114 protein-coding genes and 13 pseudogenes (2 of these 127 cut by a window edge) are annotated in these 115,343 nt (G+C 38.7%); 79 read left to right on the top strand and 48 right to left on the bottom strand.

Annotated elements, in window-relative coordinates:
* The 6 genes from LZ575_RS09315 to LZ575_RS09290 all read left to right on the top strand — a co-directional run.
* Positions 1 to 1,998, top strand: partial view of a SusC/RagA family TonB-linked outer membrane protein gene (locus LZ575_RS09315; RefSeq protein ID WP_311196044.1) — the 3' portion only. 1,206 nt of this gene lie to the left of the window's left edge; only the last 1,998 of its 3,204 coding nucleotides appear in the window; its start codon lies beyond the left edge, outside the window; the stop codon is at positions 1,996 to 1,998.
* 20 nt (positions 1,999 to 2,018) lie between these two features.
* Positions 2,019 to 3,113, top strand: coding sequence for a RagB/SusD family nutrient uptake outer membrane protein (locus LZ575_RS09310; protein WP_235330401.1), 1,095 nt, complete (start codon positions 2,019 to 2,021; stop codon positions 3,111 to 3,113).
* A gap of 25 nt (positions 3,114 to 3,138) precedes the next feature.
* Positions 3,139 to 3,501 (top strand): RagB/SusD family nutrient uptake outer membrane protein, encoded by a 363-nt coding sequence (locus tag LZ575_RS09305; protein WP_311196103.1) that lies wholly within the window; start codon positions 3,139 to 3,141, stop codon positions 3,499 to 3,501.
* Between the two features lie 335 nt (positions 3,502 to 3,836).
* On the top strand, positions 3,837 to 4,781 hold the full coding sequence (locus LZ575_RS09300; protein ID WP_235330400.1) for an exo-alpha-sialidase: 945 nt from the start codon (positions 3,837 to 3,839) through the stop codon (positions 4,779 to 4,781).
* 2 nt (positions 4,782 to 4,783) lie between these two features.
* Complete coding sequence (locus LZ575_RS09295) at positions 4,784 to 4,999, top strand: sialidase family protein (RefSeq protein ID WP_235330399.1); 216 nt, start codon at positions 4,784 to 4,786, stop codon at positions 4,997 to 4,999.
* Positions 5,000 to 5,342: 343 nt separating this feature from the next.
* The gene (locus LZ575_RS09290) at positions 5,343 to 6,128 is read left to right on the top strand and encodes a DUF1080 domain-containing protein (protein ID WP_235330398.1); all 786 of its coding nucleotides are present in this window, start codon (positions 5,343 to 5,345) and stop codon (positions 6,126 to 6,128) included.
* An 86-nt stretch (positions 6,129 to 6,214) separates the two neighbouring features.
* Here LZ575_RS09290 and LZ575_RS09285 read toward each other — a convergent pair whose 3' ends face one another.
* Positions 6,215 to 7,117, bottom strand: coding sequence for an AEC family transporter (locus LZ575_RS09285; protein WP_235330397.1), 903 nt, complete (start codon positions 7,115 to 7,117; stop codon positions 6,215 to 6,217).
* 21 nt (positions 7,118 to 7,138) lie between these two features.
* On the opposite strand from LZ575_RS09285, the gene LZ575_RS22465 reads away from it, so the two are divergent.
* A complete protein-coding gene (locus LZ575_RS22465; protein WP_255702893.1) occupies positions 7,139 to 7,273 on the top strand; it encodes a hypothetical protein in 135 nt (44 codons plus the stop codon).
* 119 nt (positions 7,274 to 7,392) lie between these two features.
* On the opposite strand, the gene LZ575_RS09280 is transcribed toward LZ575_RS22465, so the two are convergent.
* The gene (locus LZ575_RS09280) at positions 7,393 to 8,103 is read right to left on the bottom strand and encodes a FadR/GntR family transcriptional regulator (RefSeq protein ID WP_235330396.1); all 711 of its coding nucleotides are present in this window, start codon (positions 8,101 to 8,103) and stop codon (positions 7,393 to 7,395) included.
* Between the two features lie 104 nt (positions 8,104 to 8,207).
* On the opposite strand from LZ575_RS09280, the gene LZ575_RS09275 reads away from it, so the two are divergent.
* The 9 genes from LZ575_RS09275 to LZ575_RS09235 all read left to right on the top strand — a co-directional run bounded on the left by LZ575_RS09275 (position 8,208) and on the right by LZ575_RS09235 (position 17,426).
* Complete coding sequence (locus tag LZ575_RS09275; RefSeq protein ID WP_235330395.1) at positions 8,208 to 9,365, top strand: AGE family epimerase/isomerase; 1,158 nt, start codon at positions 8,208 to 8,210, stop codon at positions 9,363 to 9,365.
* 445 nt (positions 9,366 to 9,810) lie between these two features.
* Positions 9,811 to 11,010 (top strand): sialate O-acetylesterase, encoded by a 1,200-nt coding sequence (locus LZ575_RS09270; protein ID WP_235330394.1) that lies wholly within the window; start codon positions 9,811 to 9,813, stop codon positions 11,008 to 11,010.
* Entirely contained in the window at positions 11,003 to 11,254 is a 252-nt protein-coding gene (locus tag LZ575_RS09265) for a hypothetical protein (RefSeq protein WP_235330393.1), read from the top strand. Before LZ575_RS09270 ends, LZ575_RS09265 begins: the two co-directional genes overlap by 8 nt.
* 83 nt (positions 11,255 to 11,337) lie before the next feature.
* Positions 11,338 to 12,438, top strand: a complete 1,101-nt coding sequence (locus LZ575_RS09260) for an SGNH/GDSL hydrolase family protein (protein WP_235330392.1) — start codon at positions 11,338 to 11,340, stop codon at positions 12,436 to 12,438.
* A 279-nt stretch (positions 12,439 to 12,717) separates the two neighbouring features.
* Positions 12,718 to 13,344, top strand: a complete 627-nt coding sequence (locus tag LZ575_RS09255; protein ID WP_235330391.1) for a hypothetical protein — start codon at positions 12,718 to 12,720, stop codon at positions 13,342 to 13,344.
* Positions 13,325 to 13,621, top strand: a complete 297-nt coding sequence (locus LZ575_RS09250; protein WP_235330390.1) for a hypothetical protein — start codon at positions 13,325 to 13,327, stop codon at positions 13,619 to 13,621. The genes LZ575_RS09255 and LZ575_RS09250 overlap by 20 nt, the downstream gene beginning before the upstream one ends.
* Positions 13,605 to 15,383, top strand: a complete 1,779-nt coding sequence (locus LZ575_RS09245; protein ID WP_235330389.1) for a sodium:solute symporter — start codon at positions 13,605 to 13,607, stop codon at positions 15,381 to 15,383. Before LZ575_RS09250 ends, LZ575_RS09245 begins: the two co-directional genes overlap by 17 nt.
* 418 nt (positions 15,384 to 15,801) lie before the next feature.
* Positions 15,802 to 16,734, top strand: coding sequence for a manganese catalase family protein (locus LZ575_RS09240; RefSeq protein WP_235330388.1), 933 nt, complete (start codon positions 15,802 to 15,804; stop codon positions 16,732 to 16,734).
* Positions 16,735 to 16,793: 59 nt separating this feature from the next.
* Complete coding sequence (locus tag LZ575_RS09235) at positions 16,794 to 17,426, top strand: DsbA family protein (protein ID WP_235330387.1); 633 nt, start codon at positions 16,794 to 16,796, stop codon at positions 17,424 to 17,426.
* A 289-nt stretch (positions 17,427 to 17,715) separates the two neighbouring features.
* Here LZ575_RS09235 and LZ575_RS09230 read toward each other — a convergent pair whose 3' ends face one another.
* The 4 genes from LZ575_RS09230 to LZ575_RS09215 form a co-directional block, all read right to left on the bottom strand.
* Positions 17,716 to 19,494 (bottom strand): heavy metal translocating P-type ATPase, encoded by a 1,779-nt coding sequence (locus tag LZ575_RS09230; protein ID WP_409187198.1) that lies wholly within the window; start codon positions 19,492 to 19,494, stop codon positions 17,716 to 17,718.
* Positions 19,495 to 19,820: 326 nt separating this feature from the next.
* A complete protein-coding gene (locus tag LZ575_RS09225; protein WP_235330386.1) occupies positions 19,821 to 20,237 on the bottom strand; it encodes a Fur family transcriptional regulator in 417 nt (138 codons plus the stop codon).
* 201 nt (positions 20,238 to 20,438) lie between these two features.
* The gene (locus tag LZ575_RS09220) at positions 20,439 to 21,059 is read right to left on the bottom strand and encodes a hypothetical protein (protein ID WP_235330385.1); all 621 of its coding nucleotides are present in this window, start codon (positions 21,057 to 21,059) and stop codon (positions 20,439 to 20,441) included.
* Complete coding sequence (locus LZ575_RS09215) at positions 21,052 to 21,699, bottom strand: cation:proton antiporter (RefSeq protein ID WP_235330384.1); 648 nt, start codon at positions 21,697 to 21,699, stop codon at positions 21,052 to 21,054. Before LZ575_RS09215 ends, LZ575_RS09220 begins: the two co-directional genes overlap by 8 nt.
* Before the next feature lie 254 nt (positions 21,700 to 21,953).
* On the opposite strand from LZ575_RS09215, the gene LZ575_RS09210 reads away from it, so the two are divergent.
* From LZ575_RS09210 to LZ575_RS09165, 11 genes are all read left to right on the top strand, one after another.
* Positions 21,954 to 22,631 (top strand): response regulator transcription factor, encoded by a 678-nt coding sequence (locus tag LZ575_RS09210; protein WP_235330383.1) that lies wholly within the window; start codon positions 21,954 to 21,956, stop codon positions 22,629 to 22,631.
* Complete coding sequence (locus LZ575_RS09205; RefSeq protein WP_235330382.1) at positions 22,628 to 22,948, top strand: hypothetical protein; 321 nt, start codon at positions 22,628 to 22,630, stop codon at positions 22,946 to 22,948. The genes LZ575_RS09210 and LZ575_RS09205 overlap by 4 nt, the downstream gene beginning before the upstream one ends.
* Before the next feature lie 180 nt (positions 22,949 to 23,128).
* The gene (locus LZ575_RS09200; protein WP_235330381.1) at positions 23,129 to 23,890 is read left to right on the top strand and encodes a sensor histidine kinase KdpD; all 762 of its coding nucleotides are present in this window, start codon (positions 23,129 to 23,131) and stop codon (positions 23,888 to 23,890) included.
* Positions 23,891 to 23,987: 97 nt separating this feature from the next.
* Positions 23,988 to 24,434: a hypothetical protein gene (locus tag LZ575_RS09195; protein ID WP_235330380.1), complete on the top strand. Its 447-nt coding sequence runs from the start codon at positions 23,988 to 23,990 to the stop codon at positions 24,432 to 24,434.
* A gap of 16 nt (positions 24,435 to 24,450) precedes the next feature.
* Positions 24,451 to 24,957 carry a hypothetical protein gene (locus tag LZ575_RS09190; protein WP_235330379.1) on the top strand — a complete coding sequence of 169 codons (507 nt, stop codon included), beginning with the start codon at positions 24,451 to 24,453 and terminating at the stop codon, positions 24,955 to 24,957.
* A gap of 29 nt (positions 24,958 to 24,986) precedes the next feature.
* Entirely contained in the window at positions 24,987 to 25,304 is a 318-nt protein-coding gene (locus LZ575_RS24260) for an SdiA-regulated domain-containing protein (RefSeq protein WP_409187209.1), read from the top strand.
* A 3-nt stretch (positions 25,305 to 25,307) separates the two neighbouring features.
* Positions 25,308 to 26,012, top strand: coding sequence for a TVP38/TMEM64 family protein (locus LZ575_RS09185; RefSeq protein ID WP_235330378.1), 705 nt, complete (start codon positions 25,308 to 25,310; stop codon positions 26,010 to 26,012).
* 282 nt (positions 26,013 to 26,294) lie between these two features.
* On the top strand, positions 26,295 to 26,756 hold the full coding sequence (locus LZ575_RS09180; protein ID WP_235330377.1) for a hypothetical protein: 462 nt from the start codon (positions 26,295 to 26,297) through the stop codon (positions 26,754 to 26,756).
* 39 nt (positions 26,757 to 26,795) lie between these two features.
* Positions 26,796 to 27,338, top strand: coding sequence for an RNA polymerase sigma factor (locus LZ575_RS09175; RefSeq protein ID WP_235330376.1), 543 nt, complete (start codon positions 26,796 to 26,798; stop codon positions 27,336 to 27,338).
* Entirely contained in the window at positions 27,335 to 28,090 is a 756-nt protein-coding gene (locus LZ575_RS09170; protein ID WP_235330375.1) for a hypothetical protein, read from the top strand. The genes LZ575_RS09175 and LZ575_RS09170 overlap by 4 nt, the downstream gene beginning before the upstream one ends.
* Entirely contained in the window at positions 28,068 to 28,640 is a 573-nt protein-coding gene (locus tag LZ575_RS09165; protein WP_235330374.1) for an outer membrane beta-barrel protein, read from the top strand. Before LZ575_RS09170 ends, LZ575_RS09165 begins: the two co-directional genes overlap by 23 nt.
* Positions 28,641 to 28,851: 211 nt before the next feature.
* Here the strand turns inward: LZ575_RS09165 and LZ575_RS09160 are convergent, their stop codons facing one another.
* A complete protein-coding gene (locus LZ575_RS09160) occupies positions 28,852 to 29,289 on the bottom strand; it encodes an Hsp20/alpha crystallin family protein (RefSeq protein ID WP_235330373.1) in 438 nt (145 codons plus the stop codon).
* A gap of 349 nt (positions 29,290 to 29,638) precedes the next feature.
* On the opposite strand from LZ575_RS09160, the pseudogene LZ575_RS09155 reads away from it, so the two are divergent.
* A pseudogene (locus LZ575_RS09155) lies at positions 29,639 to 31,041 on the top strand (alanine/glycine:cation symporter family protein).
* Positions 31,042 to 31,185: 144 nt separating this feature from the next.
* Here LZ575_RS09155 and LZ575_RS09150 read toward each other — a convergent pair.
* Positions 31,186 to 31,956, bottom strand: coding sequence for a Gfo/Idh/MocA family oxidoreductase (locus tag LZ575_RS09150; RefSeq protein ID WP_235330372.1), 771 nt, complete (start codon positions 31,954 to 31,956; stop codon positions 31,186 to 31,188).
* Complete coding sequence (locus LZ575_RS09145; RefSeq protein ID WP_235330371.1) at positions 31,956 to 32,234, bottom strand: Gfo/Idh/MocA family protein; 279 nt, start codon at positions 32,232 to 32,234, stop codon at positions 31,956 to 31,958. Before LZ575_RS09145 ends, LZ575_RS09150 begins: the two co-directional genes overlap by 1 nt.
* 270 nt (positions 32,235 to 32,504) lie before the next feature.
* Here LZ575_RS09145 and LZ575_RS22460 point away from each other — a divergent pair, with 270 nt between their 5' ends.
* Genes LZ575_RS22460 through LZ575_RS22450 form a run of 3 tightly spaced genes read left to right on the top strand, consistent with a single transcriptional unit; the run spans position 32,505 to position 33,718 of the window.
* A complete protein-coding gene (locus LZ575_RS22460) occupies positions 32,505 to 33,161 on the top strand; it encodes an RtcB family protein (RefSeq protein WP_255702891.1) in 657 nt (218 codons plus the stop codon).
* A complete protein-coding gene (locus tag LZ575_RS22455; protein WP_255702890.1) occupies positions 33,154 to 33,585 on the top strand; it encodes an RtcB family protein in 432 nt (143 codons plus the stop codon). Before LZ575_RS22460 ends, LZ575_RS22455 begins: the two co-directional genes overlap by 8 nt.
* Complete coding sequence (locus LZ575_RS22450) at positions 33,569 to 33,718, top strand: RtcB family protein (RefSeq protein ID WP_255702889.1); 150 nt, start codon at positions 33,569 to 33,571, stop codon at positions 33,716 to 33,718. Before LZ575_RS22455 ends, LZ575_RS22450 begins: the two co-directional genes overlap by 17 nt.
* Here the strand turns inward: LZ575_RS22450 and LZ575_RS24255 are convergent.
* From LZ575_RS24255 to LZ575_RS09125, 4 genes are all read right to left on the bottom strand, one after another.
* On the bottom strand, positions 33,715 to 34,827 hold the full coding sequence (locus tag LZ575_RS24255; protein WP_409187197.1) for a S9 family peptidase: 1,113 nt from the start codon (positions 34,825 to 34,827) through the stop codon (positions 33,715 to 33,717). The two genes, LZ575_RS22450 and LZ575_RS24255, sit on opposite strands and share 4 nt — an antisense overlap.
* A gap of 26 nt (positions 34,828 to 34,853) precedes the next feature.
* A complete protein-coding gene (locus LZ575_RS24250) occupies positions 34,854 to 35,999 on the bottom strand; it encodes a hypothetical protein (RefSeq protein ID WP_409187196.1) in 1,146 nt (381 codons plus the stop codon).
* A 153-nt stretch (positions 36,000 to 36,152) separates the two neighbouring features.
* Positions 36,153 to 36,734 carry a kelch repeat-containing protein gene (locus LZ575_RS09130; protein ID WP_235330370.1) on the bottom strand — a complete coding sequence of 194 codons (582 nt, stop codon included), beginning with the start codon at positions 36,732 to 36,734 and terminating at the stop codon, positions 36,153 to 36,155.
* On the bottom strand, positions 36,709 to 37,440 hold the full coding sequence (locus tag LZ575_RS09125; protein ID WP_235330369.1) for a kelch repeat-containing protein: 732 nt from the start codon (positions 37,438 to 37,440) through the stop codon (positions 36,709 to 36,711). Before LZ575_RS09125 ends, LZ575_RS09130 begins: the two co-directional genes overlap by 26 nt.
* A gap of 137 nt (positions 37,441 to 37,577) precedes the next feature.
* Here LZ575_RS09125 and LZ575_RS09120 point away from each other — a divergent pair, with 137 nt between their 5' ends.
* Positions 37,578 to 38,228, top strand: a complete 651-nt coding sequence (locus tag LZ575_RS09120; protein ID WP_235330368.1) for a flavodoxin family protein — start codon at positions 37,578 to 37,580, stop codon at positions 38,226 to 38,228.
* A 35-nt stretch (positions 38,229 to 38,263) separates the two neighbouring features.
* Positions 38,264 to 38,777 (top strand): annotated as a pseudogene (locus LZ575_RS09115) (adenine phosphoribosyltransferase).
* A 300-nt stretch (positions 38,778 to 39,077) separates the two neighbouring features.
* On the opposite strand, the gene LZ575_RS09105 reads toward LZ575_RS09115, so the two are convergent.
* The 3 genes from LZ575_RS09105 to LZ575_RS09095 all read right to left on the bottom strand — a co-directional run bounded on the left by LZ575_RS09105 (position 39,078) and on the right by LZ575_RS09095 (position 43,024).
* Positions 39,078 to 41,561 (bottom strand): M56 family metallopeptidase, encoded by a 2,484-nt coding sequence (locus LZ575_RS09105; protein WP_235330366.1) that lies wholly within the window; start codon positions 41,559 to 41,561, stop codon positions 39,078 to 39,080.
* Positions 41,561 to 41,926: a BlaI/MecI/CopY family transcriptional regulator gene (locus tag LZ575_RS09100; protein WP_235330365.1), complete on the bottom strand. Its 366-nt coding sequence runs from the start codon at positions 41,924 to 41,926 to the stop codon at positions 41,561 to 41,563. Before LZ575_RS09100 ends, LZ575_RS09105 begins: the two co-directional genes overlap by 1 nt.
* A gap of 81 nt (positions 41,927 to 42,007) precedes the next feature.
* Positions 42,008 to 43,024, bottom strand: a complete 1,017-nt coding sequence (locus LZ575_RS09095) for a carboxypeptidase-like regulatory domain-containing protein (RefSeq protein ID WP_235330364.1) — start codon at positions 43,022 to 43,024, stop codon at positions 42,008 to 42,010.
* 114 nt (positions 43,025 to 43,138) lie between these two features.
* Here LZ575_RS09095 and LZ575_RS09090 point away from each other — a divergent pair, with 114 nt between their 5' ends.
* The 3 genes and pseudogenes from LZ575_RS09090 (at position 43,139) to LZ575_RS09080 (ending at position 47,766) form a co-directional block, all read left to right on the top strand.
* Positions 43,139 to 44,083 carry a calcium/sodium antiporter gene (locus LZ575_RS09090; protein WP_235330363.1) on the top strand — a complete coding sequence of 315 codons (945 nt, stop codon included), beginning with the start codon at positions 43,139 to 43,141 and terminating at the stop codon, positions 44,081 to 44,083.
* Between the two features lie 114 nt (positions 44,084 to 44,197).
* Positions 44,198 to 46,387, top strand: coding sequence for a glutamine synthetase III (locus LZ575_RS09085; RefSeq protein ID WP_235330362.1), 2,190 nt, complete (start codon positions 44,198 to 44,200; stop codon positions 46,385 to 46,387).
* Positions 46,388 to 46,580: 193 nt separating this feature from the next.
* Positions 46,581 to 47,766: pseudogene (locus LZ575_RS09080) on the top strand (AIR synthase related protein).
* A 44-nt stretch (positions 47,767 to 47,810) separates the two neighbouring features.
* Here LZ575_RS09080 and LZ575_RS09075 read toward each other — a convergent pair.
* Entirely contained in the window at positions 47,811 to 48,470 is a 660-nt protein-coding gene (locus LZ575_RS09075) for an ATP-binding cassette domain-containing protein (RefSeq protein ID WP_235330361.1), read from the bottom strand.
* 482 nt (positions 48,471 to 48,952) lie between these two features.
* Between LZ575_RS09075 and prfA the strand changes: the two genes are divergently transcribed.
* The 3 genes from prfA to LZ575_RS09060 all read left to right on the top strand — a co-directional run bounded on the left by prfA (position 48,953) and on the right by LZ575_RS09060 (position 51,862).
* Positions 48,953 to 50,029 (top strand): peptide chain release factor 1, encoded by a 1,077-nt coding sequence (prfA, locus tag LZ575_RS09070; protein WP_235330360.1) that lies wholly within the window; start codon positions 48,953 to 48,955, stop codon positions 50,027 to 50,029.
* Between the two features lie 212 nt (positions 50,030 to 50,241).
* The gene (pyrF, locus tag LZ575_RS09065; protein ID WP_235330359.1) at positions 50,242 to 51,063 is read left to right on the top strand and encodes an orotidine-5'-phosphate decarboxylase; all 822 of its coding nucleotides are present in this window, start codon (positions 50,242 to 50,244) and stop codon (positions 51,061 to 51,063) included.
* A 1-nt stretch (position 51,064) separates the two neighbouring features.
* Positions 51,065 to 51,862: an ABC transporter substrate-binding protein gene (locus tag LZ575_RS09060; protein WP_235330358.1), complete on the top strand. Its 798-nt coding sequence runs from the start codon at positions 51,065 to 51,067 to the stop codon at positions 51,860 to 51,862.
* Here the strand turns inward: LZ575_RS09060 and LZ575_RS09055 are convergent.
* Both LZ575_RS09055 and LZ575_RS09050 read right to left on the bottom strand, forming a co-directional pair.
* On the bottom strand, positions 51,835 to 52,020 hold the full coding sequence (locus tag LZ575_RS09055) for a Lacal_2735 family protein (protein WP_235330357.1): 186 nt from the start codon (positions 52,018 to 52,020) through the stop codon (positions 51,835 to 51,837). The genes LZ575_RS09060 and LZ575_RS09055 overlap by 28 nt on opposite strands.
* Before the next feature lie 107 nt (positions 52,021 to 52,127).
* Positions 52,128 to 52,832: a DUF4197 domain-containing protein gene (locus LZ575_RS09050; protein WP_235330356.1), complete on the bottom strand. Its 705-nt coding sequence runs from the start codon at positions 52,830 to 52,832 to the stop codon at positions 52,128 to 52,130.
* A gap of 298 nt (positions 52,833 to 53,130) precedes the next feature.
* On the opposite strand from LZ575_RS09050, the gene LZ575_RS24245 reads away from it, so the two are divergent.
* The 4 genes and pseudogenes from LZ575_RS24245 to LZ575_RS09040 all read left to right on the top strand — a co-directional run bounded on the left by LZ575_RS24245 (position 53,131) and on the right by LZ575_RS09040 (position 58,255).
* The gene (locus tag LZ575_RS24245) at positions 53,131 to 53,292 is read left to right on the top strand and encodes a GH3 auxin-responsive promoter family protein (protein WP_409187195.1); all 162 of its coding nucleotides are present in this window, start codon (positions 53,131 to 53,133) and stop codon (positions 53,290 to 53,292) included.
* 2 nt (positions 53,293 to 53,294) lie between these two features.
* Positions 53,295 to 54,455: a GH3 auxin-responsive promoter family protein gene (locus tag LZ575_RS09045; RefSeq protein WP_311196102.1), complete on the top strand. Its 1,161-nt coding sequence runs from the start codon at positions 53,295 to 53,297 to the stop codon at positions 54,453 to 54,455.
* A complete protein-coding gene (locus LZ575_RS22445) occupies positions 54,427 to 54,672 on the top strand; it encodes a GH3 auxin-responsive promoter family protein (protein WP_255702888.1) in 246 nt (81 codons plus the stop codon). The genes LZ575_RS09045 and LZ575_RS22445 overlap by 29 nt, the downstream gene beginning before the upstream one ends.
* 133 nt (positions 54,673 to 54,805) lie before the next feature.
* Positions 54,806 to 58,255 (top strand): annotated as a pseudogene (locus tag LZ575_RS09040) (methylmalonyl-CoA mutase family protein).
* Between the two features lie 1,759 nt (positions 58,256 to 60,014).
* On the opposite strand, the gene LZ575_RS09035 reads toward LZ575_RS09040, so the two are convergent.
* The gene (locus tag LZ575_RS09035; protein WP_235330355.1) at positions 60,015 to 60,497 is read right to left on the bottom strand and encodes a hypothetical protein; all 483 of its coding nucleotides are present in this window, start codon (positions 60,495 to 60,497) and stop codon (positions 60,015 to 60,017) included.
* A gap of 114 nt (positions 60,498 to 60,611) precedes the next feature.
* Here LZ575_RS09035 and LZ575_RS09030 point away from each other — a divergent pair, with 114 nt between their 5' ends.
* Positions 60,612 to 61,262 (top strand): MarC family protein, encoded by a 651-nt coding sequence (locus tag LZ575_RS09030; protein WP_235330354.1) that lies wholly within the window; start codon positions 60,612 to 60,614, stop codon positions 61,260 to 61,262.
* Positions 61,263 to 61,525: 263 nt separating this feature from the next.
* On the opposite strand, the gene LZ575_RS09025 is transcribed toward LZ575_RS09030, so the two are convergent.
* The gene (locus LZ575_RS09025; protein ID WP_235330353.1) at positions 61,526 to 62,434 is read right to left on the bottom strand and encodes a class I SAM-dependent methyltransferase; all 909 of its coding nucleotides are present in this window, start codon (positions 62,432 to 62,434) and stop codon (positions 61,526 to 61,528) included.
* Entirely contained in the window at positions 62,412 to 63,677 is a 1,266-nt protein-coding gene (locus LZ575_RS09020) for a DEAD/DEAH box helicase (RefSeq protein ID WP_235330696.1), read from the bottom strand. Before LZ575_RS09020 ends, LZ575_RS09025 begins: the two co-directional genes overlap by 23 nt.
* A 269-nt stretch (positions 63,678 to 63,946) precedes the next feature.
* On the opposite strand from LZ575_RS09020, the gene LZ575_RS09015 reads away from it, so the two are divergent.
* The 3 genes from LZ575_RS09015 (at position 63,947) to LZ575_RS09005 (ending at position 65,644) form a co-directional block, all read left to right on the top strand.
* Entirely contained in the window at positions 63,947 to 64,144 is a 198-nt protein-coding gene (locus LZ575_RS09015; RefSeq protein ID WP_235330352.1) for a DUF1328 domain-containing protein, read from the top strand.
* A gap of 94 nt (positions 64,145 to 64,238) precedes the next feature.
* Positions 64,239 to 65,363 carry a hypothetical protein gene (locus tag LZ575_RS09010; RefSeq protein ID WP_235330351.1) on the top strand — a complete coding sequence of 375 codons (1,125 nt, stop codon included), beginning with the start codon at positions 64,239 to 64,241 and terminating at the stop codon, positions 65,361 to 65,363.
* A complete protein-coding gene (locus tag LZ575_RS09005; RefSeq protein WP_235330350.1) occupies positions 65,303 to 65,644 on the top strand; it encodes a hypothetical protein in 342 nt (113 codons plus the stop codon). Before LZ575_RS09010 ends, LZ575_RS09005 begins: the two co-directional genes overlap by 61 nt.
* 3 nt (positions 65,645 to 65,647) lie before the next feature.
* Here the strand turns inward: LZ575_RS09005 and LZ575_RS09000 are convergent, their stop codons facing one another.
* The 3 genes from LZ575_RS09000 to LZ575_RS08990 all read right to left on the bottom strand — a co-directional run bounded on the left by LZ575_RS09000 (position 65,648) and on the right by LZ575_RS08990 (position 68,499).
* Entirely contained in the window at positions 65,648 to 66,862 is a 1,215-nt protein-coding gene (locus LZ575_RS09000; RefSeq protein WP_235330349.1) for an MFS transporter, read from the bottom strand.
* Positions 66,863 to 67,063: 201 nt separating this feature from the next.
* On the bottom strand, positions 67,064 to 67,435 hold the full coding sequence (crcB, locus tag LZ575_RS08995; protein ID WP_235330348.1) for a fluoride efflux transporter CrcB: 372 nt from the start codon (positions 67,433 to 67,435) through the stop codon (positions 67,064 to 67,066).
* Positions 67,435 to 68,499, bottom strand: a complete 1,065-nt coding sequence (locus LZ575_RS08990; RefSeq protein WP_235330347.1) for a GyrI-like domain-containing protein — start codon at positions 68,497 to 68,499, stop codon at positions 67,435 to 67,437. Before LZ575_RS08990 ends, crcB begins: the two co-directional genes overlap by 1 nt.
* Positions 68,500 to 68,685: 186 nt before the next feature.
* On the opposite strand from LZ575_RS08990, the gene LZ575_RS08985 reads away from it, so the two are divergent.
* Entirely contained in the window at positions 68,686 to 70,722 is a 2,037-nt protein-coding gene (locus LZ575_RS08985) for a dipeptidyl peptidase 3 (protein WP_235330346.1), read from the top strand.
* Positions 70,723 to 70,773: 51 nt separating this feature from the next.
* On the opposite strand, the gene LZ575_RS08980 is transcribed toward LZ575_RS08985, so the two are convergent.
* Entirely contained in the window at positions 70,774 to 70,962 is a 189-nt protein-coding gene (locus LZ575_RS08980; protein ID WP_235330345.1) for a hypothetical protein, read from the bottom strand.
* Between the two features lie 129 nt (positions 70,963 to 71,091).
* Between LZ575_RS08980 and LZ575_RS08975 the strand changes: the two are divergent.
* Positions 71,092 to 71,479: pseudogene (locus LZ575_RS08975) on the top strand (hypothetical protein).
* Position 71,480: 1 nt separating this feature from the next.
* On the top strand, positions 71,481 to 71,948 hold the full coding sequence (locus LZ575_RS08970) for a Gmad2 immunoglobulin-like domain-containing protein (RefSeq protein WP_235330344.1): 468 nt from the start codon (positions 71,481 to 71,483) through the stop codon (positions 71,946 to 71,948).
* A gap of 49 nt (positions 71,949 to 71,997) precedes the next feature.
* On the opposite strand, the gene LZ575_RS08965 is transcribed toward LZ575_RS08970, so the two are convergent.
* Positions 71,998 to 73,071: a branched-chain amino acid aminotransferase gene (locus LZ575_RS08965; protein ID WP_235330343.1), complete on the bottom strand. Its 1,074-nt coding sequence runs from the start codon at positions 73,069 to 73,071 to the stop codon at positions 71,998 to 72,000.
* Positions 73,072 to 73,179: 108 nt separating this feature from the next.
* Between LZ575_RS08965 and LZ575_RS08960 the strand changes: the two genes are divergently transcribed.
* The 3 genes from LZ575_RS08960 (at position 73,180) to LZ575_RS08950 (ending at position 75,340) form a co-directional block, all read left to right on the top strand.
* Positions 73,180 to 73,692: a DUF4920 domain-containing protein gene (locus LZ575_RS08960; protein WP_235330342.1), complete on the top strand. Its 513-nt coding sequence runs from the start codon at positions 73,180 to 73,182 to the stop codon at positions 73,690 to 73,692.
* A 93-nt stretch (positions 73,693 to 73,785) separates the two neighbouring features.
* A complete protein-coding gene (mnmD, locus tag LZ575_RS08955; protein WP_311196101.1) occupies positions 73,786 to 74,373 on the top strand; it encodes a tRNA (5-methylaminomethyl-2-thiouridine)(34)-methyltransferase MnmD in 588 nt (195 codons plus the stop codon).
* 64 nt (positions 74,374 to 74,437) lie between these two features.
* Positions 74,438 to 75,340: a TIGR01777 family oxidoreductase gene (locus LZ575_RS08950; protein WP_235330341.1), complete on the top strand. Its 903-nt coding sequence runs from the start codon at positions 74,438 to 74,440 to the stop codon at positions 75,338 to 75,340.
* 53 nt (positions 75,341 to 75,393) lie between these two features.
* On the opposite strand, the gene LZ575_RS08945 is transcribed toward LZ575_RS08950, so the two are convergent.
* Positions 75,394 to 76,062, bottom strand: coding sequence for a YceI family protein (locus LZ575_RS08945; RefSeq protein ID WP_235330340.1), 669 nt, complete (start codon positions 76,060 to 76,062; stop codon positions 75,394 to 75,396).
* 157 nt (positions 76,063 to 76,219) lie between these two features.
* Between LZ575_RS08945 and LZ575_RS08940 the strand changes: the two genes are divergently transcribed.
* From LZ575_RS08940 to LZ575_RS08915, 6 genes and pseudogenes are all read left to right on the top strand, one after another.
* The gene (locus tag LZ575_RS08940; RefSeq protein ID WP_235330339.1) at positions 76,220 to 76,840 is read left to right on the top strand and encodes a nucleotide exchange factor GrpE; all 621 of its coding nucleotides are present in this window, start codon (positions 76,220 to 76,222) and stop codon (positions 76,838 to 76,840) included.
* 25 nt (positions 76,841 to 76,865) lie between these two features.
* Positions 76,866 to 77,982: pseudogene (dnaJ, locus tag LZ575_RS08935) on the top strand (molecular chaperone DnaJ).
* Positions 77,983 to 78,201: 219 nt separating this feature from the next.
* Positions 78,202 to 79,131, top strand: coding sequence for an ABC transporter ATP-binding protein (locus tag LZ575_RS08930; RefSeq protein WP_235330338.1), 930 nt, complete (start codon positions 78,202 to 78,204; stop codon positions 79,129 to 79,131).
* Positions 79,124 to 80,423 (top strand): annotated as a pseudogene (locus tag LZ575_RS08925) (ABC transporter permease). Before LZ575_RS08930 ends, LZ575_RS08925 begins: the two are co-directional and overlap by 8 nt.
* A gap of 152 nt (positions 80,424 to 80,575) precedes the next feature.
* Positions 80,576 to 81,478: a DUF6268 family outer membrane beta-barrel protein gene (locus LZ575_RS08920; RefSeq protein WP_235330337.1), complete on the top strand. Its 903-nt coding sequence runs from the start codon at positions 80,576 to 80,578 to the stop codon at positions 81,476 to 81,478.
* Between the two features lie 2 nt (positions 81,479 to 81,480).
* Positions 81,481 to 82,647 carry a sigma-54 dependent transcriptional regulator gene (locus tag LZ575_RS08915; protein ID WP_235330336.1) on the top strand — a complete coding sequence of 389 codons (1,167 nt, stop codon included), beginning with the start codon at positions 81,481 to 81,483 and terminating at the stop codon, positions 82,645 to 82,647.
* 69 nt (positions 82,648 to 82,716) lie between these two features.
* Here LZ575_RS08915 and LZ575_RS08910 read toward each other — a convergent pair whose 3' ends face one another.
* Positions 82,717 to 83,304: a hypothetical protein gene (locus LZ575_RS08910; RefSeq protein WP_235330335.1), complete on the bottom strand. Its 588-nt coding sequence runs from the start codon at positions 83,302 to 83,304 to the stop codon at positions 82,717 to 82,719.
* Between the two features lie 71 nt (positions 83,305 to 83,375).
* Here LZ575_RS08910 and LZ575_RS08905 point away from each other — a divergent pair.
* The 5 genes and pseudogenes from LZ575_RS08905 (at position 83,376) to LZ575_RS08885 (ending at position 88,281) form a co-directional block, all read left to right on the top strand.
* Positions 83,376 to 84,255: pseudogene (locus LZ575_RS08905) on the top strand (PPK2 family polyphosphate kinase).
* A 53-nt stretch (positions 84,256 to 84,308) separates the two neighbouring features.
* Complete coding sequence (locus LZ575_RS08900; RefSeq protein WP_235330334.1) at positions 84,309 to 85,727, top strand: M20/M25/M40 family metallo-hydrolase; 1,419 nt, start codon at positions 84,309 to 84,311, stop codon at positions 85,725 to 85,727.
* A 296-nt stretch (positions 85,728 to 86,023) separates the two neighbouring features.
* The gene (locus LZ575_RS08895; protein WP_235330333.1) at positions 86,024 to 87,400 is read left to right on the top strand and encodes an MATE family efflux transporter; all 1,377 of its coding nucleotides are present in this window, start codon (positions 86,024 to 86,026) and stop codon (positions 87,398 to 87,400) included.
* Positions 87,401 to 87,472: 72 nt separating this feature from the next.
* Positions 87,473 to 87,700 carry a hypothetical protein gene (locus tag LZ575_RS08890; protein WP_235330332.1) on the top strand — a complete coding sequence of 76 codons (228 nt, stop codon included), beginning with the start codon at positions 87,473 to 87,475 and terminating at the stop codon, positions 87,698 to 87,700.
* 5 nt (positions 87,701 to 87,705) lie between these two features.
* On the top strand, positions 87,706 to 88,281 hold the full coding sequence (locus LZ575_RS08885) for a phosphatase PAP2 family protein (protein WP_235330331.1): 576 nt from the start codon (positions 87,706 to 87,708) through the stop codon (positions 88,279 to 88,281).
* On the opposite strand, the gene LZ575_RS08880 is transcribed toward LZ575_RS08885, so the two are convergent.
* The 4 genes and pseudogenes from LZ575_RS08880 to meaB form a co-directional block, all read right to left on the bottom strand.
* Positions 88,262 to 89,251, bottom strand: a complete 990-nt coding sequence (locus tag LZ575_RS08880; protein ID WP_235330330.1) for a hypothetical protein — start codon at positions 89,249 to 89,251, stop codon at positions 88,262 to 88,264. The genes LZ575_RS08885 and LZ575_RS08880 overlap by 20 nt on opposite strands.
* Positions 89,133 to 89,900 carry a glycosyltransferase family 39 protein gene (locus LZ575_RS08875; protein WP_235330329.1) on the bottom strand — a complete coding sequence of 256 codons (768 nt, stop codon included), beginning with the start codon at positions 89,898 to 89,900 and terminating at the stop codon, positions 89,133 to 89,135. Before LZ575_RS08875 ends, LZ575_RS08880 begins: the two co-directional genes overlap by 119 nt.
* Before the next feature lies 1 nt (position 89,901).
* Positions 89,902 to 90,621 (bottom strand): glycosyltransferase family 2 protein, encoded by a 720-nt coding sequence (locus tag LZ575_RS08870; RefSeq protein ID WP_235330328.1) that lies wholly within the window; start codon positions 90,619 to 90,621, stop codon positions 89,902 to 89,904.
* Positions 90,611 to 91,699, bottom strand: a pseudogene (gene meaB / locus LZ575_RS08865) (methylmalonyl Co-A mutase-associated GTPase MeaB). Before meaB ends, LZ575_RS08870 begins: the two are co-directional and overlap by 11 nt.
* A gap of 105 nt (positions 91,700 to 91,804) precedes the next feature.
* On the opposite strand from meaB, the gene LZ575_RS08860 reads away from it, so the two are divergent.
* Complete coding sequence (locus tag LZ575_RS08860) at positions 91,805 to 92,233, top strand: organic hydroperoxide resistance protein (RefSeq protein WP_235330327.1); 429 nt, start codon at positions 91,805 to 91,807, stop codon at positions 92,231 to 92,233.
* Between the two features lie 15 nt (positions 92,234 to 92,248).
* Here LZ575_RS08860 and LZ575_RS08855 read toward each other — a convergent pair whose 3' ends face one another.
* On the bottom strand, positions 92,249 to 92,404 hold the full coding sequence (locus LZ575_RS08855; RefSeq protein ID WP_235330326.1) for a hypothetical protein: 156 nt from the start codon (positions 92,402 to 92,404) through the stop codon (positions 92,249 to 92,251).
* Positions 92,391 to 92,840 carry a DUF2911 domain-containing protein gene (locus LZ575_RS08850; protein WP_235330325.1) on the bottom strand — a complete coding sequence of 150 codons (450 nt, stop codon included), beginning with the start codon at positions 92,838 to 92,840 and terminating at the stop codon, positions 92,391 to 92,393. Before LZ575_RS08850 ends, LZ575_RS08855 begins: the two co-directional genes overlap by 14 nt.
* A 172-nt stretch (positions 92,841 to 93,012) precedes the next feature.
* Between LZ575_RS08850 and LZ575_RS08845 the strand changes: the two genes are divergently transcribed.
* The 5 genes from LZ575_RS08845 (at position 93,013) to LZ575_RS08825 (ending at position 96,224) form a co-directional block, all read left to right on the top strand.
* A complete protein-coding gene (locus tag LZ575_RS08845; RefSeq protein WP_235330324.1) occupies positions 93,013 to 93,552 on the top strand; it encodes an RNA polymerase sigma factor in 540 nt (179 codons plus the stop codon).
* Positions 93,536 to 94,147, top strand: a complete 612-nt coding sequence (locus LZ575_RS08840; RefSeq protein ID WP_235330323.1) for a hypothetical protein — start codon at positions 93,536 to 93,538, stop codon at positions 94,145 to 94,147. The genes LZ575_RS08845 and LZ575_RS08840 overlap by 17 nt, the downstream gene beginning before the upstream one ends.
* Positions 94,147 to 94,914, top strand: a complete 768-nt coding sequence (locus LZ575_RS08835; RefSeq protein WP_235330322.1) for a hypothetical protein — start codon at positions 94,147 to 94,149, stop codon at positions 94,912 to 94,914. Before LZ575_RS08840 ends, LZ575_RS08835 begins: the two co-directional genes overlap by 1 nt.
* A gap of 256 nt (positions 94,915 to 95,170) precedes the next feature.
* Positions 95,171 to 95,506 carry a hypothetical protein gene (locus LZ575_RS08830; RefSeq protein ID WP_235330321.1) on the top strand — a complete coding sequence of 112 codons (336 nt, stop codon included), beginning with the start codon at positions 95,171 to 95,173 and terminating at the stop codon, positions 95,504 to 95,506.
* Between the two features lie 25 nt (positions 95,507 to 95,531).
* Positions 95,532 to 96,224 (top strand): peptidoglycan DD-metalloendopeptidase family protein, encoded by a 693-nt coding sequence (locus tag LZ575_RS08825; RefSeq protein ID WP_235330320.1) that lies wholly within the window; start codon positions 95,532 to 95,534, stop codon positions 96,222 to 96,224.
* A 274-nt stretch (positions 96,225 to 96,498) separates the two neighbouring features.
* Here the strand turns inward: LZ575_RS08825 and LZ575_RS23515 are convergent, their stop codons facing one another.
* A complete protein-coding gene (locus tag LZ575_RS23515) occupies positions 96,499 to 96,684 on the bottom strand; it encodes a hypothetical protein (protein WP_311196043.1) in 186 nt (61 codons plus the stop codon).
* Positions 96,681 to 96,848: a hypothetical protein gene (locus tag LZ575_RS23510; RefSeq protein ID WP_311196042.1), complete on the bottom strand. Its 168-nt coding sequence runs from the start codon at positions 96,846 to 96,848 to the stop codon at positions 96,681 to 96,683. The genes LZ575_RS23515 and LZ575_RS23510 overlap by 4 nt, the downstream gene beginning before the upstream one ends.
* Positions 96,849 to 96,992: 144 nt before the next feature.
* Here LZ575_RS23510 and LZ575_RS08815 point away from each other — a divergent pair, with 144 nt between their 5' ends.
* From LZ575_RS08815 to LZ575_RS08805, 3 genes are read left to right on the top strand one after another with little or no spacing between them, the layout of a single operon-like run.
* Positions 96,993 to 97,250: a sigma factor gene (locus LZ575_RS08815; protein WP_235330319.1), complete on the top strand. Its 258-nt coding sequence runs from the start codon at positions 96,993 to 96,995 to the stop codon at positions 97,248 to 97,250.
* Complete coding sequence (locus LZ575_RS08810; RefSeq protein ID WP_311196100.1) at positions 97,220 to 97,594, top strand: RNA polymerase sigma factor; 375 nt, start codon at positions 97,220 to 97,222, stop codon at positions 97,592 to 97,594. Before LZ575_RS08815 ends, LZ575_RS08810 begins: the two co-directional genes overlap by 31 nt.
* Entirely contained in the window at positions 97,564 to 97,935 is a 372-nt protein-coding gene (locus LZ575_RS08805; protein WP_235330318.1) for a hypothetical protein, read from the top strand. The genes LZ575_RS08810 and LZ575_RS08805 overlap by 31 nt, the downstream gene beginning before the upstream one ends.
* 1,049 nt (positions 97,936 to 98,984) lie before the next feature.
* On the opposite strand, the pseudogene secA reads toward LZ575_RS08805, so the two are convergent.
* The 7 genes and pseudogenes from secA to LZ575_RS08765 all read right to left on the bottom strand — a co-directional run bounded on the left by secA (position 98,985) and on the right by LZ575_RS08765 (position 106,305).
* Positions 98,985 to 102,348 (bottom strand): annotated as a pseudogene (gene secA / locus LZ575_RS08795) (preprotein translocase subunit SecA).
* A gap of 84 nt (positions 102,349 to 102,432) precedes the next feature.
* On the bottom strand, positions 102,433 to 102,654 hold the full coding sequence (locus LZ575_RS08790) for a DUF2795 domain-containing protein (protein WP_235330315.1): 222 nt from the start codon (positions 102,652 to 102,654) through the stop codon (positions 102,433 to 102,435).
* Between the two features lie 153 nt (positions 102,655 to 102,807).
* Positions 102,808 to 103,381 (bottom strand): annotated as a pseudogene (locus LZ575_RS08785) (cob(I)yrinic acid a,c-diamide adenosyltransferase).
* A gap of 207 nt (positions 103,382 to 103,588) precedes the next feature.
* The gene (locus LZ575_RS08780) at positions 103,589 to 103,849 is read right to left on the bottom strand and encodes a hypothetical protein (RefSeq protein WP_235330314.1); all 261 of its coding nucleotides are present in this window, start codon (positions 103,847 to 103,849) and stop codon (positions 103,589 to 103,591) included.
* Between the two features lie 508 nt (positions 103,850 to 104,357).
* Positions 104,358 to 105,065, bottom strand: a complete 708-nt coding sequence (locus tag LZ575_RS08775) for an ABC transporter ATP-binding protein (protein ID WP_235330313.1) — start codon at positions 105,063 to 105,065, stop codon at positions 104,358 to 104,360.
* Between the two features lie 51 nt (positions 105,066 to 105,116).
* Positions 105,117 to 105,998 (bottom strand): O-methyltransferase, encoded by an 882-nt coding sequence (locus LZ575_RS08770; protein ID WP_235330312.1) that lies wholly within the window; start codon positions 105,996 to 105,998, stop codon positions 105,117 to 105,119.
* Complete coding sequence (locus tag LZ575_RS08765; protein WP_235330311.1) at positions 105,973 to 106,305, bottom strand: hypothetical protein; 333 nt, start codon at positions 106,303 to 106,305, stop codon at positions 105,973 to 105,975. The genes LZ575_RS08770 and LZ575_RS08765 overlap by 26 nt, the downstream gene beginning before the upstream one ends.
* Before the next feature lie 231 nt (positions 106,306 to 106,536).
* Here LZ575_RS08765 and LZ575_RS22440 point away from each other — a divergent pair, with 231 nt between their 5' ends.
* From LZ575_RS22440 to LZ575_RS08740, 6 genes are all read left to right on the top strand, one after another.
* Positions 106,537 to 106,752, top strand: a complete 216-nt coding sequence (locus LZ575_RS22440; RefSeq protein WP_255702886.1) for a ThuA domain-containing protein — start codon at positions 106,537 to 106,539, stop codon at positions 106,750 to 106,752.
* A 47-nt stretch (positions 106,753 to 106,799) separates the two neighbouring features.
* Positions 106,800 to 107,216: a ThuA domain-containing protein gene (locus tag LZ575_RS22435; RefSeq protein WP_255702885.1), complete on the top strand. Its 417-nt coding sequence runs from the start codon at positions 106,800 to 106,802 to the stop codon at positions 107,214 to 107,216.
* On the top strand, positions 107,167 to 107,613 hold the full coding sequence (locus LZ575_RS08755) for a sorbosone dehydrogenase family protein (protein ID WP_235330310.1): 447 nt from the start codon (positions 107,167 to 107,169) through the stop codon (positions 107,611 to 107,613). The genes LZ575_RS22435 and LZ575_RS08755 overlap by 50 nt, the downstream gene beginning before the upstream one ends.
* Before the next feature lie 166 nt (positions 107,614 to 107,779).
* Positions 107,780 to 107,962, top strand: a complete 183-nt coding sequence (locus tag LZ575_RS08750; RefSeq protein WP_235330309.1) for a PQQ-dependent sugar dehydrogenase — start codon at positions 107,780 to 107,782, stop codon at positions 107,960 to 107,962.
* A gap of 77 nt (positions 107,963 to 108,039) precedes the next feature.
* Positions 108,040 to 108,177: a hypothetical protein gene (locus LZ575_RS08745; RefSeq protein WP_235330308.1), complete on the top strand. Its 138-nt coding sequence runs from the start codon at positions 108,040 to 108,042 to the stop codon at positions 108,175 to 108,177.
* A gap of 96 nt (positions 108,178 to 108,273) precedes the next feature.
* The gene (locus tag LZ575_RS08740; protein ID WP_235330307.1) at positions 108,274 to 109,077 is read left to right on the top strand and encodes a PKD domain-containing protein; all 804 of its coding nucleotides are present in this window, start codon (positions 108,274 to 108,276) and stop codon (positions 109,075 to 109,077) included.
* 188 nt (positions 109,078 to 109,265) lie between these two features.
* Here LZ575_RS08740 and LZ575_RS08735 read toward each other — a convergent pair whose 3' ends face one another.
* The 4 genes and pseudogenes from LZ575_RS08735 to LZ575_RS08720 all read right to left on the bottom strand — a co-directional run.
* A complete protein-coding gene (locus tag LZ575_RS08735; protein ID WP_235330306.1) occupies positions 109,266 to 111,377 on the bottom strand; it encodes a glycoside hydrolase family 97 protein in 2,112 nt (703 codons plus the stop codon).
* 122 nt (positions 111,378 to 111,499) lie between these two features.
* Positions 111,500 to 113,357 (bottom strand): annotated as a pseudogene (locus LZ575_RS08730) (glycoside hydrolase family 13 protein).
* Between the two features lie 92 nt (positions 113,358 to 113,449).
* Positions 113,450 to 114,896 (bottom strand): annotated as a pseudogene (locus LZ575_RS08725) (alpha-amylase).
* 153 nt (positions 114,897 to 115,049) lie between these two features.
* A protein-coding gene (locus LZ575_RS08720; RefSeq protein WP_409187194.1) for a hypothetical protein crosses the window boundary here: on the bottom strand, positions 115,050 to 115,343 show its final stretch. Its footprint extends 294 nt past the window's final position; 294 of the gene's 588 nt are visible here — the last part of the coding sequence; its start codon lies beyond the right edge, outside the window; its stop codon occupies positions 115,050 to 115,052.

The raw sequence follows: 115,343 nt of genomic DNA, 5'->3' as shown, positions 1-115,343 counted from the left end.
GCGCACTCCAGTATTTCAGGAACTTATTTAGACAATGATTATTTCGTGTTCCAACGTGCGGCAGGACAGCCTCCCACATCAAGAATTTATAATAATAATCCTGACGGAAGTCTTTCGGATATTCCAAACCCAGGGACAAATCTATCATTTGGTAATCCTCTTTATTACAAGGATAAACTAGTAAGAGAAAATTTGGAGCAAAGACTTACCTCTTCTGTCCAGTTCGACTGGCAGTTTGCAAAAAACTTTAATTTTATGTTGAGGGGTTCTCACTTCACCGTTAATAACTCCAACGAAAATTTTAATAGAGCTTATATAGATGGAGGGAATCTCAATACTTCCAGAGCAGCCTCTGTTAGTCACGCGCGCACCCTTAGAAATCAGCTAACTTCAATCGTTAGCTATAATAATACCTTTGCTGAAAAGCACAATTTGAGCGCTCTTTTAGGAGGTGAGTATTTTAAGGAAGATTTTTTTAATTCATCTGCAGGTACGCGTCTTTCCCCAACAGATTTAATTCCTACGTTAAACGCTGGTGCCGAGGCTAACGGTGTACCTTATTCTTTTAATGACTTTTACACTATAGCTTCGGTTTTTGGACAGGTGAATTATGATTATGACAACAGATATTTAATTGGACTGACTTTTAGAAGAGATGGAACTTCCAGGCTGGGAAACAATAAATATGATTTTTTCCCCGGAATTTCCTTTGGATGGAATATCCATAACGAGAGCTTTTATGAAACATCCGGCATTTCTGACTACATAAGTCGTTTAAAACCTAGAATAAGTTATGGAGTTAATGGAAACATTGACGTCTTAAGTAATTTTGGAGTTTTTGGAGTTTATGGTGAAACTGGAGTATACGATACTAAAACCGGGTATGCTAATACAGGATTGCCTACCCTGGATCTTAAATGGGAACGCGCAACTACTTCTAATTTTGGGCTGGACATAGGACTATTTAAAAATAGAGTTAACATTTTGGCCGATTATTATGTGCGGGATGTAGAGGACAAATTATCAAATTTAACTTTACCTCTATGGACAGGATTTGGATCTATTCTTATTAATAATGGAGTTCTAAGAAACAAAGGTTTTGAACTGGAACTCGATGCAAGGATTATAAGCACGGAGAACTGGAACTGGAGTGTGGGAGGTACTTATTTTACTCAAAGGAACTATGCTCATTCCCTTCCTGATAATGGTGTTGAGAATAATAGACAGGGGGGACTTGAAATTTATGATCCTCAAACCGGAGAAACTCAGTATGTGGGAGGGCTTCAGGAAGGACAAAGAGTGGGAACAGATATCGTAGTGGCCTATGTCCAGGAAGGAGTTTATCAAACTGAGGCAGACCTCCAGGAATATCAGGGGAGAACAGTGGCTTTTGCAACTAACCCAAACCTGCAGCAGCTAGGGGATTCCAGATGGAAAGACCGAAATGGCGACAATATAATTGACTATCGCGATAGAGAAGTTCTTGGAAGGATTACTCCTGATTTCTTTGGAGGATTTACATCAGATCTAACCTGGCGTAATTTCAACCTGTTCGTCAAAACTGACTTTGCAATGGGACACCTTATCCTGAACAACACCCGGGTTAGAGGAATGAGCCAGGTGCAGGGGAATCAAAACTGGACCACGGAACTTCTTGAAACCTGGACGCCGGAAAATTCCAATAGCAATGTTCCAAGGTTTGACTTTACCGATCCACAAAGGAATCATCTTAGCCATCCTTACGGGGGGCAATACAATAGTAGTTCCCGGTACTGGGAAAAAGGCGATTACCTCGCATTAAGGGAAGTGACATTAAGTTATAACCTTACAGGTGAAACTCTGGGAGAATATTTCCAAAATATCAGGGTCTATGCCACTGGTGGAAATTTGGCCTATTTCAATGATTATACCAGTAATTCGCCCGAAAATGGAGGGATTGATGATGGAAGATATCCGCTTCCAAGGACCTTAACCCTTGGCGTAAACTTTACCTTTTAAAACTGAAAAATTTTATGATTATGAAAAAATATAAATTTATTTTCTTGCTGTTGATAGTTGCATTTACAGGTTCCTGTGATAACGAACTGGATCTTAAGCCTGAGAGTATTCTTACCTATAATGGTTTTTGGGATACAGAAGAAGCTGCAAGAGCAGCCCACGTGGGCTTGTATGCCAGCTTCAGGGGATATCACTTTACCCTGTGGGGCCTTGGAGAAGTAAGATCTGACATATGGGGAGGTCCTACTGTGGAATCTCCATCCAGTCTGGACTTAATTAATCAAAATATCAGTTCCACTAATGTGCCTTATGCAAACTGGGCAAATTTTTATGTCCTAATCCATAGAATTAACGATTTTCTTTACAATATTGAAAACGTAGGATTTATTGAGGAAACAGAAAAGCAGCATATGATTGGCCAGGTATATGGAATGCGGGCCTACGTGTATTATACCATGTTAAAAACATGGGGAGGCGTTCCAATTACCACCGAGCCTTTGCTCAATGTAAATCCAGGTGAATTAGCCAGGAAAAGAGCTTCTAAAGAAGAGGTCATGTCCCTGATCAAATCTGATATTGAGAATTCTCTTACTGCGTTTGGTGAAAACAACAGTTTCTGGAACGGAAAGAAAACCTATTGGTCTAAAGCTGCGACCCTTACTTTAAAAGGGGATACTTATATTTGGTCTGGAAATCTTTTGGGCGGTGGTACTACCGATTTCACAGAGGCTAAAATTGCGCTTCAGGAAGTGCAGGATATGGGCTTTAGTCTTGTAGAGGATTATGATGCGCTTTGGGGTGAGGAAAATGAAAACAATCAGGAGTTTATCTTCAAATTTGATTATACCCAGGATCAGGCTGGGAACTTTTATAGTGGACAGTTCACGGGCAGGTCTACCGAGATAAATGCCCTGTATGATAAAGACGGCAACTCAATGGCAGATTTTATAACAAACGGTGGGAATCGTTATGGCCCTACTTCTGAAATTTTAAATGAATTAGAAGACCCTCTTGATGATCGGGGTAATGCCACATTTATTACCTTATTTGACGCCGATGGCAATTATGTAACCTCTGTTTTGAACAAGTTCCTGGGAAGTACCGAGGCTTGGTAGCCGCCTTAGCAACAATGACGTCCCAATTTACAGGTATGCAGATGTAGTATTACTTCTGGCTGAGGCCAAAAATCATTTGGGCGAAGATCCTTCAGAAGAAATAAATCTAATCCGCCAAAGAGCCTATGGAGAGGATTATGACCCGGCACAACATGCTTATGCTTCAGGTTCACAAACTGAAAATATGAATGCTATTCTTGAGGAAAGGCTAAAGGAATTTATAGGAGAAGGAAAGCGTTGGTGGGATCTTCGACGTGCAGGGGATGATTTTGTTTTTCAGGAAATTGAAAATCTGGACCAATCCACAAGTTATAAACTTGAACTCCCTATTACGCTGGATATGATAGCAAATAATCTATTATTAGAACAAACTGAAGGTTACGAATAACACATTTTGTTTTTCTGTAATTAGCTGAAGGATCACAGGAATGTGGTCCTTTTAGCTAAGTTTCTAGATTATTTTTGCTGAAAAAATGGCTTCTGAAAATTTCTCACTGCTGATTTTTATGAGCTTCAGAAACCTGAATATTTTATCAACGGGTTTGGATGATAACTGATAACTTTATACGGAAGAAGAAAATTTAGTTTTACCTATAAAACCTGTTTTACAAAAATCCTGACACGCAATTTTTCACCTTACCGCATTGCGGAAGTTTAACCTAAAACAAATTTCTGAACAGGAAAATGAAAATTAACACCCTAAACCTTTTAAAAATATATAAAATGAAGAATTATTTTTTATTAATTACGTTCAGTGCTCTTTTTATAAGTTGCAATGAAAAGAAGAGTGAAAAACCTGAAATTGCCCAGGAGAGAAATGAAAAGAATAATAAAGATCTTGTTTTTAAGGATTTATTCAACGCGCAACAAAATGACGAAATTGCCTGTTACAGGATCCCGTCCCTAATAACTGCTCCAAATGGAGATCTTATAGCAGCTATTGATGAACGGGTGCCTTCTTGTGCAGATTTAAGGGGTAGTAGAGATATTAATATTGTACAACGTAGAAGTACAGATGGAGGAAAAACCTGGAGCGATATTGAAACAGTTGTAGATTTTCCCTTAGGCGAGTCAGCTTCAGATCCTTCGATGATAGTAGATGAAGAAACTAAAGAAATATTTTTATTCTACAATTTTATGAATCTCGACAGTGAAAAAGATGTGTATTACCTCCAGTTTGTCAAGAGTGCTGATAATGGTAAAACCTGGACCGAGCTTATGGATATTACACAGCAAATCTCTAAACCAGAGTGGCACAAAGATTTTAAATTTATTACATCTGGTCGGGGAATTCAAACAAGTACCAGCAGGCTTCTACACACTTTGGTAAATCTTGATAGTGGTCTTCATTTGTTTGGTAGTGATGATCACGGTAAAACCTGGTTTTTCATTGATACTCCAATAAAGCCTGCAGATGAGTCTAAGGTGATTGAGTTAAGTGATGGCAGGTATATGATAAACTCACGCGTAAATACTGGGGAAGGGCATCGTTATGTTCATATTTCTGAAGATGAAGGAAAAACCTGGGAAACCAATCCGGCTTCTGAATTAACCGATCCTGGAAATAATGCAAGCATAATTAGATATACAGCCAAAGAAGATGGCTATGAAAAAGACCTTAGTTGTTGTTTTCGAATTCCAATAGTGCCGATGCAAGAAAGAACCTGACAGTGCGTATAAGTTACGATGAAGGTAAAACCTGGAGTGAGGGAAAGACAATTTATCCGGGAGGAGCAGCTTATTCAGATCTTACAATTTTAGCCAATGGAGAGATAGGCGTTTTTTTTGAAGCCGATGATTACTCCAGAAATTTATTCACCAGTTTTTCTCTTGAATGGCTAACCGATGGGCAGGATGAATTAAAGCAACAGGATCGAAAGGAATAACTGTTTTGGAGAAAATTAAATAGAGAAAATTCTCTGCCGCTGTTAAAAATTCTATATTAAACGAGGAGGATGAAAACTTAGAAGGTTTTCAAAGCTGGTTCAAAATACGAAACACACTTGCCAGCTAAAAATTAGAATCTCTGGTTTGAATGCAAAATATTGGAAAGGGGTCGAATTTTCGATCCCTTTTCTTGTTACACTTCTAGATAGAGAATCAATGGAAAGTTTAATTGAATAAGAAGGTGAATGAATCGAATTTAATAATGGCAATAAGCTGAGAAATATTAAATTCGTAGACATTATTAAATTTCATACAACTTTTTCATCTATAATTACATTAAATATGATTAGAATACAATATGTCCTGCTGTTAGTTATGGGTTTAACCTTTATTTCCTGCGGGTCGCAAGTTACAAACCAGGATGAATCAAATTGGCAAAGGCTTTTCAACGGAAAAGATCTGGAGGATTGGGTAGTAAAAATTCATCACCACGAAGTAGGTGATAATTATGCTGATACCTTTAGAGTCCAAGACGGAATAATCCAGGTCAATTATGATGGATATGATAATTTTAATGAGCGGTACGGACATTTATTTTACAAACAACCCTTTTCCTCTTTTCATTTAAAATTTGAATACAGGTTTACAGATCAATGGATGAAAGATGCTCCCGGATATACATACAGGAACAGTGGTGTAATGTTTCATTCCCAGGACCCTAACACTATTTTAAAAGAGCAGGACTGGCCAATTTCGGTGGAATATCAAATGTTGGCAGATGCCGACGGAAATGCGAGGCCTACGGGTAATATGTGCTCCCCGGGGACAGATGTGGTGTATGAGGGAAAAATAGATCCCCGGCACTGTATAAATTCTTCTTCTCAAACCTATTTGTGGAACGAATGGGTGAGTGCAGAAATAATTGTAAAAGATTCCCTGGTGATCCACAAGGTGAATGGAACAACCGTGTTGCAATATACCAGTCCCCAAATAGGAGGAGGAGTAGTCAATAGACATGATCCAAAACTTAAAGTTGACGGAAAAGTTTTAAACCAGGGATATATTGGTCTTCAGGCAGAAGGCCAGGGAGTGGAATTCCGGGAGATAATGATAAAACAACTCGATTAATAATTTTTTTGTATTCGAAAGGGAGCTAAAAAGGTTTTTTAGCCCTTATCATAAAAGTAAAGATCAATAGGTCAATTTTACTATGTTTACAGTAGCTGTAAAATGAGCGACCACAGAAAAGTGGTAAGTAATGAAACAGGTATTCCAATACTTAATATGATGTTTGCTAATTTAGGGTTCAGGTTGTATTCGGTTGCAATTATTGTCCCCGTCACCATAGGAGCCATGGCAGCTTCAAAAATACTTATCCTGGCGACCAGACTACTTAATCCCAGAGCGATACAAATAAGGAAGATAAGGAGCGGGGCCAGCAATAGTTTATAGGATAAAGCTACACTTAAAAGTTTAGCATCTGCTTTAAGTGATTGCAGCCGGAATTGCATTCCTACTGAAAATAGTGCAAGAGGAACGAGTGTAAGAGCAAAATTCTCAAGTAGGGGCTCTATGGGATCCAGAGAAATAAAGAGTGGGAGGATGAAAGCAAGACAAAAAGCAATAAAAGGAGGAAAGGTAAAAACTTTTTTAAGGATTGTTCTAATTTCAAAGCTTCCACCATTAGAAGCTTTGCTGGCAGTGATGATCCCCAGGGTTGCCATTACTATAAAAGTGGCCTGGTCGCATAAAATTGCAATTTGCAGACCCTCCTTGCCATAATATGCTTCGCTTAAAGGGAAACCTAAAAATGAAGTATTACTAAGTCCTGATGAAAGAATGAGGGCTGCCCTGGTACCCGGCCCTATTGAAATAAATTTTCCAAGTATTGTGACGAGTAGGTAGCTTCCCGTCCATACCATTATAGGCATAAGGAGAGGTAGCATAAGAGAAAAATCCCATTCGATGTGTGGAATGTATTTCAAAGCCACTGCTAGTAATGCGATGTTAATTACCCAGGCATTTACTGCTTTATAACTCCCCTCGGGTAAGGCTTTGTACTTTCGGACTAAAAAGCCGGAGAGTAAACAAATACTTATGAGGATTATGTTAAGCATAATTAGCTAAAATAGTTGAGGTTGCTTGAATTGGAGACGGTGACCACGCCTGTTGTTCCTTGTAATATTTTTTCTTCCTGGATGGAATACCTTCACATCAACCAGCTTTTGGAACAAAAAATACTTACCGTCTCTTCTAATGAAAATGAAATTTAAGTTCTTTTGCTGCCGAACTTCATTTTCCTTTTCCAGTGAAATATTTCCTGGTCAATAAAGTTTAGCAGGCTTGTGAGTGCAGGTTAAATTTTACCGGATACTCGTACAAATGAAAATTACTATTTCCCATTTTCTAAAACAGCCACGAAATGAGGCTCCAAATGTTGGCGCATGGCATTTCTGAAGGTTTCAGGAGTACCTACTTTAATATTATCTAATAACATTCTGTGAGTAGTGAATTTTCCCGTAGAATATTTAAAGGACAAATCCTCTGTTTTATTCTTAAGGTAGACATATTCAAAAGCAGGTAACAAGAGGTGCTGGAAACGTTGTAAAGTCTTATTATTAGACATTTGATAAAGCTTTCCGTGAAAAGCTATTTCTCTGTCCAGGCTAAAGGAATGTTTGTCTGCATCACTTCTTTCCTCGGCCTCTACAATCTCCTCCATCTCATCAAGATCTTTTTGAGTTTTGCGTGCAAAAAGAAAATCTGCCATTCCCATCTCGAGAATAAGCCGAAGTTCAAAAAGATTTTTCAGGATATTCATTCCCAATAATGTAGGATCCATGATTCTTTCAAAGCTGTTAATAATATTGGGTTCAGTTAACACCATCCCCCGGTGTTTCTTAGATTCGATTAATCCCAGGGTACGCAGGCGAAGTAATGCTTCCCTCACTACAGTGCGGCTTACCCCAAGGGAATTGGCGAAATCTATTTCTTTTGGAATTGCATCCCCTGGTTGCAGTTTATTGCTTTTAAAATATTCCAGTAAATTGATTTCTACCTTATCGACGAGGGATAGATTTTCTACAGGTTTGATCTTATGCATTCTTTGAATATTTTTCAATTGTTATTGTTCCACTATTTAATCCGTTTCAGGTATGTAAAGAAAGAGCTAAATTATTATATTTGTATTATGTTATACATAAGTATATGAATTCACAACTGTACAAAAATAGTCTTTTAAAAGATATTATTCCCTTTTGGGAAAGACATTCCCTGGATAAGGACCATGGAGGATATTTTACCTGCCTTGATCGTGAAGGAAAAGTTTACGATACAGATAAGTTTATTTGGTTACAGGGGAGGCAGGCGTGGATGTTCTCTTTTCTTTATAATAAGGTGGAACAGAAGCAGTCCTGGCTGGAGATAGCTAAGTCGGGAGTTGATTTTTTGAAGAATAAGGCAATGGACAGTAATGGAAATTTCTATTTTTCTACCACCCGGGAGGGAAGGCCACTTGTTCAGCCATACAATATTTTTTCAGATTGCTTTGCAGCCATGGCATTTGGTCAATACGCAAAGGCATCAGGAGATGGAGAGATCCGGGAGCTGGCCAGGAAAACATATTTTAATATTCTGCAAAAAAGTAATAATCCCAAAGGGAAATATGAAAAATCTACTGGAGAAAGACCATTAAAAAGCTTTTCTCTCCCTATGATTCTTTCTAATCTGGTACTTGAGCTTGAAGAGGTTCTTACTTCAGAAGAAGTTGAGTCTACTATAGATAAAAGCATAGATGAGGTGATGAATGTTTTTCTTCAGCGGGATAAAGCCCTGGTGCTTGAAAATTTAAATCCTGATGGCAGTTTTAATAATAGTTTTGAGGGACGTCTAATAAATCCCGGTCACGGTATTGAGGCTATGTGGTTTATGGTGGACATTGCCACCAGGAGAAACGATAAAAAATTAATAGATGAAGCCACGGGTGTAGTTCTTAGTATCCTCGAGAATAGTTGGGACTGGGAGTTTGGTGGAATATTTTACTTTCTCGACATAAAAGGGAATCCACCTCAACAGCTGGAATGGGACCAGAAGCTCTGGTGGGTACATCTTGAGACACTAGTAGCATTAGCCAAAGCATACCAATATACGGGCAGAAAAGATGTATGGGACTGGTATGAAAAGGTTCACGACTATGCCTGGAAACATTTTGCCGATCCCATAAATGGAGAGTGGTTAGGGTATTTAAATCGAAGGGGAGAGGTTAATCTTAATTTGAAAGGTGGAAAGTGGAAAGGCTGTTTTCATGTTCCCCGGGCTATGTTTCAATGTTGGAAAAGCTTTGAAGCAATAGAAGCTAAGAGGTAATAATTACTTCAGATTAGCTTTTGCAGAAAATGAAATTCTCTTAGTGGGTTTCCAGAACCTTTGTGGCAGAAGTATTTAATGTCCTAAGTGTTATAGGAATAATATTTATTTTGATCTTAGACACCCTTATAGGAGTGAAGAGTTTCGCTTATAACACTTGGCTTTTTTGACAAAAATAGAGAATAAGAAGAATTAAATATTGCTGAAGTTAAAGTCAATTGAAGAAGTAGGACATCGTGAATAGAAGATCTTAAGTTTAAATTGTAATGTATGACTTTGAATTTAAGAAGAAGTAATTCTGAGTAAGATTCCTGGGACTGAAATATTTTTTAAGAAATCAAAAATCTAAGTATGAATAAAAAGATCCCTGTTTTTTTACTGATGAGCTTAATATTTCAATCTGTATTTTCACAATTAACCATAGCTGAAATTTTTACTGATAATATTGTGCTTCAACAAAATAAACCCATCAAAATTTGGGGTACTGAGTACTATTGGTGAGGAAGTTATTATTGACTTCTCGAAAAGGAGGTATAAAACAAAGGTCAATGATAACGGAGCATGGGAAGTAAAACTGAGGGAACAGAAATATAATACCACACCTCAAACTATTCGAGTGCAGTCAGGAGAAAATGAAACTACTTTAAAAAATATACTTATTGGCGATCTATGGCTGTTAATTGGCCAATCTAATATGGAATGGCCTATGGAGGCAGAGATGCATTATGAAAATGAACTGCCACATGCAAAAAATAGTAAGCTTCGGTTTTATAATCCCAAATATGTGGGTAAAAATATCTATGGTAGCCCTTTCAATAAGGAGCAGGTAGAAAAATTAGAAGATGGAGAACTTTTTTACGACGGAAAGTGGGAAGTAAGTGACACTTCTTCTATTAAAAAAATGAGTGCAATAGGATATTATTTCGGAAAGGCAATTATCAATTCCGAAAATATTCCCATTGGTCTTATTAATTTATCTATAGGTGGAGCGCCATTGGAAACTTTTATCGATACCCAAACTTTAAAAGAAAATCCAAAGTTTTCTACCAAAATAAGTGAAACATGGCTTGAAAATAATTTCCTTCCCATTTGGATAAGGGAACGGGGAATGGAGAATATTGGGAATAATTCCGCAGAAGATAAAACGACTGATAACCACGCCTATAAGCCGGGATTTGCTTTTTCTTCAGCAATTGAACCTCTTCTAAAAATGCCTGTAAAAGGTGTTCTATGGTACCAGGGAGAAAGTAATGCCCAGGAGATGGAACGGGTGAAAGAATATAGGGAATTACAAAAACTAATGCTGGAAGATTACCGTGAAAGATGGAATAATAAGAATCTCCCTTTTTACTATGTGCAGTTATCTTCCATAGATACGGCTAAATATGACTCACATTATTGGCCTGAGTTTAGAGATGGCCAGCGGCGGTTTCTCGATGAAATTAAAAACGTAGGAATGGCGGTATCGAGTGATATAGGAAATAAAAATGATGTACATCCACGGAATAAAAAGGTTGTGGGGGAAAGATTGGCGCGCTGGGCCTTAAAAACTGAATACGGTAGAGATGTTTTACCTTCCGGTCCTCTTGTTAAAAAAGTCATATATAAGGGTGGGAATATTGTCGTGGAATTTAAATATGCTTAGCGGTGGCCTGGAAACTTCAGATGGTGAAACGTTAAGCGGGTTTTCATTTGATGGAAAGTCGGGAATTAAGGGTGAAATAGCAGGTAAGAAACTTATATTTCCATCTTCAGAAAAACCAGAATACCTATTTTATAACTGGCAACCTTACGCCATTGGAAATTTAATAAATTCTGAAGGTTTACTTAAGCATCTACATTTAAAGTGGAGATTGAATAAACTGTTTTGTGCTTTTAATCAGCTATAAAAACTTTTTGGGCTGGACCACATTGAGATTTAATTAAAAATTGGATTAAAAAATTTTATTTAAGATTAGAAAATATAAATTAAATGAGGTATTTCATTCTTTTAATATTGATCCTTTCCAGCGGATATTCAAAAGCTCAGGAAACTGACTCTCTTGTATGGTACGATCTGGGTAAAATGAAAATTTTTGGGCAGCCTGGGGGGGAGGTATCCAATCCTTTTCAACGTTTTCCTGATACTATGCAAGAACTTGTGCGTGAAAAGGTATGGGAGCTGTCAAAGAATCCTGCAGGTTTAAATTTGAACTTTAAAACTAATGCTTCCAGGATAGTGGTTTCCTATGAAGTAAGCGGTGACCAGGGTTTTCCCCATATGCCACCTACAGGGGTGAGTGGGGTAGATCTATATATGAAAGAGAAAGCCGAAGAATGGAAGTGGGTAAGGGGGCAGTTTAATTTTAGTGATACAATTACTTATAAGTTCCAGATAAATACCGGAAGCAGAGAATCTTTAATTAAGGATTATATGCTGTACCTCCCGTTATATGCTACTGTAAAATGGATGAAAATTGGCATTAATAAAGGATCTCAATTAGAGGTGGATTTACCCGATGAGAACGAACTGCCAATAATTGCCTATGGAACTTCCATAACCCAGGGAGCTTGTGCCGGAAGACCTGGAACAGCCTGGACCGCAAGACTATCGCGAATGATCCATACTCCTGTTTTAAATTTTGGTTTTTCAGGAAATGGGAGGTTGGAAAAGGAAGTAGTGCAGTATATTGGCAGATTAAAAGCAAAGGCCTTTATATTGGATTGTTTGGCTAATTTTAGCTCAGGGCAGGGATTAGATGCAGAGGAGGCAGAGAAGAGGCTTATTGAGAGCATCGGGTTACTCCGGAAATCTCAACCAGAAACGCCAATAATTATAACCGATCATGCAGGATATGCGCACGGGGAAGTAAACTTACTAGTAAGAAAAATTTACATGGATCTAAACGAAATAAACCAAAAAGTTTATGATCACCTGACTCAAGAGGGAGTTCCAGGACTTTATTTATTAAAGAAAAAAGATTTAAACCTTGGTGTAGATGATTATATAGATGGTGTTCATCCTAATGATGCGGGTATGGAAAAGTACTCTGAGGCCTATTATAAAAAGCTAATGGAAATTTCAGATTTATAAAGCAGTGATTACTTTCGGAAAAAAACTGTCCCAAAATTTAGGATAATTGATACGTGGTTACTGATGAATCGTTCTCGCTCTGTCCATCAGCTTTCTTTTTGGTCAAACGGGAATGAATAACGTGACCAGAATAATAGGTCATTTTCTTTGATAGTTAGAATAGCTAATAATCACACTTGGCTTTAGGAATAACTCATAATTTAAGACCAAAAAAGTTTTTCATTTTAATATGTCATACATAATACCAATTTTTATTATCTTGAGCCAAAATCCTCTATAATGAAACTACTTCAGTTTAGTCTTCTTTTATTGTTCTCCTTTTCTTTTGCACAGGTTGAAGAGAAGATTCAGTTCAACTGGGATTCAATTGCCCAACTGCAGGATATAAAAGGAGTCAATGGTGCTTATACTGGTGTACATAACGATGTATTCATAATAGCAGGAGGTGCAAATTTTCCCGGAACCCCGGTTTGGGATGGAGGTAATAAGGCCTGGTATAATTCTATTGCAGTCTTAAAGAAGAATCGTGAGACCTTTGAATGGGTTAAAGGTATAGAAAATCAGCTTCCACGGCCTTTGGCTTATGGAGCATCAGTCAGTACTCCACAGGGGGTTCTGTGTATTGGGGGAAATAATGAGGACGGGACTTATAACGATGTTTTTCTGTTAAAATGGAATCCTGTGAGTGAACGGGTAGAGATCGAAGAGCAGGCTCCGCTCCCGGTTCCGCTGGCAAACATGCAGGCCACCAGCATTGGTAAAGATATCTATGTAGTAGGTGGTCAGGAAGAAAGTGGAGGAAGAGCCAGCAAATATTTTTTTAGATATAGAAATGACAAATGGGAAGAACTTCCAGGATTACCGGGACCCGGGAGGATACAGCTAAGTGGTTGTAAGTCAAAATAATGGAAAAACAAACTGTGTATATGTTTTCAGCGGCACATATTTTAATCCCGATGCAAAAGATCCAAATCAATTTTTGGATGATGTATATGAGTACAATCCCCTTCGTAACAACTGGATTCAAAAATCCTCTATTCCAAATAATGGCACCCCGGGTTTAACGGGAGGATATATAGGAGCTGCACTTAGCTTTAGAGCTGGGAGATGCCCACATTGTAATTTTTGGAGGAGCAGGGGGAGAAAATCAGCTATGGAAAGAAAGATTGGCACTTCAAAATGAACTGCAGGAACTTGAGCAGACAAAAGATTCAAAAAAGATAGATTCCCTGCAAATGGAAATTACCAGGATCTTTCAAAATACCAATTTTTCAAGAACGATCTGGGCTTACCACACAATAACAGATACCTGGAGTCGCAGAGGTGAAATCCCGGGATCTACTCAACTAGTTGCAGATGCTGAACAATGGGGAGATCAAATAATTATTGCTTATGGGGAAATTGCTCCGGGTATAAGAACACCCCAAATTAATAAGATTAACATTCAACCCCAGAGGGCCGATTTTGGATTGGTAAATTATATAACTTTAATAACCTATTTAGCATTAGTTATAGGTATAGGCTGGTATTTTTCCCGAAGAAATAACAGTACTTCAGATTTTTTTCTGGCAGGAGGTCGTATTCCCTGGTGGGCAGCAGGTTTGAGTATCTATGCCACCATGCTTAGCGCCATTACCTATCTTTCACAACCCGCCCTGGCTTATTCTTATGATTGGCAGGCGTATCTAGGTTACTTTACCATTCTTTTAATTGTACCAATTGTCATTACTTACTATCTGCCATTTTTTAGAAAACTTAATATTACCACCGCTTATGAATATCTTGAAAAGCGTTTCAATATTGTTATAAGAATTTTTGGCAGTGCCTCCTTCCTGTTTTTTCAGCTTGCAAGGATGGGAGTGGTCCTTTACCTTCCGGCGCTGGCACTTTCAACGGTCGTTGGGATAGACATTTACCTTGCAATTGTCCTTATGGGAGTTTTAGCCATTCTTTATACTGTATTAGGGGGAATTGAAGCGGTTATTTGGACTGATGTTATTCAGGTAGTAGTACTTATAGGAGGCCTAATCTTAGGTCTTATTTATATAGCCGTGGACATTGGAGATTTGGGGTATATCTTTAATACAGCTTTGGAAGACGGGAAATTAAAACTCTTTGATTTTAGATGGAGTTGGACCGAAGTTGTAACCTGGTCACTCTTCCTTGGTTCCTTCGCCCTTAATTTTGCACCTTATACAACAGATCAGGCCGTGGTACAGCGATATCTTACTACAGCTGATGAGGCAGCTTCCCGAAAAAGTATCTGGTTAAACGGAATTATTTCTATTCCGGCAGGACTTCTCATTTTTGCTATGGGTACCTTCCTTTATGTGTTTTTTAAGGATAATCCCGATTTTATTGCCGTGGGGATGCAAAATGATGGGATTTTTCCATTGTTTATAGCAAACCACCTACCTCCAGGGGTAGCAGGGCTGGTAATTGCAGGTATTTATTCAGCATCCATGTCCAGTCTGGACAGCAGCATGCATAGTGTTTCTACTGTAGTCACCATTGATTACTACAAAAGATTTTCTAATAATTATTCTGAAGATAATGCGATGAGGGTCGCTAAATGGGTGACGATAGGTGTGGGTGTATTGGGTACTGGTGTGGCTTGTTTTATGGCTGCCTTCCCCATAGCTTCCCTGTTTTTCTTCTTTCAGGAAATCGTAGGATTGTTTGGTAGTGCACTAGCTAGTATTTTTATTCTCGGGATCTTCTTTAGGAAAGCTAATTGGGCAGGAACATTGGTGGGAGCAGTGCTTAGTGTAATCGTATTGGTTTTGGTTAAGTATTATACTCCGCTCAATTTCTATATTTATCCTCTCATAGCTATTCCGGTTTGTGTCATAGGTGGATATGTAGCCAGTCTTTTGATCCCGGTACAGAATAACATTACAGAAAACCTGGTTTACAGTAAAAAGGCGATAAAACAAAACAACTGAAGGATCTAAATATTAGAGATAGACTCACTAATAGGTAGCCATATTTCATCATTTTTAAATTCGATTTAAATCTGATTCCATAATTCCTAAGCTTGTTAATTTACAAAGTAGGGAAGTTGTATTTAAGGAAGGTAAATTAATTCCATATTCAAAGCTTAAAAAAAACTGCTCCGGGCATCTCCCTGCTTGCTGATCCACGTTTTATTTAAATGTTTGGGAATCTTGAAAATTGGCATCTTTTCTACGGAGCACTATCCATTTTTTTAATTCTTAACCACACTTTTTAAATTTTCTTTAGTTCTCTTAAGGCAGCATTAATTTTACCTCTCCCTTAACAATATGTTTTGAAAGAATTAACTGTGAGTAATTTCATTAAGCTCTACTTTCATTACCTATTAACCATTTTAATATACGCCATATGTTTTATCACGTAAAAGAACTTCAATTTAATGCGAGGGTCTCAAAGCCAGATCCTGCTTTTGCCACATTACTTCTTGAACAGTTTGGAGGTGCTAATGGAGAATTAAAAGCTGCCCTGCAATATTTCACCCAGGCGTTTGCAGCAGAAAAAGTGCATCCCGACAAATATGATCTTCTAATGGATATTGCTACTGAAGAATTCAGCCATTTGGAGATTGTGGGAGCAACCATACAGATGCTTTTAAAAGGTGTTCACGGCAGCCTTAAAGATGCTGCAGATGAATCTGAAATAATGCCGTTGATGCAGGGAACTGCTTCCAAAGAGGAGTTTATTCACCAGGCCATGGTCAATCCTCAATTCTTTAATCTCTCGGGAGGTGGTCCAACCTTAACAGATAGTAACGGAAACCCCTGGACCTCTGCATATGTTACAGCTAACGGTGATCTTACCGTTGACCTGCGATCTAATATTGCGGCAGAATCCCGTGCAAAAATTGTATATGAATACCTTCTTCAACACACATCTGATCCTTATGTGAAGGACACCTTACGATTTTTAATGACCAGGGAAGTAGCACATTTTCAAATGTTCCAGGCAGCTTTGGAAACTATAGAACCTAATTTCCCTCCCGGAGTGCTGCAAAGCGACCCTCGTTACAGTAACCAATATTTCAACCTTTCTAATGGGGAAGAAGTTCGGGGTCCCTGGAATGAAGGTAAGAGTCCAAAACTTGGCGAGACCTGGGAATATATTTCAGACCCTGTGGAGCACGTCAAAAAAACTAAAGGATTGATTGATGGGGAACAGACTTCTAAAAGAACTCAAAAGGAGGTAGATAAAATGAACAAGGAACTGAGTAAAAAGAAGGTACAGGAAATTAAAAAAGCCTTACCCGATAATAAGAAAGAAATGCAGTGGAGCAAATATTAAAACTTAAAAATAAATAGTAGTAAAAGCCGGAGTAATACCTAGCTTTTTCAAGAAATAGTATGGATAAATTTCAGCTTGTATATTTTACAGATCCTCTTTGTTGTTGGAGTTGGGGCCTCGAACCTCAAATGCGAAAGCTGCGGTATTTACTTAGGGAACGTTTACAAATTAAATACGTCATGGGAGGACTTCTAAGAGATTGGAAGCATTTTACAGATCAGTTAAACAACATCCAAAAACCTTCTCAAATGGGTCCCTTGTGGGTGGAGGCGAAACATCTTTCAGGACAGCCTATAGAAGAACATATGTGGGTTAATAATCCTGTGGATACTTCATACCTGGCTTGTATGGCAGTAAAGGCAGCAGAACAACAATCCTGGATAGCCGGAGAAGCAATGCTGCGGGAATTGAGAGAGGCCGTTATGATCCATAAAAAGAACATAGGAGATACAGATATTATAATGCACATTGCTGAAGAACTGGAAGCTGAAGATATTCTGAATAAAGAAAAATTTGAGGTGTCATTTTTATCTGATGAATCATCTGATTTATTTAGGAAAGATCTTGAGGAACTGAAGTTAAAAGGGATAACAAGATTTCCCACTATGCTTATTAGCTATAGGGGAAAAACTGTTCAAATTACAGGATACTTAGGCCATTCTCTGTTCTTGTGGAAGCCTTTAAGGCTTTAGATCCCACTTTTCGAGTAGATGAAAATATTGATCAGGATGATTATAAGTCAAGCTGGAAAAATTTAACTCAAAGAGAATTACAGGAAATTTCCACAGCTTAATAGAGATTTTCGGTGAAATATTCTGAAACTTAATATTCAGTGTTTCAGAAGAAAACCTGATGATTTGCTTTAAGTTGCACGAGTAATTAAATCCATACTCAGGATCAAACCTGGGCAATTTTTCTAAAAAAGTGTGCCTGGAATACCAATCTCAACTTACTAAATTTAAAAACTGAGTTTTATTAAATCTAGAATTTTATTTTCTGCAATCGAATTGCATTTAAAATAGCAAGGAATGCGACACCTACATCAGCAAAAACTGCTTCCCACAAAGAAGCTACCCCAAATGCTCCAAAAGTGAGCACCAAAGCTTTTACACCGAAGGCCAGGATTATGTTTTGCCACACGATCTGCCTTGTTTTCTTCCCAATTTTAATAGCAGTTCCTATTTTGGAAGGTTGATCGGTTTGGATTACCACATCGGCTGTTTCAATCGCTGCATCAGATCCTAAAGCACCCATAGCTATTCCTACATCAGCTAAGGTAATTACGGGAGCATCATTAATCCCGTCTCCTACAAATGCTACTTTTTTACCCTGTTCCTTAAGTTCCTCCACTTTTGTCACCTTATCCTGGGGCAAGAGTCCACCATAAGCTTTATCGAGATTTAATTGCCCGGCAACTTTTTGAACAATAGAATCTTTATCTCCCGAGAGCATAATAACAGAAATAATCCCATATTCCCTAAGTTTTGATATGGCCGCTGCGGCATCTTCTTTTATTGCATCGGCAATGGTAATATAGCCTGTATATTGGCCGTTTATGGCAACCACTACTATGGTTTCGACAATTTCATCTATTGCAGGATCGTAAGTAATATTAAATTTCCTCAATAATTTTGCATTCCCTACAAGGAGTTTTTTCCCCTCTACTATTCCTTTGAGCCCGTGTCCGGCTATTTCTTCTACTTCCTTTACTTCAAGTTGTTTATAATTATCTCCCGCATGTTCTACAACTGCCGAGGCGATAGGATGAGTGGATTTACTTTCCAGAGCCGCAGTTAAAGCGAGGAATTCAGCTTTTGAAATATTTTCAACACTTACTTCCTGTACCTTAAAAACCCCTTCTGTCAATGTTCCTGTTTTATCCATTACAACAGTATCCACTTCTGTAATAAGATCCAGGAAATTAGAACCTTTAAAGAGGAGGCCATTACGTGAAGCCGCTCCAATTCCACCAAAATATCCCAGAGGTATGGAAATTACCAGTGCACAGGGACAGGAGATCACCAGAAATACCAGGGCCCGATAAAGCCAGTCGTCGAAGACATAGGTTTCTACAAGAAAATAAGGTAGTAGAGCTAAACCAATAGCCATAAACACTACTATTGGGGTATAAATTTTGGCAAATTTTGTAATGAACTGTTGGGTTTTTGCTTTTCTGCCACTTGCTTCTTCTACGAGTTTTAGAATTTTAGAGAGGGCACTATCTTCATAGCGGGAGGTCACTTCAAGCTCTACAAGTTTTTCCAGGTTAATCATCCCAGCCATGACGGCTTCCCCTTTTCTTTTGGTGTCGGGTTTGGATTCTCCGGTAAGTGCGGCTGTATTAAAGGAGGAACCTTCATTAAGAACTATTCCATCAAGAGCTACTTTTTCCCCGGGTTTGACCTGAATTATTTCTCCAATGTTTACATTTTTTGGATCAACATCTTCAAACCTTCCATTTTTTTGCACACTTACTTTTTCAGGACGGTTATCAATTAATTCTTTAATAGAACGCCTGGAACGGGCCACTGCTGCTTCCTGAAAATGTTCTCCAATTACATAAAACAGCATTACCGCAACACCTTCGGCAAATTCTCCTATGTAGAACGCACCAAGAGTGGCAATGGTCATTAAGAAAAATTCATTGAAGATATTTCCCCTGCCTATGTTAGTTACGGCATGTTTTACAACTTTTCCTCCTACCAGAACGTAAGCTATACCAAATACTAATATCCTTAAATAGCCTTTAAACCATTCCACATCAAAGAAATCCAGTGCAATTCCGGTTAATAATAAAACTAAGCTTATAATGGTAGGAATGTATGAATCCTTTTCTTCTTCTCCATGGTGAACCTAGCTGATCAGTAGAACAACATCCATTCTCTTGGGAAGGAGTTGGTCCCGGTCGTTCTGCGGTTCTTGGAGAATTAATTTCCATTGATGTAATCTCATCTTCTTTCCTGCTCATATATTTTCCGTCAATTTTAAGGTCCTTATATTTCAAACTCCTATAAATAGTCGACAAGTCACTCATAGGAGTTTAATAAATTCAAAATTATTGGAATTTATCGTGCAATGGAAGTGCATTATTTTTGGGTACAATTACTGCACATACCTTTTACAACCAAATTAACATCGGTTGCAGTAAATCCGGGAGGCAGTTTAATATTCGGTATTTTCCTCTCGGTTAAACATTGGGTCTCATTACAATTTGTGCAGTGAAAGTGCAAATGCAAATCGGTATTTACATCACAATTACATCCGGCGGCACAGAGAGCAAATTTTGCAACTCCGGTACCATCTTCAATCTGGTGGACTATCGAATTTTCTTCAAAAGTCTTTATCGTCCGGTAAAGGGTTGTGCGGTCAGATTTTGTAAAGGCGTTTTCTATATCAGTCAGGGTAACTGCCACGGTTTTTTCAGCCATAAACTCGTAAACCAGAAGTCTCATAGCGGTAGGACGAATATTCTTTTCTGTTAATAATTTTTCCGATTTTTTCATAGAATAATAGCAGTAACCGCAGCTTGCTTTTCAAAATAAGGTAGTAAGTCTTTTTTAAGGAGAATGAATTTAACTCTAAGATAAACAAGGTTGCTGGCAATATCAACCATATTTTCTAAAAAGTAAAAAAGGATTTTAATGGTAAAATGAAATATAAAATCCATTTTGCATTTAAGGGGGATTCAATGAGGGAAAGAAAATTTAATCCAGATTTCGATCCTCATTTTCCAGTTCATTTGCCCTGGAACCTTTGTTATAGTATAATTTTTCAAAAGGTATGCTTGTAAGACCGTGAACAACAGTAGAAGCAAAAACAATTAAACTGGGAATTACCCAGGCATCCTCCATTCCCGATTTTTCTGTCATTGAGATAGCATAATATAAACTTGCCACGCCTATAGGTCCAAACCATCCCACGAGCAGCGATGAATAAATTTTATTTTTAAGCTTTGGCAGGAACGGCATTAGCAGCAGGATCCCAGGTATCCTTCTAAAGAGTAAGATCAAAATGGGAATAGCAATCGCCTTCCAGCCCAGGGAGAACCATTCCTGCCAGGGCAGCATTAGCCCCAGAATGAAAAAAACAGGAGTGGTTGTTAAACGTTCCATAGATTCCTGAATGTGCTTTTCTTCCAGTTCTTCACTAGCCGTAATATCTTGCGCAAAGGCCAGGCTCCCGGCAAAAACAGCAATAATTCCGTTCATTTTTATAGCACTAAATCCTGCTAAGAGGAAAAGTGCGACCGCCAGAGAAAAAGGGAGTATGGTTTTTAGGTTCATAAAACCTGCCTGGTGGGCTTTTTTAAAAAGATAGCTAAGCACCGGAACCTACCAGATATGCAAGCACAGCACATAATATATTTTCATATAATAATATTCTTGTTGTCCATTCCGCCAAGTCAAAATTTGCCATTCCCGCGATCAACAACGACAGAAAAACTATAGGGTAGGCCAGGCCATCATTCATACCAGATTCGAAGGATAAGTTGTTCCTGATGAAACCCGGGAGATATTTTTCCGCAGTTTTTCCGCTGGTAAGGGTGGAAGCAACTACAGGATCTGTAGGAGAAATTATTGCTCCTAAAAGCAAACTATGGCCTATAGATAAATCAGGAATGATGAGATAAAAGACAGTGGAACCAAGTAGCCACATTAACAGCATTCCAAAGATTACCAGCAGAGAGGCAGTTTGTACATTCTTTGTGAAAAATTTTTGAGGCAGCCTTAGTGCAGTTGCCATTAGAGCCATCGCAATAGTGAATTCACAAACGGTTTTAAGAATTTTAAATTCTTCGGAAGCAGGTGCAGATTCTATTAAATTAAAAACATCCGGACCTACTATCAAACCCAAAATTATGGCCAAAAAAGGTTCAGTAATAGAATAGGATTGTAGTTTCTTATAAACGGCTCCTGAGAGAATAATAATTAAGCTAATGAAGAAGACAATTAGCATTAAATCCATATCACGAAAAGTTTTCTACTCAAGTTAAGCAGCAGGAGGCCTTTCTTTCTTAAAAAAAATATAAATGATGTTGAACCAATTTTAAGTATATTGAGAATTGAGCTATTTTGTTTAAGATTCTAATCCTTTTTAATTATTGATATACAGAAAAGGGTTGTGGAATATAAGAGCAAAATTTATATCTAATAGCTTCCTTTCCTTTTCCTAATTCATTTCAGAATTTGACAGTATTTTAGCAACAGTAAAATCTCCCAATGAAAATCCTAATTGTTGAAGACGAACCTGAAATGTTGCAAAACATTCAGTTCCAGTTGGAAAAAGAAAATTATACAGTTGAAACCGCGGGTACCTATGACGAAGGTTTGGAGAAACTGGCTATATATGACTATGATTGTATTCTCCTGGACATTACCTTACCCGATGGAGACGGACTGGATCTGTTGGAATTTCACAGAAAATCGGAAAAGAACAGTGCGGTAATCATTCTCTCAGCCAAAAATTCTCTGGACGATAAATTATCTGGCCTTAATCTGGGAGCAGATGATTACCTGCCTAAACCTTTTCACTTCGCCGAGTTGAATGCACGAATTAACGCAGTGTTACGCAGGCGGAGTTTTGATGGGAATGACTTTATTGAAATAGAAAATGTAAGTATTGATCCCCGGCAACGAACCCTGCACATTAACGGAAAGGAGGTCATCCTTAACCGGAAAGAATTTGATATTTTCCTGTATTTATGTGTGAACAGAAATCGTTTAATCAGGAAATCTGCTTTGGCTGAACACGTTTGGGGCGATCATATAGACCAATCTGATGATTATTCTTTTATTTATGCACAAATCAAAAATTTAAGAAAGAAACTTATAGATAACGGTGCAGAATTGGAACTTAAAGCAATCTATGGGATAGGGTACAAAATTATAACTGAATGAAACTCCTCAATCTTTCCACTTCCTATTTTGCATTCCTGTTATTTGTTTTAATCACTCTATGGGCCGTTATATTCTACTACCAGATGCTGGATGAGATTTACGATAGCCTGGATGATGGCCTGGAAAATCAAAAGATCCTGGTGATCCAGAAAGCACTAGCTAATAAAAGTATTTTAGAAAAAACTGCATTTGATGAAGGCTATTATACCATTAAAAAAGTACAATACGAGCAGTATAAAAATTATACTGAGTCCTACCGCGATACTTTAATGTATATGCTTAATGAGGAAGATTTTGAGCTTAGTGAGATTGCTTGAAAGTGTGTTTGAGATGGATGGCTCCTATTATAAAATTAAGGTCATTACTTCCATGGTAGAGGAAGATGACTTAATAGAGGACTTGCTGCTATCCCTCCTTTTTCTATATGCTTAGGTTTAATAATAAGTATCCTGGTGCTCAATAATTTAGTGCTAAAAAGAATTTGGAATCCTTTTTATGTGCTTCTTTCTCAATTAAAAAGCTTTAAAATTCAGGATAATAAAAAGCCGGAATTTCAACCCACTCCTGTAGATGAGTTTAACTTATTGAATTCCCGAATTAATAAATTTATATCCAAGGCACAGGAAAGTTATAAGAGCCAAAAAGAGTTTATAGAAAATGCTTCTCACGAAATGCAAACTCCACTTGCAATAGCTTTAAATAATCTTGAACAATTATTGGAAACTGAAGGATTAGGCAGAGAACATATGGAATTAATAGAAAAAACAATGGGTAAACTGGAAAGTCTTACTCGCTATAACAAATCTCTTCTTTTATTATCCAGGATTCAAAATGAACAATTTCCTGAACAGGAGAAGGTAGAAGTAAACCACATTTTAAAAAATCTTATTGAGGATTTTAAGGATATATCAGACTCAAAAAATGTTGAAATTAGGTTTACTGAACATGCATCTATTGAACTACAAATGAATCAGGAACTAGCTCAAATTATATTTACCAACCTCCTAAAAAATGCCATTATTCATTCACCTGAAGGTGGAATAGTGGAGGTGGAAGTAACTTCTTCATCGGTATGCTTTTCAAATTCTGGAGATACGCCTCTAGATGAGAATTCCATCTTTACGAGGTTTTATAGATCGGGTTCTCAAGTTCCTTCAAACGGATTAGGTTTGGCTATAGCAAGAGCAATTGCAGAATCCTATAAACTTCAGCTTCATTATAACTATAGTGAAGGGCATATTTTCCGTATACACATTTAAAAAAGAACTTGTTAATTCTCTCTTAAACTTCTTCTGCCAGAGGAATTTTCCTATTTGATTTCAGTTTTGGTTCCCAACTTTGGTGAAAATTGAAAAAATGAAGTCGACAAGTATTCTGGCGATAACAATAGGATTCTTCACGATGCTAAGTTGCAGTCAGCAAATTCCGGAATCAGAAATTCCATCTGTAGTATTAAATAGGATAGATGTAGAATTTTCAAACGCTACTAATGTGGAATGGGAGAAAAAAGGTGCTTTTTACGAGGTGGAATTTGAAGTTAATAATGTAGATCATGAGGCACTAATAGAAGAGACGGGGACCTTAATAAAGTATATAAAAGAAGTGTCTATAGAAGAATTACCTCAAATGCTTAGAAACAGTTTAACCAGCAGGGAAGAAATTAAAAAAGTTGATGATGCGCACCTGTTGACCATAGGTGAAACTTCATACTATCAACTGGAATTTAAGGGGCCACTTACAGGTGCTAAAAAGGTTTACAGTTTGGAGGGTGAGGAGATGCAGAACATTAATTATTACGATTAATATTAATTTAAAAAAGATGAACGTGCAAAAAGCGGCTTTATTAATAGTTTTGGGAGTAATTTCTGTCATTGGGTTTATCTATATAAGCTTTGACAGGAAAGAGATAGTTAATAGTAGGGAAGATTTAGAGAACCTGGAGATAGTTCAGGAATGGAATCTCCCTAAAATACTGGATGAAGTCTCAGGTATTGCCTTATTGGATAAGGATAGGGTTGCTGCGGTGCAGGATGAAGATGGGATTATTTTCATTTATAATTTAAAAGATTCCAAAATTGAGAAGCAAATTGAATTTGGGGATGAGGGTGATTATGAAGGGATCGCACTGGCAGGATCAACAGCCTATGTCCTGAGAAGTGATGGGAATATTTTTGAAGTACTTAATTTTAACGAAGAAAACAGGCAAACCCGTGAAATAGAGACTGAAATTAAAGGTGAATATAATTTCGAAGGTTTATGCTTCGATAAAAAGAACAACAGGTTGTTAATTGCAGCTAAAGAAAAGGCGAAAGGAAATTACAAGTAGGTTTTGCCTATGATCTTAAGGCAGGGAAAATTGAAAAGGAGCCAGCTTTTAAACTTCTATTTGATGATCCTGTTTTTAGTGAAATAAAAGAGAAGAAAATAGAGAAAACAATACTTCCTTCTGAAATTAATATTCATCCAACTACAGGAAATATTTATATCCTGGAAGGGGTAAGTCCTAAGATTGTTATCTTAGACAGTGAAGGAAAGTCAAAAAACCTACAGCTGTTAAGCAGAAATCAATTTCGTCAAGCTGAAGGCTTAACTTTTGGCTCAAATGGCGAAATTTATATTTCTAATGAAGGAAAAGGTGGGAAGGCAAACATTCTTCAGGTAAAATTAAATTAATTTATGGAAGAGAAAATAGAGACTACATCAGTAAAAAAGAGTAAAGCACCTTTATATATTTCTGCAGCAATTATTGTTTCCTTAGTTGCTGCATATTTTTTTATTCCGGCAGTAAACAATTTTTTAAATGAAGCCTGGCAGGTTCTTACCAGTGATGATGAGACCCGAATAAAACAGTGGGTAAGCCAGTTTGGCTGGGTAGGACCATTGGTGTTAGTACTTACGATGGTACTTCAAATGTTTTTACTGGTGATACCTTCTCTGCTTTTAATGGTAGTATCAGTTTTAGCTTATGGTCCTATTTGGGGTAGTGCAATTATTTTTGCATCCATATTTACAGCTTCGTCTGTAGGATACTTCATTGGACGATATTTTGGACCCGCTATTGTTGAAAGGTTAATTGGAGAAAAATCTGAAAAAAAAATCAGGGATTTCCTGGAGGACTATGGTTTTTGGGCGGTTATAGTAACGCGTATTAACCCTTTATTGTCCAACGATGCTATTAGTTTTGTCGCAGGAATTTTAAAAATGGGTTACTGGCGGTTTATAACTGCGACCCTGGTTGGAATTGCACCTCTTACTATCTTCATTGCCGTTTTAGGAAAAACCACACAGGGTTTAAAAACGGGTTTGATTTGGGGTTCAATTATAAGTTTAATTCTGTTTCTTGCGTATGTGTGGTGGGATAAAAAGAAAAGAAAGAAATAACAGCTAAACCTGAGTCTTCAAAAATACCACTGTATCTTCTAAAAGATCCATACTTCCTTTTTAAATTAGAGGCCTGGCAATTTTGCTAGTAAGCCTCTTTTTGCTTTTAATCTTTTCGGAGTGTTTTTACTTCTGAAGTTGCTTCTTGTCCCGGTTAAAAAAATAATGCAGTTTGCAGAACTGCTATTTTTATTAAAATAACTCTTTACCACGCAACCTTTTCTTTTTTTAAGGTCATATAAGTATAAAACATATTCACCTAAACATTAATTACAAATTGACATGAAAAAATTAGCTTTATTATTTGTTTTCGCCTTAACGTTGAGTAGCTGTTCTATTGAAGATGATGGTCCTGGAATTAAGTATGAATACGCAAAAATTGTAGATGCGGGATTACCAGAGTCTTTTGAAAAGGGAAAGACCTATCAACTTGAAATTACTTACCTATTACCTAGTGCCTGCCATTCTCCCATAGGAATTGAGGCTAAAAGAGGAAACTCTACGGGCGATGATAGAAGGAAAATCTTTATAGTTGGAATTTCTTCTATTAATCCGGAAATAACCGAATGTACTGTGGAATCTGATGATCTTGAAAGAGAAAAAACTCTTACCATAACTATTGATGAAGATGAGCCATATACGTTTTATCTTTGGGATGGGTTAGATGCCGAGAATGAGAGTAAATACATTACGGTGGAAGTTCCCGTTGTAGCTCCAGGTAGTGTTCCGGCTACAAATGAGTAAGCCACTCATAGCAGAAGAATTAATTAATAAAAAAGCTCAGTGGGTTTAAAAAAACTCATAATTAGATGCAAGAAACAGGATAGAAAGGCACAGGAAGAACTTTACCACGCTTACGCAGGAAAATTTTTAACTCTGTGCCTTAAATATTCTGAAAGTTATGAGCAGGCGGAGGATAATCTGCAGGATGGCTTCATTAAAATATTCAGCAAGATTGACCAGTATAATGAAAAAGGAACATTTGAAGGTTGGATGACCAGGATCATGATAAATACTGCTATAAGCAAAAGCAAAAAGCAGTTTTTTACCGTAGCGATAGGAGAGAAAGATATAGAAGATCCCGAAATTGAAATTAAGGAAGACTTAATCCCTACCGATTACCTAACTCAAATAATCCAGGAGTTGCCAGATGCATACAGGCACGTTTTTAATTTATATGCGCTGGACGGCTACACGCACAAAGAAATTGCGTCCCTGCTGAATATTTCTGTAGGTACATCAAAATCTAATTTTGCAAGGGCAAGGATGAAACTAAAACAAAAACTGCAGGCATATCAGGACCGGAAATCTGCAAAAGTTATATGAGACCACAAGATAACCTGGAACAGCTCTTCAGGAAGAGATATGAGAATCTCGAAACAATTCCCCGTGAGGATTTGTGGGCGGGTATTGCTGCACGTTTACCAGAAAAGGAAAATAAAAAAAGGATTATTCCTTTATGGTACCAGCTTGCAGGAGTGGCTGCGGTGCTATCACTTTTAGCTCTTGTTGGATATAATTACTTCTATTCCACCAGCAGCCCGGCTACCAAAGTTGTTTATTTTGATATCCCACAAGAGAACAGGAAAGTAAATATTACTTCAGAAGAATTTGAGCAGAATATGTTTGAGTCCGGGGAACTTTTAAACTATTTGCGTTTAAATACTTTAGTTCGGCAAAACAATCAGCAGGTTTCTTCTTCTTCTTCTTCTTCTTCTTCTTCTTCTGAAGGCTATAAATATGTAGCAAAAAGTAATACAGAGAGTATTGGTCAAAAGGAAAATCCTTCTGCTCTCACTTCAGATTATCAGGAAAATGAAATTGGCGAACTATCTCAAGAACAATTACTTCTTTCGGAAAAACCAGAGGTTCCGCTACATCCTGAAACTGAAGTAGCAAATTTGGAAGGCGATCTTAAAGACCTCCGTTTAGAAGCTCAAAAAGAGGAATCAATTGAAGATCTTAACTCTAAAGCTGCCGGGGAGAAAAGATTCCAGTTTAGAACTACTGCCGCCGCTGTGTATTTTGATAACCTGGGAAAGGGTAGTCCCATCGATGATCAATTGGCTAAGCAATGAGGGAAGAGGCGATATATCTTTTTCCTACGGTGTCGCTGTAGCATATAAAATTTCAAATAGACTTTCAATACGATCGGGTATAAATAAAGTTGATCTCAGTTATAACACCAGGGATGTCTCATACGGTACTGCCATAAGTGCTATGGCTGTGGAAAATAACGATGCCCGGGCAGTAACCCTTGCTTCACCTGTTATGGGAAATATTAATCAAAATCTTGGTTTTGTTGAGGTTCCCGTGGAACTAAAATATGGGGTTATTGATAAAAAATTTGGTTTAAACATTATTGGTGGGGCCAGCACTCTTTTTCTTAGCGAAAATAATGTTACACTTGAGGCCGGAGCCGCCACTACTTCTTTTGGTGAAGCCGGAAACCTTAATAATGTAAGTTATAGCGCAAATATGGGAGTGGGATTAGATTATAACATTTCCTCAAAATTCCAGATAAATGTTGAGCCTATTTTTAAATACCAGATTAACACCTTCAACAACACATCTGATGTTAAACCTTATTACTTCGGAGTTTATTCTGGCTTAAGTTTTAAATTTTAAATTATTCTGATTATCCCTTGAGCTGGTTAAAATTTAAACCATAGAAGATCTTCAATTAATACCACTCGTATTGATAATTTCCCGTAAGACAGGAAGATCAATTGTACTTTTAAAAAAGGAAAGATAGGAGGGAGCAGGGAAGAAAAATTTGTTTCAAATTCTGCTTATTAAAAAAGAAGCAGCCACTGAGGGCCGCTTCCACAATTCTTGTTTAAGAAATTTTAATTGTTCTTGGGGGCTTTCTTTTTGCCTCCTCTTTTTTAGGAATTAACAGACTTAGCAAACCGTCCTGGTACTTAGCTTTTATTTTATCTGCTTCTACTGTGTTCGGGAGGTGGAAAATTCTTCTGAAAGATCCATAATTAAATTCTCTCCTGGTGTAAGAGGAATTTTGTTCTTCTTTTTCATCTGAGCTTTCGGACCAGATAACCAGGATATCGTTATCAAGTTCTACATGAAAATCATCCCTCTTCATACCTGGTGCGGCCATTTCCACTTTAAATTCCTCATCTGTTTCGGCAATATTTACACGAGGAGCATTGTTAAATCCGTTCATCTCGTTACGCCAGTTGAAGATACTGTCGTTTAAAAATTGATCAACAGAAGATGTTGACGGCCAAAAATTATTTCCTTTTACTAAATTGCTCATGTCTAATATTTTTAAGTTAAACAATTCAATAAGTTTTTCATAAACCCTTACAGGTTAGCTTTTTAGAACCGCGATTCCATTACGTCATAAACAAACGAAATGCCACTCCCCGCAACATGAAATTTTGTCAGATTCAAAAAGAAAATTTGACAGTTGAAGAAGGTGTTCCTTAGTCTCATTTCAGGATATATGTGCCTATGGAATTTCTAATTAATAGGAAAATGTATTATTCGTTCTTCTGATTTTATCTAATCAAAGTTTCATTTTTTGGCTTAAAGTCTGAGATAAAAGAATGGGGCTCCGGAAGTATTTATATTTGGTTAATACCTCCCTTTATTTATATTTGCTTATGACTACAGTAGATAATTTCATTGCCCAATTTGCATCTTTTGTTTGGGGCCTTCCACTTTTAATATTACTCATAGGCGGCGGATTTTACCTCCTGGTGATTTCGAAGTTTTTACCTTTTAGATATTTGATCCATGCGGTGCAGGTTTTGCGTGGAAAATATGATGATCCAAATGATCCGGGGGAGATCAGTCACTTTCAGGCTCTGGCCACTGCACTTGCTGCCACAGTAGGTATGGGAAATATTGCTTAGGTGTAGCGGTAGCAATTGCAATTGGTGGACCCGGGGCTATTTTCTGGATGTGGATAAGTGCAATTATTGGAATGGCTACAAAGTTTTTTACCTGTACACTTGCTGTTATGTATCGCGGGAAAGACAGTGAAGGTAAAATACAGGGAGGCCCTATGTATTTTATTGTAGAAGGACTTGGGAGAAAGTGGAAACCTTTGGCAGTATTCTTTAGTATTGCGGGATTAGTAGGCGCTCTACCTGTTTTTAATGTCAACCAATTAACACAGGCAGTAAATTTCATCATCCTCGCACCCAACGGAATTGAAACAGGATTTGTAACCAACCTTATAATAGGTGTAGTTTTAGTCATCCTGACATCTGTGGTCATCTTTGGCGGTCTTAACAGGATAAGCAAAACTGTAGGAAAGCTGGTTCCGGCAATGGTTGCTTTATATTTTGTATCAGTTCTTATTATTCTTTTTGTCAATTTTGAGCAGGTACCGCATTATTTCTCTCTGATCTTTACTGATGCTTTTGCGGCGAACAACTACAGGGGAGATTCATTTTTGGGTGGAGTTGTTGGAGGATTAATAATACTGGGAATCAGAAGAGGTGCTTTTTCAAATGAAGCGGGCATTGGTACGTCGCCAATGGCACATGGAGCTGCCAAGACAAATGAACCTATGAGAGAGGGATTAGTTGCTATGCTCGGTCCTGCAATAGATACCCTTGTTGTGTGTACATTAACTGCCCTGGCGATTTTAGTGACAGGTGTGTGGCAGTCGACTGAGGAAAATGGTGTAAGCCTTACCGCCGCAGCTTTTGATGCTTCCATTCCGGTTTTTGGAAATTATCTTTTGATGGTATGTATTGCCATTTTTAGTATTTCTTCCCTCTTTTCTTATTCTTATTATGGAACCAAATGCCTGTCCTTTCTTTTGGGAGCAGATAAAAAACACTACTACAATTATTTTTATATTTTGAGTATTCTTATTGGAGCCACTACTTCATTAAGTATGATGATCAATCTTATAGATGGTTTCTTCGCTTTAATGGCTATTCCAACTATGATTTCAACTCTCATTCTGGCGCCCAGGGTTTTAAAAGAAGCTAAGAGCTATTTCTCCAGAATGAAAGCAGGTAAAGAGGAAAGAAGAGAGGTTAAGAGTTAGTGTTGAGAATTGAGAATTGAGTATTGAGTAGTGAGAATTGAGATATGAGAATTAAGACTTCTAACTTCTGACTTCTGACTTCTGACTTCTGACTTCAGACTTCAGACTTCAGACTTCTCACTACAAACACCCAACAACCCCTTCCTAAACCGGAAATTCAATTTTTCTTCCCTCTGCCTGGCTTTTTAACGCAGTTTCAATAACTTTAATGACGTCCCTGGCCTGTTCAGGTTTTACTTTCAGTTCTTCGTTTTCCGTTATTGCTCTGTAAATATTCTCATAGAATTTTATGTAGGCGCCTTCTTCACTTGGGACCTTTGTCTTTTCCTCAACAGTATTTAAGGTTCCGAAAATATTCTCCGGTTCCTTTCCCCAATCCTGAATATCTTTTGGTTTTAATCCCTCTTTCATTTTTTCTTCCTGAGGATCGTCGCCATACTTTACAAAACTTCCTTTGGTGCCATGAATAATAAAAGTTGGTCCTTTTTCCTTTACCAGCATTCCGGCTTTCAGAGTTACTTTTAATCCGGAATAATATAGCAGAAGTTCAAAATTATCGGGAACTGTGGCTCCATCTCTCTGTATCCTGATATCGGCATAAACAGCTTTTGGCAAGCCAAACAGGACCAGAGCCTGATCTATTAAGTGGCTGCCAAGATCATAGAGAATTCCGCTGCCCGGGTTCTCCTGTTCTTCCTTCCAGCCTGATTTTATTTCGGTACGAAATCTGTCAAAATGAGCTTCATATTCTACCACACTTCCAAGCTTCTTTTCCTGAAGCAATTTTCTCACCGTAAGGAAATCACTGTCCCAGCGCCTGTTGTGGTGGATGCTTAAAATAAGGTCTTTTTCCTTTGCGAGTCCAATTAACTCATTAGCTTCGGCAGAAGTTGGCGTAAAAGGTTTTTCAACCACTACATGTTTCTAGCATTTAATGCTTTTTGTACATATTGTTTATGAAGATGGTTAGGAGTGGTAATTACCACCAGATCTACTTCCGGATCTCCAAGAAGTTCTTCATAAGAAGAAACTACCTGTGCTTTTGGAAAATCTCCATTTGCGGCAGCTATATTGTCTGGACTGGAAGTGAGTATTTTTGTTATTTCCAAACCTTCCACACTTGAGATAATTGGTGAATTATAAATTCTCCCTCCCTTTCCAAATCCGGCTATAGCAACCTTTACTTTTTGCATCTTTTATTTTTCTGAAGTTCCAAAATACGAAAATTATGACAGTTTTTCAGAAATGAAGAACCTCCTGAGTTAACGGTATTCACGTAAAGGCGCCAAGAATTTCGCAAAGCTCGCAGAGATGAAACCAGGAATATAAATCCCGGTTTTTCCTTTGCGCTCTTTGCGTTTTAACTTTGCGTGAAACTTTTCAGTCAATGTGTAGAACTAAAGCATCTGCTTACTTCTACTTTGGTGGAATTTTTGCTTAAATTGAAGAAAAGGAAATGAGCTATGCAGAAATTGACAATCTTCGGAAAAGAATTAATAGATGAAAATTCAATAAAACAAATTCAGAATTGTGTAGGACCGGAAGACATTGCTGTTCTAACTGCTGATGCTCATTACGGGTACGGCCATCCCATTGGAGGAGCAGTGGCTTATAAAAACCATATTTCCCTTTCCGGAGTGGGTTTTGATATTGCGTGCGGAAACAAAGCTGTAAAAACAACTGTCAAAGCTTCAGAAATTAATGTAGCGGCAGTAATGGATGAGATCTTTAAAAGGATCTCCTTTGGTGTCGGTCGCACGAACAATGAACCTCTGGATCATCCGGTTTTTGAAAAGATTGCCAAAGCCGACTTTGCCCCACAACGCCGCCTGCTGGATCTTTCTGTAGAACAATTGGGGACAGTAGGTTCCGGAAACCACTTTGTAGATCTTTTTGAAGATGATGATGGGTTTTTGTGGATAGGGGTTCATTTTGGTTCCCGCGGATTCGGACATAAAACCACCACCGGATTCATTGCTATGTCACAGAACAAAGGATTTTTTGAACATGCCAAAGAAGGAGGAATGGATTCAAAACCTATCTTGTTCGACATAAATTCAGCTATTGGACAGGACTATATTGCAGCGATGAACCTGGCTGGAGAATTTGCTTATGCTTAGTCGGGATGTGGTTGTAGATAAAGTACTGGAAATTCTCGGTGCAGGGAAACCAACTTTTGAAGTTCACAACCATCATAATTTTGCATGGCAGGAGGAACATTTCGGCGAGAAATACTGGGTAGTTCGAAAAGGATGTACTCCCGCCTTTCCCGGGCAAATGGGATTTATTGGTGCTAATATGGAGGATACTTCTGTAATAGTAAAAGCTAAGGATACCCCACTTTCCCGCGACGGACTTTTCTCAACAGTGCATGGAGCAGGCAGAGTAATGTCCCGCCGAAAAGCTGCGGGAAAAACTAAATGGATGAGAGGGAAGGACGGTAAAAAGAGACCGACAATCGTGTCAAAAGGAGCTGTAGATTTTGATGCTGTAAAAGCAAGGCTAAAAAACAAAGTCGAATTAAGAGGTGCTAAGTGCAGATGAAGCTCCGGAAGCCTATAAAAATCTTGATGAGGTGCTAAGCCATCAGGGAGAAACAATTGAAGTACTTCACCGCCTCCACCCGATAGGTGTTGCAATGGCAGGAGAAGAAACATTTGATCCCTATAAAGATTAATCTTTCTTCAGGAGGGTTTCATTGAACAATTTCAAAATTCTCCTGTACTCATCTGTCCAGCTGCTGGGTTCCACAAATCCGTGATCCTCTACGGGATAAACGGCCAGTTCCCAATCTTCTTTTCCTAATTCTATAAGCCTTTGCGCCAGCCTTACAACATCCTGAAAATGTACATTTACATCTACCATTCCGTGGGCGATGAGAAGATTTCCTTCTAAGCCTTCAGCAAAATAAATAGGAGAGGAGCGGCGGTATGCGATAGGATCATCAGCCGGATTATTTAAAATATTTGAGGTATAGCCATGGTTGTAATGTGCCCAGTCTGTTACAGAACGCAATGCAGCACCACTTTTAAAAGTTTCAGCTTCAGTAAATAATGCCATCAGCGTTATAAATCCGCCATAACTTCCGCCGTAGATGCCAATATTTTCTGCGTCCAAACCATGTTCGGCAACAAGATACTCTGCACCATCTACCTGGTCGCTTAGATCTTTTCCTCCCATGTGAAGGTAAATTCCTGTTCTCCAGTCCCTTCCGTAGTAAGCACTTCCGCGGTAATCAATATCTAAAACTGTATACCCGAGATCTGTTAACAGGTTGTGGAACATATATTCTCTAAAATAACTGGACCACCATTTATGCACATTTTGAAGGTAGCCTGCGCCGTGTGCGAAAATGACCCCTGCTCCGTTCGCGTTTTCAGGTTTGTATAACCTGGCGGGAACCATTGCACCATCTTCTGCTTTGAACTTCACGAGCTGAGGTTCTCTCCAGTCATAGGCACGAAATTCTTCACTTTGACCTTGTGTTAATTGTTCTGCTTCAGCTTTTGCTGAAGTTTTCTTCAGATAAAGCTCCCACGGTTTATTGCTGTAGGAGTGAAGGATGGCCATATGTTTTTCATCAGGAGATAGATTCACTTCATTATTTCCTTCCATCTGCGTAAGTTTTTCCATCTTACCTCCCATAAGTGGCATCCTGTAGAAATGCCTTTCCCCCGGATTAACTTCAGAAGTCGCTAAATACCAGTTCTTCTCATCTTTCGAAATAAAAGGATCAAAGACTTCAAAATTTCCGCTTGTTAAAGCCCTCTTGTTTCCAGAATTCACATCCAATAAGTAAAGATGAGAATAACCTAGGTTTCTTCGCTTTGAAAATAAATGTTCCTGTTATCCGGTAACCAACCCATTGTTCCTCCGCTAAAAGAATAACCTATCCCGGGGCCCGCAATCCAAGCTTCATCTCTTTGGCGGTCCAGGTTTTTGAGGTCTCCGGTTTCAAGATCAAGCAGCGCGATCCACCTGTCTTTATTATCCTGGGAGCGAACATTTACCACAGCCTGTGTTCCGTTATCAGAAAAATATGGGCCAGAAGGAATGACTTCCCTTTCCTTTTCTTCCCATTCCTTATCGGGATAATCTGCAGTATAATCAGGAAGATCTTTTATTCCGGGTAGTTCATTGGTTTGCACCATATAAATGGTATCCTTCTCAAGATTGTAGACGGCAAGTTCTACTTTGGTAGGATCGTCGCCTACTTTACTTCGCGCAGGCAGATTTGCTGTATAACCCGATGCATCTACATAGTTAGGAACATCGGTTCTTTTATTGTCGGTTCTTGTAAATAGACTGAAAGTTGCGAATTTACCATCGGGAGAAAGCTGTAGGTTTGAAACAGATCTTTTTCCGGTATAGAAAGTAAAAGGTTCTCCTGCAGTCTGACTCCGATAATTTTTGCTTGCTTCCCTTTTGTCTTCCCTTTGCTGAACGACCTCCAGTAATCCAAGATTTTCGTTTCTCACCCAATCGTCCTTATCATTCAATTTAGTCTCGTTATCAGATTTTTCTCCTGAACTAATATTTGTAATCTTATTTATACTTCCGTTTTGCAGATTGTAAACAAAAATATTATCGTCTAAACTGAAGGAAATTTTATTTTCGTCACTCATAAATTGAGGATTATTAATACCACTTAATTCAATAAGTTCCCTGCTGCTTTTGTCCGTCAGAGAGTATAGTATAAGTGCATCATCCTTTACATATACTTTTTTATCTCGTTTTTTATTAAAGTCACCAGATCCCGGGATTAGCCTCTTTTCTTCTGCATACGCCACTTTCTCAATTTTATTTTTATCAGAAAGAGCTATTTTGTAAAGAGAATCTTCAGGATCTTTTTGCAGATTATATTTGAAATAGATTGTTTTACTGTCTTCCCCCCAGCGCACATTAGAAGGAAAGGTTCCCATCCATTCCGGATCCTGCATAATTTTCTCTACAGTCAATTCGCTCTGCTGGGAAAAGGAGATGTGGAACCAGAATAATAGAAAGAAAAACGGAGAAAATTTCTTGAGTGTAAGTTGCATATGATTAGCTGAAATAATTTAGAATTTAATTCCGGCCAATATAATTAAAAATCTCAATCTGTTCCCGCAGTACTACCTGCTTAATGTAATTTCGAGAGGTTTAGAATCACCCAAAGTTTTAATTAGAATTTTTGCTGAAGAATTTCCTGCCGTTCCGGAAGATGAAATCTGAATTTTTACAGTTTTACGAGGACCCACTATAATAGGAGAGGAGAGTTCTGACTTTAACTGAAAACCTTCAGCATTATTAAGCTGCAGGTAACTTATAACTATAGATTTTTCCCCGGGATTAGTGAGAATTAACTCCTGAACAGGATTTCCTGAACCAAACGATAGGGAATCTTTAGAGGCTTTTAAGGAACTAACCTCAAATTCATCAAAAGTTATATCAGAATTATCTGAAGCAGGGAGAATTTCAAAAGAAGTGAGTTCGGGACCACCGCCTCGATTTCCACTTCCGGCACCAACAATAATATTATCTTCAAGATAAACGGCCTGGGTACCGTGGCGGTAGGTTTGTAATGGAGTTAATTCTTTCCAGGTTCCGGAAACAGGATCCAGGGATTCCACTTCATTGTGAGCTACTTCCTGGGTATCGCTTTCCCCGCCAATAACCAGGTAAGTATCATTATAAACAGCTGCAGCGGTAAGCACGGGGAGTGGGAATATCGGCCATTGTGTTCCAGGTATTGCTTTTGAAGTCGTAGACATTGGTTTCTTTAACTGTTCCCGAGAACCCGGTTTCTCCACTTCCTGATCTTCTCCCACCTGCAACAAATAATTTATCATTTATAACAACTGCCTGAAAATGATCTCTGGCAACGGGGGCATCGGCAAGAATCTTCCATTGGCCTGTATAAGGATCATATTCGTCCAGCCAGTTTACCCAGCCAGATGTATGGCCGTTGATGATCCCGTTTATAAGGTAAATCTTTCCATTGTGAGCCACAGCTCCTGCCGCGCCTCTTCTCCGGCCATGTGGAATTTCACTTCCTATTGTCCACGTGTCTTCTTTAAGATCATAAATTAAAATATGGGTTAAAGGAGTCTCATAGGGCCAGGAACCTGTAAAACCGCCCAGAATGTATACGAGCCCGTCAAGACTTACGGCCTGCATATGATGCATTTCCAAAGGAGGCTGTGCACCCTGGCTCCATTTTTTTTCCTTAATATCGTAAATATCTACAGGTTTTTCACCTCTTCCACCAATAAGGACGATTTTTTCACCTACGGCTACGAGGGCATTTTCGTGTCTTGCCAGGGGTTCATTTGCAGCTTCCATATTTCTCCAATTTAGATCCTGTGCATGCACTGTTGGTGAAACAAATGCCAGAATAAGAATAAAAAGAAAGTGCCGCATAATAAACATTATTAAATGAAATCTAAAGATATACAATTCCGCTCTAAAAACAGGAGGTATGTTTTAACCTCGTCTTAACCGGAAATCATTAAATATTTCATTAAGTTGATTATCAAATAATTTTAAATAGCTGAAAAATGGAACTGAAAACACTTTTCTTAAACTGTACTCTAAAGAAATCACCTGAAACTTCAAATACCGAAGCTTTTATACACGAAGCGGAAAAAATCTTCAATGAATTAGGAGTAAAAACCGAATCGGTGAGAGTAGTAGATCATAATGTGAAATTTGGAAACACCTCCGATGAAGGAGAAGGAGATGACTGGCCCATGATCCTGGAAAAAGTAAAAGCTGCAGACATGGTAATTATTGCTACTCCTATTTGGAGAGGAGACAGGGGCTCTGTCGCTAAAGTCGTTAATGAGAGATTCGATGGAGTAATGAGTGAGGATACTGCTGAAAATGGACAATATCTAAGTTATAACAAAGTAGGAGGTGTAATGGTAGATGGTAATGAAGACGGTGCGAAAAAAGCGATTTCCAGCATTGTTTTCGATCTTAGTGAACAGGGTTTCACAATTCCCGTCAACGGCTTCACTTACTACGTAGGAAAGGCAGGACCAGGACCAAGTTACATTGAAGCTGAAGGAAATAAACATGAATTTACAAATAATATGATCCTGCTAATGGTCCATAATATGGTGCATATGGCAAAAACGTTAAAAATGAATCCTTATCCTACGCCAGTAAAGAAGCTGAAAGAACGGGCAGAGAAAATGAGCGAATAGTTTGAGGAGATCCCGGGCTTGAGTATATTGCACCTATGAATTTAGAAAATTACATCCGGAATATTCAGGATTTCCCCCAAAAAGGAGTTGTATATAAAGATATTAGTCCTTTGCTGCAAGAGCCGGAGGCAATGCGAACTGCCGTCAATTTGTTTCTTAAGAATTTGGGCGACATAAAAATAGATAAGGTGGTGGGAATTGAGTCACGGGGATTTTTCTTTGCTACTCTTTTAGCTGAGAAATTAAACGCTGGCTTTGTACTTGGTGAGAAAACAGGGAAAGCTGCCATATAAAACTGTAAAAGAAGCTTATGCCCTGGAATATGGAACAGGAATTTTGGAAATACACGAAGACGCTATAAAACCTGGAGAAAATGTTCTTTTACACGATGATGTCCTGGCCACTGGCGGAACTGCTTTTGCTGCCTGTAATTTAATTGAGAAACTGGGAGGAAAAGTTGCTCACTGTAACTTTCTTGTAGAAATATCTTTCCTGAGCGGGCGCGACAAATTAACGGCGCATCCTGTAGATTCTTTGCTGAAATATTAAGTTATTCGAGGGAATTTTTTGTAACCCATAGTTTCCATCCAATTATTGCTTTTTGTTTTTTAGTAGCTTTTTGAAGATCCAATCGCTGCTTCGAATAGCTGGGAAGAAATTTTTTATTGAATCTCGACAATAGCCTAAAAAACTTCTTTTTCATTATTTGCAAAGTGGTTGGTTAGCATAAAGATATCAAAAACCATGGTATAAACTGCATTAGAGTTTTTGGTCCCGGTAATACCTCGTTTTAGGTATAAAAAAAAGAGCAAAATTTTTTTGCTCTCCTTCAAATCAAACAAATAAATATTATTTATTTTTTCTAATTCCAGGTGGATTGGAGGTAACAATTACAGAATTGTTTCTTACCCCAACAAAAACATCTGGAATACCTTTTTCAACTTCGTAAGTTGCAGATGCACTGCTGCCATTCCTTTTTGCACTAATTGTGATATGAGTTATAAGGCCATTATTATTTCTTTTTACATCATCAAAAGTGACGTCGAGATTTGCCTGCTCTTTCAACTGTTTTTGGGTTATTTTTAAACCTTCTTTGGTAGTAGAAGCACTCACTTTAGTAAAAATAGGTTTTGTTCCTTCCCGTAGTTTTTCTAATTCTTTTGTTGTTATTTCAAGTACCCCATCCCTTGCCTTTTCACCATATTTATCTGTGGCATTTTTACCTTGTAAAACATTTATGGAAGCAATATTTTGAGGGTCCAGAGAATTCATATCGTAATCCTTACCCATTATTCTTTCGTTAATTACGTAGAGAGGTTCCTTTTCAGAATTGTTTAAATGGAAAGTGTTACCAGGAGATGATCTTGTGGTGTACTGGTAAGCATTTACATCTACACTATCAGCTGAGATAACAAAAGGTGCATCAGATTCATACCGGACGTAGGAGGTAGTTCTATTAAAGTGGGTAGAATCCCCATCAGCTCCTCTGGATGACGTTATAGAAATACTTTGGTTTTTAACAACAGTTGGACTGGTGCTAAAAACCACCTGCTTCTTAAAGTGTTTTGATTTTACCGTATCATTCCTGGTATGTATTGCAACTAATCCGTTTTTTCCCGAACGGCCGTAAAGGCTGGTGGCATTAGCTCCTTTAAAAACCTGGATACTGTCAATAAAAGATGGGTTTATTGTGTCTAATGTAGTGGCATTTACAATTTTACCGTTAACTATGTAAACAGGATTGCTGGTTCGTGTCGTATCCTTATCAATAAATACGTTTCCGTTACCTTTATTAACTCCCGCATGCGTACTAAAAGTATTGGCTTCAGGATTATTGTTCAGGCTTATAAAGCTGGGTCTTGTTCCTTTGCTAATTTGAATATAATCATTTCTCAAAGTAGCATTGTCTTTATCAATTTTATTTAATTCGGCTTCAAAATCATCTAAAATTTTTCCCTTATTTATTATCAAAGCTCCGTCCTTTGCTGTGTTTCCATAGATCTTTTCAGCTTCAGAAGGAGTAAGGCTGCTTATTTTTCCAAGAACTTTAATGGTCTTCTCAGCGAGTTTGGTGGTAGTGTAGGTCTTTCCTTCTAAAACAATTAATGGATCCTTTCCCAGTTGAGATAATAAGGATTGATGATCAGAAGGGTCTGAAGATTTTCCACTTCCAAATCCTATTCCCCCATCTTTCTTATAATAGAGAGTAAAACTCTTTATTCCGTTAGAGTTATTGCGTTTCAGGCTTCCGGACTTATTAGTACTACGGTCAAGAAATTCAGCAGTTATTGAGGTTAGTAATCCGGCGTCGTTATATTGCACTTCCTTAAAGTTCAACTGCACATCATATTTATCAAATAGGCTGGTATAGCTGTTAAGCTGTTCTTGTGTAGTCGATTCGTTGATGTTGACGGATACCTTTAGATTCGATGCAGGTTGGGAAGTACTGTCGTTTTTCTCAATGACCTGTGCAACGGTTTTGATATTAAAAAGAACAAGAAAGGCAACTAATACAAGCAGGATAAGAACAGTTTTCCAGGAAGCTCTATTTGAAGATTTTGATTTATTTAGCATCACTATTCTTTTTTTAATTAGAGACTGATAAAAATTATTAGTCAGCGCCAGGTTTGGATTTTTAAGTGAAATTTTGACGAGAGCTTTTTGATATTCTTTTTTACAGGATACTTCTTTGACGGCCTCATCGTCTGCAATGTATTCAAGATTTTGCTGAAGGTTTTTTAGATAAAGCCACGCAAATGGATTGAACCATTGATAAACCAGATTAAAATTTGCCAGCATCACATCAAAAGTATGAAGCTGTACAACGTGAATTTTTTCGTGTTTTAAAATATGCCTTAGTTCATTAGGCGAATGTAAACTGGGATTATAAACAATGTAATTGAGAAAGGAAAAGGGGGCGATTTTTTGATTTGATTCAATTACTATTGAGTTGTCAAACTGTGATTTTTTACCAGAAACAAAGAATTTTCTTAAGGAAATAAGCTGAAGTAAGAGCCGTACAGCCATAAATATACTACCCAGTAGGTATACTAAAAATAGAATTTGAAGAGGTGAAACAGCTGGTTCTTCCGGAATTACTTCTGTAACCGGAAAATTACCTTCAGAAAAAAAATATTGAGTTTTTGGAGCTTCTATTAGAACTGTTCGCGTAAAATAAATTGCAGGCAAAACTGCTGAAGCTAATAGCCCACCAACGAGAAATTTCCTGTTTGTTTTAAAGGAAGTGTCTTTTCTAAGCATTGTGATATAAAAAAGGAAGAACACGCTCAACAAGCCAACACTTTTAAGAAGATATATTAAAAAACTTTCCATTAGTTCTCATCTTTTTTCTCGATGATCTCGAGAATTTCCCTTAGCTCTTTAGCACTAATCTTCTCTTCTTTTGCAAAGAAGGATACCATACTCTTATAGGAATTATCAAAAAATTTTTTGGTGGCTGTACTCATAAATTGTTTCCTGTATTCTTCTTTTGAAACCACGGGGAAATATTGATGGGTTTTGCCATAAGCCTTATGAGAGACGTAGCCTTTATCCTCCAGGTTTCTAATAATTGTGGAAACGGTATTATAATGTAAATTTTCCTCAGGAATTTCTGCCAGCACTTCTTTTACAAAGGCCTTTTTTAATTGCCACAAAATATGTAGGATCTCTTCTTCTTTATTAGTTAATTTTTCCATTTGTACAAAAAACGTTTTTAATAAACCTATGATTATTTCAAATTAACGATAAATATAGTTATAAACCTATAAAAATAGTTATTAATTTATATTGTAGTCCAGTGGCACCATTTCAGCTGCTCTCTTTCCACCCATATGCCCCGAGACTGTTAGGCCATATGGGGGAGTATGGTTTCCCAGGGCGTCAATAAAAAAAATATCCTCCGCGTTTAAAGCACTCTGCTCAACTTCACGATAGAGGATGGTAATAGGGCTTTCCACCACCTTAACCTTTATTAGTCCGTTTTCCATATTCAACTGAAAATATTCGTAGGGTGCCACTTCGAAACTTTTTCTGAAGATCCTGAAATTGTTTTCAGTTAGAGTCCTGGCAGCAAGGGACCGCATAAAGTGTAATGCTGAACCTGAGTAGGCTGATTTCCTGTTTTTCAGAAATTTTCTAGAAGGTGATTTTTTAAGCTCTTTGAAAAAACTAAGGCCTTCAAAATATACCATCTTTGCCAGATGTAACCCTGAAGATCCGGTGCTGAATTCTACTCTAAAGTCTGTTAAGTTGTAGGTCACCTCGTATCCCAAATGGCGGTTAATTATAGTAAGAGGTTCCTTAGCCTCAGCAACTAAAACTTCCTTTGAAGGAATATAAGTGAGAGTAATTACTTCAGGGTTTGTTATCCTGCATCTGCTGGCTGCCATTGATGAACCCAGGAACTCTCTTTTAAATATTCGTAATTTTCTTTCCCTGCTCCAGGGGTCGGGTTCAAGTACTACTTCCGGGAGGGATTCGGTACTTTCGTCCAAATATATTTTAAGCAGTACGTTCTCTTCAGCATTATAATTATTTAAAATAATAGTTTCATATCCCAGGGAACTTATTACTAAAGGACTGGTGGTTGTATTCTTTAGAGGGAGTTTAAATTCGCCGTTTTGGTTAGTGGAAACTCCCAGACTTGTACCATCGAAATATATGGATGCTCCAAAGAGTGCAGTTGAATCTTTCGCGCTGTAGACCGTTCCCTGTAGAAGTCCCTGCGCATTTATTTCGGTTGAATTATATATGAATAGAAATAGTAAAATGGGGAGCGCAAATTTTATCTTCATACGGGAAATTTAATCAAATATAACTATTTATGTAGTTTTACAACTTGTTTTATAGTTATTATTTTGATTGCCCATACTATCATTGTTCTTTATCTTCGTTCAAAATTTTTTTAGATGAGTATTTTGTTTATCCTTATTGGGCTTGCTCTACTTGTGGTGGGTGGTGAATTTTTGGTAAGAGCATCTGTAGCACTTTCTTTTAAGTTCGAAATTTCTAAAATGGTAATAGGTTTAACTGTTGTTTCCTTTGCAACTTCAGCGCCTGAGTTACTGGTGAGCCTGCAGGCAGCTCTTAATGGATTTTCTGATATCTCCCTGGGGAATGTAATAGGTTCCAATATTGCCAATATTGGACTGGTGCTGGGAATTACAGCTATTATTTCACCTTTAATGGTAGATCGGGATTTCTACAGGTTTAACTGGCCAGTTATGATGCTATTTTCAATTGCACTTTATTTCTTACTATCTACAGGGGATGAACTTTCCAGAATAGAAGGCGTAATTCTTCTCGTTGCTCTTGGGCTTTACCTTTTTTTACTTATAAGGCGAGCCAGAAGAGTGCAAATTGAAGTAGAGGAGGTAGATGAATCCCTCGCCGTTACTACTAATTTTAAAATCGGTGCCTGGTTAATTATAGGAGGTCTTGCTTTATGGGGAGGATCAGAATTATTAGTGTCGGGAGCGGTAGACGTAGCAGGAATGTTAGGGGTGAGTGAAAGAGTGATATCTGTTACCGTTATTGCAATAGGAACCAGTGTTCCTGAACTTGCAGCCTCGGTAGTTGCGGCTTTGCGCAAAGAAAAAGCTATCTCCCTGGGAAACCTTATAGGATCCAATATTTTTAATATAGCTTCGGTTCTTGGCATAACGGCGATCATCCAACCTATTTTTGTAGCTTCTGATGCTATTCTCAATATAGACATCTTTTGGATGATGGGATTTGCATTTATCTTAATTCCCCTGGCCTTTCTTCCCGAAAAATTCATTTTGAGCAGGTACAAAGGAATAGTGCTTTTTGCTGCATATGCCGTTTATATAGCTTTAACCTTTATAAATTAGGGAGGGGCTTCAAAAAATTTTATATCGTTTTCGGATTTTTACCCTAAAACTTAGGGGGTGTTTGCGAAAAAAGTTTATTTTTGTTCCTGGTAATTTTAAATTAAACAGCACAAAATGTCAACATTGCGATTCCAGGCTTTAAAAGAAACTTTAAACCGTAAACTAGTAAAGATCGAAGAGAACGAACGTCGTTCAGACCTCTTTGGAAAAAATGTGTTCAACGAAACGGTCATGAGGCAATTCCTTACCAAGGAGGCCTACCAGAGTGTTATTGATGCAAATAAATCCGGCTTAAAAATTAGTCGTGTGGTTGCAGATCACATCTCTACAGGTATGAAAGAATGGGCCATTTCTAAAGGAGTTACTCATTATACACATTGGTTTCAGCCATTAACTGGTTCTACTGCCGAGAAGCATGATGCCTTTTTTGAAACTATAGGGGATGGACTGGCAATTGAAAAATTTGGCGGTAACCAATTGGTTCAACAGGAGCCTGATGCTTCAAGTTTCCCACATGGTGGTATAAGAAATACCTTTGAAGCCAGAGGTTATACTGCATGGGATCCAACTTCACCTGCTTTTATATATGGAACGACTCTTTGTATTCCTACAGTTTTTGTTTCTTACACAGGAGAGGCTCTGGATTATAAAACCCCACTACTACGTGCATTACAATCTGTTGACCAGGCTGCGACTGCTGTAGCAAAATATTTTGATAAAAACGTTACCAAGGTAACTGCTACCCTTGGATGGGAGCAGGAATACTTTTTAATTGATTCTGCCCTTGCAGCTTCAAGGCCAGATTTACAACTTTCAGGTCGTACCTTACTTGGACATTCTCCTGCAAAAGGACAACAGTTAGATGATCATTATTTTGGATCTATTCCTTCACGTGTCCTGGCATATATGATGGATCTTGAAAAGGAATGTATGTTACTTGGAATTCCGGTTAAGACCCGGCATAATGAAGTTGCTCCAAATCAATTTGAGCTTGCACCTATATTTGAAGAAGCAAACCTTGCAGTAGATCATAACTCTTTAATTATGGATCTAATGGACAAGGTGGCTGAAAGACACAATTTTAAAGTTCTTTTTCACGAAAAACCTTTTTCCGGAATTAACGGAAGTGGAAAGCACAACAACTGGTCACTGGCTACAGATACGGGAGTAAACCTTTTGGGTCCTGGTTCCACACCAATGAAAAATTTGCAGTTCCTGACTTTCTTTATAAATACTATAAAGGCAGTTCAGGAAAATGAGGAATTACTTCGTGCGACTATTGCGAGTGCATCTAATGATCACCGTCTTGGTGCTAACGAAGCTCCACCTGCAATTATATCTGCATTTATCGGAAGTCAATTAACTGAAGTTCTTGATGAATTAGAGAAGGTAACAGATGGGAAATTATCTCCACAGGAAAAAACCGATCTAAAATTGAACGTGGTAGGGAAAATTCCTGAAATCCTTTTGGATAATACCGATAGGAACAGAACATCTCCTTTTGCCTTTACTGGAAATAAATTTGAATTCCGTGCAGTGGGATCACAGGCAAACTGTGCCAGCCCAATGACTGTTCTTAACTCTATTGTTGCAAAACAATTAATTGAATTCAAGAAAAAAGTTGATGGTCTTATCAAGAATAAGAAGATGAAGAAGGATGATGCTATCTTCAATATTCTTAGAGAATACATCAAAGAATCTAAAAAGATTAGATTTGAAGGGGATGGTTATGGAGATGCATGGCAGGAAGAGGCAAAAAAGAGAGGTTTAAGTAATAACAAAACCACACCGCTAGCTTTAAAAGTTCAGGTGGCTGATAAAACCATTGCCCTTTTTGAAGAATTAGGGGTGATGAACCGAAAGGAAATAGTAGCACGGCACGAGATTGAACTTGAAGATTACGCAATGCGTATTCAAATTGAAGGGCGTATCCTGGGAGATATCGCGAGAAACCATGTGATCCCGACTGCAATTCGTTATCAAAATTTGCTGATAAAAAATGTTAGAGGTCTAAAAGAAATTTTTTCAGAAAAAGAATTCAAAACTCATTCCAAGGAACAACTTGAATTAATAACTGAAATTTCTGAACATATTGAAAATATCAATCGCGATATTAATGCAATGATCGAGGAACGCAAGACAGCAAATAAGCAGGAACATGCCGAAGAGAAAGCTTTTGCATACTGTGATAATGTGAAGCCATTCTTTGATAAGATCAGGTACCATTGTGATAAACTGGAGTTAATTGTAGATGATGAAATCTGGCCATTAACTAAATACAGGGAATTACTATTTACAAGATAAAAATTCATATTTAAGAGAGAAGCCCTGCAAATTTTGCGGGGCTTTTCGTTTATACCCCCTAAATTAGATAATTTCTATCGATTTTTTTGCACCAGGAAGTAGACTGGGGATTTAGAATAATAAAAGATACAGTCGCTTCAAAAAAAATCAAAACCTTGTATCTTTGAACCACGCTTTTTAAAATTGAGCTGTCATGAGTCAGGAAACCAGTAAAAGATATGCTTAAGCAGAGGAGTTTCTGCAGGAAAAGAAGATGTTCACAATGCAATTAAAAATGTAGATAAGGGATTATATCCTAAAGCATTTTGTAAAATAGTTCCCGATTATCTTACTTAGTGACGAAGAATACTGCCTGATTATGCATGCCGACGGTGCTTAGGTACAAAATCTTCCCTGGCTTATATGTACTGGAAGGAAACCTAGGTGATCTCTGCGTTTGGAAGGGAATTGCACAGGATGCACTTATTATGAATATTGATGATCTCTTGTGCGTAGGTGCAACAGACAATATTTTGCTGTCTTCCACCATTGGTAGAAATAAGAATGTGATTCCCGGGGAAGTTATCTCTGCAATCATTAATGGAACAGAAGAACTACTGGAGGATCTTAAAAAGTTTGGGGTAGAGATCCATTCTACGGGAGGCGAAACGGCTGATGTTGGCGATCTTGTAAGAACGATCATTGTAGACTCTACAGTAACAGCGAGGATGAGAAGGGAAGATGTTATAGATAATGCTAATATAAAGCCCGGAAATGTTATTGTAGGTCTTGCTTCTTATGGTCAGGCTTCTTATGAAAAACAATATAACGGCGGAATGGGGAGTAACGGTTTAACCTCTGCGCGTCATGATGTATTCTCTAAAGCTTTAGCTGAAAAATATCCGGAAAGCTTTGATAATAGTATTCCTGAAGAACTCACCTATTCCGGTACCCGCAGTCTTACAGATACTGTTGAAAATTCACCATTGGACGCCGGAAAGCTGGTTCTTTCTCCTACGAGAACTTATGCCCCGGTTATTAAGAAAATACTGTCACGGTTCAGCAATAAAGAAATTAACGGAATGGTTCACTGCAGTGGCGGAGCACAAACAAAAATCCTTCACTTTATAGAGGATCTACACATCATCAAAGATAACCTGTTTGAGATACCACCGCTCTTCAAATTAATTCAACAGGAAAGTAAAACAAACTGGAAAGAGATGTACCAGGTCTTCAATATGGGACACAGGATGGAACTGTATGTTGACGAAAATATAGCTGATGAAATTATAAGCATTTCCAAATCTTTTGATATTGATGCTAAAGTAGTAGGGAGGGTAGAAGCTTCAGATTCAAAAAAGCTTACGATTAAAAGTGAGTTTGGAGAATATATTTATTAGGTCCATCAGAAGCTGTTGTTTACCCGCATTTTAATCCAGTTAATTTAACTTCCCGTAATTAAATATTGTTGGTCTTCCAGTTCCCGCGGATCTTTAACCAGTTTGGTACAGCCATTCTTGATAAGGTATAGATCATCAGCAAGATCAATTATGTGTTGATAGAGATGATCTGTAAGTATTATTGCTTTAGTCCTTGCTTCCGCTTTTAGTAGTTTTTTAAATTGTTCGATATAAATAGGAGCAAGGTGTGTAAAAGGTTCGTCCAGGAGTAGTATTTCAGCTTTGCTTTTAAGAATGAGATATATTTCAACTATTCGTCTTTCCCCTCCGGAAAGCTCATTTACATTATAATTTTGATATCCGGAGTGATTGCTGAAATCTGCCACAAAATCTTCCCAGGATACTCCAAAAACCTTGAATACTGTTTTCAGTTTTAAATGTGTAGGAATAAAAGGATCCTGTGGCAAATATTTGACTATTCCTTTATAAGTATACAGTGGTTTAAGGTGAGGTTTGTTATTGATCCTGATGAGCTTGTGGTGAGGATTTAAGCTTCCGAAGATCACTTTTAGAAGACTGCTCTTTCCGCATCCGTTCGTTCCTAATATACTCGTGATTTTTCCTGTTTCTGCCTTAAGGTAGATCCCTTTTAGAAGAACCTCAGTGGAATAACTTAATTCTACGTTATCAATTTCAATATACATGGGAAAAAGGAAGATAGGTAAGAATTAAGAGCAAGAGATCAAAGACGAAAGCAACGGCAAACAGGTAGTAAGTACTCACTGAAAGGTTGTGGTAAAAAGTTAATTTGTACTTTAATTTTGTAGTGAGGTAAATTAGTATCAACCAGGCGAAAAAGAGAAATTTTATTGCAATACTTACTTAAGCAGTGCGATGCCTATAAATAGTAGTAATAGATTAACCAGTACAGAGGAAATTAGAAATCTCCTGTAGAACAGAAAAACTAATTTGAACTTGTAGATCATACCTCTGGCTTCTAACCAAATCTACATTTAAATATTTAATTTTCACAATTATCCTTAGTAATAGAAGGAAGGTTTAGTAACAAATTCAGAAAAAAGGATTATTCACTAAATATTTGATTTTTCCTGACAGTCTTTAAAACTGTACCTGCAAATCCGTCAAATTATCGTAAATTTGGTACGAAAATTCCACCTGATTATTTATGATTGAGAAGCTGAATATAGTGAAGCAACGGTTTGATGAGGTTAATGATTTGATCATTCAGCCGGATGTGATTGCAGATCAAAAACGTTATATAGAGTTAAACAAAGAGTATAAAGACCTAAAGGCCTTAATGGAGGTGCGGGGAAATTATATGACTTTGGTAAATAATATGAAGGAAGCACAGGAAATTATTGCTGATGGCAGTGATCCTGAAATGACTGATATGGCTAAACTTCAACTGGAGGAAGCTAAAGGTGCTATTCCTGCCCTGGAAGAAAAGATAAGAATGATGCTTGTCCCTAAAGATCCTGAAGACGCTAAAAACGTGGTGATGGAAATCCGCGCCAGTACCGGAGGGGATGAGGCCAGTATTTTTGCCGGGGATCTTTATAAAATGTACACCAAATACTGCGAGAGCAGGGGTTGGAAATCTACAATAGTAGATTACAATGAAGGCACCAGTGGAGGTTTTAAGGAGATGATCTTTGAAGTAGCCGGAGAAGATGTTTACGGTACATTAAAATTTGAAGCTAGTGTGCATCGCGTACAACGCGTTCCTCAAACTGAAACTCAGGGAAGAGTCCACACCTCGGCCGCAACCGTTATGGTATTGCCCGAAGCGGAAGAATTTGATGTAGAGATAAATCCTAAAGATGTAAGAATAGATTATTTCTGTTCTTCAGGTCCAGGTGGGCAATCTGTAAACACAACTTATTCAGCGGTAAGATTAACCCACATTCCCACAGGTTTGGTAGCACAGTGCCAGGATCAAAAATCACAGCATAAGAATAAAGAAAAAGCTTTCCGGGTTTTGCGTTCCAGGTTATATGAGCAGGAACTTGCCAAGAAGATGGAGGCTGATGCTGCAAAGCGGAATTCCATGGTTTCGAGCGGGGACCGTAGCGCAAAGATCAGAACCTACAATTATGCACAGGGTAGGGTGACAGATCATAGAATTAACCTAACGCTTTATGACCTGGGGAATATAATCAACGGAGATATTCAGAAGATAGTAGATGAACTGCAGTTGGTAGATAATACAGAGAAATTAAAAGAAAACAGCGATGTTTTTTAGGAGGTTTGTAAACAATGATCCTTTCCCGGGGGCTATAAAATAACCCTCGGAAGAATAGACGTAGGTTCAGACCTCACAGGTTTTCAAATCCTGTGAGGTCTTTCCGCAAAACCATCACTATTTACAAAATTACGTCAATAACAGCTTGTTTCAGGAAATAGCAATCGATTGATTGCTAAATTTTTTAAGCTCTTAGAAAAAACTAATAATTAATGACTACTCAGGAACTGATTTCCCAGATACGTAAGAAGAAATCATTTTTATGTATTGGGCTGGATACCGATTTAGATAAAATTCCAACTTATTTACTTTCTGAAGAAGATCCTATTTTCTCTTTTAATAAAGCAATCATTGATGCTACACATCAATTTGCGGTTGCTTATAAGCCAAATACTGCTTTTTACGAAGCCTGCGGGAGGAAAGGTTGGAAATCGCTGAACAAAACCATTGATTACCTTAATGAAAATTATCCGGAGATCTTTACAATTGCCGATGCTAAACGTGGCGATATTGGCAATACTTCAACAATGTATGCCAAAGGTTTTCTTCAGGAAATGGGCTTTGATTCTATAACCGTTGCCCCATATATGGGAAAGGACTCCGTAGAACCGTTTTTATGTTTCCGGAACAAGCACGCGATTTTACTTGCGCTCACATCTAATGAAGGTGCATTTGATTTTCAAACTCTTAAGACAGACGGTACCCAGGTTTACAAAAAGGTGATAGAAGTTTCCCGATCCTGGAAGAATGCTGAAAGACTTATGTACGTCGTGGGAGCTACAAAAGCTGAATACCTTGCAGAAATTAGAAAAATTATACCTGATAGCTTTTTATTAGTACCGGGTGTCGGTGCCCAGGGTGGAAGTCTTGCTGAAGTATGTAAATATGGAATGACGAAAGATGTGGGTTTACTCGTTAATTCTTCCAGAGGAATAATATATGCTTCTGAAAGTTCCAACTTTGCCGAAATTGCTGCTGCAAAAGCTGAAGTCCTTCAACGACAAATGGCTGAGCAATTGGAGAAATTTAAATAAAATGATTTTTAGGGATCAACTGCAGCGGGAAATCCCTTTGAATAAAACACCCCGGCGCATTATCTCACTGGTACCCAGCCAAACTGAACTCTTGTGTGACCTGGGCTTACAAAATTCTCTCGTAGGGGTGACAAAATTTTGTGTACATCCGCAAAATATCCGAAAATCAAAAACAGTAGTGGGCGGGACTAAAAATGTTCACCTGGAGAAAATTGCTGCGCTCAACCCAGACATTATCTTGTGTAACAAAGAGGAGAACACTCAGGAAATGGTGGAAGAGCTAACTAAAATAGCACCCGTTCACTTATCGAATGTAATCACTTTTGAGGACTCGCTTGACCTAATTTTCCAATATGGAGAAATATTTGAAATTCAGGAAACAACGGCCGCGCTTGTTAAAAATATTATAGATGCCAAAAATCGTTTTGAAGAAGAGGGGATACGTACCCGTTTAAAAGTCGTTTACCTTATTTGGAAAAAACCATGGATGGCTGTTGGTGGAGAAACTTTTATTAATTCTTTAATCGAAATAAACGGTTGGGAAAATCTATTTAAGAACAATAAAGACCGCTATCCCGAGATCACACTTAATGATCTGGAAATGCTGAAACCTGACCTTGTTCTCTTATCTTCTGAGCCTTTTCCTTTTAAGGAAAAACATGTAATAGAACTGGGGGAGCAAATAAAGGCAAATATTCAACTGGTAGATGGAGAATACTTTAGCTGGTATGGCTCAAGGTTATTGCCTGCATTTAACTACTTTAAAGAATATCAGATAAAATTATCCAATTTTTTGTAGTTCATTCTTCTTAATTGTTCCCGAATCTTTCTCGCCCTCTCATTGATCTTGTCGCTTTTTTCTTTGTCTACCAAAGCAAGTTGAAATGCACGGTTCATCAACTGGGTGTACTTGTGGCTCAAACGATCTTCCTCACTTTTGAATAAAAATCCAAACATTGCAAATAAATTAAACCACAAAATTAGATTCCCCTTATTTAAATTCTACTAACTTCAGGTTAAATGAATGGTAAAAATAATAGCAGAACCTGTAAAAGTGTTAAATTTTAGTCCTGTAGAGCAAAAACCCTCTGTAAAAGCTGAGTTGTACGTGCTCCAAGATCTGTTCTAATTTCCTGTTCTTCAATGGCAATCATTGTATAAACACCTTTAAGTGCTTCCTGGGTGACATAATCTGCTAGATCGGGATTCACTTTAGAAGTTAGGGGTAAAGAATTGTATTTGTCTATAATGTTTGTCCATACCTGTGTTGCTCCAACACGATCCAGGGAAGTTTGAATTACGGGATTAAATTTCGAATAAAGTGGAGTGGCTGTTTTTTGGTTAAGGTAAGTTGTAGCTGCGGTATTATTTCCTAAAAGAATATTGCGGGCATCTGTAAAAGTCATTTCCTGTACGGCATTTACAAAAATGGGCGTAGCTTCTTTTACTGCATCTTCAGCAGCTCTGTTTAAAACTTTTAGACCTTCATCAGCCAAAGAATTCAGACCCAAATCTCTTAAAGTTTTGTCCACCTTTTGCAGTTCAGGTGGTAGAGTGATTCTCACCAGTTCATTTCTGAAAAAACCTCCTTCCTCAGTGAGTTTTGCCACTTCCTTTTCAATTCCGAAGTTTAAAGCCTGTTTTAATCCTGAGGCTATTTCAGTATTTGATATTCCGTATCCGCCGCCCGGCACCTGGTTTGCTATATCCTGTAATTCGGCACAACCGGAAAATAATGGAATGAATAGTAGGAGGAGTAATTTTTTCATAATTTTCTTTTTCTCAAATGTAGAGATTAAAACTTTAATCATCAATCAGGCAAAGTAAGGCGGGAATATTAAAAATGATGTCTGTTCTTTTGTGCCTAAATTTCCGCTATATTTAACACCTGAAAAATGGGTGCCGCTCCCATAGTTTTGAATAGAAACCAGGACAAACAGTAAACCAGTTGCAAAGCTTTAGAAAAGAAAATATTCTATAGCATTTGTGACTGGTAAGAATTTGTTAATTGGTGGATTGTTTTTGTAATTTCCTCATAACTTAATGCGTGCCAGTAAAGAATAATTGATGCAGCTATTAAATAACCTAGGGAATTTATTCATTAAACAGAGAATTGGCCAAATAGACCATTTTAGATCCAATCCGGAAGATGTACAGGAAAAATGTTTAATAAATTTAGTACAAACAGCACGCAACACAGAATATGGCCGGAAATTTAATTTTGCTTAAGCATTAAAAGCATAAGGGAATTCCAGCAACAAGTTCCTATTACAACCTATGAAGATTTACAGCCATACATTAATAGGCTCCTCCAGGGGGAAAATAACTTGTTATGGCCTTCTGAAATTAAATTGTTTGCAAAATCTTCAGGAACTACGGGAGATAAAAGTAAAATAATACCCGTTTCTAAAGAAGGTTTGCAGGAATGTCACTATCAGGGAGGAAGAGATATGCTCGCCCTTTATGTAGATAATCATCCCGATTCTCAAATTTTTTCAGGAAAAAATCTTTCTATTGGGGGAAACCAGGAAAGCAAAGCTTCCAAAACAACATCAGACTCTGAACTTTATATTGGAAATATTTCAGCCATTGTAATGAAGAATCTCCCGTTCTGGGCTCAGTTTCGCAGAACTCCCAATCTGGAAGTAACTATGATGGAGAGCTGGGAAGAAAAAATTAAAATGATGGCTCAGGTTACCACTAAAGAAAATGTCACTAATATGGCAGGTTCTCCAATGTGGATCATATTACTGTTGCAGCACATCTTTAACGAGAAGAAAGTTAATTATATCCAGGATGTTTGGCCGAATTTAGAAGTATTCTTTCATGGGTCAGTTTCTTTTCTCCCATATCGTCCTTTATTTGAATTAATGGACAGGGATAAAAGTATGAGATATCTTGAAGTATACAACGCAACCGAAGGATTTTTTGGGTTACAGGATAGGATGGATGATCCCTCTCTCCTGTTGATGCTTAATTATAATATTTTTTATGAGTTCATTCCTGTTGAGGATTATGATAGTGAGAATCCCAGAATACTTTCTTTGGCAGAAGTTGAGTTGCATACAAACTATACTATGGTTATCTCTACAAATTCCGGGCTTTGGAGGTATAAAATAGGGGATACTATAAGATTTACTGAAAAACGACCTTACAGGTTCATCATTAGTGGCAGAACCAAGCATTGTATTAATATCTTTGGAGAAGACCTTTTTGTAGACCATGCGGAAAAAGCTTTAAGTGTAGCCTGTAAAGAAACAGGTGCAATTATGGAGAATTATACTGCAGCTCCAAAATTCTATGACAGCCGAAACAAAGGTTACCATGAGTGGGTAATTGAATTTGTCAAAGAACTAGGTGAAGATGGAACAATTTTCCCGTATCCTGGATGAGCAGTTATGTTTGCTTAATGAGGATTACAAGTCGAAGAGGAAAAACAATTCGGCTATTGAGCCTCCTGTAATAAACACCGTTTCTTCCGGAACTTTTTATAGTTGGTTGAAGCGACATAATAAGCTTGGTGGACAACATAAAATTCCACGATTATCTAACAGTAGGGATTTCATAGAGGAACTTCTTAAAGACAATACCCTTAGTACCACCTTATAGTCAAATAAGCGGCTTTATATTATTGAATATTTAAAGTAAGACTGTTATAATTTGATTTTCTTCAACTTCTTTGACCGTAACTCAGAGGTTTTAGGGAAATTCGTAAATTGCGACATTAATATTAGACACTTTCATGGAAGTACAGGCTCCTTATAAACCCAAAAATAAAGTTAGAATTGTAACCGCAGCTTCACTGTTTGATGGTCACGACGCGGCCATAAACATTATGCGCCGTATTATCCAGTCAACAGGGGTAGAAGTTATACACCTGGGGCACGACCGCAGTGTGGAAGAAGTGGTGAATTGTGCTATTCAGGAAGATGCCAATGCAATTGCAATGACTTCTTACCAGGGTGGGCATAATGAATATTTCAAATATATGTATGATCTGCTTCAGGAAAAAGGAGCAGGACATATTAAGATCTTTGGCGGTGGAGGCGGAGTTATTCTTCCGGAAGAGATTAAGGAGCTGATGGATTATGGCATAACCCGAATTTATGCGCCCGATGACGGCCGGGAAATGGGTTTACAGGGAATGATCAATGATCTTGTTCAAACTGCCGATACTCCAACTCCTCCTTTAAGCAAGAATGGAGAATTGCAAGAGGCGCTGGAAAGCAAGGATGTCAATACTATTGCTAGATTAATTTCACTGGCAGAAAACAGGAACGAAGATTTTATAAAAGCATTTAATTTTGACTCTTCCCCTTCACGGAGGCCGGGAGGGGCTACGCCCGTACTTGGAATAACAGGTACAGGAGGTTCCGGAAAATCCTCTCTTGTAGATGAACTGGTCAGACGATTTTTAGTAGATTTTCCTGAAAAAACTATAGGAATTGTATCTGTAGATCCTTCTAAAAAGAAAACTAGGTGGAGCTTTATTAGGTGACAGGATCAGGATGAATGCGATAAATAACCCTAGGGTATATATGCGTTCTCTGGCCACGCGACAATCAAATCTTGCCCTTTCCAAATATGTTTCTGAAGCGGTTCAGGTATTAAAAGCATCGGGTTATGACCTGATAATTTTGGAAACTTCAGGAATAGGACAAAGTGATACTGAAATTCTTGAACATTCTGATGTTTCTCTTTACGTAATGACTCCGGAATTTGGAGCAGCTACGCAGTTGGAGAAAATTGATATGCTGGATTTTGCCGATGTTGTTGCAATCAACAAGTTCGACAAACGTGGTGCGCTGGATGCTTTGAGAGATGTGAAAAAACAGTATCAGCGCAATCACGGCTTGTGGCATGAAGACCCTGAAAAACTTCCTGTTTTTGGTACAATCGCTTCCCAGTTCAATGATCCCGGAATGAATACTTTGTACCGGAAACTGATGAACAAGATTGATGAAAAAACAGGATCGGTATTAAACTCCAGTTTTAAAGTTTCTGAAGATACCAGCGAAAAAATTTATATTATTCCGCCGAACAGGACCCGCTATCTTTCTGAAATTTCTGAAAATAACAGAAAGTATGATGAAAAGGCCAATCAGCAGGTTGAGGTGGCGCAGAAACTTTACGGTTTATACAAGACCATTGAAACAGTTACAGGAAGTAAGGCTAATCTTAATCAATACGGAATAGAAGAAGATAACCTGGAAAGTGTGACCTCTTCAGAAAATAAGGATTTTGTAGAACTTTTAAAAAAGGAATTCGATAAACTGAAAATGGACCTTGATCCTTATAACTGGGAAATTATTACTCTAGTTGGGATGAGAAGGTGAATAAATATCGGGAACTAAGTTTATTCATTTAAAGTACGGGATAAGGAAATAAATATTAAAACCCATACCGAATCTCTTTCTCACACGCAGATTCCCAAGATCGCTTTGCCTAAGTATAGTGCCTGGGGAGACATTTTGAGATGGAATCTCCAGGAAAACGTACCGGGAGAATTTCCATACACAGCGGGCCTTTATCCATTCAAAAGAGCAGGGGAGGATCCTACAAGAATGTTTGCAGGAGAAGGTGGGCCGGAGAGAACAAACAGGCGTTTCCATTATGTAAGTATGGGATTACCTGCGAAAAGACTTTCTACAGCATTTGATTCTGTGACCTTATATGGAAATGATCCCGATCACTAAGCCGGATATCTATGGTAAAATAGGCAATGCCGGAGTTTCAATTTGCTGTCTCGACGATGCTAAGAAACTGTACTCGGGATTTGATCTTGCACACCCGTTGACTTCTGTGAGTATGACAATTAACGGTCCGGCTCCTATGCTTCTCGGATTCTTTATGAATGCTGCAATAGATCAACAATGTGAGAAATATATTAAAGAGAATGGACTTGAGCAGGAAGTAGAGGAGAAGATTAGGAAAATTTACGAGGAAAAGCAAGTAGAGAGGCCTGAATATCAGGGGAAATTACCTGAAGGCAATGACGGTCTTGGGTTAATGTTGTTAGGAGTTACAGGTGACCAGGTACTGTCGGCTGATGTTTATCAAAAGATTAAAACCGAAACTCTTAATGTCGTCCGCGGAACAGTGCAAGCGGATATTCTTAAGGAGGACCAGGCACAAAATACCTGTATTTTTTCTACGGAATTTGCTTTGAGGTTAATGGGGGATGTGCAGGAATATTTTATCGAAAAACAGGTGCGGAATTTTTATTCGGTGTCAATTTCGGGTTATCATATTGCTGAAGCAGGTGCTAATCCTATTACCCAATTGGCACTTACTCTTGCCAATGGATTTACATACGTAGAATATTACCTAAGCCGGGGAATGGATATTGACAAATTTGGTCCAAATCTTTCCTTCTTTTTCTCAAACGGAATAGATCCGGAGTATGCTGTTATTGGAAGGGTAGCCCGAAAAATATGGTCAAAAGCCCTTAAGAATAAATACGGTGCTAACGCCAGGGCCCAGATGCTGAAATATCACATTCAGACATCTGGTCGGTCCCTTCACGCACAGGAGATCGATTTTAATGATATCAGGACTACTTTACAGGCGCTGTATGCTATATATGACAATTGTAATTCCCTTCATACAAATGCGTATGATGAGGCTATTACAACCCCTACAGAAGCATCTGTAAGGCGTGCAATGGCTATACAATTAATTATCAATAAAGAACTCGGTCTTACCAAGAATGAAAATCCAATCCAGGGAGCCTTTATTATAGAAGAACTTACAGATCTGGTTGAGGATGCAGTGCTCCAGGAATTTGACAGGATAACTGAAAGAGGAGGAGTGTTAGGTGCAATGGAAACTATGTATCAACGCAGCAAAATTCAGGAAGAAAGCCTGTACTACGAAACTTTGAAACACAATGGAGATTTCCCTATAATTGGCGTAAATACCTTCCTTAGTTCTACCTAGTTCTCCAACTGTTACTCCGGGAGAAGTTATAAGAGCTACAGAAGAAGAAAAGCAATATCAAATTACAACCCTTGAAAATTTGCACAAAGCAAAAGCAGATAGAGCCGAAGCAGCTCTAGAAAAGATTAAAGAGGCTGCTATCCACAATGAAAACATCTTTGAAGTCCTAATGGAAGCTACAAAAGTGTGCTCCCTGGGACAAATAACCACGGCAATGTTTGAAGTAGGAGGGCAGTATAGAAGGAATATGTAATTTCTAAGTTAAAGAGTTAAAGAGTTAAAGAGTTAAAGAGTTAAAAAGGAAAAGTTATTTGCGTCTTCCTGATCCGGCTTGATGAGGAGAGTAATTTGAAGCTGTTCTATTTCTTTTAGAAGGTAACACGTTCAGCCTTAGGTAATATTTGATCTCATGTTTTCCTGAATTTATTTCAGGATCTAACATTGTAGTATTTCTCTATTCTTAAACATTAAATCGGAACAAGTTTGGCGCGGCGTAGCATTTTTTCGATTGTCATTATGAGTTCTATTTCAGTATCAATTTGAACAATTTTTATTTTTGACATTACCGCACTGAAAACATTCCGCTCCTACGGAGCTATTTGTTCCGGGGGTCTTATTGTGCTATAAATATGTCGCTCCTACGGAGCTTATCTTTATTAATGTCATGCATTTCTACAGACGTTCCCCTCCTCCGGAGCTAATTAAATTTTTAATAAAATGAGGTATCTAACCTCCAAACCAGCCTCAGAGAGGCGGCATATCTATAAAAATTGATGTGTCAGGTTTATAAAAATGTCCGTAGGAGCGGCATAAGAACCTCATGTTTTTGAATTTGAATATTCTTTTACCTGCAATGGTATTTGATCACGGGTTTTTCCTGAAATAGGGATTTAAATGAACATTCCGCTCCTACGGAGCTATTTGTCCGGGGGATCTTATTGTGCTATAGACATTTCGCTCCTACGGAGCTTATCTTTATGAAGGTTATGCATTTCTACAGACGTTCCCCTCCTCCGGAGCTTAATTAAATTTTTAAAGAGAACATGGTTCCTAACCTTAAATCAGCCTCAGAGAGGCGACATATCTATAAAAATTTTATGTGCCAGGTTTATAAAAAGCTCCGTAGGAGCGGCATAATAACCTTATGTTTTAGAATTTGGAAATATTTTTATTCCCCGCAATGGCCTCTATTCTCGGGTTAACTATTTTAAATAAACATTTCGCTCCTCCGGAGCTTAATTAAATTTTAAAGAGAACACTATTTCTAACCTTCAAACCAGCCTCAGAGAGGCGGCATATCTATAGAAATTAATATGCCGAGTTTATAAGAGCTCCAGAGGAGAGGAATAAGAACGCTATGTTTTAAAATTTGAATATTCTTCTCCCTGCAATTGTGTTTGATCTCGGGTTATTTCTGAAATTCGGATATGAGTAACCATTCCGCTCCTACGGAGCTATTTAGCTTGGGGTATTATATTGCTGTATACATCTCGCTCCTCCGGAGCTTAATTAAATTTTAAAGAGAATTTGGTTCTTAACCTTTAACCAGCCTCAGAGAGGCGGCATATCTATAGAATTAATATGCCGAGTTTATAAGAGCTCCAGAGGAGCGGCATAAGAACGTTATGTTTTAAAATTTGAATATTCTTCTCCCTGGAATTGTGTTTGATCTGGGGCTATTTCTAAAATTCGGATGTGAATAACCATTCCGCTCTTACGGAGCTATTAATCCTGGGGTCTTATTTTGCTATATACATCTCCCTCCTACGGAGCTAAATTTATGAATATATCACGCATTTCTATAGCCATTTCACTCCTACGGAGCTAATTGCTAGGAATTAAATTGTGCGATATACAAGTTGCTCCTCCGGAGCTTAATTAATTTTTTTATAAGAACGCTATTTCTAATCTTCAAACCAAGCCTCAGAGAGGCGGCATATCTCTAGAAATTTTATGTGCCAGGTTTATAAAAGCTCCGTAGGAGCGGCATTTAGTCAAGAAAATAAATTTTCTTAATCATCTTCCCCTTCCTCAAAAGGATTGTTGAACGGGAGATCTTCATCAGGATCTTTATCGTCGTAGTTTACACCGGGAGGATTAAACAATCCCCACCTGTCGATATAATAATCCCAGGGATCAAAAGTTTTTACCCATTCCGCAAACAGGACTCTGAATTCTTCAATTTCTTTTCTCAATAATTGCAGATATTCCTTTTCTTTAAAATCTTCCATTAAGAAGCCATTGCACTGCACATAAATTTGCATCGCGTTTTTTCTAATAATGGTAGCGTTCTCCATTTTTAGGTCATATGGTCCATCTCCAAACGCTCCGGCTATTTTTGCAGGAATTTGAGCTGCATCTGCTCTCATAAAATCTGCTATGTCTTTGAGGTATTCATTATCTGCGGGAACAAGATCTGTTATCCGGTCTACCAGATCCAGGATTTCCATGGCCTTTTTAAATAAGGGCATCTTTTGTAATTTATCTTTCCTCATTTACCATTCTTTTTATGAAATTTAAAAGTACACTCTTATTTGGAAAAATTAAAATTCACACTAGCTTTGCACAAAAATTAGGTGAGGATAAAATATCCTGATTATTAGTCGCTTATGGAAAATCTTTGGTTATTTACTATTGCTGTTTTTACTGGCTTTTTTGCCATTAACAGCCCTGCCGGAAATATTCCTATTTTTCTCAGTCTTACTAAACAAGCAGACCGGGTAACGAAAAAGAAAATTTCAAAACAGGCTACTTTTACTGCTTTTGTCATTGTGACTGGTTTTATTATAGTAGGAAAGTATGTATTTGAACTCTTCGGAATTACTATTCCCGCGTTTAAGATAACAGGAGGAATTCTTATATTTTTCGTGGGTTTTGAAATGATACGGGCACAGGAGTCCAGCATAGACAATCAAACTGAAATTAACTTTAACGAAGGAATTTCAGTCTCGCCCCTCGCTATCCCAATCCTTGCAGGACCGGGAACTATTGTAACTGCTATGAATTTTACCACTAATGCGGGATATATTGAAATGGGAATTATAATTACAATGATCGCCCTTATAATGTGGATGAACTATTTAGCTTTCATATCCAGTGAATATTTGGTTCGTTGGATAGGGAAAAACAAGATTGTTGTTATTGAAAAGATAATGGGTTTAATAATAGCCATTATTGGAACCAGCATGTTTATTGAAGGAGTAAAACTTGCTTTTTTTGTAACAGAAGGACCTTCTTCTTTATCATATATCCAGGAGTAGGGGAAATTAGAATTTATAGAAATATTAGAAGGCTTTGCTCGTCTAATAATTAAGGATTTAAAAAAAGTAATATGAAGGATCTTAGAAATAGAAACTGTAAGTGTAACTGTGAATCCTGTACCAGAGGGAATTGTATGGATTGCTGCTGTGTAGCCTGTAGATGCAATTCCTGTAGCAGCTAAATCTTTCTGATTTTAGAGAGGTAGTGTTTATTGGTTTTGAGGGTTTCCCAGGTTATAATACGGGAAAAAAACTCTGTGCTTCTATTTAATTCCGCTAACCAGGTACATAAGTGATCCTCCCGCAGCGTGATATTGCTCCCTCTGCAGGGCACCCATGATGTGAGCATCGCGATTGGCATATTTCTCCTGATATTCAAAATAGAACTGCATATAAGCTTCCCCTGCAGCACTAAAGAAGTCAATATCTTTTTGGGTGGTAGAGTTCCAGGAGCTACCCTTCATCCATTGTTTAAGCGTTGCAAGCTGCTCTTCGTTGTCGTAGGGAGGGTACATTGCGATCGCCTTGTCTGAAAGTCGTACTTCTACGTTTTTAAGATCTTCCATTGCAAACATCCCGGGGAGGAGATCTCCCAAAGAATTATCTCCTTTGCCAAGCTTTTTCTTGCCTTTTTCTATAATAAGCTTGTATTTAATATGATCCAGGCTCTCTTCAACAGATTCGTTTTTGCTTATAGAAGTTTTTATAAGGCTTTGTACAATATTATTGGGTTCTACGCATAGAAGTGTTCCCCCGGGCTTTAAAACCCGCTTCATCTCCTTTAAAGCTTTTTGTGGCTCCGGAACGTGGATCAACACCGTTTGGCAGGTAACCAGATCAAATTGAGCATCGGGAAAAGGAAGATTTTGCGCATCTCCTTTTTTAAGCTGAAAAGGATTTCCAGTAGCTGAAAAAAAGTTCTGTAATTCAGCGTTTTCAGAAAACCATCTGGGATCACTATCTACAGCTGTTACTGAAGCTTCCTTCTGAAGATAAGGTGCAAGAATCCGGGTCCAGTGTCCATTTCCACAACCCACATCAAGCACGGAACCCAATTTATTGAGTTCCAGCCGTTGTGCAGTTAGATCGACGAAATCTTTATTCCACCAAAAATCCCGGTAGTCACCAAAATAATTTTCAGAATGTCCCTTATTTATTTTTTGATCGCTCAAATCTATTTCTTCCTGATTTTTGTCCTGATCCTGCTCCTGATGATTTTCTTTGCTGATTCCTGTTACCTCTTTGTTGCTGAGGTTTTTTCTCAGGCACCTCAAAAACTTCCATAGGATAAGAATGGTCTTCTATCACAGGGATCTTTTGATCTATTAATTTTTGAATGTCTTTAAGATAAGCTTTCTCTTCATAGTCACAAAAAGAAATGGCTTTTCCGCTTGCTCCCGCACGGCCTGTTCTTCCAATCCTGTGGACGTATGTTTCAGAAATGTTGGGGATTTCGTAATTAATAACCAGTGCAAGTTCATCTATATCTATTCCTCTTGCGGCGATATCTGTAGCTACCAGAACTCTTGTAGATTTATCTTTAAAATTCTTAAGTGCTTTTTGTCGGGCATTCTGGGTTTTATTTCCGTGTATAGCTTCAGCTTTTATCCCGGTTTTGGTAAGATCTTTTACGACCTTGTTTGCACCGTGTTTTGTTCGGGTAAAAACCAGTATTCTATCTTCGTCACCAGATTTCAGAAGATCTATTAACAACTTTTTCTTGTTGCTTTTGTCAATGAAATAAACTTCCTGGCCAATCATTTCTGCAGTAGAAGAAGGAGGAGTTACTTCCACCTTTAAAGGATTGTTCAGGATGCTGTTAGCCAGATCTAAAATAGCGTCGGGCATTGTGGCTGAAAAGAAGAGGGTTTGTCGTTTAGCAGGAATTTTTTTGATCACTTTCTTGACATCATGAACAAATCCCATATCCAGCATCCTGTCAGCTTCATCGAGTGTAAAGATTTCTAATTGGGAAAGGGAAATATAACCCTGGTCCATAAGATCCAGTAACCAACCAGGGGTAGCTACAAGGATGTCTATTCCCTGCTTTAATGCCTGTACCTGGGAATGTTGAGGTACTCCGCCAAAGATCACCAATGATCTTAAATTGCTGAAGCTTCCATATTGTTCCAGGCTTTCACCTATTTGTATTGCAAGTTCCCGGGTAGGGGTGAGGATAAGACTTCTTATTGCTCTTTTGCGTTCTGTTGTTCCGTTATTTCGGCTTAAAAGCTGAATGGTGGGGATAGAAAAAGCAGCTGTTTTTCCGGTTCCGGTTTGAGCACATCCAAGGATGTCTCTTCCGTCTAATATTGCTTGTATTGATTGTGCCTGTATAGGAGTAGGATTTTTATATCCCGCTTTTTGAACTGCCTTCTGTAAAGGTTCAGTTAATTCTAATTGATTAAATGTCATGTATGGATTATAAATGCTGCTCAGTAATTTTTGGAGCAGGCTTGTGAAATGTTGCTTTAAGGAGAAGTTAGCAACGAGTGGCAAAGGTACTACTTTTTTTTGAATGCTTATTTCCTGAACATTTTGATGTTCAATTACAGGATCGTAAAATATTTTTGTTAACATATTTTCACTTCCTCCACATTCTTTAGTTAAACATATTTCAATTGTAATTAATTTAATAAAGTATCGTCTACTCTATAGTTAACTTTGAGAAAAAAGGAAAAAATATGAAACGACATACACTAATATTTCTGGTACTTACTGCGCTTACAGGTTTAATTGGTTTTATAGGAATCTCTTTTGCAGGGATTGAAATAGTGAGAGTACTATTTTTAATTTTTGCCGATCTTTTAATAATTTCAGTATTGGCGAGATTCTTTTTTTCGGGTACTGAGAATATGAGAATGGAGAGAATTAAAAAATAACCTCCGGTACAAATTTTTTAAAAGGCTTCAGCAAAAAGAAGTCTTTTTTTGTTCGGCTCTAAAACCCTATTTTTAGTGGTATAAAATTCAACAAGTGAAATACTTCAGTTTTTTTCTGGCCGTTATTAGCACCTCTTTAATGCTTGGTCAGCAGATGAAGCTTACCAAAGGTATGGTCATAGATTCTGTTGCTGTAAATGATAGTATAGCCGAAACTTATTCTCTTTATCTTCCCATAAATTTTACTACCGATCGAACCTGGCCAATCTTATTTATCTTTGATCCTGAAAAAAGAGGCAGGACTGTTAACCAGTTATTTCGTCAACCTGCCGAGGAACAGGGATATATTTTAGCAGCGTCTAATCACATTAATAAGGATAGTACGCTGCTCTCCAATGTTAAGGTTGCCACACGTCTTGTAAATGGTGTTCTCAACCTTCTCCCTGTAGACATGGATCAAATTTATGCAGCCAGTCTTGCTGAAGGCGCGAGGGTGGCCAGTGTAATGCCTGCAGTTATAAAAAATCTAACTGGTGTAATAGCAGTAGGGGATACCTGGATTAATACTGATTTTATTAAAAAAGGAGCGAATTTTTCTTTTGTAGGGCTTGCGGGTTATAACGATTATAGAAAATTCCTTATTGGGGAAACAGCTGTTTATCTTTCCAAATCAGGGATGCCTGCCACTACTTACTTCTTTGACGGCGGCAGGGAATGGCCGGGGATAGAGGTAATTAGCAATGCACTGGGTACTTTTACTTTACAGTCAATATCTAAAGGACGCAGAATCGCAGATCTTTCTCTTACCGAAGAGATCTACCAGAATGAACTACAATATGCCGAACAGTTAAGAGGGTCCATGCAATTTTATAAAGCATATCAACTACTGGAAAAAATGAGTACGAAATATGCAATGTATGGAAAGCAAGAGGAGCTGGAACAAAAAATGAAAGATATCAAAAAGAGTAGTGTCTTTAGAACTCAACGCTTAAGCAGTATAACAGAGCTGCTCTTACAGAGGAAGAGTACAGGGACCAGTATTTGTACTTTTTTAATGAAGACGTATATACTTCTAATTTTGAGAATCTGGGCTGGTGGAATGGTCAAATTAAGAAACTGGAAGAGTTACAAAATAGTAAGGAGAAGGCAGAAGCCGAAATGGCATTCCGGTTACAGGGCCTCCTGCAGGATCTGGCATCTAATTCTTTTAATGATCTAAAAGAGGCAAACGCTGCCATAGATCCTTTAATCTTTACCGCTATTCTTCAAACGATATTTGATAAGCAAAATCCACAGGGATATATGAATATAATCTCCCTTAGCGCCCGTGACGGAGATTATTATACGGCGCTGCTTTACCTGGAAGACCTTCTCAAAACAGGTTATGACGATCTTGAAGCTCTGTACAATATTCCGGGAACATTGGATTTAAAGCTAAGCCCGGAGTATAATAAAATTATTCAGGAGTACCTGGATGAGTCAAAATATTATAAGATTTAGGAACTAAGAACTTAGTTGTTCTTTTCTGGCGAGTGCAATGGACCAAATTAGAAGACCACAGGATACCAGACTCACTACAATCATAACATACCAGGTAATTTCATAACCAAATTTTCCAATTAGCTGCATTCCCGAGTTGTGTCCAAATATATGGCCTATAGAGAAAGCTATACTGTAAAGTGCCATGTAAGATCCCTGTTTTCCTTTTTCAGCTCTTTTTAATGCGAAGCTGTTTGAGAAAGGAAAAGCTATCATTTCTCCAATAGTTAGGAGAAACATTCCTACAATTAGAATACCTATCCATCCAGTTAAAACTACTACCACAAAGCTTAGTCCCACCAGTAGAGTTCCTGAAATTACGTGAGATAGATGAGAGACATTTCTGCCTTCCAGAAACTTTATAAGAGGCATTTCCCCCAGGAAGATTAGCAGGCCATTGAATCCCAGTATTAAACCAATTTCAAATTCTGATAAAAAATGCCGCTCTGCGTAATAAAGAGGCATGGTGGAGAAGTATTGGAGAAATACAAAGCCAAAGAGGATCATTGCTCCAATAAATATCAGGAATGGAAAATCCTTCATCGCTGCCTGTGGGTTTAACACTACCTCTTTAGGATTTTCTATAGCTTTTTTGGGATGAAGTAGTTTAAGAAGAAGAGATCCTGCAATGATACAGGTAATCCCGTCAACCCAAAATAACCCGCTGTAGCCTGCACCAGCGATAATTAGTCCCCCCACGGCGGGTCCTGCAGAGAATCCAAGGTTAATAGCAAGTCTAATAAGGGTTATAGATCTGGTGCGATTTTCTGGTTTGCTATAGGCATTAATAGCAACAAAAACAGCAGGACGAAAGGCATCTGCGACTAACATCACGAAATAAATTCCCGTACAAATTCCCCAAAAGCTCACCGGGAATTGTAATAGGATAAAAAATACTCCGGAGAACAGTAAGCTCGCGGCCATGGTTTTGTAATGACCAATTTGATCGGTCAGTTTTCCACCCAGCCAGGAACCAGCCACAGATCCCAAACCGAAGAAGGTAAGGATCCATCCCACTTCTTCCAGCGTAAAACCTCTGTTCTTTGTCAAATAAAGAGACAAAAAAGGAATAACCATAGTGCCTGCCCTATTGATAAGAGTTATGAGCGCCAGTAGCCATACCTCTTTTCTAAGGCCACTAAAAGAACCAATATACGACCTGAAGATTCGCTTAAACATTTTGAAAAATAACAGCTCAAACTTAATTCAAATTTCTATAGCCTGGGCTAAAATCCTTACTCTAGTATAGTTAAATAGTATTATTAAGTTACTTGTAGACAGTACCCGAAGAAATTTCAATTAGAGACCATCTGCAAAAAACCTTATGTTAGTTAGAATTTTTTAAATGCTACTTCCGCTTAAAGATGATTAGAGAAAATTTTAGATATATCTTGAAATGGACATTCCCAGAAAGATTGCCAGAATACCCAGCAACAGGCTTCCAAAGGCATAAAGGAAAAAAGTGAAGTATTCTCCAGTGCTCAGTAGGGATTTGTTTTCAAACGCAAAAGTAGAAAAGGTGGTAAACCCACCGCAAACACCCATAGTTAGAAAAATAATTAAATTATTCGAAATTGTACTCTCTTTGAGAGTATAACCCATTACTAATCCTAAGAAAAGACTGCCAATCACATTTACACTTAAAGTTGAGAGGATAGAAGTGTTGGCGCCAGACTGCATTACCCTATAAATTGAATATCTCAAAACACTACCAAGTCCACCTCCCAAGAAAACCAGGAAAAAACTTTTCATTATATCTCTATTTCAGAAGTGGTAGCTGCCTCAGTTACAATAGGGATATAAATTTCGGTTACCCACTCGGCAGGATTAGGAGTTGTTTCGGGATCTGTCCTAAAGACTTCAAAAGGCTGTCGCTCTTGATCAGGCCTTAAATTATTGTTTTCGAGATAGGTATAGGTGCTGTCCCAGGCTTCTTCAAGATTTTCATAATCTCCTTTTAAAGTAGCTTTCACTACTTTTTGAACGGGCATCATAGCGTTAAGGATGTTACTGTCCTGTGGAGTAATTACCAGGCTGGGAGTAAAAATGCCTACAGAATAAATTGCACTGTCGTTTTGTTCGTCCAGTTTATTGTAAACTACAAAAGGATCTCCCAGCTGCGAAATATTGTTCGCTTCCATATAGTTCTTCACCTCTGTAATCATAATTTGCATATTAACCGGGATCTGGCTTATTTTAGAAGCTGTTGTGGAGTACATGTAGAATCCTCCTCCGTGAGTGGTAAGCCCATCAACATTGACAGTGTATTGGCTCATCCTGTTTTGTACGGTAGAATCCAGTTTTTGTAAACCTGCTGCGAGGCGTGGCTTTATAATATCAGTAATTGAATTATCCCGAAAGGCAAAGGCCAGTTTCTCCTTAAAACTTTGAGAGCCTTCTAATCCCAGGGTAACCCTGGTCCCTTCTTCTACCTCTTCAAACTTCCAGTACATCCTTCCCTGGGATTCGGCAAAAGTAGGATTGTGCACTACCTGTTGTTCTATGGAATTTTCCGGTAAAACATTAGTTGTTGTTATGCTCCCATCTCCCAGTTCTTCGCTTTTCCATTCAAAACCTGCTCCTTCCCCACGGGTAGTTTTCTTGAATTCTATAACTTCATCATCGGTAGCGCTTCTCCAGGGACCCCACGATTCCCAGTTTTCCAGGTTGTTAACTTCATTAAAAATAACTGAAACAGGGGCATCTAAAACAGTAGTTTCTTCAATATGATATTCACCATCCTGGGTAGCAACATAAATTGCACCTGCTATAATGACAATTAAAAAAAGGAAGAAAAGATATTTCAAGATTTTCATTAGGGGATAAATTTATTTTTACAGTTGGACAGGCTAATATAGTTAATTTCCTAGTCGCGAATTAGTACATTTGCGGGAAAATCATTTTAAATATGCCCTGGAAACACTTTATTTGAAACTCTTTTTAAGGGTTGAAAGAATTTTATAAAGCAATATTCTTAGCATAGAAAAATAAAAATAAACAACATGAAATTAAAATTTATTGGATTGCTTCTCATGGCAACTCCTGTTTTTTTCTCCTGTAAAACTGAAACTACAAAGGGAGATTTAGCTGAGGCAGAAGTAGAGGTAGATTCTACTTTTGATTATAAGGTCGAAGAATTTGCAGACATAAAGATACTTAGGTATCAAATTCCCGGATGGGAAGATCTAAGCCTGAAGGAACAGAAATTGGTATACTACCTGGTACAGGCAGGTCTTGCAGGAAGGGATATAATTTGGGATCAAAATTACAGGCACAATTTAAAGATAAGAGCAGCTCTTGAAAATATCTATGCTAATTACCAGGGTGAAAAGGACAATCAGGACTGGCAGGAATTCGAGACTTATTTAAAAAGAGTTTGGTTCTCTAACGGAATTCACCATCATTATTCTAATGATAAAATAAAGCCGGGCTTCTCAAAAGAATATTTTGATAGCCTTTTATCTGATACCAATACTCAACTTTCGGGAGAAGCTTATGATGTTATATTTAATGATATAGATTCCAAGAAGGTGAATCTGGATGAGTCAAAAGGTCTTCTGGAAGGTTCTGCAGTGAATTTTTATGGAGAGGATGTAACAGCCAGGGAGGTGGAAGAGTTCTACAGTAAGAAAAAATCTCCGGATCCTGCAAGACCACTTTCCTTTGGACTTAATTCCAAATTGGTAAAAGAAAATGGCAAGTTGGTGGAGAAGGTCTGGAAAAGTGGAGGGTTATATGGACCTGCTATAGACGAAATAGTTAAATGGCTTGAAAAAGCGAGTGGTGTTGCTGAAAATGAGCAGCAGGGGAAGGCGCTGGATTTACTTATTCAATACTACAAAACCGGGGATTTGAAGACCTGGGATGATTATAACATTGCATGGGTAAATGCTACGGAAGGAAATATAGACTACATCAACAGTTTTATTGAGGTTTATAATGACCCTCTTGGGTACAGGGGATCTTATGAAAATATCGTACAGATAAAAGATTTCGAAATGTCTAAAAAAATGAGCGTTTTGGAAGACAATGTTCAGTGGTTTGAGGATAATGCTCCCTTGATGGAGGAGCATAAAAAAGACTCAGTAGTTGGAGTAACCTATAAAACTGTTATAGTAGCCGGAGAAGCTAGTGACGCTTCTCCAAGCACTCCAATTGGGGTCAATCTTCCAAATGCAAACTGGATTAGAGCAGAGCACGGAAGTAAATCTGTATCCCTTGGGAATATTATCGAAGCTTATGACAATGCAGGAAGCAGCGGAGTGCTGGAAGAATTTGCACATGATGAGGAAGAGATTAGACTGGAGAAAGAGTACGGGCAGGGAGCCGATAAGTTACACACAGCACTTCACGAGGTGGTAGGTCATGCCTCAGGAAAATTAAACCCGGGAGTGGGAGAAACAAAAGAAACATTAAAAAGTTATGCTTCTACTTTAGAGGAAGGTAGGGCAGACCTGGTAGGACTTTATTATTTAATGGATCCAAAAATTCAGGAGCTGGGACTAACCGATTCGTGGGAGAATACGGGAAAAGCGGCTTATGATGGGTATATCAGAAATGGATTGGTAACCCAACTAAGGAGGCTGAACATTGGAGATGATGTGGAAGAGGCACATATGCGTAACAGGCAGTGGGTAAGTGCCTGGGTTTTTGAAAAAGGAAAAAAAGAAGGAGTTATTGAAAAAGTTAGCAGGGACGGAGAGACCTTTTATAACATTAAGGATTATCAAAGACTGCGTGAACTTTTTGGAGAATTACTAAAAGAGACCCAGCGAATAAAGTCGGAAGGAGATTACGAAGCAGCTAAAAACCTGGTTGAGAATTACGGTGTAAAGGTTGATCAGGAGATCCATAAAGAAGTGCTTAAAAGAAGTGAGCAATTTAAATCTCCCCCTTACAGTGGTTTTGTAAACCCTGTCCTGGTTCCAAAAACAGGAGATGACGGAGAGATTATTTCAATTGACGTTGAGCAGCCAAAAGATTTTGCTTCTCAAATGCAAACATACTCCAGGGATTACAGTCACCTTCCTGTGGAATAAGCCTACAACGAATAAAAGTTAAATGCCCGTTTTCGAAACGGGCATTTCTATTTAGTGACGTAGATAATCTTTAAGAAAAAACAGGATTACTATAAAAGCTATAAATCCTAATAGCACATAAATACTGCCTTTGTAATATTTTTTATGAAGCACAATATCTTTCCTGTAGCTGTAGATAATTGCCGCCAAAAAGGCAACGAAAAAAAATGCTGCAAAAATCCATTGTCCGGTACTAAACATTTTAGTTATTTTAGGGCAAAGTTAACCATTTCCGGTACATTATAAATAACAAAAAGTAGTAGTCCAGGATAGCATTCAGCATTAAATACTGAACAAATACTACAACAGACAGCTTATAAATTTCAACCGATGAAAAAAAGAATTGCAGCAGTACATGAGTTCCACAGTGCATTTGGCCTGGGAATAAATAACAAACCAGTAGCCGATCTTGGGGAAGCTAAAAATCTTTTAAGATTTAACCTGATGAAAGAAGAAAATGAGGAATATCTGGAGGCGGCAAATAATAATGATCTTACAGAAGTAGCCGACGCACTTGGTGATATGCTGTACATTTTGTGCGGAACAATTATCGAGCACGGGATGCAATATAAAATTGAAGAAGTCTTTGATGAAATCCAGCGGAGTAATATGAGCAAGTTAGGGAGTGATGGCAAACTAGGTACTAAGAGAAGACGGCAAAGTTCTAAAAGGCCCACACTATTTTAAGCCTAATATCAAAAAAATCCTTGAAGAGTAAAATGTTCTTAAAGAGTCTAATAAATATTCTGGTTCTGGTTGTTATTCTTTCTGGCATTTCCTGCAAAGAAAATGGCAATACTTCAGCAACTCCGGAAAGTGACCTACGGGAAAAACCATCTACACGGGAGCAAGAGTCGGTAATTGTAGACACAATAAGAGTAAAAGGTCCTGAAAGGAATTCAACCATAAGTTCTCCTTTAACAATAGAAGGAGAGGCCAGGGGGTATTGGTTTTTTGAAGCTACTGCACCTGTAGAAATTACCGATGAGGCTAACAATATTTTGGGCAAAGGATATATAGAAGCTAAAGGAGAGTGGATGACAGAGGATTTGGTCCCTTTTTCTGGAAAAATAGATTTTGATCCTTCCGGAGCTGAAAAAGGATTTTTGGTTCTTCATCGGTCAAATCCATCAGGATTACCAGAACATGACAATAGGAAAAAAATACCCGTTAAATTTCAGCAATAAAAAAAGGCCTCTATGTTAGAAGCCTTTCATATAATAATATGTGGTATAATTATTCTTTTACTTCATATCTCCATCCAAAGATATCCTCATCAATATTATACTGTATCCTCATCAATTTATTTTTTAACAAAGAAGCATAGGAATTCTCCAGTTGAGGTAATTCAAAGCTCTCTCCTTTATAGGAAAACCCCTGGATAGGATTGATTACAGCAGCTGTCCCTGTGCCAAAAATTTCTTTTAGTTCGCTTGCTTTTGCTGCTTCAACAATCTCCTTTACAGGAACTCTTTTTACTTCGCAATCTATATTATTAGCTTCAGCCAAAGCAAGAATACTTTTACGGGTAATCCCATCAAGAATTCTGTCATTGGTAGGAGCAGTAATTAATTTATCCTTAATTCTAAAGAAAATATTCATTGTACCAGCTTCCTCAAGATATTCGTGAGAATTAGCGTCTGTCCAGATTATTTGTTGGAATCCTGCTTCTTTGGCAAGATTAGTAGGGTAAAATTGTGCCCCGTAATTTCCAGCAGCTTTTGCGAAACCAACACCACCATCGGCAGCACGGCTGTAATGTTCAGAAAATTGAACTCTCACTTCTCCTGTATAATAAGATTTTGCAGGAGAGCAAATGATCATAAATTTATACTGTGATGCAGGTGAAGCCAGGACTCCCGCTTCAGTTGCAATTACGAAAGGGCGTATATATAGTGAATTACCAAATCCTTTCTTTATCCAATCCTTTTCCAGTTTTAGTAGTTCTTCAAGGGCAGAGAAAAATGACTCCTCAGGAAATTCAGGAATTGCCATTCTTTTGGAAGATTTGTTGATACGTTGTAAATTTTCCTCAGGGCGGAACATCCAGATCTTATCATTGTCATCGCAATAGGCTTTCATACCTTCAAAAACTGCCTGGCCATAGTGAAAAACTTTAGCTGAAGGATCCAGTTGAATTGGACCATAAGGGACAATTTTAGGAGCTTTCCAATTTCCGTTGTCGTAATCACATACCATCATGTGATCTGTGAAGATGTGACCAAACGTTAAGTTTTCAAAGTCAACCGAGTTAATTTTTGAAGTTGGTGCTTTTTCTATATCAATTTTGACGGAAGCATCGTTTCTCATTATGTATACTTTAGAGTACAAATTTACCTAATAAATAAGATAAAAAAAATTCAAACTTTACCTAAATTTGATGGGTTTTTGAAAATTCATCATCAATTTAAAAATAATATGAAAAATTTTTTGCTAATCCTCAGTTTTGCTTCAATTACTCTTTGTTCCTGTAAGAATAATGCGGAAGGTGAAGCTGCTACAGGAAATGGTCAGGGACAGGAAGTAGCGTATAAATCCTATGGAGAAGATTTTAAGCTTAACCAGTCCCTCACTGCTGCTGAAATGGAGGAGCGTTTTCAAAATATGAAGCCAGGAGATACCGCAGAAGTTACTTTAAAAGCAACTGTAAATTCTGTTTGTAAGAACAAAGGTTGCTGGATGACCCTGGATCTTCCTGAAGATAATGAAGATGTGATGGTAAAGTTTAAAGACTATGGCTTTTTTGTTCCGAAGGATATTGAGCAAAAAGATGTAGTTGTAAGAGGTAAGGCTTATGTTACTGAAGTTTCTGTAGATGAACAGCGGCATTATGCTGAGGATAAAGGAGAAACGGCAGAGGCAGTTGCTGCAATAACAGAGCCTAAGCGTACGCTGTCTTTCCTTGCAGATGGAGTACTAATAGAAGAATAATTTGGAGCGGGAAATTATAAAGACCTAAGTGACGGTTCCACTACCATTCATCTTCCTGAATGGAATGAGCAGTACCACTCCCGGCATGGCGCTATTCGTGAAGCAGAACATGTCTTCATCAATTCGGGTCTTCACAAAACGCTGGAATCAGGAGAAGAAACGATCTCAATTTTAGAAATTGGATTTGGAACAGGATTAAATGCGCTGGTTACCTGGAAAGAAGCAAAAGGAAAAAACCTTACAATATCCTACACTGCGGTTGAAGCTTATCCTGTTGCTCTTGAAGAAGTAGAAAAGCTAAATTTTGCTGAAGAACTTCAGGAGGAAGGAGCCAGGGAGTTTTTCAGAACAATCCACAATCTTCCATGGGAAACTATTAAAACCATTAATTCAAAATTTCAGCTTCAGAAGCAGAAGAAGTTTTTTCAGGAGATATCAGATATTGAAAAGTATAATCTGGTTTATTTTGATGCCTTTGGTGCCAGAGTTCAGCCTGAATTGTGGACGGAAGAGATCTTCGGCATTATGTTCAACGCACTAAAACCTGGCGGAATTTTAGTAACCTATGCCGCTAAAGGAAGTGTAAGAAGAGCTATGCAAACTGTGGGATTTACCGTGGAACGTTTACCCGGCCCTCCTGGGAAAAGAGAGATGCTAAGAGCTACCAAACCCGTTCATTAACACGTGTTAAACCTGTAATAAAAATTAGCCGGACCCCTGCCTGTTGGCTATCTTGTAAATAAAAATGCGAGTATTAATAACAGGTGCAACGGGCCTTGTAGGTTCACATTTATCGAACTTGTGCCGTGAAAAAGGAATCTCGGTTAATTACCTCACCACCTCAAAAAATAAAATTCAAAAGCAGGTAGATTATAGAGGTTTTTTCTGGGATCCTGAAAAAGGAGAAATTGACAGGGAAAGCTTGCGCGATATAGATGCTATCATTCATTTGGCAGGTGCCAGTGTGGCAAAACGGTGGACAGAAAGTTATAAAAAGGAAATACTGGATAGCAGGATAAAATCTGCTGCTCTTCTGTATTCTGCTGTTCAGGATTCAGGATTTTCAGTTCCTCAATTTATTTCTGCAAGTGGAATAAGTGTATATCCCAGTTCCCTTCAAAAATTTTACACCGAGGATGAACAAGCTGTGGATGACACCTTCCTCGGGGAAGTAGTAGTGCGGTGGGAAGCTGCTGCAGATGAATTTGAAGATCTTGATATGAAAGTAAGCAAGATTAGAACAGGTCTTGTGCTGGCGGAAGAAGGAGGGGCCTTGCCTAAAATGAAAATTCCTGCTAAATATAATGCGGGGGCAGCCTTTGGCAGTGGAAAACAATGGCAGTCCTGGATACACATTAACGATTTGTCAGGTATTTACCTTTATGTACTTCAAAATAAGTTAGAGGGGGTATACAATGCCGTTGCTCCCAATCCTGTTACCAATGAGGAACTTATGGAGAAAATTGCAGAGCAACTGGAAAAATCCCAATGGCTGCCTAACATACCTTCAGGAGTACTTAAGTTTGCTCTGGGAGAAATGTCTAATGCGGTTTTAGCAAGTCAGCTTGTAAGTGCTGAAAAGATCCAAAAGAAGGGTTATACATTTCAGTATTCCAACCTGCCAAAGGCGCTGGAAGATCTTCTTTAATAAAAAAAGAGGTCGCAACCTGCGACCTCTTTCCAGAAATAAATTTTAAAAAATTAAGCTCTTGTAGCCTGTACTTTTATTGTAAGTTCAATTTCGTCATTGATGAAATTGTCACCAAGGCTGTCAAAAACAGATTTTGACCCGTAGTTAACGTTCCACTTGGTACGATCAATAGTAAAGCTCTCACTGGTCAATTCCAAAGTTTCACCGTTACGATCAATGTTCACAGGAAATTCAACATTTTTAGTTTCTCCTTTAAGAGTAAGATTTCCCTGCAACATAGTTTGCCCGTTGTTTTGAAAAACTCCTGTAACTTCAAATTTTGCTTCAGGATGTTCATTAACGTTAAAGAAATCACCTTCTTTTCCTTCCACAGTTCCTTTTAAATGAGCTTCAAGATTTTGCTTGTCTTCTCCCTGAAGGTCTGTAACGGTTATTGAGTTCATATCAATAACAAAAGTTCCACTCTCAACGATGCTATCATTAGCAAAGAAAGATCCATTAGCTATATCAATTGTTCCCGTATGAGTACTTGTAGGTTTTTCACCTTTCCATTCAATTACAGATGAGGTTGTATCAACCTTAAATTCAACGGCTTCTTCGTTTGCCGTAGCTGCTTCTTTAGCATCAGCAGTGTTAGCTTCCTTATTTTCATTTTTACAACCAACAGTTGCCAAAGTAACACTAGCTACTAAAAAAATATTTAAAACAGTTTTTTTCATTTTGATAGATTTTGATTTTAATTCAAGCGGCAAAATTACAGCTTGAGTTCCTTACAATTCTTAAATAAATCCTAAAATTGAACTAGTGACATTTTGACATTTTTTGATAATTGGCAGCAAATTTGACTTTTGGAGAGGGAAACAAATTTTGTAAGTAATGAGCAAGGAAAACGAAAACCTACAGGAAGAAAATATACACGAAGAATTTATTGATAATAACCAGCCCGAATCAAGCAGAGAAGAATCAGTTAAAGATCAGGTAGAAGATCTTCTGGACGAGGCAATAGAGGAAGTAGAGAACAGGAAGGGTGAAGGAGAAGGAGAAACTTCAGAAAATGAACAGCTTAAGAATGATCTGGAGAAGGAAAAAGATAAATTCCTAAGACTATTTGCCGAATTCGAAAATTACAAAAGAAGAACTTCAAAAGAGCGCCTGGAATTGTTCAAAACGGCAAACCAGGAAATGATGACAGCTATGCTGCCTGTACTGGATGATTTTGACAGGGCCTTAAATGAAATAAAAAAGGCAAAGGATAAGAACCTTTTAAAAGGGGTGGAACTTATTCATAATAAATTCCGCGACACACTCAAGAGTAAAGGTTTGGAACCTATGAACGTTAAAGAAGGAGATTCTTTTGATGCCGATGTCCATGAGGCTATTACGCAGGTACCTGCTCCAAGTGACAAGTTAAAAGGCAAGATAGTTGATGTGGTAGAGCGCGGCTATAAGCTGGGAGAAAGAATCATACGCTATCCAAAAGTAGTGACAGGAAAATAGTCACTTTCAATTACAAAATATTACAATGAAACAGGATTATTACGAAATATTAGGAATAAGTAAAAATGCTTCTGTAGCAGAGATAAAGAAGGCTTATCGCAAGAAGGCCATCGAATATCACCCCGATAAAAATCCGGGGGACTCTCATGCCGAGGAAATGTTTAAAAAAGCGGCAGAAGCATACGAAGTATTGAGTAATGAAGACAAAAGGGCCAAATATGACCGCTTTGGTCATCAGGCTTTCGAAGGAGGCTTCGGTGGCGGAGGTGGTATGAACATGGACGACATCTTCAGCCAGTTTGGTGATATTTTCGGAGGTGGCTTTGGAGGAGGTTTCTCCGGTTTTGGAGGTGGTTTCGGTGGAGGCCAGCGCAGAGCTAAAGGAAGTAACCTTCGTATACGTGTAAGTCTCACCCTGGAAGAAATAGCCAACGGAGCGGAGAAAAAGATCAAGGTTAAAAGAAAAATTCAGGCTCCGGGTACAACCTATAAAACCTGTAGCACCTGTAATGGTACAGGACAGGTAACAAGAATTACAAATACCATCTTAGGCCGTATGCAAACTGCTTCCCCATGTACTACCTGCGGAGGTGCTTAGCCAGATAATAGATCAAAAACCAGCAGAAGCAGATGCTCAGGGTTTAATATCAAAAGAAGAAACTGTTTCAATTAAAATTCCTGCAGGTGTAGAAGACGGGATGCAGTTAAAAGTTACCGGGAAGGGTAATGATGCCCCGGGGAATGGGGTGCCGGGAGACTTACTTGTAGCCATTGAAGAAAAAGAACATCCTACGCTGCAAAGAGAGGGTGATAATCTTCATTATGATCTTTACATAAGTTTTTCTGAAGCTGCACTTGGTGCTTCAAGAGAAATTGATACCGTTACCGGGAAGGTTAGAATTAAAGTTGAAGAAGGAGTTCAGTCCGGAAAAATCTTAAGGTTAAGAGGCAAAGGAATTTCAAACTTAAACGGGTATGGTAAAGGTGATTTGTTGGTTCACGTGAATGTTTGGACCCCCAAAGTTCTTACCAGAGAGCAAAGGGAATTCTTTGAAAAAATGTCTGGCGATGAAAACTTTCAGCCCAACCCGGAATTGAGCGATAAGTCATTTTTTGAAAAAGTAAAAGATATGTTTTCTTAAAAAACTAAATTTTAAGAAAATTTTATTATATTTGAGTATCGCTAATTTAATTAGTGGTAATTTTTCTTTTTCATAGCAATTTTTTTCCCATCCTTAATTCACTTTTAAGGATGGGTTTTTGTTTTTAGTAACTGTCCTTTTTTTGCAGCAGATTAAAATGCTCTTAAATAAAAAGCTTTCTATGGCTATTTCAATATATTTACTACCTAAAGCAAAAGTATGGCTAATCTCTTAGTAGCAGAAAACATTTGCAAACAATTTGGAAGTTTCACTGCACTAAATGATGTTTCAATAACAATCCCGCAGCAAAGCATTTTTGGATTGCTAGGTCCAAATGGTGCAGGAAAAACCACTTTTATAAGAATAATTAATCAAATTACCATGCCCGATACGGGAAAGGTATATTTTGACGGGAAACCATTACAACCAAATGATGTGAGTTATATTGGATATCTTCCCGAAGAAAGGGGACTTTACAAATCTATGAAAGTAGGGGAGCAGGCACTATACCTTGCAAGATTAAAGGGCCTGACTAAAAAAGAAGCCAAAGAAAGACTTGATTATTGGTTCAAACGTCTTGAGATCACACACTGGTGGGATAAAAAGATCCAGGAACTATCTAAAGGAATGGCTCAAAAAGTGCAATTTGTGATCACCGTTCTCCACAATCCCAAGCTTTTGATCTTTGATGAACCCTTCAGCGGATTTGATCCTGTAAATGCTGATATTATAAAAAATGAAATAATTCATTTACGGGATGAAGGTGCAACGATTCTTTTTTCTACGCATCGCATGGAAAGTGTTGAAGAACTTTGTGAATATATGGCGCTTATTCATAAATCAAACAAACTCCTGGATGGTAAGGTAGCCGACATAAAAAGAGAGTATAAATCCAACACATTCGAAGTAGGTCTTAGTGCTGAAAATGAAGATTTGCTTCTTGAAGAGTTGAAAACAAGATTTATTGTTTCAGAAGCAAATTATAAAAGCATTACCGATGATCTAAAACTGAGGCTGCAAATAGGGCAGGAGGATTCTCCAAACGACCTTTTACAGTACCTGCTTACAAGGGCAAGGGTAAATCATTTTGTCGAGGTAATTCCTTCGGTAAACGATATTTTCATTAAAACAGTCACCCAGAATGCGTAATTTAAAACTCATTATAAGGCGGGAGTATATGGCAAGGGTACGAAATAAGACCTTTATTGTTATGACTTTCCTAAGCCCGCTTATCCTGGTTGGAATGTTTATGCTTATAGCCTATTTAAGCATGCTTAATAACAGCGAAAAACGAACCATTGCTGTAAATGATGAAAGTGGCGTTTTTGCCGGAGAGTTTAGAAATACAGGTGACATTACTTATCTCGACCTTTCTTCAATTTCACTGGAACAGGGAAAAGCGCTTGTAAGGGAGAAATCTTATTATGGCCTGCTTTATATTCCCGAAATTGAAAACAATCTGGAGCTGGCACAGGCAATCCAGTTCTATGGAAAGGAACCTCCCGGAATAAACACCCTTCAACAAATTGAAAGAATAATTTCAGAAAAACTTACCACCCGCGAATTAATAGCCCGGGGGGGTTGACGTCTCGAAAATTGAATCGGCAGAGGCACAGGTAAATATTCAGATTCAAAATTTCGAGGGACAAAGGACTTCGAAAATGTCTTCTTATATAAAAATGATCTTTGGAGGTGCTGCAGGTTATCTGCTTATGATGTTCATTATTATTTATGGAAATATGGTAATGCGTAGTGTAATTGAGGAAAAGACTAATCGCATAATTGAAATTATTGTTTCTTCGGTAAAGCCAATTCAGCTAATGCTTGGTAAGATTCTGGGCACCTCCCTTGCAGGGATTACCCAATTTGCAATTTGGGTTGTTCTGGGTGCTTTACTTCTATTCATTACAACCACGCTTACAGGATTAGATATGATGGCGACGCAACCGCAGGCACAACAAGGACTGGAGCAAATGAATAACAGTGAAATGCAACAGCTGTTAATAGATATTACAAATTTGCCTATTTTAAGCCTGGTTATCTTTTTCCTTATCTACTTTATTGGCGGATATTTTCTTTACAGCGCAATTTATGCCGCTATAGGAGCAGCGGTAGACAGTGAAACTGATACCCAACAATTTATGTTTCCTATAATTCTGCCACTTATGCTGGGGATTTACGTGGGCTTCTTTTCGGTTATTGAAAATCCTCACGGTTCTGTCTCCACAATATTTTCTATGATCCCACTCACTTCTCCCATTGTAATGCTTATGAGAATTCCCTTTGGAGTTCCATGGTGGGAGCTCCTTATATCAGTACTGTTACTCATTATCACCAATGTGGGGGTGTTGTGGCTGGCGGCTAAAATCTACAGGGTGGGGATTCTTATGTATGGAAAAAAACCCACTTACAAAGAGCTATATAAGTGGATTAAATATTAGAAGAAACCTAGCTTAAAAATTCATATTAGGCTTCTTTTAACAGCCTCTGCCTTCATAAAGAATTAGATTTACACCATCCACTTTTTTAAGTAGTGGTATAAGTGGCAAAATAAAGCCACAGAAGTATAACTAAGTCTAAAATCAATTTAATCATGAACCTCAAAAAGATTAAATTTTACCATTGGTGTGTTTTCTTGCTTCTGGCTGGAGTTACAGATTTTTCTCAGGCTCAAAGCACCGACCTTGCAAGGATTGAATACACTTATTTTCCCCAATCCAGTTCAGATAACTCCTTTAGGCGATTTCGCACATTTGTGAACTTCCCTATTAAATTAGGTGAAGACGCATATCTGGTTCCAGGCCTTGATTATGAGAATATCAATTTTAAATATGAAGACAATGCACCCTTTGGGAATTTAAGAGACCTGGACCGATACCAGTCTTTTACTGCAACTTTGGGTTTTACCGATAAAATAAGTGAAAAATGGCGGTATGCAGTTCAGGGAGGATTAATGCTGGCTTCCAATTTTGAACTTGGTAAAATAATAAATGATGATTTGTTATATACCGGGGCAGTCTTATTTATAAATGATAGTGGGAAAGAAGGTGTTGAGGTACCCTGGCGACTTATCCTGGGATTACATTATTCTACTACTTCCGGTTTTCCATTTCCTTTACCTATTGTTAATTATTATAGGGAATTTCATCCCAACTGGTCCTATACTTTAGGAGTGCCTAAGAGCAATTTAAAATATTATATAGATAAAAAGAATGAATTGCAGGCATTTGTAACCCTTGACGGTTTTTTTGCCAATATTCAGGAGAACAGGGAGGTAGAGGGATCTACTGCGCTTGCTGAAAATATTTCCATGACAATAGTTCTTGCAGGAATTGGGTATGAGTATAACTTTACAGATCATTTAGTATATTACGTGTATGCAGGCCATACAATTAGAAATGATATCAGGATCCGGGATGACAATCGCGACGATGTTTATGATATCAACAGAGTAAATACTTTCTATGGACGTACGGGTCTAAAATTTAAAATATAAGTATGCCTAAAATATTGATTATAGAAGATGAAGCGGCTATTCGCCGGGTATTAATAAAAATTCTTTCTGAAGAGAACAGCACATATGAAGTTGATGAAGCTGAAGACGGATTGGTGGGAATAGAAAAAGTAAAGGATGAGGAATATGACCTTGTTCTGTGCGACATCAAGATGCCAAAAATGGATGGAATAGAAGTGCTGGAGGCTATAAAGAAAATTAAATCTGAAGTTCCTGTAGTGATGATCTCTGGTCATGGAGATTTAGATACTGCGGTTAATACGATGAGACTTGGAGCTTTTGATTATATTTCTAAACCGCCAGATCTTAACCGATTGCTCAATACGGTACGCAATGCTCTTGATCGTAAAGAACTGGTAGTTGAAAATACCCGTCTTAAGAAGAAGGTGGGGAAAAATTATCAAATGATAGGAGAATCTCCTGCCATTTCCCGCATTAAGGGCATTATAGAAAAAGTGGCACCTACAGATGCCCGGGTACTTATAACGGGCCCCAATGGAACAGGAAAGGAATTGGTTGCACACTGGCTGCATCAAAAAAGCGAGCGGTCGAACGGCCCTATGATAGAAGTTAACTGTGCCGCAATCCCTTCAGAATTAATAGAGAGTGAATTATTTGGTCATGTAAAAGGAGCTTTTACTTCAGCCGTTAGAGATCGGGCCGGAAAGTTTGAAGCAGCCAACGGTGGTACAATATTTCTGGATGAAATAGGGGATATGAGCCTTTCGGCACAGGCTAAAGTTTTACGTGCGCTGCAGGAGAATAAGATCTCGCGGGTGGGAAGTGATAAAGATATAAAAGTGGATGTTCGGGTAGTGGCAGCTACCAATAAAGACCTGAAAAGAGAAATTGAGGAAAAGAAATTCCGGGAAGATCTTTTCCATCGTCTTGCTGTCATTTTAGTTCAGGTACCGCCATTAAATGAACGTCGGGAGGATATTCCGTTATTGGTAGAATTTTTCAGCGAAAAGATTACAGAAGAACAGGGCAGCATCAAGAAAAATTTTACTGAAGGTGCCATAAACCTTTTAAAGGAATATGACTGGACGGGAAATATTCGCGAATTAAGGAATGTAGTGGAGCGACTTATCATCCTGGGTGGAAACGAGGTTACAGAAGAAGATGTAAGGTTGTTTGCAAGTAAAGCTTAACTATAGACAAAAGTTTGTAGCAGCATTTAACCCATTCTAATGCTTTAAAGATTGTAAGGAATCAATTTTTTACTCTTTCGCGGGGGGAAGATACCGTAAAAAGTACATAACGTCTCCGCTGGGGTGGTTCCATTCGTGAAACAGTTCAAAGCCATATCGCCTGTAAGCAAGACTAATCCTCCTGTTCCGGGATTCAGCATAAATAGGAAGTTGCAACTCCTTTGCTATTTCATAGAACCTGTTCTTCATTTCATAAGCAGTTTTGCTGTCATCACTTCCACGGGAATCCGGGAGAATCCCCCAAAACCAGCAATAAAGATAATCACCCTCTTTAGGTCGCTGGTCTTTTACATATTTTTGGTTTTTCATGGCTTTCAGGCCTTTCCTTATCCCGGTAACATTTATTGCCAGCTTCAGGTCCTGCACAAGATCTTTCCAAAAATTTTTGTCTTTGCTATTGGTACGATAGAGAATAGCAACTCCGCGTCCATTTTCTGAAACAATTAAGCCATCCTTTTCAATGGCCTTTTCAACCATATACTTCGCCAGGTACTTAAAACGCTGTTCTCTTTTGTGATCATCCTTTACTATTTCCATGGAAGTGGTAACTTCCTGAAGTAAATACGATACGTGCTCAATAACCTCTTCCTTATTCAAATTCTTCTGTTTGAGGCGAAGATAAAAAAAATATGGATTTAAGATTTGTATCTTTATTTTAAACCACACATATGATTAAAATTAATTCAGCTGATTTTAAAGTCACTTCGCAAATAAAAATCTCAGATCTTCAAACGTCTTTAGACCTGGAGGCAGATAAAGAGGAGATTAAAAAAAATTTAAAGGATATTCGGAAAAAGCTGGCAGACTGGCAAAATAAGCTCTATGCCCATGGAAAATATTCCGTTCTTTTCTGCCTTCAGGGCATGGACACTTCAGGGAAAGATAGTTTGGTAAGAGAAGTTTTTAAAGGTTTTAATACTCGTGGAGTTGTGGTACACAGTTTTAAGGTTCCTTCCTCCCTCGAATTAAAACACGATTTCTTGTGGCGGCACTATATTGCTTTGCTAAGCAAGAGGGAAATTCGGGGTTTTCAACAGGACGCACTATGAAAATGTACTGGTTACCCGCGTCCATCCGGAATATATTATGAATGAGAATCTTCCGGGGATCAACAGCGTTGAGGATATTACAGAAGATTTTTGGGAAAAACGATTTGAAGATATCAGGAATTTTGAGAAACACCTTCAGCAAAATGGTACCATCATCTTTAAATTCTTTCTGAACATTTCCAAAGAAGAACAAAGGTATAGGCTTCTGCGTAGATTAAGAAAGCCGGAAAAGCAATGGAAATTTTCTCCCGGTGATCTTGAGGAGCGTAAGTTGTGGGACACATACAGGAAATGTTATGAGGAGGCAATAAATAAGACTTCTACTTCCATCGCTCCCTGGTATGTTATTCCTTCAGATGACAAAACCACAGCCCGTTATTTAGTTGCAAAGGTGTTATGGGAGGAGCTCTCGGGGTATAAAGAAGTAAAAGAACCGGAACTTGCTCCGGAAATAAAAAAGAACCTGGAGCAGTATAAGGAAGAATTGCAAAAAGAGTAGGTTGACTTTCTCTCCTTTTAAAAATTTAGTTATTTAGCTGAAAATTATACCTGATGAGAAAAATGTTTTTTCTGTTCATACTCTTACTATCCTTCAAAGGCTTTTCCCAGGACACATCTTCAGCTGAAGATTCTCTGGAGATCAGGAAAATTTATGATATGGCCCTGCTTAATGGTCAGGCATATGACTGGCTGGAGCATCTCTCATTAAAAATCGGCCCAAGATTATCAGGATCAGTAAACGCACAACGGGCTGTAGAATACACTAAAAAAGAGCTGGAAGAATTAGGTCTGGAAAAAGTATGGCTGCAACCTGTAATGGTGCCAAAATGGATAAGGGGTACCAAAGAGTACGCCTTCATAGAAACTGCTCCCGGAACAAGCAGAAATGTAAATATTGCAGCTCTTGGAGGTTCAGTTTCCACTCCGGCGATGGGAACTAAAGCTGAAGTCATAGAAGTCCAGGGAATTGAAGATCTTGAAAAATACGGAGAGGAACAGATAAAAGGAAAAATTATATTCTTTAATCGACCCATGCGTGCCGATCTTATTAACACATTTGCAGCTTACGGGGGTTGTGTAGATCAAAGATATAAAGGCGCAGCAGAGGCTGTTAAATACGGTGCGGTGGGAGTTATAGTTAGATCACTTACCCACAGGCTGGATGATTTTCCTCATACGGGGAGTATGACTTACGAAGATCTTCCTGTGGAAAAGAGAATTCCTTCAGCAGCTATTTGTACGAATGATGCTGAATATCTAAGCTCTCTTTTGAAGCTGGATAAATCGGTAAAATTGTACATGAAGATCAACAGTGAGCAATTGGCTGATGTTCAATCTTATAACGTTATTGGGGAAATAACGGGATCAGAATTTCCTGATGAATATATAGTAGTAGGTGGCCACCTGGATTCCTGGGATCTGGGAGATGGGTCTCATGACGATGGGGCAGGAGTAGTACAGTCCATGGAAGTATTACGTCTCTTTAAAGAAATAAATTACAAGCCAAAAAGGAGTATTAGGGTGGTCCTTTTTATGAATGAGGAAAATGGATTAAGAGGTGGAAACAAGTATGCCGAAGAGGTAAAACGTAAAAAAGAGAATCACATTTTTGCGCTGGAGAGCGATGCAGGCGGCTTCACCCCACGCGGATTTTCCTTTGACACGGGAGATGCACAATTTAATCAAATAGAAAGCTGGAAAAAGCTTTTTGAACCTTATCTCATTCATCAGTTCCACCGCAATGGCAGCGGAGCAGATATTATTCCATTAAAAAACGGTTCTGTAGTACTGGCAGGATTACGACCAGATTCTCAACGTTACTTTGACCATCACCATTCCGATAACGACACTTTTGAAGCAATAAACAAGAGAGAGTTGGAATTAGGCGCAGCTACTATGGCATCCTTAATATATCTGGTTGACAAATACGGTTTTAAAACCATTTCCACCCAACAAGAGCCGAAGATGTAAAATCCCCCAGCCCCCGAAGGGGACGTTTAATTCACCTATTTAAAAGCTCCTTCCCTTAAAAAGGGAGGATGGCTTAATCGGCGACAGCCGATTAAGACGGAAGAGTGTCTCTTGTCTCTTGTCTCTTGTCTCTTGTCTCTTGTCTCTTGTCTCTTGTCTCTTGTCTCTTGTCTCTTGTCTCTTGTCTCTTGTCTCTTGTCTCTTGTCTCTTGTCTCTTGTCTCTTGTCTCTTATTTTCTAAAATTGTTTCCTCAACCTGAAAACCCTGCTATCTTTGCAAACTAAAATTTTCAGGTTTGTATCTTTCCCGCTATACCAAAGAATTTAAAACCAATCTCAATATTGCTTTCCCGGTGATGATGGGGCAATTGGGTCATGTTCTGGTGGGGTTGGTGGATAATTTGATGATAGGAAGGTTGGGAGCTGCACCTTTGGCCGCGGTTTCTCTTGGAAACAGTTTAATCTTTATCGCTCTTTCCCTGGGAATCGGGTTTTCTTTTGCAATAACCCCTTTAATTGCAGAAGCCGACGGAGCTGATGATCTTGAAACCGGGCGGAGCTATTTCCATCACGGGATCATTTTAAGTACAGCCAGTGGAATTCTCCTGTTTTTGCTTCTGTTGCTAGCCAAGCCGATTTTGTACCACCTGGATCAGCCGCCGGAGGTGGTGGATCTCGCAATTCCTTACATGGAGATTGTGGCCTTTTCTCTTATCCCGCTTATGGTTTTTCAGGGATATAAGCAATTTGCAGATGGGCTTTCCCAAACAATATATGCTATGTATGCCACCTTATTAGCTAATGTGGTGAATGTGACCTTTAACTTTCTCCTCATATATGGAATCTGGATCTTTCCAAGGCTGGAATTAGTTGGAGCAGCCATAGGTACTCTTATCTCCAGGTTCTTCATGCTCTGGTTTATTTGGGAAATTTTGCGGCGAAAGAAGAAATTTAAAAATTACTTTATATGGACCAGAAAAAATTTGCTGCAGCCAAAGATTTTTAAACGGATTTTAGCCTTAGGTTTACCCACAGCATTACAAATGTTTTTTGAAGTGGCAATCTTCATAAGTACTATTATACTTGCAGGAACCCTGGGAACAAATCCACAGGCAGCAAACCAGATTGCACTTAATCTCGCCTCCATGACTTTTATGATTGCAGTAGGCCTGGGGGTTACAGCAACCATACGGGTGGGAAATCAAAAAGGGCTAAGGAATTACAAAAACCTCCGGCGCATTGCCTTTTCCACATTTTTACTCGTTTTTTTAATTGAAGCTGTCTTTGCCGTGGGATTTATTTTGCTGAAGGATTGGTTGCCAACCTGGTATATTGATGATCCTGAAGTTTTATTACTTGCAGCACAACTGTTAATAGTGGCTGCCTTGTTCCAGCTCAGCGACGGTTTGCAGGTGGTGATCCTGGGAGCATTACGGGGGCTGCAGGATGTTAAGATACCTACAGTTATTTGCTTTATAGCATACTGGATCATTGGTTTTCCGGTTTCTATTTATTTCGGAAAAGAGGAGCAGCTAGGGAGTATGGGGATCTGGCTAGGTCTACTTGCAGGATTGACTGCTTCAGCATTACTATTATACTTAAGATTTAATTTTTTAAGTCGGCAGCTTATAGAAGAGGAAGAAAATGTTCTTCAGGAACAGGTGGTTCAGTAGATCTTCTGCGGAAAGCTGCAAATAAGCACCATTTTCTCCTTCAAAATTTACATATTTGATAAAATTTAATTTATGGACTTTCCAAAATTCCTTTTAGGTGATAACACCGATTTTCCTGACGCTATTTTTGTCATCCACACTGAGTATCCACGGTTTATAATTAATCTTGAGGACGATGAGGTGGAATGGCTTGAAGATTTCGACCAGAGTGATGAAAACGAACTTGCAGAACAGGCAGAAGTTCTTATTACACAGGCGAACGAGTTTTATGATAGAGAAGTCTCCAGATACGAGGATTAGAAGCTATGCTTGAATCTATCAATCAGCTGGACAGGGAGCTATTCCTTTTTTTAAATAGTTTAGGCAATACCACCTGGGATCCATTCTGGTTGCTGGTAACAGAGAAGTGGACGGCTTTACCCTTGTACGCCTTCCTGCTCTATCTCATATTTAAAAAATTCGGAATAAAAGGAGCGATCATAACAGCAATCTTAATTGCGCTACTCATTACTGCGACAGATCAATTAGCCAATGTTTTTAAGCATAGCTTTGAGAGGCCCCGTCCCTGCGGACAGGAAGGAGTCATGGAATATGCCAGATTTGTAGCAGAACGTTGCGGAAGGTTCGGGTATTTTTCTGCACATGCTTCAAATTCAACAGGAGTAGCGATTTTTCTGGGTATTATTCTTAAAAAATACTATCCCAGGCTTATTTACTTCTTACTAATTTGGGCAATTTTTGTGTCATACAGCCGTATTTACCTGGGAGTTCATTATCCGGGAGATATTTTAACAGGGATATTTATCGGGGCTATTTTCGGTTTTCTTTTTTCGTGGTTTCACGCTTATTTATTCCGGCGGTTTAGAGTTCCCGTTTTGTAAGTTGGTAATAATTTCGAAGGAGTCGGGAATTAGTTCCGGTTGCATAGGTGGGATTCAGGTCCAGTACTCCTAAAGCTTCAATATTATAATTTTCAAAATCTTCCCGCCAGTTAGGTTGAAATTCTTCGTCTACAAAAAGTAAAAATTCTTTTTCTGAAGGTAGAATTCCATTTTTATCTATTTGGGGAATAGTTTTTCCAAAAGTCCAGATCAATTCGGGTAGCATATTTGAATAATCATAAACCTGAAGGCCCTCCTCCACAGCATATTTCCGAACATCAGCCACATTGGGATTATTATTGGAAGGATCTATCAGCTTCAGCAGAGGAAAACCGAAAGAAATAATCAGGAGCATAAGACCAGCCTGTAATGAAAACAGAAGTTTGAGTTTCCTTTTTATTGTTCCGAAGATAAATCCCGCACCCCACAGCAGTAAGAAAAGACTAAAAAGAAAATAAATAAATTTCATATTCATCAAAGTTTCAGCTGCCAAAAAATACAGAATAAATGGAGCTGAGAGAGAAATTATTGCCAGCAGACCAAAATTGAGGTAAATGGGAAGTTTTTCAGTAGTAGTCATTCTGTTCTTAAAACTTCTAATCACATATTGCACATAAAATCCCGTAGTCACAGCCATAGGGATAAGGACGGGGAGCAGATACCTGCTTTTTTTCTCAGGGATTATTGAAAGCAGAAGAACCGAACCTAAGGTCCAGAACAGGAAAAATTTATATGTTTTTATATTTGAAACCCGTGGCTTCATGTACCAGTATAAAAGTCCGGCGAAAGCAGGAATTGTCCAGATGCCGCTTTGAGTAAAAAAGCTCCAGTAGTAATAAAACGGCCGGGTGTTATAATTGAACCAGCGATCGCTCTCTACCTCTGCAATCCTTGTAAATTCGGCAGGATCGTAATAAGTAACAATTATCGTCCACCATACTCCTGTTACAATTCCGGTTAAAATAAACAAAAGTAAAGGCTTCCATAATTTGTGCAGGCGGGAGAATTTGTAGGTAAGACCATAGCTTACTACAAACGGAAGAAAAAGGGCGTATAAAGACACAGGACCTTTGCTCATAATAGAGGCTCCCAAAAATAAACCTAGCTAATAAGGCTGCACGGTAAGTACTGCGGCCGGAGGTCAATAGTTGCAGTAGAAAGTAAATACTACCAGCCATAAAGCTATGGGTGAAAATATCCCATTGTCCCTCGCGTCCGGCAAAGAAAATGTAAAATGAGGTGGCGAGAATAATACTGCTGCCAAAGGCCAAAGACTTTTGAATACTTAATTTAAGCTGTATCCTATAAACCATCAAAACCAGAAAAATGGATGCCAGAGCGGTCAGTAACCTGTAGGCATATACATTCTCCTTACCAAAAACAGCTGCAGATATTGCCGTTAACCAGGTTGGTAATGGAGGCTTTTGATACCTCGGCACTTCGTTCATAGTCGTAAATATCCAGTTGTTAAATTCCAGCATCTCCCTGGCGGTGATGAAATTTCTGGCTTCCATAATATTTACAAATAGCAAATCGAGGTTTAAAAGAAATACCATTGCTCCAGTGAGAGAAAGCAGAATTTCAGGATATCGATGGTAGAGGTGTTTAATAAGATTCACCTTAATCCAGATTTTTTTCTTTGATTTCGTAATTGATGTAGGTCTTCTTCATCCAAACATAGCCAAAACAGTCAAACAAGGGACCAAGGAGCCTGTTCTTAAAAGAGTATTTAGATACTCCCGCACGCCGTGGATAATGAGGAATGGGTACTTCTTTAATCCGGCCCTTCTGTAGCAGGATCATCGCAGGAATAAATCTTTGCAAACTAGTTAACATAGGAATTTGTTGAGCGTTTTTCGTATGTATGACCTTTAAGGGACACCCGGAATCGTGGATATCGTCATTAATAAATAAATTTCGAACTGCGTTACCAACTTTGGAAGAGAGCTTCTTAACTCCTGTGTCCTCTCTTACCTGTCTCCAGTAGATTACCAGTTCATATTCCTGTGAGAAAGGCAGTAAGCGCTCAAAATCTTCAGGATGGGTTTGAAGATCTGCATCCATATAACCCAAAAGAGGGCTGGTAGTCGCTTCAAAACCAGCCTTTAAAGCTGCACCTTTTCCTGCATTTTCTTTAAAAACTATTCTGTAAAAATCAGAATTTCTGGACGTGATTTCCCTTATAATTTCAGTACTGCCATCTGTAGACCCGTCATCCACAAGGATTATACAGGTTTTTCGGGATGCTCTTTGCAGGTATTCTTTTAGCTTCTGCTCTAATCTTTCAAGGCTTTCCGATTCGTTATAAACCGGAATTATTATTGTAAAGTCATACTTCATCCCACAATCTTAGTAAATATTTCGCCGCAGTAAACGGGCTTGTTTTTTTCTCTTCTATCGCCTTTAACTGTTCCTTTAACTCGCTCTGAATTTTTGGATGTCTGTAAAACCTAGGTTCTTTAAATGCTCATTAATTGTTTGAAGGAGCCAAAATTTATTCTGCCTGTGGCGGTTAACTTCAAAATGGCCATTATTGGTGGTGAGCAATTTGTACTCCTCTATTAAATCAGCAATTTCATTTATTCCAATATTTTCGAGAGCACTGCTTAAAAGCACCTTTGGCTGCCAGTCACTTTCTTTTGGAGGGTACAAATGTAATGCCCTTTTAAATTCCAGGCGGGCTTCCCTTGCGGCTTTTTTATTTTCTCCATCGGCTTTGTTGATCACGATGAGGTCGGCCATTTCAATAATTCCCCGTTTTATTCCCTGGAGTTCATCCCCGGCACCTGCCAGTTTCAGCAACAGGAAAAAATCGGTCATGCTGTGTACAGTGGTTTCACTTTGGCCAACACCCACAGTTTCTATTAACAGCACATCAAAACTAAGCCGCCTCACATAATATAATACTTTCCCTGGTTTTTCGTGCTACTCCACCCAGGGAATCTCCAGATGGGGATGGTCTTATAAAAGCATTTTCCAGTGTCACCAGCTTTTCCATCCTGGTTTTGTCGCCAAGGATACTGCCATGAGAGACGGAGCTGGAGGGATCTACAGCCAGCACTGCCACTTTTTTTCCCTGTTCAACAAGATAGCTTCCAAAGGCTTCTATAAAAGTGCTTTTACCTACGCCGGGAACTCCTGTAATACCTATTCTAATAGATCTTTGAGAGTGAGGCAGGCAGGCTTCAATAATTTTTTCAGCTTTTGAGAGATGTTTTTCCTGGTTGCTTTCTACCAAAGTTATTGCCTTTCCAAGTGCAGTTTTGTTTCCTGATAACAACTGTTCAACCAATTGCTCTTCTGTCACCTCCTTTTTTCTGAAGGCCTTTATTCTGGCTACTGAAGCTGGATTAATTTTTGGAGAATGAGGAGTACCTTCAGATTCATTCAAAGCAGATTTATCGGTGGGTTCAGCCAAAGCGGAAATTTATATTTATGACAAATTTAGGAAACTTCCTTTGATGCAAACTGCAATAGGTGGTATATTCCTATCTTCATAAAATTAATTAAAATTGTAAAGACGATGAAAACATTGTATAAAGCCACGGTTACAACTTCCGGAGGCCGGGAAGGTCATGTGAAAAGTGATGACGGTATCCTGGACTTTAGAGTGAGTATGCCTAAAGGACTTGGAGGTAAAGGTGAAAAACAAACCAATCCTGAACAACTATTTGCAGCCGGATATTCTGCCTGCTATGGTAGCGCTCTCCAGATAGTGGCAAAAAAACATAAAGTAGATCTTGGTGATTTTAATGTCACTGCCACCGTCAAATTGGGGAAGACGGAAGAAGATGACTTACAACTTTCTGTAGTTCTTGATTCATACCTCCCGGGAGTAGACGTAGAAACAGGTGAAAAGCTGGTTAATGAAGCCCACGAAATTTGTCCTTATTCAAGAGCTACAAGGGATAACATTGATGTTACGCTCAATCTTCTACTGGACGAGGAGTAAAAGCAACAACACTATTTAATTGGGATGAAGAAGCGCTACAGGCGCTTCTTCTGTTTTTGTAAGAGGTACTGTAATTATTGTTTCATCCCAGGTTAGGTTCATAAAAACCAGGTCGTTTGCCCTGTCGAAGTAAATTGTAAATTGTTCCACTACTTCATTAGTTTCTCTCACTAAGCACTTCGATTACAAGCGAATCAAATTCCGGATCGCGGTATGGCTTTTTATCTGCATCTATGCCCCAGGGATACATTTTTGAATTAAAGATGACTTTCCAGGATTTCTCTCCCGGGATCGTCCAGAGTGTGTATTTTCCTGCTGCCAGGAAAGATCCGTCGATTAGCAGGTCTTCGTTTGTGGTGAAAGTAGTTGCTTCGTTGGCACCAGTTCTCCACACCTGGTCGTAGGGTACGAGGCTACCAAAGATTTCCCGCTCCTTTTTATAAGGGCGGTTGTAGAAGACCTCCAGCTCCAGCTCTGCCTCCTGATAAACAATTGTGTCTTCAGGGCTATGAGCTTTTGTAGAATACCTGTTGAAAAACAGGAACACAAGTACTATTACCAGAAGTCCGTAAGCAATCTTCAGTCCTAATGTAAGATTTTTGCTCATTTCAGTTTTTCTTCAATTTTAATTGTCCTAAAACTATGCCAATCCACTAAATTAAAGCATTCCTTCAGCAATGATAACAATTGCTGAAAATTTTTCAGAATAAAATGCAATTTTTGCAACACTAGTTTTTTTCCTTCGTCTTTATGATACCAGCTAACCAATTAATAAGTCAATGCAACAACTAATAGCAGATTGTCACGCTAATGACCGGAAAGCACAACTTAAGTTGTACAATCGCTACTGCGACGGCATGTTCATAGTGGCAAGAAGATTTTTAAGAGATCCGTTTGAAGCGGAGGATGCAATGCAGGAAGCTTTTATTAAAGCATTTGCAAAGCTTCACCAGTACCAGGGAGATGTGACCTTTGGAGCCTGGCTTAAGCGTATCGTGATCAACAAATGTATTGATAAACTAAAGGCTAAGAAACTGGAACTCGTTGCGCTTAATGAACATATACTTGGCACTGTCGAAGAGGATAATAACTGGCAGGTAGATGATGGAATAGGAGTGGAGCAGGTAAAAAAGGCAATGGAGGAGTTGCCGGAAAAATATAAATATCCTTTGATGCTTTACCTTATTGAAGGATATGATCACGAAGAAATTGCAGACATTCTAAAAATATCGCAGGTGGCATCCAGAACCCTGGTGCACCGGGGAAAAAAGAAATTACAGGACGAACTAAAAACAGTAAAAGATGGCACAGGATATTAGAGAGATGCTTAGGAATCAGGATTCCGACTCTACAGAAAAATTAAATAAAGGCCATGAGAAACGTTTCGAAGCACGGCTAAATAAAGAATTACCTCAAAAAAAATCTAACACTAGCTATTACTTGCTGAGTATTGCAGCTGTGCTGGTGGTAGCAATTGGAATAGGATTGTTCTTTTTCAACAATCCCGCTCCTGTTACAAATGATACAGAAATAGTAGATACCCCAACTGAGGAAGCGCCTGAAGAAGAATTGCTAAATGAAAAACAATTCCAGCTAAGCGATGTTTCCCCTGAGTTTAAACAAATTGAGAATTACTACCTGGCGAGTATCAATTTAGAACTGGCCAAACTTGAGATCAACAACGATAATAAAGCTCTTATTGATGCTTTTATGCTGCAACTGGAAGAGTTGGATAAGGAGTATCAACGCCTTAATGCTGAATTAACTGAAAACCCGAATGAACAAACCGTTGAAGCTATGATAGCAAACCTCCAATTAAGATTGGAGTTGCTGCTAAAGCTAAAGAACAAATTAAAAGAAATAAAGAATTCAAAAAATACAAGCTATGAGAACCTTCCAGGCCTAAATTCTTAATGATGCTGTTACTTCTGTTTACAGCTACGGCTTTTTCCCAAAACAAAAAATTGGAGAAATCCTATAAGACCAACAGCGATGTTAAAATAAATCTGGACGCCCGGCACACAAATGTGGTGTTTGAAACCTGGGATAAAAATGAAGTCCAAATTGAAGCTTATGTAGATGGGAAGCTAAGCTCTGCAGAGGCAAAGACGCTGCTGGACAGTTGGAATTTTGAAACATCAGGTAATGCAGGAGAAATTACCATACGTTCTTCAGCTTCCGGGGCAATGGGAAAACATCCTGATATGGATGTGGCTTCTCTCACCCAGTCAATGGGTCATCTTCAGGATATGCTGGCACCTTTAATGACAGAGATGGTGGCCCCGATGTTAGAGAACATTGCTAATAACCCACCTCTTCCTCCCGAATTTGCTTCTAAAATGGGAAATGTCAATTTTGACTATGAAGCTTACCAAAAGGACGGAGAGAAATATATGCAAAAGTTTGAAAAACAAATTGAAGAGAAATTTGGAAAAGACTTTGAAGTTTCTATGGAAAAATGGGCAGAGCAGTTTGAGAAAAATGCAGAAGTGTGGGGAAAGAATGTAGAGAAGGAGATGGAAAAAAACGGCGAGAAGTTTGAGAAATCCATGGAGAAATGGGCTGAGAGTTTTGGTGCCGGAATGGAAAAGTGGGGAGAAGATTTTGCGAAACAATTTGAGGGCCAGGGAGGAGATGCTCCAAAAGTCCCTGCATTGAAAGGAATGACTAAGGCCAACTAGGTTTTTAAAAGTAAAAGTACCTGCAAAAGCAAACCTGAACCTGGATGTAAGATATGGGGAGGTTAACCTGGGTCAAAGAACTACTAATTTAAAAGCTAATCTCACTCACAGCAAACTAATAGCAAATATCCTGGACGGGAATGGAACCGATGTAAAAGCTTCTTACACTCCTATAACAATTAATGAGTGGAAGTATGGGGTTCTTAATACCAGTTATGTACAAAGCTGTGTGATTAATAAAGCAACAAGTATTAAATTGACCTCAAATTCCAGTGACGTAAACATTAAGGAGATTGAGGAGACCGGAGTCCTTTCCGGAACCTTTGGAGAGTTAGTTGTTGGCAAGCTAAGTCCGAATTTCAGGAACCTGGATATTTCCTTAAAAAACAGTGATTTAGTACTTAACCTGCCACAGGCAGCTCTTAATTTTAACTATAATGGATCGCAGAGTGAAATCCAGTATCCGAAGGCTTCCACAGTGAAATCTACGAGTTCTTATGACAAACAAATGCTCAATGGATACTATGGTTCCGGCAATGCTAACAGGACTGTTTCCATTAACGCAACTTTTAGTGATATTATAATTAAATAGGTTATTTTTGAGAAAAAAGTAACCAATGGCGACACTGGAGTTCTCCGAACTTATACGAGATTGTACAGAGGGTTTTACTCCTGTAATAGATTCAGAATACAAGAAGAAAGATTATATACATATAGACCTCTCCGGCAAGAATAAAGATTTAAATAAAATTGAAATCCCTTCTGCCGGAGAGTATAAAAAATACATAAGCGATTATGTGGCTTCAAAAAAACGCAAAATCGCATATGGGGGTTATAATGAGAAGCGTAATCTTTATCAGCGCAGTGTAATATTTAATGATGAAAATACTCCCTCTCCCCGAAATATTCATATTGGACTGGATTTATGGTGCGATGCAGGAACCGCAGTTTTAGCACCTCTGGATGGGACGGTGCACAGTTTTCAGGACAATGAAGGCTTCGGGAATTATGGTCCGACTATTATCCTGGAACACATTTATGCTGAAAAAACTTTCTACACCCTTTATGGTCACTTAAGCAGGAAGTCAATTGCAAATCTGGCATTTGGACAAATAGTGGAAGCAGGTGACAAGATAGCCGTTTTAGGTTCCTCAAAAGTTAATGGAGACTATGCCCCACATTTACACTTTCAGATCATAGAAGACCTGCAAGGAAATTCCGGGGATTATCCCGGTGTAGCCGCAAAAGAAGACCTGGATTTCTATTTAAAAAACTGCCCTGATCCTAATTTGTTGCTGAAGATTAAGTGAAGGAAGTTAGAAGGTAGAAGGTAGAAGGTAGAAGGTAGAAGTGGGAAGTGCAGTTTAAATTTATATTTCCATCATTGCGAGCGAAGAAGAGTAGCGTGTCGTAAGAGAATATCTCCCTGAGTGTGGCAATCTCATGAATAGGAGCACAAGCTTGACTTACATCCAGCAGATGAGATTGTTACATCTGTTCCAAAAAAGGAACCGTTTCGCATGACGGAAGGAAACAAAAAAGCCGCTTTATTATAGCGACTTTTAATAATTAGGAGACATATTTCTAAGCGTCTTCATTCATCTTTTTTGTAATGAAGAATCCAATTAATAATCCTGTACCTGCCATTAAAAAGATAGTTCCGGGCATAATTGCACCAGAATTAAAATTTATAGTGGTTTGTAAAATACTTCCCAAAATAATTCCCGCACCTATCCCCATTAGCAGCAACGCCAAATTGAGCACGATCACTTTCCATACAGCGTGACGCTGCGTTTTCCGGTGTAAAAAATAGTGGCATCGGCTCCTTTTTCAATTAAAGCCATTCGCTCCCTGTTACGGGCGGTGATGTAGAGATAGTAGATTCCGAATATAACGGCGAAAAAAACTGTGAAAATAATAACTTCTGATCCCATAGATGTAAAATTTAAATTTTGATAATTGACTGTTCGTTTTTCTATAGGACGTAAGCTTTTTCAAGCAGTTACAAATAACATAAAAAAATTTTTTGTTCATACTTCTGTAACCTTACGCAAGTTTTACACGTCCTATGTATAATAATGAACCATCAGACTGACCAGTATTTTGTTGAAAAGGCTATGCACGGAGACACCCGGGCCTTTGGCATATTGGTGGAAAGATATCAGCACTATATCTTTACGCTTATTTTCCGGATGCTGAAGGTGAGGGAAGAAGCCGAGGAGGTGGCACAGAATACATTCCTGAAAGCTTACGAGGCTTTGCCGGGATTTAGGGGGAATCAAAATTTTCAACCTGGCTCTATAGGATTGCCTACAGAAAAAGCCTGGACAGACTAAGAAAAATTTCCACTACCCGAACTTCAGAATTAGTTGAAGATATAACTGAAGATATTCTGAATCACGTGGAGAGCGGGCTGGAAAGTATGTTGAATGATGAGCGTTCAGAAATAATAAAAAGATGTATTTTAAGATTACCTGAACAGGAGGCTGTCATTATTACTTTATATTATTTCGAAGAACAGTCAGTCAAAGAAATTGCTCAGGTTATGAAGATAGGAGAAGACAACGTAAAGGTGAAATTATTCCGAAGCAGGAAATTATTATTTACATTTCTGGAGAATTATATTAATCAGGAAAAATTAGGTGAACAATGGAAAAGCGGTCTAGAGAAGAATTGCTGATGCAAAAGATGATGAAAGATGCAGGTTTGGAAAAACCTTCAATAGATTTTTCAGCAAATGTAATGAAGGCAATTGCAGTAAAGAAGGCGGTTTTTGAATATAAACCGCTCATCTCCCGTCAGGCGTGGACAATAATTTTTAGTATTATAGGAATAGCCTTTTTTGGCTTTTACCAAATGAATACTGGCTACTCTTTAATTTCAAATTTCTCTTTACCGGACTTCAACAGCTTCTCTGTTCCCAAAATTGAGCTCTCCCAAACAATGACGTGGGCCATAGCTTTTGTTGCGCTGTTTCTACTGGAAATTCCGTTTTTGAAGAGGTTGATCGAAAGGCAATAGGAAAATCCCATACTGTCAGGTCGAGCGCAGTCGAGACCTTCTCTTTAGAATGATCCCGTTACATAAGGACCCCTCGACTGCGCTCGGGGGGACATTTGCCTGTGAAATCTTGGATAATGTAATAACATCGGGATGACGTTGAAAGAGTGGAAATTACCTCTGTTGAAAAAGTACTGTCAGGTCGAGCGCAGTCGATACCTTCTTCTTGGGATAATCCTGCTACATAAAGACCCCTCGACTGCGCTCGGGGGGACACTTACCTGTATAATCTAATGCGAATGCTAGGAATTATACCAGGATGACGTGGAAAGAGCTGGGAATTACCTCTGTTGAACCAGTACTGTCAGGTCGAGCGCAGTCGAGACCTTCTTCTAAGGATGATCCTGCTACATAGAGACCCCTCGACTGCGCTCGGGGGGACATTTGCCTGTGAAATCTTGGATAATGTAATAATATCGGGATGACGTTGAAAGAGGGGAAATTACCTCTGTTGAAACAGTACTGTCAGGTCGAGCGCAGTCGAGACCTCCTTCTTAGAATAATTGGTACATAAGGACCCTTCGACTACGCTCTGGGGTCACTTACCTTTGAAAGCTAATGAGGATGCTATGAATTCCGAGGATGACGTGGAAAGAGCTGGGAGTTACCTCTGTTGAACTTGTGCTGTCAGGTCGAGCGCAGTCGAGACCTTCTTCTAAGGATGAACCTGCTACATAGAGACCCCTCGACTGCGCTCGGGGGGACACTTACCTGTATAATCTAATGAGGATGCTATGAATTATTCCGAGGATGGCGTGGAAAAAGTTGGAATTACCTCTGTTGAAATAATACTGTCAGGTCGAGCGCAGTCGAGTCCTTCTTCTTAGGATGATCCTGCTATATAGAGACCCCTCGACTGCGCTCGGGGGGACATAACAAGTAGAGAGAAATAACATACTTCGCCTGTCAATTAAACCAGGTTAGCCTCAATTTGTAATCAAAAAAAACCTGAAGCATTACACTTCAGGTTTTTATATACATAATAGGATTTGCAAGTCTACAACAAGAAACTATTGGTTCCCCGTCAGTACCCAATCTCCTTTGTCTAAAAGAGGAATGGCCTGCTTGTATTTCATTGATTTAGTTTCCCCTGACATTACATTCTTCAGGGTAACTTTATCATTACGGCCGATTTTCGGCTGTTCTCTTACAATTGTTTCAGTAACCTGCGGGCGTTGCTGAGTTCTTTGACCTGCAGCGCGACTTTGAGCTGCCCGCTCATCCATATTTGGAATTTCCTCCTTGTTGGTCTCAACTTTTTCCTTTGGTCTGGTTTGTCGTGCTTCCCTGATGTTTTGAGTGTTTCCTTCAGGAATTTCACCTTTAAACAGGAAGGAGATAACGTCCTTATTCACCTGGTCAATCATCACTTTGAACAATTCAAAAGCCTCAAACTTGTAAATAAGAAGTGGATCTTTTTGTTCGTGAACCGCAAGCTGAACACTCTGCTTTAACTCATCCATCTTCCGCAGGTGTGTCTTCCAGGAATCATCAATTATAGCCAGGGTGATGTTCTTTTCAAAATCTTTTGTTAGTTGCTTTCCTTCAGTTTCATAAGCTTTCTCCAGATTTGTTACAACCTGCAGGCTCTTTGTACCATCGGTAAAAGGAACTGCAATTCTTTCAAAATTATTTGATTCGTCCTCATAAACCTGCTTTATAATAGGATATGCAGTTTTTGCAGTACGATCCATCTTCGTGTGATAATGTTCGTATGCCGCCTTGTAAACTTCGCTAAGCAATTTTCTGAACATCCATCTTTGCAAACTGATCTTCGGTCACAGGAGAACTCATGGAGAAATATCTAATAAGCTCAAATTCGAAGTTCTTAAAGTCCGTAGCCATTTTATTGGTTTCGGTAATAACTTCCGCAGTATCAAAGATCATATTGGCAATATCCACCTTCAACCTGTCTCCAAATAATGCGTGGTAACGACGTTTGTAGATCACTTCTCTCTGTGCATTCATCACATCATCATATTCCAGCAATCGCTTACGGACTCCAAAGTTGTTCTCTTCCACTTTTTTCTGAGCCCTTTCAATAGACTTGGAAATCATGGAATGCTGAATTACTTCACCTTCTTCAAGTCCCATACGGTCCATAAGTTTGGCAATACGTTCAGAACCAAACAATCTCATAAGATTATCTTCAAGAGATACGTAAAACTGAGAACTTCCCGGATCTCCCTGACGGTAAGCACGACCTCGCAGCTGCCTGTCAACACGTCTTGAATCGTGACGTTCAGTACCTATTATGGCGAGACCCCCGGCTTTCTTAACATCCGGACTCAGTTTAATGTCGGTACCACGACCTGCCATGTTAGTGGCGATGGTCACAATTCCTGAGTTACCTGCTTCGGCAACAATATCGGCTTCTTTTTTATGCAGTTTCGCGTTCAGTACGTTATGAGGTACTTTTCGAAGCGTAAGCATACGGCTCAATAATTCTGAAATCTCTACGGAAGTTGTTCCAATAAGAACAGGTCTTCCGGCATGAGAAAGATTTGTCACTTCCTCAATAACTGCGTTATATTTCTCTCTTTTAGTCTTATAAACGAGATCTTCTTTATCTGCACGTGCAATAGGGCGATTGGTAGGAATTTCAACCACATCCATTTTATATATTTCCCAGAATTCACCTGCTTCAGTAACAGCTGTACCAGTCATCCCCGAAAGTTTTCGGTACATCCTGAAGTAGTTTTGAAGGGTAATAGTTGCAAAAGTCTGGGTTGCATCTTCGATCTTTACATTCTCCTTGGCCTCTATAGCCTGGTGGAGACCATCGCTGTAACGGCGGCCTTCCATAATACGTCCTGTTTGTTCGTCAACAATTTTCACCTTGTTTTCGATAACTACATATTCAGTATCTTTTTCAAAAAGAGTATAAGCTTTCAGCAGTTGTCTCAGCGTATGAATACGCTCGCTTTTCACACTGTACTCGCGGAAAAGATCTTCTTTTTTCTCAGCTTCTTCTTCTTTAGAAAGATTTTGTTTTTCAATTTTGGCGATTTCCATGCCTATCTCCGGCATCACGAAAAAGTCCGGATCATCTTTACCTGAAAGAAACTCAATTCCTTTGTCGGTAAGATCTATTTGGTTGTTTTTCTCTTCAATCACAAAATACAGCTCTTCATCAACCGTAGGCATTTCCCGGTTGTTGTCTGCCATATATTTATTTTCAGTTTTTTGAAGGAGTTGACGAATACCTTCCTCACTTAAATATTTAATGAGTGCTTTGTTTTTCGGAAGTCCGCGGTGTACACGTAACAGTTGCAGTCCACCTTCTTCAGTCTTTCCGGCAGCGATAAGTTTTTTTGCTTCAGCAAGGATCTTTGTAAGATGTTGTCGCTGTACTTCTACTATGTTGTGAATCGCAGGTTTTAAAACCTCAAACTCGTGTACATCACCTTTTGGAATAGGCCCGGATATAATAAGCGGGGTACGAGCATCATCGATCAACACCGAATCCACCTCATCCACAATCGCATAATTGTGCGGACGTTGTACAAGATCATCCGGAGCGTGAGACATGTTATCACGCAGGTAATCAAATCCGAATTCGTTGTTCGTTCCGTAAGTTATATCCGCATTATATGCTTTTCTTCTGGCTGCCGAATTTGGACGGTGGTAATCTATACAATCTACTGTAAGGCCGTGGAATTCAAAGATAGGTGCCATCCACGCACTGTCACGCTTGGCAAGATAATCGTTCACTGTAATAAGATGCACCCCGTTTCCCGCAAGGGCATTGAGATACATAGGAAGGGTAGCCACAAGGGTTTTACCTTCCCCGGTCTGCATTTCTGCAATTTTTCCCTGGTGCATTGCCACACCACCAATAAGCTGCACATCGTAGTGTACCATATCCCAGGTAATGGGTTTTCCGGCTGCATCCCAGGAGTTGCTCCATACAGCGTGATCACCATCAAGCTCTACATAAGGTTTCTCTGCTGAAATTTCACGATCAAAAGCTGTTGCCTCAACTCTCATTGTAGGATTAGCTACAAAACGTTTTGCAGTTTCTTTAACCGTCGCAAATGCCTGCGGAAGAATTTCGTTGAGAACAGCTTCACTGGCCTCATATCTTTTATCTTTCAGGGCATCTATTTCGGCATAAATGTCTTCATTACGGGTGATATCATCGCTCTCATCGGCTTCCTTGTTTAGATCTGTGATCTTCTGATTTATATCGGCGGTAGCATCAGCAATCTTCTTTTTGAATTCTACTGTCTTTGCGCGAAGCTCATCAAGGGAAAGCGCCTCAAATTCTTTCTCAAGGGCTTTTATTTTGTCTACTATAGGTTGTATTTCTTTGACGTCTTTTTTAGACTTGTCGCCAACAAATACTTTTAATACAGAATCTAAAAAACTCATAGTTTTTTGTGTTTAATATGTTTCAAATGTACGCAAAAAAAAAGCCTCAATATTGAGACCTTTTTGCTATCCTGCGTAATGTTTTTAATATTCGTCCTCGTTCCAGAGATAATCCTCATCCGTAGGATAATCAGGCCAGATCTCTTCAATAGAGTCATATGAATCCCCTTCATCTTCAATAGACTGAAGGTTTTCCACTACTTCCAGCGGAGCGCCTGTTCGAATGGCATAATCGATCAACTCATCTTTTGTTGTTAACCAGGGTGCATCACTAAGATAGGATGCGAGTTCTAAAGTCCAATACATTGATTATCGGGTTTTAATTTTTGCAAAAATAAATTTTTTGCGGTAATAAGCAAGAAAAAAATCTATTATTATATCAATAATAAAATGAACGTACTCTTGTGGGCTTGTTGTAAAAATTTTCCGCCCAGTGTAGAGGAAAAAACAGGCGGGGAATTATCCCTTTTGAGGGATCCATTTAACTTCGTCTGCGTGTAAGTCTTTGGACAATTTCCGTGCCAGCACAAAGAGGTAGTCAGAGAGTCGGTTCAGGTATTGCAAAATGAGCTCGTCAAAGGGATTTAATTCGTGTAAAGCAGTGGCATTTCTCTCAGCACGACGGCACACGCAACGGGCTATGTGACAGAATGACACAGATTGATGCCCACCCGGAAGCACGAAGTGTGTCATCTCCGGCAGCTCCTCATTCATCCGGTCCATTTCCAATTCCAGCAGCTCTATGTCTTCAAATGTAATCTTAGGAATTGTAAGCCGTTCCTTACCATTTTTAAGGGTGGCTTTTTCAGGTTCAGTGGCAAGCGTAGAACCAATAGTAAATAGCCAGTCCTGCACCCGGTTCAGGATTTTCCTGGTATGCTCTCCACAATCCTGATCTTTCACGAGGCCAATGTGCGCGTTAAGTTCATCAATTGTTCCATAGCTTTCAATGCGAATATGATGCTTCGGGACACGGGTTCCTCCAAAAAGTGAAGTGGTGCCTTTGTCGCTTAGTTTTAGTGTATATTTTCATTTTTAGTTCTCAATTCTAGGTTGTCAGTTGTTGGTTCTCTGTTCTCAGTTCTCTGTTCTCAGTTGTAGGTTGTTAGTTCTCGGTTCTTTCTTTATTATTTTGATAAACTGAGTTTTGTTTACCGTTTTCTGTTTACCGTTTTCTATTCGTGTTAAATCTTTTTTGTAAGCCGTATCTGAAACTTGAAGTCTGAAATAATAGCTCCTTTTATTCCTGCTTCTTGCCTCTTGATTCTTGATTCTTGCCTCTTGTTTCTTGGTTCTTGAGTCTTCCAACTCTCGAACCATCAGCGGGAAGATCATCTTCTTTGTTTAATTCTTTTTTGCGTTCAAGGTATCTTCTTCTAAAGCTCTGATTCTTTCTTGCTCTCCGCTCGCTTTTCGCCCTACGGGAGCTGTAGAAATAGTAGAACAGAAAAAATCCTATTAATCCTATGTAAATCCATGTTTCCCGATCGAAATCCAGCATTTAGGTAAATTTATTACAAGTTAAGAAATTGATTTGAGTAGGTGAAAAATGTTCTAAAAAGTAGAGAGGGGAAAGGAAAAAGTGGAGAGTGGAGAGTGGAAAGTAACAGCGGGTAATAGAGTCTGTTAAAGGTTACAGTTGCAAAATTTTCCCGCAGAACTCGCAGAATTTGAGACTCGTGATTTTAATTTTGCACTTCTAATTTCGTACTTCTATATTTTTTTCCCGCAGAACTCGCAGATTTCCGCAGATCTTATTTCAATTTAAAGTCTTGTCTCCCGCCACGGCGGGCAGGCTTAATTCTGGCCTCTTAATTCAACGTGCTGGCGCGGATCTGTGATCCGTGACTGCTTCCAAATTCTAAATTTGCACTTCTAGCACCTAATGCTGGCACGGAGTCGCAATCAGGGACGGAACAAAACTTTCTATTTATAACTTATAACTTATAACTTATAACTTCTAACTTCCAACTTCCAACTTCCGACTTCGGACTTCCAACTTCGTACTTCTAACTTCGTACTTCTACCTTCTCACTTCGCTTCTCATCACTTTCAATCACCCCATCACGTAAGCGGATTACCCTGTGAGCGTGCAGTGCAATTTCTTCTTCGTGAGTTACGAGGATTACAGTGTTTCCTGCAGCGTGAATGTCATCAAAGAGATGCATGATTTCTACGGAAGTTTTTGAATCCAGGTTTCCGGTTGGTTCATCGGCCAGGATGATCGAGGGGTTATTTACCAATGCACGGCCTACTGCCACCCGTTGCCGCTGACCTCCTGATAACTGATTTGGTTTATGGTCCATTCTGTCGGCGAGCCCAACGTTCTTCAAAACTTCTGTAGCTCTGGCAGTTCTGGCAGATTTAGATGCTCCGGCGTACACCATCGGTAAAGCAACATTCTCAAGAGCGGTAGTTCTGGGCAGCAGGTTAAAGGTCTGAAAGACGAAGCCTATCTCAGTATTCCTAATGTCTGCAAGTTCGTCATCACTCATTTTACTCACATCCTTACCATTCAGGATATAGCTTCCTGAAGTTGGCGTATCAAGGCAGCCGAGTAAGTTCATCAGCGTAGATTTTCCCGATCCTGAGGGTCCCATGAAAGCTACATATTCCCCGCGTTCAATTTCAAGATTGATGCCTTTTAAAACTTTAATTATTTCATGGCCCAGTGGAAAATCCCTGGTAATATTATGTAATTCAATGACCTTGCTCATGGATAGCTTCTGAAATTAATGTAAAGATAGGACGCTGTTTTGACTGATATGTTACAATCTAATTATAAAATGTTCTTTTTCCTGTTCTCTTCGGAAGAATACCATTCCCCAAAAAAAGCTGTCAATCGTCACCCTTACTTCCGGATGGTTCTTGATCTCCTCCCAGGCTTCCTCCATTCCTTTGGACCAGTGAATATCATCAAAAATAAAGACTGAATCATTATGCGCCAGAGGCAGAAGTTTATGGAAGTATTCCAGAGTAGCTTCTTTTTGGTGGTTGCCGTCGAAGTAGATCAGGTCGGTTGTTGGTTGGCGGGTATCTGTTATCGGTTGTCGGTTGTCAGTTATATGTTTTCTGTTTTCTGATATTGGTTGTTTGGAATTTGGAATTTGGAATTTGGAAATTCTTTCAATGTTTTCTGTTTTCGGTTTACTTTTTATTGCTTCTGACTCTCCACTCTCCACTTTCCACATTCCACTTTCTCCGTTCGTTAATTCTGAATCTTCACTCTCCACTCTCCACTCTCCACTCTCTCCTTTTTCCAGTTTCGACTTTCCACTTTCCACTCTCCACTCTCCACTCTTCCCAGTCTCTGACTTTCCACTCTCCACTCTCCACTCTCCACTAAAGAATTCTTCAAAACTTCCCACCTCAAGTTGAATATTTTCCAACTCAAATTTTTGGAAATACTCTTCTGCGATTTTGGCCGTTTCGGGGCACCCTTCTATTGTTGTTAACCTCACCTTATTTTCCATTGCAATTGAAGCAGAAGAAATACCTACGGAAGTTCCCAATTCCAATGCATTTTTAATCTCGAGGTAGGAGGTAAGCTTGTTAAGCAGGATAGCTCTTTTTTTTGAAATCCCGGCATTTTTTGCAATGGCAGAAACTTTACGGGTATTGGATTTAAAAACCCTGCTGCTTAGCTCCAAAGTCGGTTACCTCAATTTCCCTCTTGTCATTTAGCAAGGTTTTTCTGAATTCAAGAAGCTTTTTGTGAGCAGCTTTATTTTCCTTCTTGTAGAGGCATTCTGTAAGTAAACTAAAGACAAAGGGAGAGTGGACTCCATGTTCATTGGTGGAGTGCCAGAGGAATTTTATGTAGGAGAAGAGGTTTATTGTTTTGGGTTTTGGGATTACTGTTTTCTGTTTTGCTTTTTCCGTTTTGCGTTTTCTATGTTGCCCATTTGAAGCAAAGATTACTATTGAAAGCTGATTAAAATTTAAAACACCGTCCAAATTTAGGAATATTATGAAAAGGAAATAGGAGTTGTTTCATTTAGCTGAGATGACCTGGAATAGTGGTTAAGCATTACAACTCCTATTGCAGGGTGTTTATCTAAAAAACGTGAAAATACTTAAATCTAAAATTTACAGATTGAGTACATTGCGTTTTTTAATGAGCTAAAATGAAAATACACAAATTTTATTTTTTTCTAATAGTATTCGCACTTCTTATAAATAGTTGTAGTGGACGTAAAGAAACCCGGTTACTTATCTTCACTAAAACTGCTTAGTTTTGAACATAAATCTATTCCTTCCGGGGTTGAGGCACTGCTAAATCTGGGGAAGGACAATAAAATCCAAATGGATACGACAAGTAACAGTGCAGCTTTTACAGAGGACAATTTAAAGCAATATCATGCGGTGGTTTTTTTAAATACTACAGGAGATGTACTCGATTAAAGCAACAGGCCGATTTCGAACGATTTATTCAGGCAGGTGGAGGTTTTGTGGGAATTCATTCCGCTGCTGACACCGAATATCATTGGCCATGGTATGGCAAATTAGTGGGAGGATATTTTGAGAGCCATCCTGCCGTACAAAAAGCCAGCATTAAAGTTTACAATACCAGCCATCCCTCCACAAAACATCTGCCTGAGAATTGGGAACGGACTGATGAATGGTACAATTATATCTCTCTTAATCCCGACATTAATGTATTGGCCTCTTTAGATGAAGATACTTATGAAGGAGGGAAGAATGGCGATGATCATCCTATAATATGGTATCACGAGTACGATGGAGGCAGGGCCTTTTATACTGGTGTTGGACATACAGATGAGAGTTACAGCGAACTAGGCTCTTTTAGAACATTTATTGGGTGGTATTTTATGGGCTGCAGGGGAGGAGGATCTGGATTATACTAAAGCCACTACGATCCGGGTACCGGAGGAAACTCATTTTCATCAGGTAGTACTGGCTGAAGATCTTGATGAACCCACAGAACTTGCAGTAATTAATAATGGAGATGTCCTTATTGTCGAGCGAAAGGGAGAAATAAAAATATTCAAAGCTTCAAACGGCACCACAAAATTGGCAGGAAAGCTGGAGGTACATTCCGAAGAAGAAGACGGTCTTATGGGAGTGGCGGTAGATCCGGATTTTCAAAATAACAAATGGGTCTACCTTTACTATTCTCCCGCCGGAGCCGAACTAGTAAATGTCCTTTCCCGTTTTGTATTGAAGGAAGATCTAATTGATATGAGTAGTGAGAAAAGAATTATAGAAGTACCTGTACAAAGGGAGGAGTGTTGCCATACTTAGTGGCTCAATTGCTTTTGATGCTCAGGGTAATTTATTTCTTTCTACCGGAGATAACACTAATCCATTTGATTCAGGGGGATATGCTCCAATTGATGCAAGAGCTTAGAGAAGCTCCTGGGATGCCCGTCGTACTGCAGCTAATACTGATGATCTTCGCGGAAAAATTTTGCGTATACATCCCGAGGATGACGGCACCTACACCATTCCTCCCGGAAATCTTTTTACTGAAGATTCTCCTATAAAAGGACGCCCTGAAATTTATGTGATGGGTAATCGCAACCCCTACCGAATTTCAGTAGATAAAAAGACAAATTTTCTGTACTGGGGGGAAGTTGGACCTGATGCTTAAGCAAAGACAGCATACGTGGTCCAAAAGGACATGACGAAATAAATCAGGCCACGGGGCCCGGAAATTTTGGCTGGCCTATGTTTGTGGGAGATAATAAAGCCTACCGCCAGTACGACTTTGCTGCTGAGGAATTGGGAGAGTTATTTAATCCGTCTAAACCAGGGAACACCTCGGTTAATAATACAGGATCAGAACTTTTACCTCCTGCACAGTAAGCTTTTATCTGGTACCCATACGAGTCCATACAGGAATTTCCAATACTAGGGGAGGGAGGACGTACAGCTATGGCCGGACCAGTTTTTTATTCGGATATGTATAGCGATTCAAAGGTAAAGTTTCCTGAGTACTATAATGGTAAATTCTTTATTTATGAGTGGATGCGAAACTGGATCCTTGCTGTTACAATGGATGAAAATGGAGACCTTGTTAAGATGGAGCCGTTTTTACCTAATATGGAACTGGTGAGGCCAATGGATATGGATTTTGGAGCAGACGGAGCGATGTACATCCTGGAGTATGGGCAGGATTGGTTTAAGAAAAATGAAAAGGCGCGGCTGGTACGCGTTGAATATTCTGAAGAAAATCATTCCCCTCAGGCTGTTGCTACTGTGTTGAAAAACGAAGGAGCTGCACCCTTTACTGCCAGCTTCTCTGCCAAAGAATCTATTGATCGCGATAAAGATGAAAAGCTTTCCTATGCCTGGTCCTTCACCGGGAGCAAAATACAATCAACAGAAGTAGAACCATCATACACATTTAATGAGCCGGGGACTTATGAGGTGGTTTTAGTAGTAACCGACTCCAAAGGAGCAAGATCTATAACAAAAACAGAAGTGAAGGTGGGGGAGGCAATTGAGGCTGAAATATCAGGTGCTGAGATGGGTCACCAGAGAGCAGCAGAAAACTTTTTAGCAGGTAAGGAACAAATAGAGAATAGTGATTGCAGAGCCTGTCATGCGGTAGATAAAACCGTTATAGGTCCATCTTACCTGGAGATTGCCAACAGGTATAAGGATGACGATAAGGCACATGGTATGCTGGTGGAGAAAATTCTTTTGGGAGGTAGAGGAAATTGGGGAGACTTAGCCAATGGCTCCACATCCACAGCTTTCTGAGGAAGAAGCCGGAGAAATGGTAGAATATATCCTCTCGTTAAAAGAAAACGAATTGAAATAATAAAACGACATACGACAAACAGTTCTAATCTGTGAATATCCTAAACTAAAAAAGGTCTGCTTCGTTAGAAACAGACCTTTTTTAACTTTAACGATTTGATTACTATAATTTTTTCAAGCCTTTTAATTCAGATTTTTCTGGGTACAATACTAATTGCATAGCCTCCTCCGGGAGCAGAAAGCTGGGAAAGTTTTGACTTATTATCCACTACAACTTTTCTTATTTCATAAGCCTGCGGATTTTTCTTAAAATGAGCATCCTTAGCATCCGAATAAATCGTGGCGATATATTTTTTGCCTTTATCTAAAAAGTCAAATTTTACAGTTGATGTACGGGACTCCAATCCGTTTACATTACCTAAGTACCAGCTGTCGGTTCCTTTTTCTTTACGCACTACAGTGATGTATTCTCCAGGCTCTGCTTCCAGGTAAATACTTTTGTCCCAATCCAGCGGTACATCTTTTATAAACTGAAAAGCATCCGGGAATCTATTATAATTTTCAGGAAGGTCTGCCGCCATTTGTAATGGGCTGTACATTGTAACATATAAAGCAAGTTGATTTGCAAGGGTGCTGTTAACATGCGAAGTATTATCAGGATTTAATTTACTGATATCCATTTCAAAAATACCCGGAGTGTAATCCATAGGTCCGCCAATTAATCTGGTAAATGGAAGTATGGTAACATGATTGGCTTTGTTGCCACCAAATGCCTGGTATTCTGTTCCCCTGGCAGATTCATTACCAATAAGATTAGGATAAGTTCGCGCAATTCCCGTAGGCCTTACTGCTTCATGAGCGTTGACCATTATTTTGTATTCAGCTGCTTTTTCAAGGGCATACTGATAATGATTCACAAGCCACTGGCTGTAATGATTTTCACCACGGGGAAGTATATCTCCCACGTATCCGCTTTTTACAGCATCATAGCCGTGCTCTTTCATAAACTGATAAGCAGTATCTAAATGACGCTCATAATTGCGGACTGAAGAGGACGTTTCATGGTGCATCATTATTTTTACTCCTTTACTTTCAGCATATTTTCCAACTTCTTCGTGGTCAAAATCGGGATAAGGAGTTACAAAATCAAAGACATAATCTTTTGAATTCCCAAACCAGTCTTCCCAGCCTACATTCCACCCTTCTACCAGTACTGCATCAAATCCATGTTCTGCAGCAAAATCTATGTATTTCTTTACATTTTCTGTGGTAGCACCGTGCTTTCCGTTGGGTTTTGCTTTCTCAAAATCGGTTACTCCCAGCTGCACTGTAGGTAGATCATCTGTATAAGCCCAACTGCTTTTCCCTGTGATCATCTCCCACCAAACTCCTACGTATTTCACAGGTGTGATCCAGGAAGTGTCTTCAATTTTATTGGGTTCATTTAAATTATAGGTGAGTTTAGACGCCAGAATATCACGGGCATCATCGCTTACTATGATTGTACGCCAGGGAGTGGTATCGGGCGCCTGCATATAACCTTTATCGCCTACTGCATCAGGAGTAAGCCAGGAAGTGAAAACCATTTTTTCGTCATCCAGGTTAAGGTGCATGGCAGGAAAATTTATTAAAGCAGCTTCGTGCAGGTTAATGTAAAGTCCATCCTCAGTCTTCATCATTAGAGAGGTTTGCACTCCGGTTTCAGAAAATGAGGTTTGGGAAACATTCTCAGTAACCGATTTTTCCATCAAATCCCCTATTTCTGAAAGTTTGGAAGTGGTATAGTCATACTCCTGGGTATCATAATCACCGGGGATCCAATAAGTTGTATGATCTCCTGTCATTGCAAACTCTGTCCTCTCTTCTTTAATTACAAAGTAGGTAAGGTTCTTTTGTGATGGAAATTCATACCTGAAACCAAGGCCATCATTAAATAATCTAAACCTTATCACCACATTCCTGTCGGTTTTTTTCTGGTTAAGAGTGACTTCAAGTTCATTGTAGTTATTGCGTATTTCTTTTTCCTCACCCCAAACAGGTTGCCAGGTTTCATCAAAAGTTGAGTTTTTAGTATCCTGGAGGACGAAATTATCGAGCAGGGAGGTGGTATCATTTTTCAATTCTAATCCCAGTTTGCTTTGTTTTACAACCTCTTTGCCCTTGTACGTGAGATTGTATGTGGGAGTACCCGCCTTGTTCAGTGAAAATTTCATTTTTAATTCACCATTTGGGGAATTTATTTCCTGTGCATTAACAGAAAGAAGGTTAATAAAACAGGCGATTATAAAGACTTTTTTCATTTTAGTTATAAGTATTAATACGGCTTATCTGCCATTATAGTTAATTGCAGTGCTTTTTAAAAGCTCGCTGATTAACAGATTATTATTTATTGGGGTAGGGGTGTTGCTAAATTTCAGGTGCCTTAATTAAATTCTATGATCATTGGTGTTTTGGCTGCTATGGATAAACTTTCTTTTAACTGAACAATGTTACCACTCAAAATTTCCTTTCCAGATGATGAGTTTGCAGGCAGCTGTTCTGCAAATCTTTTTAGGTCAATGGTCTGCTCTTCCTCGTTGTTATTAAGGATTACCATTACCTTTTGATCATTTAATATTCTGAAGTAGACATATACATTATTTTCAGGAATAAAATGAACAAGTTTTCCTTTGTGGATTACTTCAGCAGATTTCCTCCAGTTCAGCAACTTTTTGGTGAAACTGTGAAATTCTTCCTGTTGTTCTGTTCTTCCGGATGCCAGAAAAGCATTTTGATTATCTTCCTGCCAGCCTCCGGGAAAATCCCTGCGAATGTCGCCGTCTCCTTTTCCTTTGTCCCCACGCATTCCTATTTCAGATCCATAGTACAGTTGCGGAATTCCCCTGGTAGTGGCAATAAGAGTGAGGGCTAGTTTGTAATTTGCAGGATTTTGGTCGTAAATTTCATTGAACTGTAGATTTTGTCGTGGTTTTCCAGGAAAACCAGCAGGTTGTCTACATCGGGGTATAAGAAATCATTGACAAAATTATTGTAAACCTTCATGATTCCAGTGTCCCATCCTGCAGCTTCAGAAAATGCACTTCCTGTAGCATCGTGTAAGGTAAAATCCATTACTGAAGGTAAATAGGTGTTGTAGTTTTGAATTGCTCCAATTTTACTATCCTTCTGCCAGTAGGAGATTTGTGCCTGGTCGTGAAGCCAGACTTCCCCAACTATATTAAAATTGGGATATTCTTCCATAATTGTCTTCGTCCACTCTGCAATGCTTTCCTTATCGTTATAACTATAGGTATCAACACGGAAACCATCGAGGTCGGCATACTCTATCCACCAGATCGCATTCTGAATAAGATAATTAAGAACGAGCGGATTCTCCTGATTTAAATCGGGCATAGTTCTTACAAACCATCCTTCTACGCAATATTTGTAATCCCGGTGACTGGCGTGGGGATCAAACTGGGTTTCCATTCTATAGTTGGAATTTGCGTAACCTGGGAATTGGTTGATCCAATCGTAGGCAGGAAGATCTTTTATCATCCAATGCTCGGCACCCCAGTGGTTGGTGACGTAGTCCATAATGAGCTTCATGTCTCGGTTGTGCATTTCTGAAGCTAAAACTTTATAGTCTTCATTGCTCCCGTAGCGGGGATCAATTTTATAGACATCGCTTTGGGCATAGGTGTGATAAGAGTAACCTAAGCATCATTATCTTCCAGTAGCGGTGTACTCCAGATGGCCGTGACACCCAGATCCTCCAGGTAATCCAAGTTATTAAGTATCCCCTGAAGGTCGCCGCCATGTCTTCCGCCTTGTTCTGCTCTGTTGACTTTGTCAGTTAAACCTTCTACTGAATCATTATCGGGATTGCCATTGGCGAACCCATCCGGCATCAGTAAATAAATTACATCTTCGCTGCTAAAACCTTCGCGTTGTGCAGAATTTTCTCTTCTTGATTTTAGCTCGTATTCCCGGGTGAATTTTTTGCCTTTCTTCTGAAAATTGAAATGCAACAATCCGGGTTCTACGCCTTCAGTATCCAAACTAACGAACAGGTAGTTTGGATTTTCAGTTTTAATTACTCCGGTGACAGGGATTTGTTCCTGAAGAGATACCTGGTAATCGGCGATATTCTTTCCGTAGAAAAGGATCTGAATTTCTGATTTTTGCATTCCTGCCCACCAAAATGGCGGCTCTACTCTTTCTATCTGTGCATATCCACTAAGGCTAAAAAGACAGCCTATGAATGCTGAAAGTAATATGCTGATAATTTTTGCCTTCATAGTTATATTAAAAGTGGTAGCCGAATACTTTATCACTCCTGGTATACGCCTGCTTTATTAAACATAATTTTTTAACCGAAGAAGATTTCAAATTATTCTCCTGCTGAAGTTTCCTTCATAATAGACCATATAGCATATCCATTTGCAGGAGCCTCAATTGCTGCAGTGCCATTTTCACTAGTCATAGGACGATAAGCAGTATTTTGACTGTAGTCCATTAACTTTATATTATTCCAGCCATTGAAACTTCCCGTCGTTTTGTGCTTGAATTGGTGGTGATGTAAAGAATTAATCCGGGATTTTCTCCTGTACCGCTTCTTTTCATTACATACTCATCATTATCTACATAAAGCACTTCATAATCTCCTGTTGCCAAAGTATTATGAATGATGATGAGGTTATTTAATTCTTCCTGGAATTCTTCATTTTCATAATCTGAATAGAAAATTGTAGGATACCCGGGGTGGGTAAGAATAAAAGAATAAGCTTTCAACTTGTTTTTTGCCGAAATACGATTGTCCTCATTCGTATCTTTCTCTGTATCGTGATTAGCTGTAAAAGTAACTGCCTTTTCAGGATAGGTATTCCACAGCATTTCTTCAGTTAATTTATTAAGATCATCATTCCTGTCAAATGCTTCTTCCAGTTTATAAAATGCGGCAAAATCAAAAGCTCCGCTTCCGGTTTCCTCCACGTAATTCTTAAGAACATTGACATTGCCATCCCAAAGTTCAGCTACTGAAAATCCTCCAACTTCATTGATCCATTCCTTCACGACCCAGGGCTCAAATCCAAGCACATAATCAAAACGCCAGCCATCAAAGCCCATTTCGTTCACATAATATTTTGCTACGGAATTCTCGTCCTTCCAAAGCCAGTTTTGTACATATTCCTGATTGTGATCCAGGTTTTGTTCAGCATAAAAAAGGCTGCCCTCGTCAAATGGACTGGTACTGTTAGGGTAGAAATTTTCATAATCCCTGTTGAACATTCCGGAAGCATTGCCGTGCTGCTCATCAAAGAGAGTGTATGTCAATTTGTTCCTGTAAGGGTTGAATTCTTCCCCACCGCCGCTATTGTGGTTAATTACTATATCGGCTATTACTTCCAGTCCGTTTTCGTGAGCAGTTGCTATTAGATTTTCCAGATCTTCCTTAGTTCCAAACCGTGTAGGAACCGTACCGTGCTGCTGGTATTGTCCGAAGTCAAAATAATCCGAAACATCATAGCCCATTGAGTGACCCCCTGACTGACCTTTGGTAGCAGGTGGAAGCCAGATTCGATCTATTCCGGCATCAGACCAACCTTCAACTTTACTGTAAGCACCTCCCACCATTCATGCCGTGGCTCTACATCCCAGTAAAAAGCCTGCATCATTACTCCGTCACCATTGTTGTATTCCTCAAGATTGAGCGGTTCATATGTAAGCGTAGTATCTGTAGGTTCTTCTATTACTGTTACAGCTTCATCATCACTACTACAGGAGGTAAAGCTTAAAGCACAGCCCAGCAGGAAGCTTAATAAATAACTTCTTTTCATCTTTTATGGATATTGAAAGATTGTACAGTGTTTCGATTCCGGTTCAAATCGGGTAGTGCGGTTGAGGGTACCACAACCCGATTCGACTGGAAGCTATTTTTTAAATCCTTCAGGTTTAAATATTATTCAGCAACCGGAATAAATAAATAACGGCTAAGTAAGGTCATTGAACCAGACATTATAAGTTCCTTCCATAGCCGGAATATCGGGACCACCAAAAGTACCCTGACCGGAAGGAAAAGTTCCTGCTCCCCAGTTTACATCCCAGGCTTTCTCTGCACGGAATTTAATAGAACCTTCAGTAAGAGTAACATTCTGTGCATACCAGATATGCTCATTGAAAGTTGATTTTGTAAGTTCAATATCCGGAGTTGGATTATCTTCGTTTGGCCATCCCACGCTTGTACCTTCTCCTACTAGTCCAATAGTTGTATAAGTAGCGGCATT

It is taken from the genome of Antarcticibacterium sp. 1MA-6-2 (assembly GCF_021535135.1).
Classification (GTDB): Bacteria; Bacteroidota; Bacteroidia; order Flavobacteriales; family Flavobacteriaceae; genus Gillisia.
Note: the sequence above shows the minus strand (reverse complement) of the source record. Positions and strands in the feature narration are given on the sequence as shown.

What these genes read in the sequence shown, in the direction of transcription:
- LZ575_RS09310 (WP_235330401.1), top strand. Translation starts at nt 2,019, where the DNA reads ATGAAAAAATATAAATTTATTTTCTTGCTGTTGATAGTTGCATTTACA.
- LZ575_RS09300 (WP_235330400.1), top strand. Translation starts at nt 3,837, where the DNA reads ATGAAGAATTATTTTTTATTAATTACGTTCAGTGCTCTTTTTATAAGT.
- LZ575_RS09290 (WP_235330398.1), top strand. Translation starts at nt 5,343, where the DNA reads ATGATTAGAATACAATATGTCCTGCTGTTAGTTATGGGTTTAACCTTT.
- LZ575_RS09285 (WP_235330397.1), bottom strand. Translation starts at nt 7,117, where the DNA reads ATGCTTAACATAATCCTCATAAGTATTTGTTTACTCTCCGGCTTTTTA.
- LZ575_RS09280 (WP_235330396.1), bottom strand. Translation starts at nt 8,103, where the DNA reads ATGCATAAGATCAAACCTGTAGAAAATCTATCCCTCGTCGATAAGGTA.
- LZ575_RS09275 (WP_235330395.1), top strand. Translation starts at nt 8,208, where the DNA reads ATGAATTCACAACTGTACAAAAATAGTCTTTTAAAAGATATTATTCCC.
- LZ575_RS09265 (WP_235330393.1), top strand. Translation starts at nt 11,003, where the DNA reads ATGCTTAGCGGTGGCCTGGAAACTTCAGATGGTGAAACGTTAAGCGGG.
- LZ575_RS09260 (WP_235330392.1), top strand. Translation starts at nt 11,338, where the DNA reads ATGAGGTATTTCATTCTTTTAATATTGATCCTTTCCAGCGGATATTCA.
- LZ575_RS09255 (WP_235330391.1), top strand. Translation starts at nt 12,718, where the DNA reads ATGAAACTACTTCAGTTTAGTCTTCTTTTATTGTTCTCCTTTTCTTTT.
- LZ575_RS09240 (WP_235330388.1), top strand. Translation starts at nt 15,802, where the DNA reads ATGTTTTATCACGTAAAAGAACTTCAATTTAATGCGAGGGTCTCAAAG.
- LZ575_RS09235 (WP_235330387.1), top strand. Translation starts at nt 16,794, where the DNA reads ATGGATAAATTTCAGCTTGTATATTTTACAGATCCTCTTTGTTGTTGG.
- LZ575_RS09225 (WP_235330386.1), bottom strand. Translation starts at nt 20,237, where the DNA reads ATGAAAAAATCGGAAAAATTATTAACAGAAAAGAATATTCGTCCTACC.
- LZ575_RS09215 (WP_235330384.1), bottom strand. Translation starts at nt 21,699, where the DNA reads ATGGATTTAATGCTAATTGTCTTCTTCATTAGCTTAATTATTATTCTC.
- LZ575_RS09210 (WP_235330383.1), top strand. Translation starts at nt 21,954, where the DNA reads ATGAAAATCCTAATTGTTGAAGACGAACCTGAAATGTTGCAAAACATT.
- LZ575_RS09205 (WP_235330382.1), top strand. Translation starts at nt 22,628, where the DNA reads ATGAAACTCCTCAATCTTTCCACTTCCTATTTTGCATTCCTGTTATTT.
- LZ575_RS09195 (WP_235330380.1), top strand. Translation starts at nt 23,988, where the DNA reads ATGAAGTCGACAAGTATTCTGGCGATAACAATAGGATTCTTCACGATG.
- LZ575_RS09190 (WP_235330379.1), top strand. Translation starts at nt 24,451, where the DNA reads ATGAACGTGCAAAAAGCGGCTTTATTAATAGTTTTGGGAGTAATTTCT.
- LZ575_RS09185 (WP_235330378.1), top strand. Translation starts at nt 25,308, where the DNA reads ATGGAAGAGAAAATAGAGACTACATCAGTAAAAAAGAGTAAAGCACCT.
- LZ575_RS09180 (WP_235330377.1), top strand. Translation starts at nt 26,295, where the DNA reads ATGAAAAAATTAGCTTTATTATTTGTTTTCGCCTTAACGTTGAGTAGC.
- LZ575_RS09170 (WP_235330375.1), top strand. Translation starts at nt 27,335, where the DNA reads ATGAGACCACAAGATAACCTGGAACAGCTCTTCAGGAAGAGATATGAG.
- LZ575_RS09165 (WP_235330374.1), top strand. Translation starts at nt 28,068, where the DNA reads ATGATCAATTGGCTAAGCAATGAGGGAAGAGGCGATATATCTTTTTCC.
- LZ575_RS09160 (WP_235330373.1), bottom strand. Translation starts at nt 29,289, where the DNA reads ATGAGCAATTTAGTAAAAGGAAATAATTTTTGGCCGTCAACATCTTCT.
- LZ575_RS09145 (WP_235330371.1), bottom strand. Translation starts at nt 32,234, where the DNA reads ATGCAAAAAGTAAAGGTTGCTATAGCCGGATTTGGAAAGGGAGGGAGA.
- LZ575_RS22460 (WP_255702891.1), top strand. Translation starts at nt 32,505, where the DNA reads ATGCAGAAATTGACAATCTTCGGAAAAGAATTAATAGATGAAAATTCA.
- LZ575_RS22455 (WP_255702890.1), top strand. Translation starts at nt 33,154, where the DNA reads ATGCTTAGTCGGGATGTGGTTGTAGATAAAGTACTGGAAATTCTCGGT.
- LZ575_RS09125 (WP_235330369.1), bottom strand. Translation starts at nt 37,440, where the DNA reads ATGCGGCACTTTCTTTTTATTCTTATTCTGGCATTTGTTTCACCAACA.
- LZ575_RS09120 (WP_235330368.1), top strand. Translation starts at nt 37,578, where the DNA reads ATGGAACTGAAAACACTTTTCTTAAACTGTACTCTAAAGAAATCACCT.
- LZ575_RS09105 (WP_235330366.1), bottom strand. Translation starts at nt 41,561, where the DNA reads ATGGAAAGTTTTTTAATATATCTTCTTAAAAGTGTTGGCTTGTTGAGC.
- LZ575_RS09100 (WP_235330365.1), bottom strand. Translation starts at nt 41,926, where the DNA reads ATGGAAAAATTAACTAATAAAGAAGAAGAGATCCTACATATTTTGTGG.
- LZ575_RS09095 (WP_235330364.1), bottom strand. Translation starts at nt 43,024, where the DNA reads ATGAAGATAAAATTTGCGCTCCCCATTTTACTATTTCTATTCATATAT.
- LZ575_RS09090 (WP_235330363.1), top strand. Translation starts at nt 43,139, where the DNA reads ATGAGTATTTTGTTTATCCTTATTGGGCTTGCTCTACTTGTGGTGGGT.
- LZ575_RS09085 (WP_235330362.1), top strand. Translation starts at nt 44,198, where the DNA reads ATGTCAACATTGCGATTCCAGGCTTTAAAAGAAACTTTAAACCGTAAA.
- LZ575_RS09075 (WP_235330361.1), bottom strand. Translation starts at nt 48,470, where the DNA reads ATGTATATTGAAATTGATAACGTAGAATTAAGTTATTCCACTGAGGTT.
- prfA (WP_235330360.1), top strand. Translation starts at nt 48,953, where the DNA reads ATGATTGAGAAGCTGAATATAGTGAAGCAACGGTTTGATGAGGTTAAT.
- pyrF (WP_235330359.1), top strand. Translation starts at nt 50,242, where the DNA reads ATGACTACTCAGGAACTGATTTCCCAGATACGTAAGAAGAAATCATTT.
- LZ575_RS09060 (WP_235330358.1), top strand. Translation starts at nt 51,065, where the DNA reads ATGATTTTTAGGGATCAACTGCAGCGGGAAATCCCTTTGAATAAAACA.
- LZ575_RS09055 (WP_235330357.1), bottom strand. Translation starts at nt 52,020, where the DNA reads ATGTTTGGATTTTTATTCAAAAGTGAGGAAGATCGTTTGAGCCACAAG.
- LZ575_RS09050 (WP_235330356.1), bottom strand. Translation starts at nt 52,832, where the DNA reads ATGAAAAAATTACTCCTCCTACTATTCATTCCATTATTTTCCGGTTGT.
- LZ575_RS24245 (WP_409187195.1), top strand. Translation starts at nt 53,131, where the DNA reads ATGCAGCTATTAAATAACCTAGGGAATTTATTCATTAAACAGAGAATT.
- LZ575_RS22445 (WP_255702888.1), top strand. Translation starts at nt 54,427, where the DNA reads ATGGAACAATTTTCCCGTATCCTGGATGAGCAGTTATGTTTGCTTAAT.
- LZ575_RS09035 (WP_235330355.1), bottom strand. Translation starts at nt 60,497, where the DNA reads ATGAGGAAAGATAAATTACAAAAGATGCCCTTATTTAAAAAGGCCATG.
- LZ575_RS09030 (WP_235330354.1), top strand. Translation starts at nt 60,612, where the DNA reads ATGGAAAATCTTTGGTTATTTACTATTGCTGTTTTTACTGGCTTTTTT.
- LZ575_RS09020 (WP_235330696.1), bottom strand. Translation starts at nt 63,677, where the DNA reads ATGACATTTAATCAATTAGAATTAACTGAACCTTTACAGAAGGCAGTT.
- LZ575_RS09015 (WP_235330352.1), top strand. Translation starts at nt 63,947, where the DNA reads ATGAAACGACATACACTAATATTTCTGGTACTTACTGCGCTTACAGGT.
- LZ575_RS09005 (WP_235330350.1), top strand. Translation starts at nt 65,303, where the DNA reads ATGGCATTCCGGTTACAGGGCCTCCTGCAGGATCTGGCATCTAATTCT.
- LZ575_RS09000 (WP_235330349.1), bottom strand. Translation starts at nt 66,862, where the DNA reads ATGTTTAAGCGAATCTTCAGGTCGTATATTGGTTCTTTTAGTGGCCTT.
- crcB (WP_235330348.1), bottom strand. Translation starts at nt 67,435, where the DNA reads ATGAAAAGTTTTTTCCTGGTTTTCTTGGGAGGTGGACTTGGTAGTGTT.
- LZ575_RS08990 (WP_235330347.1), bottom strand. Translation starts at nt 68,499, where the DNA reads ATGAAAATCTTGAAATATCTTTTCTTCCTTTTTTTAATTGTCATTATA.
- LZ575_RS08985 (WP_235330346.1), top strand. Translation starts at nt 68,686, where the DNA reads ATGAAATTAAAATTTATTGGATTGCTTCTCATGGCAACTCCTGTTTTT.
- LZ575_RS08980 (WP_235330345.1), bottom strand. Translation starts at nt 70,962, where the DNA reads ATGTTTAGTACCGGACAATGGATTTTTGCAGCATTTTTTTTCGTTGCC.
- LZ575_RS08970 (WP_235330344.1), top strand. Translation starts at nt 71,481, where the DNA reads ATGTTCTTAAAGAGTCTAATAAATATTCTGGTTCTGGTTGTTATTCTT.
- LZ575_RS08965 (WP_235330343.1), bottom strand. Translation starts at nt 73,071, where the DNA reads ATGAGAAACGATGCTTCCGTCAAAATTGATATAGAAAAAGCACCAACT.
- LZ575_RS08960 (WP_235330342.1), top strand. Translation starts at nt 73,180, where the DNA reads ATGAAAAATTTTTTGCTAATCCTCAGTTTTGCTTCAATTACTCTTTGT.
- LZ575_RS08950 (WP_235330341.1), top strand. Translation starts at nt 74,438, where the DNA reads ATGCGAGTATTAATAACAGGTGCAACGGGCCTTGTAGGTTCACATTTA.
- LZ575_RS08945 (WP_235330340.1), bottom strand. Translation starts at nt 76,062, where the DNA reads ATGAAAAAAACTGTTTTAAATATTTTTTTAGTAGCTAGTGTTACTTTG.
- LZ575_RS08940 (WP_235330339.1), top strand. Translation starts at nt 76,220, where the DNA reads ATGAGCAAGGAAAACGAAAACCTACAGGAAGAAAATATACACGAAGAA.
- LZ575_RS08930 (WP_235330338.1), top strand. Translation starts at nt 78,202, where the DNA reads ATGGCTAATCTCTTAGTAGCAGAAAACATTTGCAAACAATTTGGAAGT.
- LZ575_RS08920 (WP_235330337.1), top strand. Translation starts at nt 80,576, where the DNA reads ATGAACCTCAAAAAGATTAAATTTTACCATTGGTGTGTTTTCTTGCTT.
- LZ575_RS08915 (WP_235330336.1), top strand. Translation starts at nt 81,481, where the DNA reads ATGCCTAAAATATTGATTATAGAAGATGAAGCGGCTATTCGCCGGGTA.
- LZ575_RS08900 (WP_235330334.1), top strand. Translation starts at nt 84,309, where the DNA reads ATGAGAAAAATGTTTTTTCTGTTCATACTCTTACTATCCTTCAAAGGC.
- LZ575_RS08890 (WP_235330332.1), top strand. Translation starts at nt 87,473, where the DNA reads ATGGACTTTCCAAAATTCCTTTTAGGTGATAACACCGATTTTCCTGAC.
- LZ575_RS08885 (WP_235330331.1), top strand. Translation starts at nt 87,706, where the DNA reads ATGCTTGAATCTATCAATCAGCTGGACAGGGAGCTATTCCTTTTTTTA.
- LZ575_RS08870 (WP_235330328.1), bottom strand. Translation starts at nt 90,621, where the DNA reads ATGAAGTATGACTTTACAATAATAATTCCGGTTTATAACGAATCGGAA.
- LZ575_RS08860 (WP_235330327.1), top strand. Translation starts at nt 91,805, where the DNA reads ATGAAAACATTGTATAAAGCCACGGTTACAACTTCCGGAGGCCGGGAA.
- LZ575_RS08850 (WP_235330325.1), bottom strand. Translation starts at nt 92,840, where the DNA reads ATGAGCAAAAATCTTACATTAGGACTGAAGATTGCTTACGGACTTCTG.
- LZ575_RS08845 (WP_235330324.1), top strand. Translation starts at nt 93,013, where the DNA reads ATGCAACAACTAATAGCAGATTGTCACGCTAATGACCGGAAAGCACAA.
- LZ575_RS08840 (WP_235330323.1), top strand. Translation starts at nt 93,536, where the DNA reads ATGGCACAGGATATTAGAGAGATGCTTAGGAATCAGGATTCCGACTCT.
- LZ575_RS08835 (WP_235330322.1), top strand. Translation starts at nt 94,147, where the DNA reads ATGATGCTGTTACTTCTGTTTACAGCTACGGCTTTTTCCCAAAACAAA.
- LZ575_RS08825 (WP_235330320.1), top strand. Translation starts at nt 95,532, where the DNA reads ATGGCGACACTGGAGTTCTCCGAACTTATACGAGATTGTACAGAGGGT.
- LZ575_RS23510 (WP_311196042.1), bottom strand. Translation starts at nt 96,848, where the DNA reads ATGGGATCAGAAGTTATTATTTTCACAGTTTTTTTCGCCGTTATATTC.
- LZ575_RS08815 (WP_235330319.1), top strand. Translation starts at nt 96,993, where the DNA reads ATGAACCATCAGACTGACCAGTATTTTGTTGAAAAGGCTATGCACGGA.
- LZ575_RS08805 (WP_235330318.1), top strand. Translation starts at nt 97,564, where the DNA reads ATGGAAAAGCGGTCTAGAGAAGAATTGCTGATGCAAAAGATGATGAAA.
- LZ575_RS08790 (WP_235330315.1), bottom strand. Translation starts at nt 102,654, where the DNA reads ATGTATTGGACTTTAGAACTCGCATCCTATCTTAGTGATGCACCCTGG.
- LZ575_RS08780 (WP_235330314.1), bottom strand. Translation starts at nt 103,849, where the DNA reads ATGCTGGATTTCGATCGGGAAACATGGATTTACATAGGATTAATAGGA.
- LZ575_RS08775 (WP_235330313.1), bottom strand. Translation starts at nt 105,065, where the DNA reads ATGAGCAAGGTCATTGAATTACATAATATTACCAGGGATTTTCCACTG.
- LZ575_RS08745 (WP_235330308.1), top strand. Translation starts at nt 108,040, where the DNA reads ATGTTTGTGGGAGATAATAAAGCCTACCGCCAGTACGACTTTGCTGCT.
- LZ575_RS08740 (WP_235330307.1), top strand. Translation starts at nt 108,274, where the DNA reads ATGTATAGCGATTCAAAGGTAAAGTTTCCTGAGTACTATAATGGTAAA.
- LZ575_RS08735 (WP_235330306.1), bottom strand. Translation starts at nt 111,377, where the DNA reads ATGAAAAAAGTCTTTATAATCGCCTGTTTTATTAACCTTCTTTCTGTT.